The following is a 115343-nucleotide window of genomic DNA, read 5'->3' on the forward strand; positions in this document are numbered from 1 at the left end:
AAAATAGAGAGAGATAAACGGTTGGCGGTCAATTAAGAGGCCTCTTTAGAGGCTAAGTTGGTAAAGTGCCCTTATAGGGCGAAATTAAAACCGCCCGTTTTACGGGCGGATACTTACTTTCTTCGGTATTAACGGGAATACCACTCAACGATAAGCTGTTCATTGATTTCAGCAGGAAGCTCAGAACGTTCAGGTAAACGTGTGAATGTACCTTCAAGTTTATCTGTGTCGAATTCAACGTATGCTGGAGTGAAGTCGTTAACTTCAACAGCTTCTTTAACAATATCAAGGTTGCGGGACTTTTCGCGGAGTCCGATCGTCTGACCAGGCTGAACCCGGTAAGATGGAATGTCAACGCGGCCGCCGTCTACAGTAACGTGTCCGTGGTTAACAAGTTGGCGGGCCTGACGGCGAGTACGTGCAAGACCTAAACGGTAAACAATGTTGTCAAGACGGGATTCAAGAAGAACCATAAAGTTTTCACCATGGATACCGTCACGTTTGCCAGCCTGTTCGAACAGACGGTGGAATTGACGCTCATTCATGCCGTACATGTGACGAAGCTTCTGCTTCTCCTGAAGCTGAAGTCCGTATTCAGTTAATTTCTTTCTTTGGTTCGGTCCGTGTTGCCCCGGGCCGTAAGGGCGTTTTTGAAGCTCTTTTCCAGTGCCGCTAAGAGAAATTCCAAGGCGGCGTGAAAGCTTCCAGCTTGGTCCAGTATATCGAGCCATAAGTAGCTCCTCCTTTTAATAAAAAAATTTCGTGAAATAATTAACAGTAGTAATCCCGTTCGCACAGCCATTTCATTTTAGGCATCTTCGCCTCGACAGCTAGAGGTTACACAATACCCCTCGCATTCAGCGGGAATGAAATGAACAACACGACGTTTACTTTGGCTGTCTTATTTGCACAAAGTACAGTTTATAATTTTTTATAACTAAAGTCAAGGTAAATCTCTTTATAGACGTTAACCGCCCGCCATTCATAAGAAAGAAGATTGCTTTATCCCAATGATTTTTTTTAATGACTGTGTAATAATAGAGAGAATATATTAGAATAGCCAAGCACCAGGTAAATATATAAAAGCGCCACAAGCGATTTTTTAAATCACCTTGTGACGCTTTTATTATACATGTTTAAGCAGAACCTGGACAAATTGTTCAAGCCCTTTCTCATCATCTTCAGAGAAACGGTTTTTAAGAGGGCTGTCAATATCGAGTACACCTAATAACTCGCCGTTTCGAATTAAAGGGATGACAATTTCGGAATTGGAAGCTGCATCACACGCGATATGACCCGGGAACTGGTGAACGTCATCCACACGCATCGTTCTTTTGTCTTTTACTGCTGTTCCGCATACTCCTTTTCCATAGGCAATTCTTACGCAGGCAGGAAGCCCTTGAAATGGCCCCAGTACTAATCCGCCGTCTTTCCATATGTAGAAACCAACCCAGTTAACATCTTTTAAAAACTGGTTTAACAGGGCTGAAGCATTGCTTAAATTGGCTGTTTGGTCACTTTCCCCATCGAGTAACGCATCCAGCTGGCGTGATAATAAACCGTATTGTTCCTGTATCGGCCCCTCATAAGTTTTCGACTGAAACACTGTATTCACCCTTTCAAACATTTTTGAAAAGTATAACACACGGGGCTGCTGCTAAGAAATAATAAGGATTTTGTCGAGTGATTTATGCAGGAAAAAGCGTGGCTGGAAGGGAAATTAATAAAACACAGAAGAACCATGAGCAGCAGAGCAGGAGGGTTAAGCAGGATGAATAAAAAAGCCTCAAAAGAAAAGGTTATGCAAGCTGCCATTGAGATGTTTAATATGAAGGGATTTACGGGATCTTCAGTGAGGGATATTGCCAATAGGGCGGGAGCCAATGTGGCCTTAATCTCTTATTATTTCGGGAGTAAACAAGGGTTACTGGAACATTTAATGACAGGATTTCTGGAAGGATATGTATCTGCGATTGAAGTTCAATGTGAAAAACTGGCGTGTGAGAATGGAGAAGAACTTGTATTTGACCGTTTATTAAAGGCTATTTGGAATGTAATGGTTTACCAGCAGAACAACCATGAGCTTGCGAGGTTTATCCACAGGGAAATAACACTGGATACCACCCTCGTCAGAGAACTCATGGCTTCCTACCTGGCTAAAGAGAAACACCTATACCATACACTCCTTAACGCGGCTTATGAAAAAGGGGAAATGGCAACACGCCCAAATGAATATTTTGTGCTGCAGCTTCGCGGCATGCTTACAATGCCGTTTCTGCATCCGCAATATATCAGGGAAGTTTATCATTTAATGCCCCACGAAAACCACTTCTTAGACCAGTATTTTTCAGAGTTGTGTCAATGGGTTGCAACCCATTTTAAAGAATGCGTGATAGCTGTTCCGGCTCCCGAAAACTAATTAAAATATTTTTCGACAGATGACCTGCCGCCTCCTGTCCTGCCGGCGCTGTGAGCATCAGAACCGTACACAAGCGGTATATCAAGGGAGACTGCTCTTTCAATCCACCTTTGAGGAGGGTATGTTTCTTTACAGTGCACTTTTTCCAGACCGGCTGTATTTACATCCAATTCTTTACTGTACTTATTGAGGGCGGTCATTATTTCCTCTAAAAATAAAGAATCATCAAAGTTCCGCGGGAAAAGTTTCTGGAATTTTCTTATCAGTGTGATGTGCCCGATACGCGCTGGGGTAAAAGGGCCCAGGTCTGCTTTCACAGATTGAAGCAAAGTTTTGTAATACAGTTCATAGCACTTTTTCAACGAGCCGCACGTTTCAATAAGTAATTGGAAGGCTTCCGGACTGTAGTCCAGGCAGATATAGGAATTGTCCGGCAACCGCAGAAAATGCACAGAAAGAATGGTATCATCCAGCTTTCCGCCCCACTCGTTAAGAAAAGATGTGATTTCTTTTTCATAGCCATCAATAAAATCAACTTCTAACCCTGTACTTACGTTGATTTTGCTGGAGTAATAGTTCTTTAATTCCTCGGCTGTCTTTAAATATTGAGGCAGTACGTCTAAGGTAATAGCGCTGTCCTGGCCGGGCACAGGATCTTTGAATCCCCGGGGTAAAGGAGCATGCTCTGTAAATGATATTGAGGAAAGCCCCAGTTTAATTGCCCGTTCTATGTATTCTTCCATTTTATCTGCAGAGCCATGGGGGCAAAAATGCGAGTGAACATGACCATCATGTATGATCACTGGAAAAACTCCTTTCTTTTTCTTTTTCCCTGTAAAAAACATGAATAATTCCGACCAAATTTGACTTTTCCGTGATATGATAGGAGGGAGAATTTAATTAAAGATGAAGAAATTTGTAAAAGAATCATACATAATCCATCTTGTATTTCCAGATTAACCCTTTGAAACATTCCATGTTTTATCAGGGAGGTAATCGGGTATATTTTATCACACTTTTCAATTCAACAGGGTGTAAGGGGGCCTCATGAGAATGATATATATTATTTATGGTGCAATTCTTCTTTTCTTGATTGTGATTATTTATGGGGCATGGGCGAGAAAGAAGATCTTTAAAGAAGTAGACCGGCTGGAAAATGAGAAGATGCAGCTGATGAACGAGCCTGTGACAGAAGAACTTTCAAAGATCAAAGGGTTAAAAATGTCCGGGGAAACTGAAGAAAGATTTGAACAGTGGAGGGAAGAGTGGGATAACATTGTTACGATCCAGCTTCCTGATATGGAAGAGAAACTGTTCGACATAGAAGAGATGGCTAATAAATACCGTTTCCAAAAAGCCAGAGAGTATATAAAGTTTGTAGATGAAGAGCTGGATGCTCTCCAGGAACAAATGAAACAAATGATTGAGGAAGTAGACCAGCTAATACATAGTGAAGAACAAAATCGTCAGGACATAGATGGTGTGAAGGATTTATACGATGAAACAAAGAAAAAGTTATGGGTTCAAAAAGGAACGCTCGGACAAGCAGCTGGTATATTAGAACAAAGAATGCAGGAAATTGCCGCGCTGTTTGAAACATTTGACACTCATACGGAGGAAGGGAATTATTTTCAGGCCAGAGAGGTTCTGCTGGCTATTGAGGAATTATTAATTGAGTATGACAAAGACATAAATAACATCCCTCAATATCTTGTTAAAATGGAAAAAGATCTTCCCAGACAGTTAAATGAGCTCGAAAACGGCTTAGAAGAAATGGCTGAAAATGGTTATCCTGTTCACCATTTCTCTTACCAATGGCAGGTAACTGACATGAAGCGTCGCCTCGAAGCCTCTTTACCGCTAATAGAAAACCTTAAACTTGAAGAAGCTGAAAAGCCGGTCGAAAACATTGAAAATGAAATAAACGATATTTACGAAAAACTTGAACACGAGGTTCTTTCCAGAAATTATGTTGAGAAAGAGCTTCCGGTTTTAAGAGACAAATTAAGTGAACTGCCGGATTTATTTGAACACTTAAGAGCCGAAACTGAAGCGATCAAATTAAATTATCAGCTTGATGAAGAACATGACAAAAAGCAGTTTAAACTCGAAAAACATATTAAGGATTTGTTTAATCAGTTTGCGGTAATTGATGATGCCGTGGAAGAAAAGAAGCAGTCTTTTACTGCTTTAAGGCAAATGATTAATGAGATCCATGCCGAATTGGATAAGTTTGAAAATGAGATTGCAGAGGAAAAGAAAAACTTGAACCATCTCAGAAGTGATGAAATTAAAGCAGAGGAAAATATAAAGGAGCTAAAAGGGACTCTCTTGAAAAGCCAGAAGCATCTTAGACAGAGTAATATCCCGGGGATTCCTGAAAACCTTATATACAAGCTGGACGAGGCCGAAAAATTGTTGAAAGAAGCTTCCCAGGGGCTGACCGAAGTCCCAATTTCGATGCAGGAAATTAATAAGAAGGTAGAAGCTTCGAGAGAGTATGTAGACAAGTCGGTAGAACTGTTAAATGAAACAATTGAACAGGCTAAGCTGGCTGAACTGGTTATCCAATACGGAAACCGCTATAGAAGCCACAATCAGGAAGTGAATATTAAGTTATTACAAGCGGAAGACCGTTTTAGAAACTACCTTTACGAAGAAGCACTTGAATTAGCTCTAGAGGCTATTGAGCCTCACGAACCTGATATCCTGGATAAAATTAAAGAACAGGAACAATTTTCATTGTCTTATTCATAATAGGAGATGAAAGAAAAGGTGCAGGAAGGAACGAAAACGTTTATAAAAGTAAAGAAGTTCGGATTATCATTCTGCGATAATCCGAACTTCTTTGTATTTATCATGCTCTGGAAGTGGAGGTGTGAAATACGGTTTGAAAAACGTAACCTGCCACGCCGCCAATGATAGATGGAATTAACCAGGCAATTCCTATTTCCGCTAAAGGAAACATATAGATAATTGCCGTACTTATCTGCGGGAAAATTCCTGCAGTTGCAAGGCCGTCTGCTATACTTACCAGAGCAGCGCCCGCAACAGAACCAACATAAATTTCTTTACGCCCTTTAAATAGTTCATCAAATAAAGTAAGTATAATCAGCACGATTGCTACAGGATAGATCATGACCAGCATAGGCAGTGAGAACTGGATCAGCTGGGTCAGCCCCATGTTTGCCATTACAAAACTGAAAACAGTGACTGCAGCAGTTGCCGCCCAGTATGGTACAGCCTTAAAGGTTTTTTGTACATATTCGCCAAAGGCTGAAATCAGACCGACTGAGGTAGTTAAGCAGGCGATCGTTATTACCGTTGATAGGAGTATTAAACCGGTCCCGCCCAATAAGAACTGTGATAATCCTGTTAAGATCACTCCTCCATTTTCCTGGTAACCAAGAAGAGAAACACTTGTGGAACCTAAATAAGCTAAAGACAGATAAACAAAAATTAAACCTGTGCCGGCAATTAATCCTACTTGAAAGGCTTTTTGTGTTAATGCTTTCCTGTCCGTAAGTCCCCGCTCCTTCATTCGCGTAATAACAATAATTCCGAAGACAAGGGCTGCTATGGCGTCCATGGTAAAGTACCCTTCCTGGAATCCTGTAAAAAATGGAAAGGATTCATATGTTCCTGTCGGTGAAAGGGCTTCTCCGGGCGGGGAAAAAACGCCTGAAAAAGTTAACACAGAAAGGACAACCACGAGGATAGGTGTTAAGATTTTTCCGATTCTGGACACCAATTTTGACGGATTTAGGCTTAACCAGTAACTCAGGCTAAAAAAGACTAGCGTAAAAAGAAACAGGGATAGAACCCCGCCCTCTGCTAAATAAGGAAGGACCCCGATTTCATAACCTACTGAACCGGTTCTTGGAATTCCAAACAACGGTCCGATGGCTAAGTAGACAGCTAAAGGGAACAATAACCCGAAAACCGACCCTACCCGTTTTGAAATCTGCTGCAGGTCACCTCCGGATTTGGCTACTGCAATAATTGCTAACACAGGAAGTCCGACACCTGTTATTAAAAAACCAGTAATTGCCGGCCAGACGGATGTACCTGCTTCCTGTCCCAAAGCAGGAGGGAAAATTAAATTTCCGGCTCCTAAAAATAAGGCAAACATCATGAGCCCGATAATTAACGTATCTTTAAATGAATAGTTGTTTTGCTTCATTTATACGAGACCTCCGATTAAATTTTTATTATTAACATTTATTCAGCCATAAGCATATTAACATAAATGAAAAGATTTAGAACAGTAAAAATTAAAAGAGAATTACGAACTTAATTGTCATTAAGCTGAATCTGTTGAAAAGAAAGAAAATGTGGTATGATGTTTTGTTGAAATGCGATTGCTGACCAAAATTAAAGGAGTTCCTTTTTATGATTTATTTTGATAACAGTGCGACAACCGTTCCATATGACGAAGTGATAAATACTTTTTCAGAAGTGTCACGTTCTTATTTTGCCAATCCTTCCTCACTTCATCCATTAGGAAGGGAAGCAGAAAGATTAAAAGAGCAGGCGAGGAGAAGAGTAGGCTCACTGTTAAAGGTGAGCCCGGAAGAACTGGTCTTCACTTCGGGAGGCACTGAAGGTAATAATCTGGCAATTAAAGGCACGGCCTACCGGCTTCAGACACGGGGGAAACATATTATTACGACAGGCCTTGAGCACACCTCTACTTTCGAAGCTTGCCAGCAGCTGGAAAAAGAGGGGTTCACTGTTACTTATCTTACGCCAGATGAGACAGGCAGGATTACAAAAGACCAAGTGGAGCAGGCTCTTACAGATGATACAATTCTTGTGACCATGATTCATGTAAGCAATGAATTAGGGTCTGTCCAGCCCGTTCAGGAAACAGGGGAATTGTTAGCCAATTATCCTAAAGTTCTTTTTCATGTTGATCATGTTCAGGGTTTGACAAAAGTGCCTCTTGAACTCAAAAAAGCGGGAATTGATTTATGTACACTATCTGCCCATAAATTTCATGGGCTTAAAGGGACAGGAGCTCTTTATGTAAGACGCGGCATCAACTTAACATCCCAATTTTCCGGTGGTGAACAGGAAGGCGGATATAGAGGAGGCACCGAAAACCTTGCGGGGATTGTAGCGATGGCTAAGGCTTTGCGTCTATCAATGGAAGCCTCGAATTCAGGCGTAGATCATATAAAGCAGCTATCCTCCTGGATAGAAAAGGAAGTGTCGGCTATCGACGGAGTGGTTTTAAACTCGCCCAAGGACAGAGCTCCTCACATTCTGAATTTTTCCATTCCTAACATGAAACCGGAAGTAGTCATTCAGGCGCTGGGAGAGAAAGGCATCTTCGTATCGACTAAGTCGGCTTGTTCGTCCAAACAATTTACTCCGAGCCGTGTTTTATTATCGGCGGGCTTTGAAGAACCCGTTGCTGCATCTGCGATTCGTTTATCTTTTTCCTTTGAAAATACAATGGAGGAAGCAGCTTTATTTACTGACATATTTAAAGAAATCGTGACTTCCATGAAAAAGGTTGTGAAATTTTAATGTATTATGATCATATATTAATCCGTTATGCGGAATTGTCTTTAAAAGGTAAAAACAGAAAGCAATTTGAACAAAAGCTCGAAGCTAACATCAGGGATGTATTAAAAGAGTTTCCTGCTATAAAAGTAAGACGCTCTTTTGGACGTATGTTTGTTAAATTAAATGGGGAAAATGTTCATGCTGTTACAGATCATCTGAAAGATGTTTTCGGAATTCATTCTCTCAGTCCTTCTTTAAAAGTCCAATTGAATAAAGAAGAGATCTGCGAAGGGGCGCTTTGGGCCGCCGAAGATTCTTTGCCTGAAGGCCGGGGAACGTTTAAAGTATCTGTAAGACGTACTAATAAAGATTTCCCGCTCAGGTCGCAGGAAATGAATAAAGTGATTGGCGGCCATGTTTTACGCAATATGGAAAATATCAGCGTGGATGTGCATAATCCCGATGTAGAGCTGAAAGTGGAAATCAGGGACGATGCTGCTTATATTTCTGCCAAGGTTATTAAGGGAGCAGGAGGTTTGCCGGTAGGGACAAGCGGTAAAGTCATGCTTATGCTTTCTGGCGGAATTGACAGTCCTGTAGCAGGGTATCTTGCTTTAAAAAGGGGTGTGACTTTAGAAGCGGTTCACTTTCACAGCCCGCCGTTTACAAATGAGCGAGCAAAGCAAAAAGTGGAAGATCTAGTCCAGGTTCTTACGAGGTTTGGCGGGAAAATAAACCTCCATATTGTGCCATTTACAGATATTCAGACGACAATTCATAAACAAGTCCCGGATAATTACGAGATGACAGTGATGCGGAGGTTTATGCTGCGTATCAGTGAAAAACTGGCTGAGAGCCGGGAAGCAAAAGGAATAGTGAATGGAGAAAGTTTAGGCCAGGTAGCCAGCCAGACATTGGACAGCATGTATACAATTAATGAAGTAACTGCCATGCCAGTTTTAAGACCGTTAATAACAATGGATAAGATGGAAGTAATTGATTATGCCAGACGAATCGGAACGTATGATATATCCATTCTGCCTTTCGAAGACTGCTGTACGATTTTTCTGCCTGCTGAATCTAAAACAAAACCAAATCAGCAGAAAGCCGGCCGTTACGAAAGTTTTTTAGAAATTGATCAAATGGTCAATGAGGCCGTAGAAAATACTGCAATTAAAGAATTCTCCCGAAACATGGAACTGGATGAGGATTTTGATAAATTATTTTAAAGGTTCTTATATCCCAAATTTAATGTCTCTTTTTATTTCATAAAATATGGATAGCAAGCCATTGTTTCTCTCGAATTATAAGTCTCCTTAAGTGACATTCTATATGTACAAGGGAGGTGAGATAAATGGCGAACAACAACAGTAATCAACTAGTAGTACAAGGTGCACAGCAGGCAATTGACCAAATGAAATATGAGATCGCTACTGAATTCGGTGTTCAGCTTGGTCCTGATTCCACTTCTCGTGCTAACGGATCTGTAGGAGGAGAAATTACAAAGCGATTAGTACAAATGGCTGAACAACAGTTAAACGGGTACCAGCAACAATAATTTAAATAATTGGCTGAAAGGGCATCTAAGAAGGTGCCCTTTCTTTTTGATTTCTTTTCTAATTCCCTGTATGATGAATTTGTTAATTATACTAAAAATACACTTTTTAACAGGTATGAAAGGAGGCAGATACATGGGAACATTATGGTATGGCGGAAAGATCCGAACGTTACGACGGAAAGATGAGACTTGCGAAGCTCTCTACGTGGAAAATGGCGTAATTACTGATATCGGCTCTTTTAATGAATTGAGACGCCTTTACGAAAATCATATTTCCGAGGAAATAAATTTAAAAGGGGCTGTGATGTACCCTGGGTTCGTAGACAGCCATCTACATATGATCGGCCATGGAGAAAAAATATTAAAATTAGACGTCTCTGAAGTCACCAGTCTGGCAGAATTAAAAACAGTTTTAACCAAAGCGGCTGCTTCTTTACCTGATGGAGAATGGCTTTTAGCAGAAGGGTTTAATGAAAATTTATATGAATATAATACCGTCCCGGACAGGTTTGTATTGGATGAGGTGTCAACAAAACACCCGATTATGGTTACAAGAGTATGCAGGCATGCGATAGTAACCAATTCTTACGGGTTAAATTTGGCTGGGGTAACAGCGGAATCAATTGACCCTCCAGGCGGGCTGATCGAGAAGGATGAAAGTGGGATTCCGACCGGTTATCTGCATGACCAGGCTCAAGAGCTGGTAAGGGAGCATATTCCTGAAAAAGGGTTTGATTATATTGAAAAAGCACTTATTACATCTTTAAATGATTTATATGTAAAAGGCTATACAGGAGCCCATACGGAAGACCTGAATTACTATGGGGACGCTGAAAAAACCCTTCAGACATTTAAAAAAGTGATTGACGGATCTGTACGGAAATTCAGAGCTAATCTTCTTGTCCATCACGAAGCAGCCCCGCAGATTTTAAATATGAGAAAAGAAATTGAAAATGAATTTCTGGAATTAGGATCTATAAAGATTTTTGCTGATGGCGCTTTAGGAGGCAGAACCGCTTTGCTCAGTGAACCTTATACAGATGCAGCTGACATCCAGGGGGTCGCCATTCATTCACCGGAGCAGCTGGAGGAACTCGTTAAAGAAGCCAGGGCATACGGTATGCCTGTTGCGATCCACGTTATCGGAGACTTAGCTTTGGAATATGCTATCGGTGCTATTGAAGCACATCCTGTTTCACCGGGAAAAAGAGACAGACTCATTCATCTTCAAGTCACAAGAACAGATTTAATAGAAAGACTGAAAAAGCTGCCAGTGGTTCTTGATATTCAGCCAAGGTTTGTGGCATCAGACTTTCCCTGGGTGGAAAGCCGGTTAGGCGAAAAACGGCTTTTCTGTTCGTTTGCCTGGAGAACGCTGATTGAGTCAGGTCTCATTTGTGCTGGCGGGTCTGATGCACCCATTGAACCAATTGACCCGATGCTTGGGATTCACGCGGCTGTTACGAGAAGAAAACCGGGGGAAAAACATGAAGGTTATAACGCAAAAGAGAAACTATCCTTATACGAGACCCTCCAGCTATTTACAACCGGAAGTGCGAAGGCGATATCTAAGGAAGATGACCGGGGAGTTATCGCACCGGGCTTTAAAGCTGACTTCACTGTTTTAGATGCAGATTTGTTTGACCTTCAACCCGACGACTGGCTAAATGTAAAAGTGGTTAAAACGGTTGTGGATAATACGATCATGTATGATGAAAAAGAAACTGCGCACTCTGGTCATTGATTTGCTGACAGGTCTTCTGAAGCCTGAGACGATGCAAATGAAAACAGACGTTCAAATCAATGGCAACTATACAAACAAATTAAAAACAGGAAGGACTAAATCTGTCCTTCCTGACGTATGAATTCAGTATGGGAATTATAAAAAGCTTCGCTTTACTTTATCAAGGAAAAGGTTGTCTTTCATACGTAGAGTCTTAATTTCTCTTTCTGATACTTTAACTTTTATTTCATGAGAATGTCTTATGCTTAGAGCTTCATTGTCAGCGCCTATAATTGGATGATCATTCCCGTCCTGGACAATTTTAAGGGTAAGCTCTCTTCCTTTACTTAATAAAAGAGGTGATCCAAGGGTCCGGTACTGATTATTGTTGAGGGAGGAAACCTCTGTTAATTGCATTGCTTTCAGTTTTGGATCCACTACAGCACCATTTAATGATTTGTTATAAGCCGTACTTCCAGTTGGAGTTGAAACAACCATTCCGTCACCCCGGAAAGTTTCAAAATAATTCCCATCTATATAAACATCGATGGCAAATGTTTTAATGATATTTGAACGGATAGACAGCTCATTCAGACAGTGGAAATTCTGATTATCATCAACACTTACTTCAAGAGTGGGGTATTTAAGAACTTCGATATTTTCTGACAGCTGTAATCCCTGCTCTATTTTATTAAGGTCATGCGTATCAAAGTCGGTATAAAAGCCAAGCCGGCCATCGTTAACACCGATATACAGGCAGTCATCGCGAAATCCGGTTTTACGGATGGCCTGCAGGAATGTTCCATCCCCTCCGAAACTGACAATCAGGTTTGCATCTTTAGGGTCTTCGACGAGTTTATAATCATATTTCCGGCCGATTTTACGGACGGCTTGTACTCTTTCTTCCAATTCTTCGGAAGGTTTGTAAAATAAATAAGCTTTCTGTTGATTATCCATTGGTGATTTCTTCCTTTCTATACATAGTGATTTTCAGTGAATGAAGGAAAAACGACGTGATTCGCCGTATAATATAAGTATTCGGGATACTTATAAGAACTCCTGCTTCAATAGTATCAGAAATATAACTCCCTTAGTACGGGAGATAAAATAAAATTTATAAGGATAAGAGGTGGAAGAGCATGAATACAAAAAGATGGATTGCCTTGGGGATAGCCGCAGTATTATTTGTCGCTTCTCTCGCAGTCTCAGCTTTTCAGACAGACGTGGCATCGACTATGGATGGATTTTTCGGCGGCACAGAAAGGTTCCAGGAGAGAGTGCTTGAAGAAGGGACCGACAGAGGGAAAGTAGCAGTCGTACATATAGATGGTGTGATTCAGAGTGACCCTTCAGGCGGTCTTTTTGCTGCAGGGTATGACCATGAGCTTTTACTTGACCAGCTTGATCACGCAGCGGAAGATCCTGACGTCCACGGAGTCGTTTTGAGAGTTAATACGCCTGGGGGCGGTGTTGTAGAAAGTGATGAAATTCATGATAAAATCGTACAGATTCAGGAAGACTACCGCAAACCGGTGTTTGTATCTATGGGCAGTATGGCCGCAAGTGGCGGATATTATGTTTCCGCTCCCGCCGAGCAAATTTATGCCAATCCCCAAACGATTACCGGGTCTCTCGGTGTGATTATGCAATCAATCAATGTAAGTGAACTGGCTGAAGAACTGGGAATAGAGTCAAATGTTATTAAAAGCGGGCAGTATAAAGATATTATGTCTTCCACAAGGGAAATGACAGATGATGAACGTGAGATTCTTCAGGACCTTGTTGATGACGCGTACGAACAATTCGTAAATGTGATTGAGAATGGCAGAGAGTTTGACCGTGATGCCGTCTACGAGTTAGCAGACGGCAGGATATATACCGGGTCACAAGCAATGGAAGCAGGGCTCATTGATGGTTTAGGACATATGGAAGATGTTTATAACAGTCTAAAAGATAACTTAGGACGAGGAGATTTAACAGTGGTTGAATATGAGGCAAATGTTGGCTTCCCTTCGCTGATAGGCGCCACTGTTCAGGAAGTATTCCAAAATCAGCAGCTTACAGAAGTTAAAAGCTGGATGCGCCAAAACCAAGGTCCAAGATTAATGTACTTGTATACAGATTGAGGTGAGCTGGATGAATGAAGAGCACAATAGTTTTCAGGATAATATAAAAAACGAAGAGACTTCAATCGTTACTGAAGAAGAAATAACGGTGCAGTATGCCGGCTTTTGGATGAGATTCTGGGCCTATATCGTTGACCTGATTGTCGTATCAAGCATTAATGGCCTGGTTTTGTTTCCATTGTTTCTTGTTATGAATGTTAATGAATTAACCTGGGGGATCTTCACACTTGCGGGAGTCATTTCCGTTATTATTGCTTATGCTTATTTTATTTTAATGACAAAAAAGTATCGCCAGACTTTGGGAAAACAGCTATTAGGTATAAAGGTATTCAGTTATGAAGCTAAGGAGCTCACATGGCTGGATGTTATTTTTCGCGAAGTAGTGGGACGGTTCATCCATCAATCACTCACTTTTACGAATCTGTTATATCTCATTGTGGCCTTTTCTCAAGAGAAAAGAGGGTTGCACGACCGAATCGGCAATACTTTTGTAGCCTTGGAACCAAGAAAGACAAGAACAATCCCTTTATCGGATAATAATTAATTTTTTCCCATCGGTTAAAGCCGGTGGGATTTTTTTTGCATAACTGGATACTATAAGACTGGAAGAAGCTGGACGAGGGGAGGAAACACTTTGTTGCTGGCCTTAGTGCTCACCATTACTGCCATCATCTTTCTCATTCTTATTATGAAGTTAGAGGTGGAAATAAATATTACTCAGAAAAATAAGGATTTTGAGGGGAAAGTAAGGCTTTATCTTTTATTCCGTCTTATCCGCTATACCATATCCATACCGGCAATAGATATGGATAAAGAAACACCTTCCTTAGTATTTAAAGAGAAAGGCGAAGGAACAGGACCAGAGACAGAAAAAAAGACAAAGCTTTCCGTTTTTGATTTAGTAAGAAGTTTTCAGAAGTTCAGGGACTTTCTCAAAGATGTAAAAGGTTTTTACATTATTACTGAAAAATTTTTATCCAAAGTGACTGTTTCAAAACTGAAATGGCACTCATGGCTTGGGACAGGTGATGCTGCGGGGACCGGGCAGACCAGTGGTCTTCTATGGTCTGTCAAAGGAAGCCTTACGGGTTTTTTATCCAGATATATGCAATTATCTTCCCTGCCCTCTATGGAAGTTTATCCTCAATTTCAGCATTTTATGTTCGCTACCGTTTTTAGATGCATGGTTTCTTTCAGGATCGGTTATGCTATTCTTGCAGGAATAAAGGTTTTGTTACACCGTAAAAAAATCAAAAAAAGGCAACGCACGACTTTAAACCATCAACATGGGAGGAATTTACATGTCTGATCATCCAATTCAAGGATTAATGAAAACAGCAATGGAAAATTTGAAAGAAATGGTCGATGTCAATACAATTGTCGGAGACCCGGTAGAAACACCTGATGGAAGCGTGATTTTACCTGTATCAAAGGTTGGTTTCGGTTTTGCAGCAGGAGGCAGTGAGTTTATCCTTCAGGACAGTCCGGGTGAAAAAGGAGAGGGCGGTTACAAACATCCTTTCGGTGGAGGAAGTGGTGGAGGGGTCTCTATTACCCCAATTGCCTTTCTTGTAGTGAGCAGCCAAGGTGTTAAAATGATTCACCTTGACCACCAGGCGCACCTCTATGAAAAGCTGATGGAATTTACTCCACAGGTGGTTGATAAAATCCAGCAAATGTTACAAAATACAGGCGGAGAATCTAACCGAAGAAAAACCTCTCATACGGAAAATAACGAAAAACCGTTCACCTATTAAGAAAATTAAGCAAATTTCTGTTTTACCTCAGGCTGTTTATGGTACTCTTATGAAGTAGTAAATTTTAGTAGGAGGCGATCTGTAAATGGCTCAAGTAACATTTAAAGAAAAACCTGTCACTTTGATAGGAAATGAACTAACTCCAGGAAGCAAAGCACCCGATTTTACAGTACTGGCGAATGACCTTTCAGAAGTCAATCTATCTGATTATAAAGGAAAGGTCCGGCTGATCAGTGTTGTACCTTCTATTGATACAGGTGTATGCGATCAGCAGACACGCAAATTTAATGAAGAAGCGGCAAACTTGGGTAATATCGAAATTCTGACAATCAGTGCAGACCTTCCTTTCGCACAGAAACGCTGGTGCGCGGCTGCCGGAATAGATAACGTCCAGGTGTTATCAGATCACAGAGACTTGGACTTTGGGAAAAAATTTGGAGTGGCGATAGAGGAACTTAGATTGTTATCACGTTCAATCTTCGTCATAGACAGTTCAGACACGGTGGTTTATGCAGAATATGTGTCTGAAGTTACAAATCATCCGAACTATGAGGCTGCGATTGAAGCGGCTAAAAGTGCAAATTGAAGAACCTTGAAAAGCATCTGTTCCAGCAGATGCTTTTTTATTTTGTAAATACGGGGTAAATTTACTACAATGTAATGGACTAATGGAAATGATTCTTTAATTATATCATCAGGTTAAAATTGAAAAGGAAGTGACGGCCTTGCAGGAAAATACAAATACAGAAGCTGTATATCTCGTTCTCGATGAAGGAGCGGAACTTTTAAAAAGAGAATGGGACCTTATCTATTTAGACGCCTTAAGCCATGTGGGGGACATGGTGCATCAGGGACAAATCAGCCGGGACATTGACGAAAAGATTTCTCATAAGCTGGAGGAAATATTTAAAAAGCTGCCGGAAAAACAGGATACTGCTCCTGAGGAATACCGGCGGGCGTTACAGCTGGCAGTTCTGAAAGGAATGCGTGAAGCGACCCAGCCTCACCATGCGTTAACACCTGATGCGGTCAGTTTGTTTATCGGTTATTTAGTTAATAAGTTACAGAGTTATGATAAAAAGGCCGACACACAGGTTCTTGCAGATCCGGCGGTTGGAGCAGGTAATCTTATGACTGCCGTCTTAAACCAGCTTGACAGAAAGGCAGCATTTATTGGTGCAGACCCGGATGAGACACTGTTAAAACTTGCTTATATAAATGCTAACTTACAGTCACATTCAGTTGACTTATTTCATCAGGACAGTGTAAGTGCGCCTTTCGTAAAAAATCTGGATATGGTGGTGTCAGACTTGCCTGCCGGGTACTATCCTAAAGAAGACCAGGTAAACAGTTTTGCCACGAAAGCTGAAACTGGCCGCTCTTATGTGCATCATTTACTGATAGAAAAGGCTGTAAATCATGTGAAACCTGGCGGGTTCCTCATATTCCTTGTTCCTAATTATATTTTCCAGACAGAGCAGTCTAAACAATTAAACACTTTTATTAAAGAAAAAGCTTTAATATATTCGTTAATGCAGCTGCCGTCTTCCATGTTTAAGAATAAACAGGCAGCTAAAAGTATCCTGGTTTTAAGGAAAAAGAAAGAAGGTATTATAGAACCAAAACAATCGTTACTTGCAGAATTGCCTTCTTTTACAAAAGAGTCGGCGCTTGCGGATATGATGCAGAAAATTTCGGGATGGTTTGACGATCATTTGAAACAGGAAAAATAAGGTTTCACAAAAGTGTCATATTTTATATATCTGTACTATTATTTCACTTAAATGAGGCTGGTATATAAACAGCAGTTCACATAAAGCCTGTTTTTTTATGTGAAAATTGTTATAGTTCTGTTTCTTGAATTTATTGAAACAGTGGTTGCAATCTCCTACTTCCCATGTTTTAATTATCTATGGTGAAAAAAGAGTCAAGCAATTGTAAGAAAACTATAAAACCTAGAAGAATGAAGGAGCGAATGATTCATGTCTAAAATTATGGCAATCAATGCTGGAAGCTCGTCGCTAAAGTTTCAGCTTTTGGAAATGCCAAGTGAAGAAGTAGTCACTAAAGGTCTCGTTGAACGGATCGGTTTAAACGATGCAGTATTTACTTTGGAAGTGGATGGAGAAAAGAAAAAGGAAACAACTGAGATTGAAGATCATGCAAAAGCTGTTAAAATTCTTCTGGACAAACTTACTTCCCATAATGTCATTCAGTCTCTTGATGAAATTGAAGGAATTGGGCACCGTGTGGTCCACGGTGGAGAAAAGTTTAATGATTCCGTGCTAATAACAGATGAAGTCATTGCAGGAATTGAAGAAGTTTCAGAACTGGCGCCGCTTCATAATCCGGCTAATCTGGTTGGAATCCGGGCTTTTAAAGAAATTCTGCCAAATGTACCTGCTGTAGCCGTTTTTGATACAGCATTCCATCAGACAATGCCTGAGAATTCTTATTTATACAGCCTTCCATATGAATATTATGAGAAATACGGGATTCGAAAATATGGATTCCACGGAACTTCACATAAATATGTTTCAGAACGTGCAGCTGAAATGCTGGGTCGTCCTCTTGAAAATCTTCGGCTTATCTCATGCCATTTAGGAAATGGGGCAAGTATTGCAGCGATTGAAGGAGGCAAGTCCATTGACACGTCTATGGGCTTCACACCGCTTGCAGGTGTGACGATGGGAACTCGTTCAGGTAATATTGACCCGGCTTTGATTCCTTATATTATGGAAAAAGCCGATCTATCTGCTGAGGAAGTTATGAATGTGCTGAACAAGAAAAGTGGTATGCTTGCTTTATCAGGCTTCTCCAGTGACTTAAGAGATATAGAATTGCAGGCAGAAGAAGATAATGAACGTGCCCAGTTAGCTCTTGGAGTGTTTACATCCCGTATCCACAAATATATTGGCTCCTACGCTGCCCGCATGCACGGGTTAGATGCTGTTATTTTCACAGCCGGTATCGGTGAGAATAGCGATGTCATCCGGTCACAAGTATTAAAAGGCCTTGAATTTATGGGGATTTACTGGGATCCAACATTGAATAAAACAAGAGGGAAAGAAGCGTTTATTAATTATCCGCACTCTCCTGTCAAAGTAATGGTTATCCCTACTAATGAAGAAGTTGTGATTGCAAGAGACACAGTCAGGTTATCATCATAATACTGACAGGTATAAAATATTTAAGGAGCTGGCCTCAAAAGATAAACTTTTGGGGTCCAGCTCTTTTTGTGTTCATTTGATGAACACTAATTGCCGCGGAAATCATAAACTAAACTACCTATTTTTATAAGGGCGGCAGGATATTACTGCAGGTAAATGGAAAAGTAATAATGATGGATGAATGTAAGGGGGGTGCTTACAAATGGAATTAACCGAAAGGGAAAAAATCATATTAACAGAAATCCAAGCCTGGGAACAATGGCAATTCTCGGATAAAGCCACAGATTTTTCACGTACCTATCAAAAGTGGGCAAAACAGACTTTACAGAAGCTGAATCCTGAATTAAAAAAGAAAGCTTTAACTTTGCTCGATGAGACGTTGTTTTACTTGCAGTCAACAGTTCAGCAGGCCAGGTTTGACCAGCGGGCGATAGATTATTTATTTACTGAAGCAAGGGTCTTCCATCCGGAAATCTCTGAAGTTAAAGATATGAAAAAACTGACAATTGATCAGCTTCGGTTTATTGCTAAAAAGCAGCTTGCCAGGCAGAATCTCCTGGCATTTGGGCAGGGAGGAGTAACAGGTGCTGGAGGGTTATTCGTTACATTCGCTGATTTGCCTCTTCTGCTGGCTATCAATTTAAGGTCTGTACAACTGACTGCCATGACCTATGGATACGATATGCGTAAACCGTACGAAATGATGCTGGTTTTGAAAGTCTTCCATGCGGTGTCTCTGCCGCGGGAACTTCAGAAGGTAGCATGGGAGGACCTGTATAGTCAAATCCCGAATCATCAGAAGGATGCCCTGTTTTATGAAGGAGAAGACGATGTGCTCACGCAACAGTGGATTCAGCAGCCGCTTAAACAGATAATGAAGCTCATGTTCCTGAGGTTTGCGAGAAAAAAAGTTATCCAGGGTATACCCGTGGCAGGAATTGCTTTAGGAGCAGGCATGAATTACACGTTTACTAAAGGTGTTTCTCAGGCTTCTCACTACTTTTATCAAAAAAGGCATTTGCAGGAAAAAACGGGAGACTGGGACATTATCTAGGTATACTTACTCTGCCGTTTCACTCCCGGCGAAGGCTTGTCTGAGAGTTTTATGGCAAATTAATTCTTTAATACAAAGGCTGAGACAAAGGACGAACAATAATTTATATCAGACATCTTATAAGGTGAGTTATTTTTAGTTTTACCAATTATTAAATAGCCTCTGCTTTTTGATTGAAGGACAAAAGGCGGCGACGCCACAGGGAGTAAGCGCAGTCTGAAGATCCAATTCAACGAAGCTCCAGGCTGAGTTGAATTTAGCTGAAGGCAAGCCCCTGGGCAAGCGTCCGCCTGGCGGACTGAAATCACTGCAATTACTATTTATCAGAGTGAACTTTTTATTAAGAAGTACAAAAGCGAAAAACCGAACAAAAATCATAAGATTTGTTCGGCTTTCTTTATGATTACTATTCTTTTGTCCCAGCCTCTGCAATTCGAGAGCATATAAACCGTTCTCAGTTTCTCTTAACTCATGTGACAGTGACTTCATCTCCAGTGCGGTACCATATCCATAAGTCGTTTATGATAGAAGCAAGTTCGGCAATTTCGCTGTTTAATTCACAGCTTCGATTAAAACTGTTTTCTCTGTATAGCTGCCCTTGCAAGTGATTAATTTGTCTTTCCAGTTCTTTGATCCGGTCGGGTATATCCCCGCGGACCTTTTCCCATTTAGCTAAAATTTCACTTTGGATATGAGCATCTATTTCATCCCACGGCTTTTCAAGAGAAGGGACTTTAATGCCGAGCCGAGGGTCGTAGATGAAGGTTACAACCATGGTTTTCCTCCAGTTTATATTATTCAGAATCTGTACGTACAATTAACACATCACATTTCGCATGTCTTGTAATATGTTCGGATACACTTCCTATTAGGAATCTTTCCACTGCATTTAGTCCGGTGGCACCAGTGACAATCAAATCCACTTCATACTTTTTAGCGACGTCTTTCGCAATCTTTACTTTTGGAGAGCCGTAATCAAGGATTAGAGTAACGTCCTCGAGACCATCAGCCAATGCAAGCTGCTTATATTCTTCAAGCATTTCTCTGGCATATTTTTCTGCTTCTGAGAATATAGTCCGGTCATAATGCTCAACAGATGCAAATGTCCTTGTGTCTACAATGTGTGTGAGCAATAGTTTGGCCTCATGATCTTTTGCCATTAAAGCAGCTTTCCTGAATGCGCGTTTTGCTTCATTTGAACCGTCGACTGCAACTAAAATAGTGTTATATTTGATTGCCATAGTATTACCTCCTTGTGGATAAAAAAAATTAGCTCTTTATAGCTATATTATATCAAAGATACCTTTCCTGAAACGAGGGATAATTCAATTATTTTGACAAATTGAGTAATTATTCACAGCTTCCGTTAAGGTAAATGCTTTTACTTTTTCCCTTCATAATAAGTATAATAAGATATAGTCACAGTTATACAAACAATAACGATCATACTAAGAAATGAGGGTATACGGATGCGTCACGCCTTAATTACTGCAGGATCTAAAGGCTTAGGTAAAAGAGTAGTCGAAGAGCTGATAGCTGACGGATATTCCGTTACAATTAATTACCGGGAAGACGAAGAAGCGGTTGAACGGCTGAGACAGGAGTTTAGTGATAAACTTGAACGTATTCAATTTGTTAAAGGGGATGTGACTTCTAAAACTGATTTAACCCAGCTTGTTAAGCAGGCTTACGACCGTTTTTCGCGTATAGATGTACTGATTTTAAACGCAGGGCCCTATATTTTTGAAAGAAAAAAACTGGTGGATTATTCAGATGAAGAGTGGGATCAGATGGTAAACGGAAACCTTTCGTCTGCTTTTTACTTATTTAAGGAGATTATTCCTGTTATGAGGGAGCAGAAATATGGAAGGATTATCACATATGGCTTTCAGGATGCTCAGCATGCGCCCGGCTGGATTTACAGGTCTGCTTTTGCTGCAGCAAAAGCGGGGCTGGTTTCTTTAACAAAAACGGTGTCTATTGAAGAGGCACCTAATGGAATAACGGCCAATATGGTTTGTCCAGGGAAAATAACCGGTGAGATGAAGGAAGCATCTATTGCGGAGGCAGTCGCTGATACAGAAACTCCGGTAGGGAGAGCTGGTACAGGAGAAGACATTGCAAGAACGGTGAAGTTTTTATGCGACCCTGAATCGGATTTAATCACCGGAGCGATACTTGAAGTGACTGGCGGGGTAAATGTATTGCATAAATACAGGTAAAGTGAATAAAATCCATGTTTTTCCTCATCCTAACGATGAGGTGATTATATGAAGACTATCCGGGTATCTCTTTTTCTCACCCTGCTATTTCTGCTGTTAATAAGTGGATTCGCTGCTGGCAAGACAGGATTAGCTGCAGAGCATACATGGTATAACCATTCTTCTCTTAAAGTAACTATTGAAACAGAAACAAAGCTTTATGAATGGGAATATGAGAATCCTGATGAATTTGAATATGAAGAAGGCCATACAATTTGGCGAGGTGATCAAGCAAAGCAGTCTTTTGAACACTTGTTAACTATTATCGATTTAACTAAACCGGTTATTTCAGATGAGGCAGCAGAAAAACTGAGCAGTAAGTATAAACAGATCGAGCGTATAACTGTCAGGCGGATTGATTCTGATAACTGTATTCAAACGTGGTTCTGGAACAGGGGAGATAAAACAGAAGAGGCCTTAAGCTAATTGCTTTCAGGCCTCTTTTTTATAACTTTATGAGGGGATAATTGTTAATTCTTTAGGAAAGGCAGTCAATAATTGATGGCCTTCTTTTGTAATTAGAACGTCGTCTTCGATCCGCACTCCTGTCTGATCTGGTATATAAATACCCGGTTCGATTGTAAACACCATTCCCTCCTTCAGGCAAGAGTGATTTTCTGCACTGAGTGAAGGAAATTCATGCACTTCAATTCCAAGTCCATGTCCTATCCGGTGGGGAAAATAAGATCCGTATCCCGCTTGTTCAATATAAGTCCTTGCCGTTTTATCCAGCTGACTGACAGATTCGCCCGGGCGGCACAGGGACAGCGCTTGCTGCTGAGCATGTAACACAGTGGTATATATCTTTCGGTCGTCTTCTTTCACATGATCAAAGAAAACTGTTCTTGTAATGTCAGAGGAATAGCCTTTCCAAACGACACCTAAATCAAAAAGGACACCATCTCCTTTTTTTAAAGTTCTGTTCCCCGGATTCCCGTGCGGATCTCCTCCATTCCCGCCAAAAAGAACCATCGTGGAAAAAGACATTTCCCTTATTCCTCTCTTTTTTAAAGAGTACTCAATTGAAGCGAGTACCTCCATTTCAGTAACTCCTTCTTTTAACGCGGCGATTCCTGCTTCGATTCCTTTATCAGCAAGCGAAGCGGCTTCTTTAAGAATTGCTATTTCTGAATCGTCTTTTATTACCCTCAGTTCATTAATCATAGAATCAGCTTCTATGAAAGAAATAGAAGCGTTTATTAGTTCAAGGGCCTTCATTCGGGCCCAGGAGATCGAACTTTCTACGGCAGCTGTCCGAATGTCAATATTATTTTCGGACAAGTGTCCGGCGATTTTTTCCCACGGATTATCGGTGTCGCTGTAACCGATTATTTTTCCTTCTGTAAAAACAGCTTGTACCTGATTTACTTCCATATGGGGGCATACAAGGAAAGGAGGATGATTCTTCAGTATAAAAACAGCGACGAGGCGTTCATGAGGATCAGTATCAAAACCGCTTAGATAATACACATTCGGTCTTGTTTGAACAATAAGGACATCTGCATTTTTTTCTATTAATTTTTCCTGTAAGTTTTTCAGTCGTTGCATGTCGTAAACCTCCTTAGTGATTAACCAGTGTTACACGGATTTTTAATTATGATATCATACAAGGTGAAAAATCAAACGCATAATCTTAAAAAAGACAGGGTATGAAACTTAAGAGACAAAATTTTTACAAAGGAGAGGGATCACTGATGAAAGTATCTTATCATGGACATTCAGTCGTCAAAATTGAAACAAATGGGACAAATATTTTTATAGACCCATTTATTACAGGTAACGGAATAACTGACCTGGAAGCTGAGAATACGAGAGCTGATGTGATTTTATTAACTCACGGACATAACGACCACGTGGGAGACACTGTTGAGATGGCTAAGAAAAATGATGCTTTAGTGGTCGCCCCTTTTGAACTGGCGACTTATTTAGGCTGGCAAGGTGTGAATGCTCATCCGATGCACATCGGAGGCGCCCATGAATTCGGTTTTGGAAAAGTAAAACTGACTCAGGCTTTCCACGGGTCTGCCTATACAGAAGAAGAGAACCAGAAAATCGTTTATACTGGCATGCCGGCGGGCATTTTATTTACCGCGGAAGGTAAAACCGTTTATCATGCGGGAGATACCGGTCTGTTTTCTGACATGAAACTGCTAGGAGAATTTCATGATATTGACCTGGCCTTCCTTCCAATAGGAGATAATTTTACGATGGGGCCGGAAGATGCACTTATTGCAGCAGAGTGGATCGGAGCAAAAAAAGTGGTTCCTGTCCATTACAACACTTTCCCTGTAATTGAACAAAATGCACTGGCTTTTGCAGAGAAAGTGAAGACCGGGGAAGGTATCGTTTTAAATGCAGGAGACGAGCTGGAGCTCTAAATACGGGAGCCGAAGGTTAACTTTTTAATCAAAAAGCTTAAAATTAATTAAAGCTGTCCAAGGCCGGTTTGCCTTCGACAGCTTTTTTAAGTATTGTAGTCTTCCATATAGCTTTTCACTTCTTGTTTGTACTTCTGTCCGAGATAGACACTGTCCAGCCGCCTGGCATCTTCATCCTCATACTTTTGCAGCAGCACAGGTTCAAGAGATTCCCATAACACTGTCCGTTTAGCATGGTCGCGGTCAAAATCAATCATAAATTCCTCTACTGATAAATTCATAGCTTCAGACATTCCTCTAATAGACGGCGGAAGGTTATTCTGGTAAATTTCAAGATTATATCTGGCCTGAGAGTCTACTTCTTCATCTGACACACTCACCGAGTATTCTTCTTCCGCATAATTTATCCAGGCTTGTTCATATTCAAATCTCTCTTTAGCCATTTGAAACATTTCCTCTTCGGACCAGTCTTCATTATATTCATACTTTTGAATATAATAACGGATAAACCACTTTTTAATAGTTTCACGGTCAGGCTTAAACACTGACGTTTCCTCTTCATATAAGTCTATAGCATGGACTGTCAGTTCTTCATAATCATCGGAGGTTAAATTGGAATAATTATCTCCAAATATAATTTCCACAGGATTGCTTTCTTCACTGACTACTTGAGAAGATTCTGAATTGCTGTCATTACACGACACAAAAAATAATAAACAAAAAATGCATAAAGCCGGTAATACATATATTTTTAACATCTGCCCGGATCCCCCTTTCTGTTGATTCTCAATCAAATTACAGGGTAAACCACCATAACATATCATATTGAATATTATCAGATTTATACGGAGATTTACATCACCTGATTATAATAATCAAGACATGCTTTTACCCTGTGGACTTCATTACAGACATACCTTAACTACGTATACCCTGAAACAAGGGTGAAGTAAGCGTCAATTTAAAAGAAATAAGCTTGATGTCAAAAGTCAGGACGATTATACTTGTGTTAGTACAGGGGAAGAATATTAATTGAACAGTTTATTATACAGGGAGGGAACCCTCTAATGACAAAGCATGAACAAATATTACAGCATATACGTTCTTTAGAAATCGGTAATAAGATATCTGTGCGGCATATTGCAAAAGTATTAAATGTAAGTGAAGGGACAGCATACAGAGCTATTAAGGATGCTGAAAACCAGGGATTGGTCAGTACGATCGAGCGGGTCGGAACCATCCGGATAGAGAAGAAACAAAAGGATAATATCGAGAGGCTGACCTACGCGGAAGTGATTAATATTGTAGATGGTTCGGTACTGGGTGGACGGAACGGCCTGTACAAAACATTAAATAAATTTGTAATCGGTGCCATGAAAGCTGAAGCAATGATGCGTTATGTGGAAGCGGGAAACCTGCTGATTGTAGGGAACAGGGAACAGGTACATAAACTGGCATTGGAAGAAGGGTCTGCTGTATTAATTACCGGTGGATTTGACACAAGTGAAGAAGTAAAGCAGCTGGCAGACAAGCTTGAATTGCCGGTTATTTCTACAAGCTATGACACCTTTACAGTGGCGACTATGATCAACCGTGCCATCTACGACCAGCTTATAAAAAAGGAAATTATATCGGTTGAAGATATTTTAATTCCAGTTGAAAAGACAGATTTCCTTACGACCTCAAACACGGTTGAGAAATGGCATGAATTAAATAATAAAACAGGACATAACCGTTATCCGATTGTAGACGAAGAGCTGAAACTCCACGGTATTGTAACTGCTAAAGATGTCATGGGTGTGAGCCCTTTTATGGAAATAGAAAAAGTGATGACTAAACAGCCTATTACTGTTACAAACCAGACTTCCGTAGCCTCGGCTGCCCACATGATGGTATGGGAAGGCATTGAACTTCTCCCGGTTATTAACCAGTCAAAAAAACTAATAGGCATAATCAGCAGGCAGGATGTCCTGAAAGCCCTGCAAATGATTCAGCGTCAGCCGCACGTAGGAGATACTATTGAAGATCTCGTTACACGCCATTTTGAAGACGTGTCTACAGCGAATGAATATACATTCCAGCTGGAAGTGACACCTCAAATGACCAACCATCTCGGAACTATTTCATATGGAGTAATGACTACTATAGTAACAGAGGCCGGGAGCAGGGTATTGCGGAAGCATAAAAAAGGCGATCTTGTCGTTGAAAACATTACATTGTTCTTTATAAAACCTGTCCAGATTGATACACTGATGCAGGTGAAGCCTAAAGTTCTTGAAGTGGGACGGAAATTCGGAAAAGTGGATGTGGAATTATATCATCAGGATCAAATTGTAGGAAAAGCGATGCTGATGGCCCAGCTGATAGACCGTTAACGAGAGAACAGCACCTGAGCCGTCTAATCAGGTGCTGTTCTCAATAACTGTTTAATTATTTTGGAGGGCTGCTTTTTCTTTAGATAGATGCGGCTTAAGCATGCGGTAATGCTTTAAGCCAAAAAACACATTAATCGTTCCAAAGATAACAAAAATAAGAGTGATAAAAGCTGAGACAGAGGACTGCAGGTTCATATAACTGTTAATCCCGAATGAAATGAAGAAGATTCCGATAGCAATGCTTCCTTTGGAAGAATTGCTCCGTTTTTCGACAGGTCCGGTGGCCCGTCCCTGCTGGACTTTAAAATGAACGAAAGCAACTAATGATGCGAATATAAGGAATATGAAAAACATATCAATGGCTCCTTTAAAATGTAATAATCTCATATTCATTTTAAAGGACAAACCTTTTCCAGGCAAACTTTTTTGCAGGCTTGATACAAAATTTAATCAGGAGTGGGAATATTGAAACAAGATATATTAAATAAAATTAAATTATGGGATTCTATTATTATCCACAGGCACGTCAGACCTGATCCTGATGCGATAGGGTCCCAGGCGGGTTTGAAAGCTTTAATTAAGTCTCTTTATCCTGATAAGAAAGTATATATGGCAGGGGAAGAGGAAAGTTCTCTTGCTTTTCTTGCAAGCATGGACAAAATTGAAGACAGCCTTTTTGCCAAATCACTAGTTATTATTTGCGATACGGCCAATACAGGCCGGATCGATGATGATAGATACAAAAACGGTGCTGAAACAATTAAAATAGATCACCATCCTAATGTGGATCCATATGGGGATCTGATGTGGGTAGATCCTTCTGCGAGTTCAACAAGTGAAATGATTTTTGAGCTTTTTGAAGAGGCAGAGAAGGAAGGGCTCGTTATGGATAAAGAGATGGCCAGGCTTCTCTATGCGGGTATTGTGGCCGATACAGGCAGATTCCGTTTTCCTAATACAACGGAAAAAACATTTTTTACTGCAGGCCGCTTAATTGAAGCCGGATTTTCCAGCCCTGAACTTTATGATTATTTATATGAGACTTCTTTATCTTTACTTCGTCTCGAGGGTTATGTGTTATCGGAAGTTAAAATCACCCCCGCTGGTGCCGGGTATGTATATTTAACAAAAGACATTCTCGATAAATATAAAGTCACTTCAAAAGAAGCAGCTTCCATAGTTAACAGTTTTTCGACTTTAAAAGGTTTGAAAGCCTGGGTGTTTTTTGTAGAGGAAGAAGACGTGATCCGGGTCAGACTCCGGTCCAAGGGGCCTGAAATTCATGAGCTGGCAGCCCGTTATAATGGGGGCGGGCATCCAATGGCTTCGGGGGCCTCTCTCTCAGACTGGAGCGAGACAGAGAAAGTGTTAAGTGAACTGGAAGACCTTTGCCGTTAAGCAAGTGACGAAGCTTCAGACTTAGGTGAATCTCACATGCAAAAGAAACTGACCAATCAAAAAAGAGTTACTATTAATCAGCCGTTTCACTCCCGGCGAAGGCTAACACCGCAGGCATAAGCGCAACATCGTCGCAGGGATCTTCGGCTAACCCCTTCACGTCCTGTGAAAACGCCGAAGTCACCACATCCGTGTGGAAGTTCGCTGTGTTTTCTTTACCCGAGGGCTTGTCTTCAACTAATTCTCCCGAAGGACACTTTCAGGAAAGTGGATTTCCAAACTTTGCTGCTGCGCTTACTCGTCGCAGAGTAGAGATTGCTCCTCTCCGGGTGTTCTTGCCTAAATTCAGCAGAAGAATCAAAAAAAGCATCCGAACAACGTTTGTTCGGATGCTTTTGTGTTTACTATTTTTTTCCAGTGTCGTTAATAATAATTACATTAAGTTTTGGGGATGAACCAGGAGCCCATGTGAGTTTTCTCTTCGATATAGTCAATTCCCAAAGCTTCTAATTCCTGTTTTAATTTCTGAGATACTTCCTCAGTTTCAGCGAAGGCAGAGTATCCGGATTGAATACATTTTATCTTCTCCTGTGCTAATTTACTTCTGCTGATGACTTTCATTTTACACGCCTCCTTTTTAAATTAGCTCTTCTTTAGCCAGCTGTTATTACTCGAGGGCTCACAATGAATATTGCTGGAATTTTTGACTAGCGTCGCAATCTGTAAAGAAACGGTATGGTTGTGATTTTTTTCGCGAATGAGCAAGTTTTGTCATAGGTATTCAACTATAGTATACCCATTCTAACTCCTTAATGGAACTAAGATATCTCTATTTTCAGAAAAAAGTCACATTTTTATTCAGCTGGAACAATTTTCACCCTCATTTCCAATGATGGCAACAGAAACAGCTGTTCTACTTTGAGCTGATATCTTTTTTCGTTAATGATAAATATTTTGTTTTGCACCGTCTTAAGCAAAAAGTAGTGGGAGTTGGCAACTGTTTCAATATCTTTGTTTCTCACATCTTCCAATTCGCTTTCTACTGCACTCCTCAACTCATGAAGGGTGAGTTCACTCAGCTTAACTTCTTCCTCGTTTATAAATTCTATGTTAATATCCTGAACGGTCAATAAGCGCTGGTTCTCTTTATTTCGCTCATCCTTGTCTTCTCTTAATATTGCTATTGTTTTCTCATGCTTTTCAATTTGGGTCTGCTGATCCCCGATTTCAAGAACAAGTCTTTCATGAACACCGCCAAAGTGATATAAAAAAAAAGTCCATCCAAACAGCAGGCCTATGAAAAAACCGGCAAAAAAACGCTGCCAGCTTTTATCCTTGTAATATGGCGGAATTCTCATTTGAATCCCTCTTGGGTAATCCACTGAATCAGTACTGTTCCGCTGTGTGCCCCAGATAATGCTGCGAAAATCATGATTAATGTTTTAAAGATGTCTGCATGGGTGCCTTCAAATATTCCCCGTTCAAGTGTTGAGATCGCGTCAAATGTCCCTCCTATGGCAGCTACAAGCGCCCATATCTTTAAACTGGAGGCTAAATCGTACATAATAGATAAAGGAGGTTTACCAATCAGGTAGGCGCCTATTCCGCCGACTATGGTGCCGCCTATTATAACTCCAAAGGCTACAAAAAAATCGATTACAAGTGTAGCCAGAAAATCCTTATCCATAAAGCATCCCCCTTGCCAAACAGGCTCATACTTAATGAGTATGGACTGGCAAAGACAAGTATGACAAAATAATTTCATATAAAACAAACGTATGTTTGTATATAATGTAAGTTAAATGAATTTTTTATAAGGTTTAATGTGAAAACGCATATCCTGCAAAATCTGCAGTGGTGCTGATAGAAGGAGGACACCTGATGGCTTTCGTTCATCTTCATGTACATAGTGAATACAGCCTTCTCCAAAGTGCAGCGAAAATTCCGGCTTTAGTAAGAGAAGCAGCAAAAATGGATTATAAGGCGATGGCGTTAACCGATATTGATGCGATGCATGGCGTCATTCCTTTTTATAAAGAATGCCTTGAAAACGGAATTAAACCGCTGATCGGTGTTGAACTCGGGGCAGCGAAAGAACTTTTGGAAGCGAGAGAAACTGCTCCGCACCGTCTCCTGTTTATTGCCCGGAATAATAAGGGTTACCGTGCGTTGTTAAAATTAACGAGTAAAGCGCAAACGAAAGAAAAAACAACCGTACCTTACATTACCTTTGAAGAACTTGAAAGTGACCTTGAAGGTGTGATTGTAATCAGCCCTTTTGAAAATGGCGAAATTCAGCATTTAGTTGAACAAGGAATGAAAACAGAAGCTGATAAACTGCTGACTATGTTCCGGCGGCTGGCAGGGGAGGAAAATGTTTATATTGAAATTCAGAACCACTGGAGGAGGCAGGAAAGAGAACGTCTGCTGGCTATTCGTGACTGGCTGCTCGAAAATCAGGCTCCGGCAGTAGCAAGCAACCATGTGCATTTTATAAAAAAGGAACAGGTAGATGCCCACCGGACCTTGCATGCCATAAGGCTTGGAGAATCTCTTTCTGAACTTCCAGAGTATATCTCTTCTGAGGAATACTATTTAAAAGACAAGGATGAAATGCAGCAGGCTTTACCATCATGGCAGGGGGCAATAGAAGAATCAGGGCGAATTGCAGAACGCTGCAATGTTGAGATACAGCTTGGCACACCCGTGCTGCCCCACTTCCCTGTCCCGGAAGGACAAAGCGCCAGAGATCTGCTTCAGTCCCTCTGCGTCAAAGGGATTCGGGAGAGATACAGCTCACCTGACAGCTTTGTATGGGAAAGGCTTAAATTTGAGCTGAACGTTATTTCCAATATGAAATATGAAGATTACTTTCTTATCGTAGCTGACTTTATGAATTATGCTCATGAAAAGGGTATACTGACAGGTCCCGGCAGGGGGTCTGCCGCAGGGTCATTAGTCGCCTATGCATTAAAGATAACTAACGTTGATCCTGTGAAATACGGGTTGCTGTTTGAGCGGTTCCTTAACCCTGAACGTGTTTCAATGCCCGATATTGATATTGACTTCTCAGACCAGCAGAGAGATGAAGTGATTCACTATGTAGCAGACAAGTACGGGAAGAATCATGTAGCTCAAATTGTCACTTTTGGCACTCTTGCAGCAAAAGCAGCCATAAGAGACGCAGGAAGAGTGTTAGGCATAGAGCCTTCTAAAATTGACAAGGTGGCTAAGTTAATTACAGGCCGGTCTAAGCTCAGGGAAGCTGTAAAAGAAAACACCGGGTTAAAAGATCTGGTAATGGCCGATGACGAGCTGATTGAACTGTTTAAAATCGCAGGCCATATAGAAGGGCTGCCGCGTCATACTTCCGTGCATGCGGCCGGAGTAGTAATTAGTAAAGAACCGTTGACAGATGTCGTGCCTCTTCAAAAAGGGCATGAAGGTCTTTTTTTAACCCAGTATCCTATGGGGGACCTGGAAGATATCGGTCTTTTAAAGATGGACTTTCTCGGCCTCAGAAATTTAAGTTTTATTGGCCGCATATTAAATCTCATTTATCAGCATACGGGTAAAAGAATAAGTATTAGCGGCTTTCCCCCTGATGATAAAAAAACGTTCGATTTATTAGGCCAAGGAGATACGAGCGGAATTTTTCAGCTTGAATCTTCAGGGATGAAAAGTGTGCTGCGCAGGTTAAAACCCAGCCACTTTGAAGATATCGTCGCTGTCAATGCTCTATACAGGCCAGGTCCAATGGAAAATATCCCTTCTTACATTGAACGAAAACATGGTCAAGCAGATGTCACATTCCCTCATCCGGATTTAAAAGAGATATTAGAACCAACCTACGGTGTACTTATTTACCAGGAACAAATTATGCAGATTGCATCTAAAATGGCCGGCTTTTCACTGGGCGAAGCTGATGTATTAAGAAGAGCAGTCGGTAAAAAGAAGAGGGAAGTACTGGAAGAAACAAGAGCCCAGTTTGTAAATGGATCTGTGAAAAAAGGATATTCTTATTCAGAGGCTGAAGAAGTTTATAACTTAATCGTCCGTTTTGCAGATTACGGCTTCAACCGCAGTCACGCTGTGGCGTACAGTATGATTTCATACCAGCTCGCCTATTTAAAAGCCAACTATCCTTTGGAGTTTTTAAACGGATTAATGGACATGTTCATTCACCATCAGGAGAAACTTGCTGATTATATAGCTGAAGCAAAACGAAAAGGTATCACGGTAAACAGACCATCTATTGTTCACAGTCTTGACCTTTTCCATACAAAGGACGGAGCCATATGGATTGGCCTTGCAGCTTTAAAAAATGTCGGTTTGCCGACAGTGAAAAAACTTATTGAAGAAAGAGAGAATGGCTATTTTGAAAGTTTATTCGATTTATGTGCAAGGTTACCGGGAAGGTTACTGCCGCGCAGAGCCCTTGAATCTCTAATATTTTCCGGCACACTGGATGATTTTAAAGTGGACAGGGCTGTGCTGATGGCATCTCTTGACGATGCGCTTGCATATGGGGAGAAAGAGAGAGAGAAACAGGCAGACGGGCAACAGCCGTTATTTTTTGAAGAAGCAAGCTCCCCTGTTTATACTAAGGTGTCTCCTCTGTCTGTAAAAGACCGGCTCCGTTATGAGAAAGAGGTGCTTGGGTTTTATGCTTCAGGGCATCCAGTTGGAGAAGAGGCAAAATGGCTGTCGGAATATGGGCGCATAAGAATTTTTGATGCAAAGGAAATTAATGACGCTTACCAGCCTGTAAGAGTAGCAGGTTTTATTGAAGATATTAGAGTTATACAGACAAAAAAGAAAGAACAAATGGCTTTTTTGCGTTTGTCCGATGATTCAGGGGAAATGGAAGTGACAGTTTTCCCAAACATCTACCGTTCTTTTAAGACAAAACTTCAAAAAGAAGAAATGATTTTTGCAGAAGGGCGGATGCAGGAACATAAAGGGGACTGGAAACTGATATTAGATAAATGTATCATCCTTGAAGACCTGAAAAGGAAAAAGCAGGAGCAGGACAAGCCGGTGCTGTATTTATATATATCAAAAGTTCAGGAGAAACAAGGAATCCTTAAAGAGTTAAAAGAAGTGCTTCAGGATACGCCAGGAGAGGTCCCGGTCGTTCTGAAATATGAATCAAGTGACAAAGCGATCAGATTGTCAGAAATGTGGAATGTAAGAGATGATGAGGCCTTTACCCTTAAACTTAAAGGGCTTCTTGGAAGCAGTAATGTTTATCTTAAAAAACCAAGGGTGTAACCAACAGGATAATTTGGTATAATGTTAGTTGTTTAAGGGGTGGTCAGACCACTAAATTATCGGGAAAAAGGGAGATGGGGTTTGTGACGACACTAAGAGAAGAAGCATTACATATGCATAGGGTGAAAAAGGGGAAAATTGAAACGAAAGCAAAAGTACCTGTCCGCAATGCAGATGACTTGTCGTTAGCTTATTCACCAGGAGTTGCAGAACCATGTAAGGAAATATTTGAGGATCCGCAAACCGTCTATGATTATACGGTTAAAGGAAATATGGTCGGAGTTATTTCTGACGGTACTGCCGTTCTCGGTTTAGGGAATATAGGACCTGAAGCGGCTATGCCTGTCATGGAAGGCAAAGCTGTCTTATTCAAGTCATTTGCAGGTGTAGACGCTTTTCCAATCTGCCTGAACACGAATGATGTGGATACCATTGTTAACACTGTAAAATTAATGGAGCCTACTTTCGGCGGGATTAATCTGGAAGATATTGCAGCTCCTAAGTGTTTTGAGATTGAGCAACGGTTAAAAAAAGAGATGAATATCCCAGTATTTCATGACGATCAGCACGGCACAGCCATTGTGACAGCTGCCGGCCTGCTGAATGCCTTAAAACTGTCCGGTAAGTCACTGGCAGAAATTAAAGTAGTGGTCAATGGTGCGGGAGCTGCCGGTATAGCAATCATTAAATTATTAAAGAGTATGGGATGCAAACATTTTATTTTATGCGATTCTAAAGGGGCCATCTATGAAGGCCGGCCTTACGGGATGAATAATCTAAAACACGAATTAGCACAGGTTACTAATTCAGAAAAACTTGAGGGCCCTCTTGAAGAAGTTATTAAAGGCACAGATGTATTTGTTGGAGTGTCCGTCGAAGGAGCTCTTACCAAGCCAATGGTGGAGTCTATGAACGAGGCACCTATTATATTTGCTATGGCTAACCCGGTTCCTGAAATTATGCCGGAAGATGCAAAAGAAGCAGGGGCCAGCGTAATAGGGACAGGAAGATCAGATTTCCCTAACCAGGTTAATAATGTACTGGCATTCCCGGGTATTTTCAGGGGCGCTCTTGATGTCTATGCCACACATATTAATGAAGAAATGAAGGTAGCGGCTGTAAAAGCAATTGCTAACCTTGTCGGCGAAAATGAACTTAACTCAGATTACGTTATTCCGGCACCTTTCGACCCCCGAGTAGCACCAGCTGTTGCTAAACATGTAGCAAAAGCTGCTATGGAAACTGGTGTAGCCAGACGACAGGTCAACCCGGACGACGTAGAAAAGAAGACAAAAGAGCTGACAATCATTGACGGGGACGACTAATAGCCTGCCTGCTCTGCGCATATGCCATAACAGGGTTCTCTTATTTTTTAAAGAGAACCCTTCCTGCTCATTAGAATGCGTTTACAAGGGGGGAGGGACAGGGAGAAAATATGAAGAGTGAAGCTGGAAAGGTTTATCTGAATATTCTAAAAGAAATCAATCAAATCATGAGCCATGACCAACTTAAGGCCGGAGACAAACTTCCATCAGAAAGGGAGCTGGCTGAGCGTCTCCAGGTAGGGAGGTCATCTGTACGGGAAGCGTTACGGGCTCTTGAACTGCTTGATCTGATAGAGACGCGGAAAGGGGAAGGGACCTTTATTCAGGAGGCGGGCAGCCACCGGCTTGCTGAGATTCTTGCCAGTTTCTTCCTTAAAGATGAGAAAGCAAGACAGGATGTGACAGAAACCCGGAGAATCATTGAAATAGAAGCAGTCAGATTAGGATGTCAAAGAGCGGAAAAGGACCAGCTGGACAAGCTGCAGATGCTTATTCATGAAGCGAGAGATAAGTGGTCAGAAGGAGAAATACCAGTAGAAGAAGATTATCTCTTTCATAAAACGTTAGTCCAGTCCAGTCAAAATATACTGCTTTATAATATATGGCGCCCGTTGGTCGAATACGCTAAGATTGCTTTAAAGGACTCGCTTGCCAGAGAAGGAAGAACCGGTTTTTCTATTAAAGAGCATGAGACTATATACGAAGCCTTGCTCGCCGGAGAGGAAGAAAAAGCAGTCTCCTCTTTAAAACATCATTTGGAAAACAGCCGTTTTTAAGAATTACGTTAGGCTTTTTTTGTTTAATTTACTGGACTGATTCCGGCAGATGACCTTGAATTCATTAATGGGAAAATGTATGATGAAACAAATTTCTGGAAAAATTAGTTAGGTAGATGATGCGGCCGGCAGAGGTCCGCATGGACGTTTTTAAAATGAGGTGAAAGTGTGATAAGAGATTTATTTTCTAAGAAAAAAAAATATGCAACTATTCCTTCTGAACAAGCGAAACAGGAAGTACCGGAAGGATTAATGACTAAATGTCCCCAATGTAAATCCATTATGTATATAAAGGAATTAAGAAAAAACCAGATGGTGTGTGATCAGTGCGGCTATCACCACAGAGTGACTTCTTCTGAAAGAATAGCAATAACTCTCGATGAAGGGAGTTTTGAAGAATTTGATGCTGAGATGATTTCAAAAGATCCTCTTCAGTTTCCCGAGTATGCCGATAAATCAGCAAAGGACAGGGAAAAGACAGGTCTGAATGAAGCCATCATAACGGGTAAAGGAACAATTGAAGGAATGGGAGTAGTCATAGGTGTGATGGACCCCAGATTTCGAATGGGAAGTATGGGCTCCGTTGTAGGCGAAAAAATGTCCCGGGCGATTCAGCGGGCGGTTGATGAGAGAAAGCCGTTTATTATGTTTGCTGCTTCAGGCGGCGCGAGGATGCAGGAAGGAGTTTTCAGCCTCATGCAGATGGCTAAAACAAGTACCGCATTAAACCGCCTCCACGAAGAAGGATTATTATTTATAAGTGTAATGACGCACCCTACGACAGGAGGGGTGTCTGCCAGCTTTGCCTCACTTGGGGATATTAATTTAGCAGAGCCTCAAGCGTTAATAGGGTTTGCTGGAAGGAGAATTATTGAGCAGACAATCCGCCAAAAGCTTCCTGATGACTTTCAGACTGCTGAATTTCTGCTGAAACATGGCCAGCTCGATCAGGTGGTGGCCCGTAAAGAAATGAAAAAAACGCTGCAAAACATCATAGATATTCACAGGCCGGCTCACACGGGTATAAAGGAGGACTGAGAGAGATGGCTGAACAATTGCCTTTTGAAAAACCAATTATAGAACTTAGAAATAAAATCTCGGAGTTGAAAACTTTTACGCTGGAAAAAGAAATTGATCTGTCAGGTGAAATTGAAAAGCTGGAGACCAGACTCGAACAGCTGGAAGAAGATATTTACGGCAATATGGGCGGCTGGGAGCGAGTGCAAATTGCCCGCCACAGTCAAAGGCCTACTACAATGGATTATATAGAAAGAATTTTCACAAATTTCATGGAACTTCATGGTGACCGCTTTTACGGAGATGATGAAGCCATTGTGGGAGGGATCGCCAAATTTGAAGGGGAGCCCGTAACAGTTATTGGCCATCAGCGCGGAAAAGGCACGAAAGAAAATTTAAGAAGAAATTTCGGAATGCCGCACCCTGAAGGCTACCGTAAAGCTTTAAGACTAATGAAACAGGCAGAAAAATTTAAAAGGCCTGTTATTTGCTTCATTGATACAAAAGGAGCTTATCCTGGTCAGTCGGCTGAAGAAAGAGGACAAAGTGAAGCGATCGCCAAAAACCTGATTTCTATGGCAGGATTAAAAACTCCTATTATATGTATTGTAATAGGTGAAGGAGGCAGTGGCGGAGCCTTGGCACTTGGCGTGGGAGACAGAATTTATATGCTTGAAAATTCCACTTACTCTGTCATTTCTCCTGAGGGGGCTGCTGCTTTGCTGTGGAAAGACTCAGGCCAGGCAAAACGTGCAGCTGAAACGATGAAAATTACCGCACCTGATTTAAAAGAGCTTAACCTTATAGATGATGTTATTCCTGAAATTCGCGGCGGCGCCCATCGTAATGTCGATACTCAAGCTGGATATATCCGGCAAACCTTAAAAACGGCGCTGCTGGAGATGTCAAAATATGACTCTGGCGAACTTGTGAACAAACGTTACGAAAAATTTAATAATATTGGCGAATTTGACCATGTAAACGGTGTCATGCCTGCGGAATAAGACATAAGCTTTCTCTGATTAGGGAAAGCCTTTTTGTATGAAGTCTGATCTCTATTGTGTTTAATAAATGAAAGTGTTATTTTAAACACATATTAAATAACAGATGCTGAAACCAGAGGTGAATAAGACTATGAAACGAATTGGTGTATTAACAAGCGGTGGTGACTCACCGGGGATGAATGCAGCCATACGTGCTGTTGTTAGAAAAGCGATTTTCCATGGCGTGGAAGTTTACGGTATTTATCAAGGGTATGCCGGGTTAATCAGCGGTGATATTAAAAAACTTGAACTGGGTTCTGTAGGCGATATTATCCATCGCGGCGGAACTATACTTTATACTGCACGCTGTGAAGAATTTAAGACACCGGAAGGTCAACAGAAAGGTGTAGACCAGTTAAAAAAGTTTGGGATTGAAGGGCTTGTAGTCATTGGCGGAGACGGTTCTTTCAAAGGAGCCCAGAAACTGGCTGAACAAGGTATTCCAGCCATTGGGATCCCTGGAACAATTGACAATGATATTGCAGGGACTGACTACACGATAGGTTTCGATACAGCACTGAATACAGTGATTGAGGCAATCGATAAAATCCGCGATACAGCAACCTCCCATGAGCGGACGTATGTCATTGAAGTCATGGGGCGTGATGCAGGGGACCTCGCTCTTTGGGCAGGACTCGCTGACGGAGCAGAAACAATTATGGTTCCTGAAGTCGATGAGGATATGGATGTTATTATAAAACGTCTGAAACGAGGACACGATAGAGGAAAGAAACACAGCATCATTGTAGTTGCAGAAGGGGCCGGCTCCGGTGTTGAAATAGGTAAAGAAATTCAGCAGAAGACGGATCTGGAAACACGTGTAACTGTGTTGGGCCATATTCAGCGGGGAGGCAGTCCAACCGCACAGGATCGGGTACTCGCAAGCCGGCTTGGTGCTTTGTCCATTGAACTTCTTCTTGACGGCGATGCCGGAAAAATGGTAGGGATTGAGAACAATGAACTTGTAGCACACAAGTTTGAAGATGCCTTAGCAAAGGAACATTTTCTTGATGAGAAAATGTACAAACTTTCCAAGGAATTATCAATATAGTAATTAATGCTCCCATAGAGAGTTTTCTCTCTAGAATTTAAGCGTTGGCTGGGACAACTAGTTTGTCCTGGTTTTCGTGTGGGAAAAAGAGAAGTGAATCAAATTAGGACCGTAAAATAAGAGGAGGATAAAGTAATGAGAAAAACCAAAATTGTATGTACGATAGGCCCAGCAAGTGAATCGAAGGACAAATTAACGGATATTATTAAAGCCGGTATGAATGTGGCCCGCCTTAACTTTTCACATGGCGATTATGAAGAGCACGGAGCGCGAATTGAAACTATTCGTGAAGCAGCTAAAGAAACAGGAGAAAACGTTGCTCTTCTACTGGATACTAAAGGTCCGGAAATCCGTACGCAGACACTTGAAGGCGGAGAAGCAGAGCTGGAACAGGGCAGCACGGTACGAGTCTCTATGACAGAAGTTACAGGAAATAAAGATGTTATTTCAGTTACTTATCCTGGCTTAATTAATGACGTTCACGTCGGTTCTTTCCTTCTTTTAGATGACGGTTTAATTGAGCTGAAAGTAACAGAAATTAAAGAAAACGAACTTATCACTGAAGTAGTGAACAGTGGGGTACTGAAAAATAAAAAAGGCGTTAACGTACCAAATGTCAGTGTTAACCTGCCGGGTATTACAGAAAAAGATGCGAATGATATTATTTTCGGTATTGAACAGGATGTGGATTTCATTGCTGCCTCTTTTGTACGCCGGGCTTCAGATGTATTGGAAATTCGCGAACTGCTAGAAAAGCATGATGCGGGGCATATTCAAATTATCCCTAAAATCGAAAACCAGGAAGGTGTCGACAATATTGATGAGATTTTGGAAGTTTCTGATGGTTTAATGGTAGCCCGAGGAGACTTGGGAGTGGAAATTCCAGCAGAGGACGTACCTCTTGTCCAAAAAGTGCTAATTAAAAAATGCAACAAGCTGGCTAAACCGGTCATTACTGCGACTCAGATGCTTGATTCTATGCAGCGCAATCCGCGCCCTACCCGTGCGGAAGCCAGTGACGTGGCAAACGCGATTTTTGACGGTACTGATGCGATCATGCTTTCTGGTGAAACAGCAGCAGGAACATATCCTGTAGAGTCTGTTCAAACAATGAATAACATTGCTCTTAAAACTGAAACTGCTTTAAAATATGAGGATATATTGCGTAAACGTTCTAAAGAGAGCGAACATACGGTAACTAACGCAATCAGCCAGTCAGTTACCCATACAGCGCAAAACCTGCGTGCTGCAGCTATTTTAACATCTACTGAAAGCGGGCATACAGCTAGAATGATTTCTAAATACCGCCCGGAATCCAAGATTGTAGCCGTTACAAGCAATGAACGTGTCTCCCGTTCGTTGGCACTTGTATGGGGCGTTCATTCTCAAGTTGGTCCTACAGTCGAATCTACCGATGAAATGCTTCAATTGTCAGTGGATGAATCCCTTAAAACAGGCCTCGTAAAAAATGGTGACCTTGTTGTTATTACGGCTGGTGTACCTGTTGGAGAGAAAGGCACGACAAACTTAATGAAAGTGCATGTGATCGGCGAAGTAGCAGCTAAAGGCCAGGGGATCGGCCGTAAATCTGCTAAAGGAAATGTGGTAGTGGCTAAAACAGGAGATGAGGCTCTATCTAAGACAAAAGAAGGGGATATTATTGTCATCACAAATACTGACCGTGACATGATGGACGCCTTTGAAAAAGCTTCAGCGGTCATCACTGAGCAGGGCGGTTTAACATCCCACGCAGCGGTAGTAGGCCTTAACCTTGGCATCCCTGTTATAGTAGGTGTTGAGAATGCAACATCTATATTCAGTGACGGCGATGAAATTACAGTAGACAGCCAGCACGGAAAGATTTACAAAGGACAAGCAAGTATTTTATAATAAGGTACAGAAAGAGAAGGGATACTCTCCCTTCTCTTTTTAAATAAGAGTTAAGCTTTAGAAATGTTTATAGGGGCGGGATTTCAGCGGAGCGCGCGAGAGCGTACGATTCAAAGAGCTTAACGAGAGGAAGAATGAAAATGGGAAAACTTTTCTTACTTTTATTAATTGTTGTTCCTGCAATGGAAATAGGTGTGTTAATACTATCTGGTAATACGATAGGTATTCCGATAACCATATTACTGATTATTCTTACAGGTGTCCTCGGTGCAGCCCTTGCAAAAAAAGAAGGATTAAATGCCATCAGGACTGCTCAGTTGCAAGCTTCGCAGGGACAAGTCCCAAGCGGAGTTCTTTTGGACGGTATTTGTATTTTAGTCGGCGGAGTGGTTTTGCTGACGCCTGGTTTTATTACAGACGCCTTGGGCTTCTTTCTGTTAATTCCCCAGACAAGGGCTGTATTTAAAGGTTTCCTGCAGAAAATTTTCAAAAAAGCTGTTCAATCCGGCAGCTTCGTGTATGTGTCAAATAACCGGTGGAACAGAAAACCATAAAGGATATCTTGAGAATGTCACAAAGTCTGCTTTTGTGACATTCTCTTTTTTTAATCAGATTCTATTCATTGACGATTTCTATGCCTGTAGTGCAGATCATTGCCGAGAGGCTACCAGTCCATTTATTTCTCAATAAAAGTTTTAATTTCTCCTGCGATATTCGCTCTGTTTAATGATTGGATAAAAATTAAAATAAATGGTCCTATTAAAACGCCGCCGAAACCGAATATCTGATAGCATGCGAAAATGGTGAACAGCATGACAAGAGCCGGCACCCCCATATGATGGGAGACTATTTTAGGTTCGGAAATCTGCCTTTGAAGGACCACCACTCCATATAGCACAGACAGGCCAATGGTCATATGCCACACTTCATTAAGAAATGAATATATAATCCAAGGAAGGAACACCAGACCTGTTCCGGCATAAGGCAAAATATCAACTGCAGCAATAAGGAGAGCGGCCGTGAATGCGTAGTCTACCTTCAATATGAGAAGTCCGGCAAATACAATAACCCCTGTTATTACCACCAAAGTCAATTGTGCCATAAGATAATTCCCAAGCGCCGATTTCCATTCTTCTTTGATTCTGACTATAAAGTGGATAACATGCTGAGGGACATGGTTAGTTATTCCCATGACCAGTTTTGGCCAGTCTTTCGTTATAAAAAAGGAGGCAAGTAACGAAAAAAGAATCATAGTCAGTGCGTGGGGGAAAGCGACGAGAATATCCCGAAGCTGGTTAAGAATCAGCTGAAGAATAGTTCCAACCTGATTCCCTGCCTCAGTTAACAGCTGTTCAAATGACTGGTCAACAGCCACTGCAGACTCGTTCCCAAGTTTTGAGGTGAATCGGGTGATTTCAGATATTAAGGGAAAAACATATTGATTAATCCACCCATGAAAAGTGTGAATAATTTCTTCCACATATCCCGGTAAAACCGTCGTCAGGTAAGACAATCCGTGAATGAGTTCTGCAACCAGGAAAGTAATTAAAGTCATCAGTAAAAGAATAAACATGCTGATCACAGTAAAAGTAGCTGCGGAGCGGTTCCAGCGCCAACGATTTTCCAAATAATTCACAAACGGTAAAAACATAAAGGAAAACAGTACAGCTAAAATAAAGGGATAAAAATAAACAACAGATATATAGGCCAGTATAATAAATAATGTAAACAGTATTAACAGTAAAAAGAGGCGTTTCCAGACTTTAAGAGAAATATCGTTGTTCATACCTTTAATCACCTGCCGTTTTCAATTCTTATAAGAATGTATGCATGTCCCCTTTATTTATGAAGGGGCTTTGAGGCTGGAGGATTTGAGGGGAAAAGCCATTGTGTTAAAATAACACAGGTATGGATTCATAGAGAGAGGGAGAAAACAAATGGCAAATTCTACGATTTTTATGCTTATCCTTTTAGCGGTAGGAATATTCGCTAAAAACCAGTCATTGCTGATTGCGGTGATATTTCTGCTTGTTGTCAAGTGGGGTGGATTAGGGGATAAAATACTGCCTTTTGCCCAGCAAAAAGGCATTCAAATCGGAGTGACTATTATTACAATTGCTGTCCTGGTTCCGATTGTGACAGGAGAAATAGGTTTTAAGGATCTTCAGGAGGCTTTAAAATCTTCCTATGCCTGGATTGCTCTTGCATCTGGTATTTTTGTAGCAGTGATAGCAGCAAACGGGATAGAATTATTACAGAATGATCCGCACATCACTGTTGCACTCGTTTTTGGAACAATTCTTGCCGTAGCCGTATTTAACGGAGTCGCAGTTGGGCCGTTAATTGGCGCAGGTATAGCTTACATGGCTATGAGAGCAGCGGAACTTTTATCCTCCATCGGAGGATGAATTTTCCACACGGGATAATATTCTGATTAGTTTAAATTATAGGATAACTCTGAATCTTGATTTGTTTTAAAAATTTTAAGTTCACAAAAATGTGAAAAATGGTATAATGATAAACGAATGATACCAACTACATAGAGAAACCTGCATAGTCTTGATGAGTAAGGTTTTTTTCGTAACCGCTTTCTCTTAAACTATAATGGTCTCGTTTGTTAAACAGAGAGCAAGTTTATAAGAAGGTATTTCAGGAAAATAAATTGACAAGGAATGGTTATTCGAGTGATGGCTCATTCAGTTTCTAAGCGGTTACCGCACTTCAGAAAGACCTTGGTATCCGGGCTGATCCATTTAGAAAGCCCAATTTTTTGGTAAAGGAGAGGTAGCATGAGTACAACTAAAGGTTTAGAAGGTGTGGTTGCGACAACATCAAGTGTCAGTTCCATAATTGATGGGGTTTTAACTTATCATGGATACGATATTGATGATCTCGCCGACCACGCGAGTTTTGAGGAAGTTATATATCTCCTTTGGAATAACAAGCTTCCTGCAAAAGAAGAGCTTAATACTTTTAGGAAAGAGCTGGCCGCGGCTGCTAAAGTTCCTGATGCTGTTTTGGATCAAATGAGAACGTATCCGATAGACAAAGTGCACCCTATGGCTGCACTTAGAACAGCCGTTTCCAATCTGGCTCTTTTTGATGAGGAAGCTGATGAGCAGGATGAAGAAGCTAACCGCAGGAAAGCTTTAAAGCTTCAGGCTCAACTGCCTACTCTGGTGACGGCTTTTTCCCGTATCCGTAATGGAAAAGACCCGGTAGCACCAAAGGAAGAATTAAGTTTCGCTGCAAATTTTCTTTATATGTTAAATGGAGAAGAGCCTGACGAAACTTCTGAAAAAGCTTTTAACAAAGCCCTCGTTTTGCACGCCGACCATGAATTGAATGCGTCAACTTTTACTGCCAGGGTATGTGTGGCTACGTTATCCGACATGTATTCAGGTGTCACAGCTGCGATAGGGGCGTTGAAAGGCCCTCTTCACGGAGGGGCAAATGAGCGGGTTATGGGCATGCTTTCAGAAATAGGAGAGGTTGATAAAGCGGAATCCTATATTAAAGATGCTTTAGCAAGAAAAGTAAAAATTATGGGCTTTGGACACCGCGTGTACAAAGATGGGGATCCGAGGGCAAAACACCTCAAAGAAATGTCCAGGCAATTAACAGAAGTGACAGGCGAATCGAAATGGTATGATATGAGTGTGAAAATCGATGAGATTGTTACAAATGAAAAAGGACTTCTTCCAAACGTTGATTTTTATTCTGCTTCTGTTTACCACAGTCTGGGGATTGAGCATGATATATTTACGCCTATTTTTGCGGTGAGCCGTATTTCCGGCTGGATTGCCCATATTCTTGAACAGTTTGAAAACAACCGTCTCATTAGACCGCGTGCTGAGTATACGGGACCGGATCACCAAGAATGGGTACCATTGGAAAAAAGATAAATTTTATGAGAGAGTAAAGGGAGGAGATATTCTCCTCTCTTAAAAATACTCTTTTTTTAAGAGAGGCCGGCTCAAAACCGGCTGAGACTGACAGGCCATTTATTACTCTGTCAGCACTACTAAATTACATACAATTCTGAGGAGGTATTTTTTTATGTCAGGTCAAAAAATTACAGTAAATAACGGTGTATTAGATGTACCAAACGAACCGGTGATTCCTTATATTGAAGGTGACGGAATCGGCCCGGATATCTGGAAAGCCGCTTCCAGGGTAATTGAGGCTGCCGTGGATAAAGCTTATAATGGAGAGAAAAAAATTCACTGGAAAGAAGTACTGGCAGGGGAAAAAGCTCATGATAAAACTGGAGAGTGGCTACCTGAAGAGACACTTGATACGATTCGGGAATATATTATCGCTATAAAAGGTCCTTTGACAACACCAATTGGCGGCGGTTTCCGTTCATTAAACGTGGCTTTACGCCAGGAACTTGACCTTTATACATGCCTTCGTCCTGTCCGCTGGTTTGAAGGAGTGCCATCACCTGTTAAACGCCCACAGGATACAGACATGGTTATTTTCCGTGAAAATTCAGAAGACATTTATGCAGGAATTGAATACCAGAAAGGTACAGAGGATGTTAAAAAGCTGATTAACTTCTTGCAGGACGAAATGGGCGCTACAAAAATCCGTTTCCCTGAAACATCCGGTATTGGTATTAAACCTGTTTCCGAAGAAGGAACTCACCGCCTTGTAAGAGCGGCTATTCAATATGCACTTGATGAAGGGCGGAAGAGTGTCACTCTCGTTCATAAAGGGAACATTATGAAATTTACAGAAGGTGCTTTTAAGAACTGGGGTTATGAATTAGCTGAAAAAGAATTCGGCGATAAAGTATTTACCTGGGCTGAATACGATCGTATCGTAGAAGAAAAAGGTAAAGAAGCAGCAAACGAAGCGCAATCAAAAGCAGAAGCGGAAGGAAAAATTATTATTAAAGACTCTATTGCTGATATTTTCCTTCAGCAGATTCTTACCCGTCCAAAAGAGTTCGATGTAGTGGCTACGATGAACTTGAACGGGGATTACGTTTCCGATGCTCTTGCAGCTCAAGTAGGCGGGATCGGTATCGCCCCTGGTGCTAACATCAACTATGCTTCCGGACACGCTATTTTTGAAGCTACCCATGGAACAGCTCCTAAATATGCAGGCCAGGATAAAGTAAACCCTTCATCTGTCCTTCTTTCAGGAGTGCTTATGCTCCGTCACCTAGGCTGGGGAGAAGCGGCTGATAGGATAGAAAATTCAATGGACAAAACCATTGGAGGCAAGACAGTAACTTATGACTTTGCCAGGCTGATGGATGGGGCTACAGAAGTAAAATGTTCTGAATTTGGGGACGCGCTCATCAATAACCTTTAATAACTGGCACATACACCAGAAACACGAATACGTTTATTCATATCTTACGGAGGGGTGCGATATAAATGGCTATTAAACGAAGAAAAATCAGTGTGGTCGGCGGGGGATTTACCGGTACAACAACTGCATTAATGGCGGCTCAGAAAGAACTTGGGGATGTCGTGCTGGTCGATATTCCTAAAATGGAAGATCCTACTAAAGGAAAAGCTCTGGACATGCTTGAGGCAAGCCCTGTCCAAGGCTTTGATTCCAAAATAACGGGAACGTCCGATTATAGGGATACAGCTGAATCAGATATTGTGGTGATTACCGCAGGTATTCCAAGAAAACCGGGAATGAGCCGTGATGACCTTGTAAGTACTAATGCAGGAATTATGAAGAGTGTGACTAAAGAAATTGTTAAATATTCGCCTGATTGCTTCATTCTGGTACTTACAAACCCTGTAGATGCAATGACGTATTCGGTATTTCAAGAATCCGGTTTCCCTAAAAACCGGGTGATCGGACAGTCAGGTGTGTTAGATACAGCCAGGTTTAATACGTTTGTAGCCGAAGAATTAAATATATCTGTTGAAGATGTGACCGGATTTGTTCTAGGCGGCCATGGCGATGACATGGTGCCGATGCTCCGCTACAGTTTTGCAGGCGGCATTCCACTTCAGAAATTAATTTCTGAAGAAAGATTAGCCGCTATTGTGGAACGAACTCGCAAAGGAGGAGGCGAAATCGTTAACCTCCTTGGAACGGGAAGTGCCTATTACGCTCCGGCAGCCTCTCTGGTCAAAATGATGGAAGCTATTTTGAAGGACAAGAAGCGCATCCTGCCTTCAATAGCTTACCTTGAGGGAGAGTACGGTTATGAAGATATCTACCTTGGCGTTCCGACTATATTAGGCGGAAACGGAATTGAAAAAATCTTCGAACTGGATCTTAATGAGGAAGAAAAAGAAGCCCTTAATAAATCGGCTGAATCAGTAAAAGAGGTTATGAAATTAGTAAAGTAACCGGAATATCAGGAGAAGCCCTTGTACAGGAGGGTTTCTCCCTATTTTTTAACCATTATGTAAACGCTTTCTACAATTGATTTATCAGAGAGGTGAAGAGATATGTTTACTAAAAAAAGAAAAATAGGCCGTACAATCAGCCAGCTGAAACCAGGAGACGAATACAATTCTGAGAAAAAAGTTGAAGATAAAGACATCCTTCTCTACCTCGGCTTTACAAATGATGCTAATCCGGTCTATATCCAGCACGATTACGCATCGCGAACACCTTTCCAGAAGCCGATTGTTCCTCACATAATGTTAAACGGGTATATCTCTTCAGCAGTCTCTATGCACTTACCTGGCCCTGGAAGTGTTATTTTAGACCAGAACCTGTCCTTTCCGAAGCCTTTGTACCATTACGGAACGTTGAAATTAAAATTAACTCTGGAAAAAATAGAACAAAAAGAACACCGGGTTTCTATCTCTGTTCACGGTCGTGATGAGTATGACGACACCGTGGTGAAAGGGTCTCTGACCGTTTGCCCTCCTTATCCATGGAAGCCGGTTACACACGATACAGGCACGTTTGAAAATTTCTGATTCTATTGCCCAGTTCCTTAGAGGTAGGGACAAAAGAATAGTTATCATAAAGAAAGCCGAACAAAATTTTTGAATTTTGTTCGGCTGTTCTTTTTGAGAAAAGGAGTTATTTTAGTCCGCCAGGCGGACGCTTGCCCAGGGGCTTGTCTTCAGCTAAATTCAACTCAGCCTGGAGCTTCGTTGAATTGGATCTTCAGACTGCGCTTAATCCCTGTGGCGTCACCGCCTTCTGTCCTTCAATTAAAAAAATCAGAGGCTATTTAATAATAGGTAAAACTAAAAGTAACCCACCTTTTGAAAAATGTCTCATAATAATTATTGTTCGTCTTTTACAAACATGTTTTTAGTTTTGTCCCAGCCTCTTTCTGCCCTTCTTAAAGTTAAAAAATGGCACAGTCAGACGTCAAGGAATGATCAATCGATACACTGTTCTTACCGGCACTCAGGCGGAATAGCGCTTTGTGAAAAAAAATGAAATATAGTATGATAAATAAAAACAGTCACAAATAAAAAGCTTTGAAGATTTCAGGGGGTCAAAGCAGTCCAGGAGGAAAATAATGCAGAAAATACTAATTGTAGATGACGAAGAATCTATCTTAACGTTGCTGCAATTTAATTTGGAGCAAGGCGGGTTTAAAGTAACTGAAGCCATGGATGGTAAGCAGGCTTTGGAAAAAGCAATGAAAGAAGAATTTGACCTTATTATATTAGACCTTATGCTGCCTGAAATGGACGGCCTGGAAGTCTGCAAAGCACTCCGCCAAAATAAAATATTAACTCCTATTCTTATGCTTACTGCAAAAGATGATGAGTTTGATAAGGTGCTTGGTTTAGAACTGGGAGCAGATGACTACTTAACTAAACCTTTTAGTCCGAGAGAAGTAGTGGCAAGAGTAAGGGCTATTTTAAGACGCTCTCACAAACCTGCTGAAAGACCGGAGGCTGAGAGGAAAACAACTAAAGTTACTATTGGAGATGTAGAGGTTTTTCCGGAAAATTATGAAGTGTTTTTACGCGGTGAAGCTTTGGAACTGACTCCTAAAGAGTTTGAGCTGCTGGTATATTTAACAAATAACAAAGGCAGAGTATTGACCCGGGATCAGTTGCTTAACGCTGTCTGGAATTACGAATTTGTAGGAGATACAAGAATTGTAGATGTGCATATCAGCCATCTGAGAGAAAAGATTGAGCCGAATACCAAAAAGCCCGTTTATATTAAAACAATCCGTGGACTGGGGTACAAACTGGAGACCCCGGTAACTCATGAATAGTTACCGCTTCAGATTAATCTTTCCACTATCATTAATCATACTTGTTGTTTTGGGCGCACTCGGTGCTGTACTGGGCCCTTTCTTTAAAGAGTTTTATCATGACCGTATGTATGACAGGGTGGAAAAGGAAGCCGCTTTAATTTCTTACCATTTACAGGAAGTGACTGTCAGTGATCAAGCTTACTTGCAGGAAATTATCGGTGAGATGTCAGACAGGCTTGATGTCAGGATAACTGTTATCACGTATGACGGGGAAGTAATAGGGGAGTCTCATGAGGATCCTGCCTTAATGGATAACCATCTTAACAGGCCTGAAATACAGTCGGCTATCAGCGGGGAAACCGGACGGGAAGTCAGGTACAGTCAAACGGTGGAAGAAGATTTGTTATATTTTGCGTCTCCATTAGAATTAGATGATGAGATAGAAGGGTTTCTTCGTTTAGGCTTGGAAATGGATGAACTGAACTCCGTTTACCAGAATATATGGACACTCATTTTCGTGTCGTTTTTTATTGCATTCTTAGTTATTCTTATGCTGACAACCAAACTTACTAATCAGATGGTAAGGCCGGTTGAAGATGCAAGAAGGGTCGCAAACGAACTGGCAAAAGGCAACTTTTCTGCGAGAACGTTTGAAGGGGCTGACCTGGAAACAGGTGAACTGAACAGATCAATAAATGTCCTGGCTGAAAATCTGGATCAAGTAACCAAAACTTATGAAATTCAGCAGGAGCGGCTTGAAACCCTTATCGAAAACATGGGGAGCGGGCTCATTCTGATTAACTCCAAAGGGGATATTACCCTCGTCAATCGTTCATGCAAGGAAATATTTGATGAGGATACAGACAATTGGAAAAACCAGCTCTATTATAAAGCGATCAAGCATAAACAAATAATTAAATTTATTCAGGAAATTTTTCTTACAGAAAAAAGGACCCGCACCCAGCTGAAACTGTCAATAGGCATCTACAGAAGACATGTGGACGTTCATGGGGCGCCAATCATTGGTACTGATGAAAAGTTAAAAGGAATAGTCGTTGTTTTCCATGACATAACGGAACTTAAAAAGCTGGAGCAGGCCAGGAAAGATTTTGTAGCCAATGTGTCTCATGAACTTAAGACCCCTGTGACATCGCTAAAAGGGTTTACTGAAACCCTCCTTGACGGTGCAATGGAGGATGACCAGTTAAGAAGACGGTTTTTAACTATTATTTCGAAAGAATCCTCACGTCTCGAAGGACTTATAAATGACCTTCTGGAGCTGTCCAGAATTGAAGGCTCCAAGTTCCAGCTTAACTGGGAACAGGTAAATATTGAGGCGCTGGCAGATGAGGTTTTCCTTATTCTGGATGAAAAAGCATCCGCAAAAAAAATGAAACTGGACAAAAAAATATCAGGTTCTTCAACCATTGAGGGGGACCCTCACAGACTCAAACAAATACTAATTAATCTAATAAACAACGCCATTGTTTATACTCCCGAAGAAGGGACTATAACGGTGAGGGTTAAAGAACAAGCTGAAACGGTTCTTGTAGAAGTAGAGGATACAGGGATAGGAATAAACAAGAAAGAAGTACCGCGGATCTTTGAACGCTTTTACCGCGTGGACAGGGCAAGAAGCAGAAATTCAGGGGGAACCGGATTAGGCCTGGCTATTGTAAAACACCTGGCGGAAGCTCACCATGCTAAAGTGACGGTTGAGAGTGAACCTGGGAAAGGAACTGTTTTCCGGCTTATGTTTTATAAAGAACGAAAAACAGTCTGAACTTTTTTGAGTGACACTGCTCAATAGCCTTCAGGCTTTTCGCAGAAGGGGCCCGGTTTAAATCAGACGCCGTGCTTCTTAACGAATAATTTACAATTCCTTTATAAGGCGTTAATAATTAACCGGTATATTAACAGTGTGAACTGTTTTTATATGTGGAACCATACATGGTTCCACGTCCGAAGGTTCCTTCGGAAGAACGAAAGTTTCCCCTTGAGCTTTCGTTCTTTTTTATTTGAGGAAACGATGGAAAGGGCGAAGTCGCCGATAGAATTGGATTTTCGCTGATAGAACTCGAATTTCGCTGATAGAACCTAAATTCCCGCCGGTAGAACTCAAATTTCACCGCTAGCTCCCCTCTTCCGCTGATGTGCCCCCTGTTTTTGCTGACAGGACGGCCTGCCCCGGAAGCAAAGGGAGATGATGCAGGGAGCATAACTATAAATTTTAGCAGAGTGACCCTTAATAAAGGTCTAAAAGTCAAAAGTAAACGACTGCCGCCAAGACCTGGAGGTAGCCGTTTTTTCTAATTCTTATTGATTCGTGATAAAATGACGGTATCATAAATAAATCGAGGTGTTGGATGTGAAGAAACTCGTCCTGGTAGACGGAAACAGTATTGCATATCGCGCATTTTTTGCACTTCCTCTTTTGAATAATGAAAAAGGGGTCTATACAAATGCCGTGTACGGTTTTACGACTATGATTATGAAAATTTTAGAAGATGAAAAACCCTCTCATATGCTTGTAGCTTTTGATGCAGGTAAAACCACTTTTAGACATGAAACGTATAAAGAATATAAAGGGAAACGCGAAAAAACACCTCCGGAGCTTGCGGAGCAGCTCCCGGTTATGAGGGATTTGCTGAAAGCTTTTAACATTCGCTATTTTGAAGTAGAGAACTATGAAGCGGATGACATTATTGGAACTCTTTCAACTCGTGCCCAACAGGAAAACAAGGATTGGGACATAAAAATATATACGGGCGATAAAGATTTACTCCAGCTTGTTACTGATAAAGTTCACGTGGCGCTGACTAAAAAAGGAATTACAAATGTCGATACATATGACTTGAACATGGTGGACGAGAAATACGGAATTAAGCCGGAGCAAATTATCGATATGAAGGGTCTGATGGGGGACAGTTCTGATAATATACCAGGCGTACCGGGTGTCGGCGAAAAAACGGCCTTAAAACTGCTCAAGCAGTACGGAACAGTAGACGGAGTATATGAGGCGTTGGAAGAAGTGTCAGGGAAAAAATTAAAGGAAAGACTCGAGGAGAATAAAGACCAGGCTTTTATGAGCAAAAAACTGGCGGAAATTTTTCGTGAAGCGCCGGTTGATGTAGCATTCGATGATTTGAAAATGGGGGATCCCCTCTATGATAAACTGACTGATCTGTTCAAAGAGCTGGAGTTCGCTTCTTTAATGGACAGAATTGGAGCAGATGACGCGGAAGAACAGGAAGAGATAGAAGCCCTGGAAATCCAGACAGTGACAGAAGTGACAGAAGATATACTTTTGTCCCCTTCTGCTGTAGTGATCGAAGTGCTTGCTGAAAATTATCATAATGCGGAAATAACCGGTGTGTCAATTTCCAATAAAACAGGGAACTATTATATTCCTACGGCAACAGCTTTAGAAAGTCATGTTTTTAAAAAATGGGCCGCAGATGAGAACAGGAAAAAATATATATTTAATGCTAAACGTGCCGTTGTCGCTCTCGGCTGGCAGGATATTATGCTCGACGGCATCTCTTTTGATGTCCAAATTGCCTCCTACTTGATTGATCCTTCCGCAGGTTCGCACGAAATGGCTGATATCGCCATAAGGAAGCAAAGCTTAAAAGTCAGAAAAGATGAAGCTGTCTATGGAAAAGGAAAAAAACGCCAGGTGCCGTCAGAAGAGGAATTGGCTCAGCACCTTGGCCGTAAAGCAGCAGCTGTATTGGATCTTAAAGATGAGCTGGAAGGTGAACTGGAAGAAAACAGCCAGCTTGAACTTTTTGTTAATTTGGAAATGCCATTGTCAGTGATCTTAGGCAGGATGGAAATGTGCGGTGTGGCGGTTGATAAAGAAGAGCTGGAAAAAATGGGAGAAACTATTGTAGTCCGGCTGGAGGAGATGGAAAAGCAAATTCACGAGCTTGCCGGGACTTCCTTTAATATCAATTCTCCTAAACAATTGGGAGACGTTTTGTTTGAGAAACTGAATTTACCTGTGATCAAGAAAACAAAAACAGGTTATTCAACTTCAGCTGATGTACTTGAAAAGCTGAAGGATTCCCATGAAATCATTCCTCACATTCTGCATTACCGGCAGTTAGGGAAGCTTAACTCGACTTATATAGAGGGCCTATTGAAAGTCATTCACAAGAAGACAGGGAAGATCCATACCATTTTTAACCAGGCCATTACTCAAACTGGCCGTTTAAGTTCAACTGAACCTAACTTGCAAAACATTCCTATCCGTCTGGAAGAGGGCCGTAAAATCAGGCACGCCTTTATACCTGAAAATGAAAATTCTTATATCCTGGCAGCAGATTACTCACAGATTGAGTTACGCGTGCTGGCTCATATCTCACAGGATAACAATTTAATCCAGGCCTTCAATGAGGGAATGGATGTTCATACAAAAACGGCGATGGATGTTTTCGGTGTGGAAAAAAGTGAGGTCACAGCCGATATGAGAAGAACAGCTAAGGCTGTGAATTTCGGAATAGTTTACGGCATCAGTGATTACGGATTATCTCAAAGTTTAGGAATCAGCCGTAAAGAAGCCAAAATCTTTATTGAAAGATATCTGGACAGCTATCAGGGCGTTAAAAACTATATGGATGGTATTATCGAAGATGCAAGAGAAAAAGGGTTTGTGACGACTCTCCTGAACAGAAGACGTTATTTGCCTGAATTGACAAGCAAAAATTTTAATCAGAGGACTTTCGGGGAAAGAACAGCTATGAATACACCAATCCAGGGAAGTGCAGCTGATATTATCAAAAAAGCAATGGTAGAGATGGCTGAATTTCTGGAAGAAGAGAAGATGGAGTCGAGGCTCCTTCTGCAGGTGCACGATGAACTGATTTTTGAAGTACCCGAAAATGAATTAGATAAAATGAAAAAAGCGGTGCCGGAAGTGATGGCGAATGCTGTTAATCTTGAGGTTCCGCTTGAAGCGGATGTATCATTCGGAAAAACATGGTACGACGCAAAGTAAGTTATAAGAAGTTAAAGGTAAGCAGGTGATCAAGTATGCCGGAACTGCCGGAAGTAGAAACAGTAAAAAGAACGTTAGGCGAGTTGATAACGGATGAAACAATTGAAAAGGTGACCGTCACTTGGCCTAAAATGGTTAAAGTACCAGACGATGTTCAGCAGTTTTCATCCTTCCTTGAAGGGCAGACGTTCAGGTCCATAAACAGAAGAGGGAAATTCCTCATTATTTATTTAGACGACTACGCTCTTGTATCGCACCTTCGCATGGAAGGCCGGTATGGAATATTTAATGCTGATGAGGAAGTGTCTCCCCATACCCACGTCAGGTTTCTTTTAAAAAGCGGGAAAGAACTAAGGTATACAGATGTCCGTAAATTCGGTACGATGCACCTTTTTCCTGCAGGCACAGAAAAAGACAATCGGCCTTTATCAGCTCTCGGTCCTGAACCTTTAGAAGCGTCTTTTACGGCTGAAGTGCTGCATAAACGTTTAAGTAAGACTACCCGTGCAGTAAAAACGGCTTTACTCGACCAGGCTGTTATTGCGGGGTTAGGAAATATATACGTCGATGAAGCATTATTCGAAGCGGGTGTGCATCCTGAGAAACAGGCCGGTTTATTAACCTCCGCTGAGATTGAAAGACTCCACCGCAGTATAAAACGGACGTTAAGCGAGGCTGTGGAGGCTGGCGGTTCATCGATCAAGTCATATGTCAACGGTCAAGGCGAGATGGGAATGTTCCAGCAGAAATTAGTCATATACGGGAGGAAAGGTGAGCCGTGCCGCACCTGCGGGGAAAGCATTATCCGCACAGTAGTAGGCGGCAGAGGGACCCATACGTGTCCCCGTTGCCAGGTGAAATAAAAGAATAATTTTAAGAACCAACGTACTTTGGATGGGCTCCTGCCATATAATAACTTAGCAATATGAGGAAGGAGTTCATCCAAAATGACCGGATCCCTATCATTATTCTTGCTGGCTTTTGCTGTCAGCTTAGACAGTTTTGGAGTCGGAGTCACATATGGTCTAAGAAAAATGAGGATGCCTTTTTTATCAATATTATTTATTATGCTGTGTTCCGGCGGGGCGGTTTTATTAGCAATGTGGATTGGAGGAGGGATCGCGTCCTTCCTGTCTCCGGAATTTGCAGAAACCCTGGGAGGCGTTCTGTTAATATTGATTGGTTTATATGCTTTGTATCAGGCTTTTAAACAATCCCCGAAGAAACAGAGAATAAAAGAGGGAATGCTGATGAATTTCGAGCTGAAAAGGCTGGGGATTGTCATCAACGTGCTGAAAAAACCGATGGAAGCTGATTTGGACGATTCCGGTTCAATAACCGGTCCTGAAGCATTTCTTTTAGGGGCAGCTTTGTCACTGGACGCTTTCGGGGCAGGCATGGGTGCTGCTTTACTTGGGGTCTCCCCCTGGTTTTTAGCAATCAGCGTCGCTCTTTCATGCGGGATGTTTTTAACATTAGGAAAGATAAGCGGCGAACGTTTATCACAGTCTGAGAAGCTGAACCGGCTCTCATTTTTGCCTGGTATTTTACTTATTTTGATCGGACTCTGGCAAATTTAATCCTTAAAGGAGGCCATTTTGTGATATTAGGATTAACAGGAGGCATTGCTACTGGAAAAAGCACTGTCTCTGACATTTTTAGAAACGAAGGAATTCCCGTGATAGATGCAGATATAGCGGCAAGGGAAGCAGTTGAGCCGGGGGAAAAAGCCTATCAGGATATAATTAACCACTTCGGGCTCTCCATTTTAAATGAGGACGGTACAATCAACAGAGAAAAATTAGGGAGAATTGTTTTTAATAATGAGAAAGAGCGTAAAGTTTTAAACGGAATTGTTCATCCAGCTGTCAGACAAAAAATGAAGAAAGAGGCGGAATGCTGCAAAGAAAACGGGCACTCTTTAGTTGTAATGGATATTCCTCTCCTGATTGAAAGCGATCTTTTCCACATGGTTGATGACGTCCTGGTTGTTTATGTGCCTGAAAATATTCAGCTTGAACGGTTAATGGAGAGAAATTCATATTCCAAAGAAGAAGCACTCAAGCGGATAAATGCTCAACTTCCAATTGAAAAAAAGAGATCATACGCTTCCTATGTTATAGATAATTCAGGCAGCCGAGAAGAAACTCGACAGCAAGTTAAAAGACTCCTTAAAAAGTTTAGGAACAATTAGTATAACCTTTTTAATTCAGACTCGGTGACGGATCGCCGGGTCTTTTTTTGTACTTTGGAAAGTGAATTTTAAAGCCATAAAGCTCATACTTGCTAGGCTTAAGTCTTTTGGATTTTAGTGTAAATAACTCATACTAAAAAAATCCAGAATAGTTTTTAACAAAAAGCCCCTCTTTATTCATATAATATGTTATACTAATTTTCGATTAGTTAATAATTAATGTGACATATATACTTGGAGGGATGCTTAATGACTCGTGTAGCAATTAATGGGTTTGGCAGAATCGGACGGATGGTTTTCAGAAAATGTGTGAATGATAAAGACATTGAAGTCGCAGCAATTAATGCGAGTTATCCCGCTGAAACCCTTGCTCATCTGATTAAATACGATACTGTACATGGAACTTTTGATAAAAGTGTTACAGCAGAAGACGGAGCTTTATTAGTTGATGGCCGAAGAATTGAGTTATGTTCTAGCAGGGATCCTGAACAACTTCCTTGGAAAGAACTGAATATTGACATTGTTGTTGAAGCAACAGGGAAGTTTACCTCGAAAGAAGACGCTTCCCTTCATCTGAAGGCAGGAGCTCAAAAAGTAGTTATTACTGCACCGGGCAAAAATGAAGATGTCACACTTGTTTATGGAGTAAATGAAGAGATCTATGATCCTGAGTCTCATCACATTATCTCTAATGCCTCTTGTACGACTAATTGCCTCGCTCCGGTAGCAAAAGTACTTCACGATACCTTTACTGTCCAGTCCGGAGTAATGACTACCGTGCATTCATATACAAATGACCAGAAAAATATTGACAATCCTCATAAAGATTTACGGAGGGCAAGAGCATGCGGACAGTCTATTATTCCAACGACTACAGGGGCTGCAAAAGCAATTGGAAAAGTACTTCCTGATTTGAAAGGGAAGCTGCACGGCATGGCATTAAGAGTACCGACACCAAATGTGTCACTCGTTGACCTTGTGGTAAATATTGAGGAAGAGACTTCTGCAGAAGAAGTAAATGCCGTACTGAGGCATGCGGCCAGCCAGTCTATGAAGGGCATAATAGAGTATACTGACGAACCTCTTGTGTCTACAGATTTTAATGGAAACGCACATTCTTCAATTATTGATGGTCTCTCTACAATGGTTGTGGATGGCAGACAAATTAAAGTCTTAGCCTGGTACGATAATGAATGGGGTTATTCATGCCGTGTTGTAGACTTAGTAAAGTATGCTGCCGAACGGCTGCCGGTAAAAACTGAAGTGCATGCGTCCTGAAATGACGCCAGTCAGGTGTATATAATTCCAGAAGCAGCAGTGGGATTATCCGGCCTTAATAAATCCCCTGTAAAAAGTTTAATACCTGCGGATGAAAAGTGATTGCAAAGTGATACTAAACAAAGTATACTAATTTCCGTGATTAAGCTTTTAAGAAGAATCAGTCATTACTAAAAGGGTCAGATCTCTCTGGAATAACTTTCCCCCGGTAACCGGGATTCTTCCTGTAAAAAGCATTAGTTAATAAAGGGGGAATACATTTATGGAAACAATGGGACGTCATATTATCGCAGAACTTTGGGGCTGCAATTCAGATAAATTGAACAACATGGCCTTCATAGAGCAGTTATTTGTCAAAGCTGCTCTGCAGGCAGGGGCAGAAATCAGGGAAGTGGCATTTCACAAATTCGCCCCGCAAGGAGTAAGCGGAGTTGTGATTATCAGCGAATCCCATCTCACTATCCACAGTTTTCCAGAGCACGGGTATGCCAGCATAGACGTTTATACATGCGGAGACCGGATTGATCCGGCGAGTGCAGCAAATTATATTGCAGAAGCTTTAATGGCTGAAACGTCTGAAATTGTTGAAGTACCCCGGGGAATGGGACCTGTAAAGCTTAAGGAGAAAAACACGGCAGGAGCCGCTTCATCATAATGGTACAGAACGCTCTTTCCTTATAGGGACGGGCGTTTTTTCTAATTGAACAATTGTTAATTTACTGCTATCCTTAATAGTAATGAGGTGGGATGAGATATGGGATTTAAACAAACTTTAAAAAAAATATTCAGCACCAGCACTGAAACAAGCGAAAAACATTCTAATGAAGATTTACAAACCCATTATTATAAATCAATGAAAGATAAAACGATCCGTGAAGTGGAAACAATGCTTAGAAACCGACAGGGCTTTGACGTCGCTTCTGTTTCTGAAGAGCATGGGGAAATTATAGTTCATGTAAAACATGGAAAAAAAGCATTTCTTGTAGCCACTGTCATTATGGTGAGGCCTTTCCGAACCGCAGTAGACTTTTCTGCATCCACCGAAACAATGCTATTCAGTGATTTTGGATACAGCCGGAAACTAATCATTGAATTATATAAAGAATTAGATAAAAGACTGCAGTTTGTTGGGACAGGTTTAGGGGATGACCTTGTTTAAACCCTCCTGCACTGTAATACCCGATAATATTTTTTACTTATTTCAGGGCAGCCTGTTTCTGTATAACTCCCAGCCCTGAACGAGAGAATGGAGTGAATTCCTGATGATATGTCCAAGCTGTCAGCACAATGGAACAAGGGTTTTGGACTCAAGGCCGAGTGACGAAGGCAGATCCATAAGGCGTCGAAGAGAATGCGACTCGTGCGGCTACCGTTTTACGACCTTTGAAAGAGTAGAAAAAACCCCTCTTATTGTCGTTAAAAAAGACGGAACCCGTGAGGAATTCAGCCGGGAAAAATTGCTTAGGGGATTAATTCGCGCTTGTGAAAAACGCCCTGTTCCGTTAGAGAAACTGGAAAACATTACAGATGATGTTGAAAAGGACATTCGCAACCAGGGGCTGGCAGAAGTGAGCAGTGACCATATTGGCGAAAAAGTTATGGAATCGCTGGCTGTAATAGATGATGTGGCTTATGTCAGGTTTGCTTCTGTATACCGGCAATTTAAAGATATTAATGTATTTATAGATGAATTAAAAGAGCTCATAAAAAGAGAAAATAATAATTAACAGAGATAAATGGAGCCTAGCTGCTCCATTTTTCTCTATTAATTATAAAGCAAGAAAGAAAGCTCAGGTGAAAAAAGGATGCACTGGAAAGAAATTCTTCCGTCAAACAGATATATTGCATATATGTCTTATAACTGGAATACTTCAGACCATGAAGTATTAACGCTTCTATATCAGCCTTTAATCGGTTCGCTGGCATACAGCCTCTATATGACTCTGTCTCTTGATGCCCAAAGGCAGCCCTCTAAAAAGGCTGAAAGGACTCATAAAACACTCATGACATATACCGGCCAGCACCTTGACCATATTTTCTCAGAAAGAAAAAAACTTGAGGCGATTGGGCTTTTGTCTGTTTACAGGGAAAAAATAGAAGATGAATTTGTATATTACTATCATCTTCACCCTCCAATGGATGCTTCAGGATTTTTTAATGATGATTTATTAAGTGTGTTTTTATATAACAAGCTGGGGAGCAAAGAGCAGTACCGGGAGCTGCGTCAATACTTTTCTGTTGAAGAGGTCAATACAGGAGATCTGGAAAATATAACACAGGGTTTTAATCAGGTTTTTACTTCCATTCATCCATCGGAAATGAGGAGCACGACTCCCGACATGCTGGAAACGTTATCGTCTTCTTCTCCTTTGGCAGGTCGGAAAGCTTCGGATTCCCACTATAAATTTGCAGAAGATGACTTTGATTTCCAGCAGTTTATGTCGTATTTACCTTCATTTATTCCAAAGGCGGAAATAGAGAACATGAAAAACCAGCGGTTAATTTACCAGCTCGCTTTCATGTACAAACTTAAGCCTGAAGAAATGGCGCATTTAATTCAGGATGCGATGCTTCATTCTGAGAAACTGGATGCGGACCAGCTTAGAATCCAGGCCAAACGGCGTTACAGGATGAATGAACAGGATGAACCACCGAGACTGGGACTGCGAATACAGCCGGAAGAACTCAAAAGCCAGGCAGGCCCCCCTCAGACACAAGAAGATAAAACCATTCAATATTTCGAGACTACCGCACCCATCGAATACTTGGAAGAGCTTAGCGACGGTGCAAGAGTTTATGAAGGAGATATCGATATCATTGAACGGCTTATATTTGAATATAGACTTTCACCAGGGGTAGTGAATGTTCTGCTCGATTATATCTTTATGGTTAATGATAAGAAATTATCCAAAGCGTTAGCTTTTAAAATTGCGGGACACTGGAAACGCAAAAAAATTAAAACTGTTAAAGAGGCAATGAGTTTAGCAAAAAAAGAAAACCAGAAACGGCAGACCTTCCAGGAAAAAGGGGACAGGCCCTCCTATCAAAAAAAGAGCAGCTCTTCAGCTCAAGTCCGGAAAGAACCTTTGCCTAAGTGGATGACGGATAATAACTGGAAGAAAGAAGAAGCAAGTGAACAGGAGCTTGAAAAAGCAAAGAAAGAAGCTGCCAAGTACAGGGAAATGTTAAGGAAAAAGAAGCAGCAAAAGGAGGAGTCGTAAATGGATTCCATCAAACAGTCGTTTCGCCAATTTTCAAATGAACGGTTTGAACAGCGATTCGCAGAGATAAAACGTGAAGTACTGGATGACAGGCATGTAAGGTCATTTTTAAACTCGAACCCGGGACTTACGAAAGAACAGACGGAAAATGGAATTAATGAATTATACCAGTATAAAGAACAGTGGAAAAACTGTGATTATTGTCCGGGGCTGGACGAATGCCCTAACCTGATGAGCGGTTATCAGCCTGTGCCAGCTCTCTACAGGGGCGAAATTCAACTGGAATATAAACCATGTCTGTTAAAGAAAAAAGAAGATGAGAGAAGAAGGCAAGCTTCCTTCGTTCAAAGTTTGTATATCCCTAAAGAAATGACAGAGGTGACGTTCGACGATTTTCATGAAGACAACCCGTCAAGAATTGAAGCGTGCACGAAGGCTATGGCTTTTTGCGCTGATGTCAATCCCGGTGAAGATGGGCAGGGCCTTTATATTCACGGGCCCTTCGGAGTAGGGAAATCATTTCTGGTAGGTGCAATCGCCAACTATTTAGCAGAAGCTGAAACCTCTACAATGATTGTTTACGCTCCGGATTTCTTCAGGGAACTGAAAAATGGCATCTCAGACGGTTCTTATCAGGATAAGCTTAACTTAGTCAAGCAGGCTCAAGTGTTAATTCTGGATGATATCGGAGCTGAAACAATGTCAAACTGGGTCAGAGATGATATATTAGGAGCTTTACTTCAATTTCGGATGATGGAAAAACTGCCGACAATTTTCACTTCGAATTTTAATTTAGATGAGCTTGAAATTCACCTGTCTTCTACTCAACGAGGAGGAGTAGAGAGAGTGGATCAGTTAAAAGCAAAGCGTATACTTGAAAGAATACGCCATTTGAATAAAGTAATAGACATGAAGGGTGAAAATAAACGGGAGAAATAAGAATATATTCAGTTAAAGGATATATTAAACGAAAATGATAAAAATGTGTTACCATATAGGGAGAAAGTTAGCATTTGGGAATGGGGGAAAACACCAATGAGTATTGATCATATTCTTGAACGGGCAAGAAACGGCGAACGAATCTCAGTGGACGATGCAATAGAACTTTATAAAAGCGACGAAGTAGAAAAAATGGGTGAAGTTGCTAATGAAATGATGAAAAAATGGCATCCTGAACCGGAAACTACGTTTGTTATCGGCAGAAATGTGAACTATACAAACTTATGTGATACATACTGCCGCTTTTGCGCTTTTTACCGTCCTCCTAACGCAAAAGACGGATATGTTCTTGATAATGAAGAAATATTTAAAAAGATCCAGGAAACAATTGATGTAAACGGCACAGAAATTTTAATGCAGGGAGGGACGAACCCAAATCTCCCTTTCAGCTATTATACGGATCTTCTTAAGGAGATTAAAAAGCGTTTCAATATTACGATGCATTCTTTCTCACCTGCTGAAATTTATAAAATGGTTGAAGTGTCCGGTCTGTCTTTAGATGAAGTTCTGGCTCAGCTGCATGAAGCAGGGCTTGATTCTGTCCCTGGGGGCGGCGCTGAGATTTTGGATAATCGCACCCGGAGACGGATCAGCCGCCTGAAAGGTACCTGGGAGGAATGGATTGACTGCATGAAAGCGGTCAGGAAAGCAGGGATGCACGGCACGGCGACAATGGTTATCGGCTTTGGGGAAACTTACGAAGAACGGGCGCTTCATTTACAGCGTGTCCGGGATGCTCAGGATGATGCAGAGTGTTTTCTCGCCTTTATTTCATGGACATTCCAGCCGGAAAATACGAACATGAAAGGTGAAAAAGTGACTCCTAGAGACTACTTGAAAAACCTGGCTATCTCCCGTATTTTCCTTGATAATATCGCAAATTTCCAGTCATCGTGGGTGACGATGGGGCCTGAAACAGGGAAGACTTCTCTTTCCTACGGATGCAATGATTTCGGAAGCACGATGATGGAAGAAAATGTGGTTTCAGCAGCCGGGGCGACATATAAAGTTGATACTAATCTAATTATCCGCTTGATTCGTGAAGCAGGCAAAACTCCTGTCCAGCGTGATACTAAGTATAATCATCTTCGTGTCTTTAAAGACGGCGAAGTAGCTGAAAATGACTTTGTGATGCAAAATTAATATAATTTCCATCCATGCCTCTCGTAAAGAGGCATGGATTTTTTTACTTTGTGAAACTTCAAATCATATTTAACCAGCCTTTCCATATATATGTACTAGTGTGAAGAGTTGAAATTCAGCTGGGTAAAAGCCGCTTAGACCCTCAACTCGAAATGGACGATTGGGAGGGGCTGCTGTTGTTAACTATTGATTATAAGGATTCACGAATAGGTGAGGCCTTTTACAAGCAAATGAATGAATCTTTATTAACGCTGCTGAAACATGATTATGGCAAGGTAGCAGTTGATCTTAAAAAGAAAGACAACAGAACAATTTTATTAATGGATGGGCTGGAATCTTTATCTTCAGATCAGAAACAGGGTATTATTAGTGTTTTCACGAACGTGACAGTAGCAAATTATTTCACTAAATGGATGAGAGAGTGGCTTCAGGAAGCTTTTTATTATGAAGATGAAACAGAGATACAGGCGATAATTCAGACTGCTAAAAATATATCTCTGCCTTCGCCAATGGAGAAACAAAGGTATTATTCATTTGATTTTTTAGGGTGGCAGCGCGAAATTTATTATAAACTTGCGCCGTTTGTTGAGAACCATGTGTCTTTCTCGTTTGATTCTTTTCTATATTTCCGTTTAAAACCTGTCAGGGAAAAACTCCTTTATTTAGCCGAAGATGCTATTGATGAGTACAAAATGGAACTTGATTACCAGCTGATGCTTAACCGGTGCAGGGATCTGCTGAGAAAACAGGCTCCCCGTGTAAGTGTGGTCTACGTTTATTTGAAAGATAAGATAGAATTTATGGATGAAAAAAGAAAAAAAATTTCAATTAAGCAGATTTATCAATGGCTTGAAACAGTCACAACTTTTGAAAGGTCTCTCCCTGTTCATGAGAGAATTATCGGCCCGCTTGTAAGCATGGCACCTGAAAAAATAGTTGTTGATTCTGCAAACTGTGATGATGATTTATACCATACGCTCAAAAATATATTTGAAGAACGAATCGTGCTGGCTGATTTGCAGAATAATTGGCAGGCCAGTGCGCCGATAAAAAACTCTTCTTCTTTTCCGTCTTGATTTTATTAAAAGACATGCTTATAATACTATCCATAAGCAAGTTAACATCAAGGCTATGAAGAGGACAAAAATGATGCCCGCCTGCCGCACCAGAGAGGGAAACCGTGGCTGGAAGTTTCCTGTGAGCAATGCATGATTTACCACCTCAGAGCTTCAATGTGGAACGGAATTTTTTCTGAGTATACATTGACGGTCTCCCCGTTACGGAAACAAATGAAGCTGGATGGCTTTAAGCATTCAGAAAATAGGGTGGAACCACGGTCTCACACTCGTCCCTTGATTGAGGGACGGGTGTTTTTTATTGTTCTTTAAGAAAGTTTAAGGTGAAAGAAATTCTGAGGCTTCCGTGAGCAACTGCGGAAAGTGACGTTTTTCTCAATTCTATTCATTCTGTTTCTCAGAACTTAAAATAATAAAGGAGTGTTAACTGATGGCAGAATTAAAAGAAAAGGTGACCCTTACTTTTCCTGATGGAGCCAAAAAGGAATTTGATGAAGGAGTCACTACAGAGGAAATAGCTGCCTCTATTTCCCCGGGATTAAAAAAGAATGCCCTTGCAGGCAAATTGAATGGAGAGCCTGTCGATTTCAGGCAGCCTATTACTAAAGACGGGCAGATTGAAATCATTACTTACAATTCAGATGAAGGCCTGGACATTTTAAGGCACAGTACAGCCCACCTAATGGCACAGGCGGTTAAACGCCTTTACGGAAATGTGAAGTTAGGCGTCGGACCTGTCATAGAAGAAGGTTTTTATTATGATATTGATATGGAGGAGACGTTAACCCCTGAAGACCTCCCTAAAATCGAGAAAGAAATGAAACGCATCATCGACGAAAACCTGGAAATAAACCGTGTAGAAGTAACTCGTGAAGAGGCTGTGGCCCGGTATAAGGAAATTGGTGACGAATTAAAACTTGAGCTGCTGGAAGACATTCCCGAAGGCGAAACAATCAGCGTATATGAACAAGGTGAATTTTTTGACCTTTGCCGGGGTGTCCACGTGCCCTCTACCAGCAAGCTGAAGAAATTTAAGCTGATGCAGATTAATGGAGCCTACTGGCGCGGTGACAGTAATAATAAGATGCTGCAGCGAATTTACGGCACGGCTTTTCCTAAGCAGTCGCAAGTAGACGATTATTTAAAACTGCTTGAAGAACGAAAAGAGCGGGATCACCGGAAACTGGGTAAAGAACTCGGTATCTTTACAGTTAACCAGAAAGTCGGGCAGGGGCTGCCGCTTTGGCTGCCAAAAGGAGCTACTATACGCAGGACGATCGAACGTTATATTGTAGATATTGAAGAACGTCTCGGTTACGACCACGTGTATACACCGGTACTGGGAAGTGTAGATCTGTATAAAACATCCGGACACTGGGACCATTATCAGGAAGATATGTTTCCTGTACTGGAAATGGATAATGAAGATCTCGTCCTGCGGCCGATGAACTGCCCGCACCATATGATGATTTATAAAAATCAGAAACACAGCTACCGAAACTTGCCGCTGCGAATAGCGGAACTCGGAACTATGCATCGCCATGAAATGTCAGGAGCACTTGCCGGCCTCCAGCGGGTGCGTGCAATGACATTAAATGACGCCCATATTTTCTGCCGTCCAGACCAGCTTAAAGCAGAATTTATTCGGGTGGTTGAATTAATCCAGGCAGTGTATAAAGACTTTGGAATAAATGATTATTATTTCCGTCTTTCTTACCGTGACCCCGAAGATAAAGAGAAGTATGTGGATAATGATGAAATGTGGGTAAAAGCCCAGGACATGCTCAAGGAAGCAGTCGATGAGATGGGAGTAGACTATATTGAAGCTGAAGGAGAGGCAGCATTTTACGGACCTAAGCTTGATGTTCAGGTTAAAACAGCTCTGGGTAAAGATGAAACGTTATCTACTGTTCAGCTGGATTTCCACCTCCCTAACCGCTTTGATCTCACTTATACAGGGGAAGACGGAAAAGACCACCGGCCTGTAGTTATTCACCGGGGCGTCGTCTCCACGATGGAGCGTTTTGTCGCTTTTCTAATTGAAGAATATAAAGGTGCTTTTCCTACATGGCTTGCCCCTGTTCAGGTACAAGCTATTCCGGTAAGTGATGTGCATATGGATTACGTAAGAAAAGTGGAAGACGAGTTAAAGAAAGAAGGTATTCGTGTCCACGTAGATGTTCGGGATGAAAAGCTCGGCTATAAAATCCGGGAGGCCCAAATGCAGAAGATTCCTTACCTTCTCGTCCTCGGGGACAAAGAAATTGAGGCTGAAGCTGTTAACGTCCGCCGCTACGGCCAGAAAGAAACAGAAGAAGTCGGTCTCGCACAGTTTGTTAAGCAGATTAAAGAAGAAATAACCAGTTACAGCCAGGGATAAAATATTAAGCGAAAGCTTTCTTAGGTTCTTTAAGAAGAGCAGGGGCTTTTCTTCAGTAAATCAGCCAAGTTAAATAAAATTTTAAGGTGAAACCACATCATTGTTTGACATGGCTCATCCCCTGTGGTACATTATTCAAGTGAACAAAATACAGGAAACAAAGCAAGAAGAAGCGCCCGCTTCTCACCTGATTGGCAATTGGGCTGGCAGGTTACGAATTATTTTCGGAGACATATGTCGAAGTGTGGGCGCATTAAGCACCCACACTTTTTTGTATTATCTTTTTGTTTCATTAACCCAAATGAAACACGTAAGAGGAATATCTTGCTTTGATCCGCAATTATTATGGAGGTGGCTCAATATTAGTAAGGATATGTTCGTTAACGAAAACATTCGCGCCCGCGAAGTAAGGCTGATTGGCGCTAATGGAGATCAAATTGGTGTTAAGTCAAAACAGGAAGCTCTTGATATGGCAAAAAATGCAGAGTTGGATTTAGTGATGGTTGCACCAAATGCGAAACCGCCCGTCTGCCGGATTATGGATTACGGGAAATATCGTTTCGAGCAACAAAAGAAAGAAAAAGAGGCTCGTAAAAAGCAGAAAATTATCAATGTAAAAGAAGTGCGCTTAAGTCCGAATATTGAAGAACATGATTTCAATACGAAGCTTCGTAATGCCCGTAAATTCCTGACAAAGGGAGATAAAGTGAAAGCAGCAATCCGTTTCCGCGGCCGTGCGATCACTCACTCTGAACTTGGGCGGGATGTGCTCATGAAATTGGCAAAAGAGTGCGAAGATATCTCAACAATTGAAGCAAAGCCGAAGATGGAAGGGCGCAGCATGTTCCTTGTACTCGCCCCGACGGCTGAAAAGTAGACCGTTTGACCGCTGATCTCGTTTGATTGGCAGCAAGACAACAACCGACCGTAAATTCACCCGACAACAACAACGATTACCCGGACAGGAGGAATTTAGAATGCCTAAAATGAAAACCCACAGTGGGGCATCCAAACGTTTTAAAAAGACTGGTACTGGTAAATTGAAGCGCGGACATGCGTTTACAAGCCACTTGGCTGCTAACAAATCCCAGAAACAAAAGCGTAAGCTTCGTAAATCAGGGATCGTCAGCAAAGGTGACCAGAAGCGTATCGGAGAAATGGTTAAATAACACTGAAATTTAAACTACGTAGATTTTACTTATAAAGGAGGGATTACGATGGCTAGAGTAAAAGGCGGATATGTTGCCCGTCGTCGTCGTAAAAAAGTTTTAAAACTTGCTAAAGGTTATGTAGGATCCAAGCATAGATTATTTAAGACAGCGCAAGGACAGGTGATGAAATCATTTCAGTACGCTTACCGCGATCGACGTCAGAAAAAACGTGATTTCCGTAAGCTTTGGATTGCCCGTATTAATGCAGCGGCAAGACTGAATGGTCTTTCATACAACCGTTTCATGCACGGCCTTAAGCAATCAGGAATTGACATGAACCGTAAGATGCTTGCTGATTTAGCTGTAAACGATGAAAGAGGTTTCGCAGACCTTGCAGAAAAAGCAAAAGCAGGCTTGAAGTAATTTAAATTAACTTTTCTAAAGGGTGGCGCATAAGATTGTTTAATCAATCTTTTGCCGCCCTTTTCTTTTGCATCGGGATATTAAGAAGGGGCCGGTCTTATGCCGTATAATATATTAACAGGACTAATCATCTTTTTTATTCTCACTAACATTACAGGAATTATAATGATGGTTTCAGATAAAAGGAGAGCAGGAAAAGGGGCATGGCGTATTTCCGAAAATACTCTTTTATTTGCCGCCTTCTCCGGAGGGGCTCTTGGCATGCTGATCATTTCAAAAATGATCAGGCACAAAACAAGAAAACTTAAATTTAAAATAGGGCTGCCGGCAATCTTTGTGTTACAATTAATTATCTTTACAGCTCTTTATATCCTGTTGGATTGAAAATATATAAAGCATGTGTATTTCTGTATGGACATACACATAAATTGAGAGGAGGATGACTGCAGCATGGAAGACTTCATAGAAGCGATTCCTCACCTGATAAAAGAAGCAGGGTGGCTTGGTCCTGTTCTGTTTATCCTGGTCCATTTAATCAGGCCGCTGTTATTCCTTCCCGTTATTGTTATTTGCATATTGGGAGGTTACTTATTCGGTTTCGTTTACGGCACCCTCTATTCTGTTGCCGGTCTCTCATTAATGAGTTTAGTATTTTACAAACTTGTTGATATATTTCCTTCTATAAGGGCCCGTATTTTAAGACTGAAAAAGAAAGTGTTTAAAGACCGCAATTTTACAATCGGGCAAGTTATGATTTTGCGAATGATGCCTTTTATTCACTTTCATTTGTTATCATTATATTTAATGGAAATGACTTCAACCTTTAAGGAATATATGCGTTATTCCGTAATAGGTGTTATTTTACCGTCTATGCTCTATACAGCATTCGGCCAGGCAATTACTGAAATGCCATGGTATTTATCCATTATCTTTTTTTCCATTCTGGCAGGTGTCTTCTCTTATTTAGGTAAAAGAGGCACGGCAGTTTATAAGTGGAACAGGTTTTTTTCACACAAAGCAGTAGAGAGAGGATAACGGCCTTTAAGACAGGAACAAAAAAATAGCCAGCACAAAGAAATCCGAAGAACTATCATTAAGATAATTCTTCGGATTTTAGCTTTGTACTCGGGTCGTCTAATCAAAAAAAACGCAAAGCACTGAACGGCTTCGCGTAAAAGCAGTTATTTACATGTCCTCCTTGCACCTTTTACTTTCCCTGGCGCTCCAGCCGTTTCAGTAAATCATTAATGGGACTTCTCCATTCAATTTCTGCTTTTGGATAACGCAGAAGCAGTTCTTTTTCAATAAATTTAAAATCCCGGCCGCTTAAACCCTGGAGCTGATCGATATCTTCTGTTCTGACAATAATAGAAGTGACTTCGAAAGAGTCATCTGTGGCCCCAAGAAATTTTTCCCCTTCGAACATGGCGCTTCCAAAAGTGAAAAATACATTTTTGCGTACGTTATCCGGCTCGTCTAATAAATAAAAACGGCCATCCCGGTAAGCCTTTTCCAGCTTACGGCGCGGATCAAATAAATACTTAATAACACTGAAGATTATAATTCCTACAGCTATGAGGAGGAATATTCGAAATAGGATCACGGTAATCATGATCATCTCTCCTTCAAAGGGTCTTTTTAATAAGATTCCCTGATTATTTATAAATAAAAACGAGATATGAAACCTGTCTTGTTATATGCTACGATTGGAAAAGGCACAAGGTTTCATAAATTATAAAATATTAGTTGGTAAACAAAACTTTTTACCATTAAAGTATAGTTAATCTTTACAGAAGAAACAAGAAGAAGGTGTATGAGAATGGATTTTACAGAATTATTTATGATGCAGAAGAAATTAGACCGTTATATTGAGACAAAAAACGGCCTGGAAAGTGAACCTTTGCTTGAAAGAAAACTTATGGCATTTCAGGTAGAGCTTGCAGAGCTGGCAAATGAAACAAGGAGTTTTAAGTTTTGGAGCGGAAAAGGCCCGTCAGAAGATGAGATTATTTTAGAGGAATATGTGGATGGCATTCATTTTCTTTTGTCGGTTGGAATAGAATATGGGTTTGATAACGAACTTAGCATCCATTACCCCGTCTTGAATAAGGCTTCAGAAAACTGTCTTGTAAAAAGTTTTTTTACGGTAATGGAAGACTTGCTTACCCTCAGAAAAGAAGAGACAAAGGAAGCCTATAAAAAACTGTTTTCAAATTATTTAAAAATTGGAGCAGAGCTTGGTTTTGGGCCGGAGGATATTGTTCGTTCCTATGAACAGAAAAATGAAGTAAACCGGCACAGGCAGGATGAAGGGTACTGACTAAAAGTATTTCGTTTTACGAAAAAATTGAGAAAACGTTTTTTTATCGTTATAATAGATAAGTACATAATTTTTTGAAAATAAAGGGAGGCATTATTAATGGAAGAAATGTTAAAGATGCTGAAAGATTTAACAGATGCTAATGGGATACCTGGAAATGAAAGAGAACCGCGTGAAGTAATGAAAAATTACATAGCACCCTTTGCCGAAAGTGTGGAGACAGACCACTTAGGGAGTTTGATAGCTAAAAAAACGGGCACCGTTCAGGATGGACCAAAAATTATGGTGGCAGGGCATCTTGATGAAATCGGCTTTATGGTCACACATATCGATGACCGGGGTTTTATTAAATTCCAGCCTGTAGGCGGCTGGTGGGAGCAGGTAATGCTTGCACAGCGTGTAACAGTGATGACCCGCAAAGGGAACATTCCAGGGGTGATCGGTTCTAAACCGCCGCATATATTACCTCCTGAAGCCCGAAAAAAATCCGTAGACAAAAAAGAGATGTTTATTGACATCGGGGCATCGAGTAAAGAGGAAGCAGAAGAGTTTGGTGTACGCCCGGGAGACTCTGTCGTTCCGGTTTGTGAGTTTACTGTAATGAAAAATGAAAAAATGCTTATGGCAAAAGCCTGGGACAACCGGATTGGGTGTGCGATTGCTATTGAGGTACTTCGCCGGTTAAAAGATGAAGATCATCCAAATACCGTGTATGGTGTAGGAACAGTGCAGGAAGAAGTAGGCCTGCGCGGAGCCCGTACATCTGCCCACTATATTCAGCCGGATATCGGTTTTGGAGTAGACGTTGGGATCGCTGGAGATACACCAGGTGTGACTGAAAAAGACGCACTTGCTAAGATGGGGAAAGGGCCTCAGATCATTATGTATGATGCGTCCATGGTTTCCCATAAAGGCCTCCGCGATTTCGTTACTGATACGGCGGATGAAAAAGAGATTCCATACCAGTTCGATTCAGTTCCTGGAGGCGGAACGGATTCAGGCGCGATTCACTTAACAGCAAATGGAGTGCCGGCCTTATCTATTACAATTGCAACCCGGTACATCCACACTCATGCAGCTATTCTTCATCGCGATGATTTTGAGAACGCAGTGCAGCTGATCGTTGAGGTTATTAAGAAAATGGACCGGAAGACGGTTGATCAGATTACATTTGAATAAATACCTGGAAGGCGCTGAATGATGAATGCGGCTGTCAGATTACCGATTCCCCTGTTTTACAAACAGGGGTTTTTCTTGTGGCGATGAAGGGGTATGCCTCATGTATACTTAAGAATTATGCTTATTTGTTGACGATGGTCGTATGAAGTTATTATACTTCACTAAGTGTTTTTACCATTTTTACTATTTAAAGTTTGGGGTGTATATATGCAATCTAGAATTTTTCGTCTTACGATTATTTTTATTTCCTCAATTGTAGTCGCTTTTGCGTTTAACTTTTTCCTTCTTCCCCACGAAGTACTTACCGGTGGGGTAACAGGGCTTGCGATGGTATTTGGCCTTATGACTCCGGTCAATACCGGTTACTGGATTGTCCTGTTAAATATTCCGATCTTAATTTTAGGTTGGATGAAACTGGGGAAAGAGTTCATCGGAAACAGTGTCTTTTCTGTGGTGGTAACGTCTATTGCTTTAATTTATATTCCAATAATTGAAGTTACACAGGATGCCTTGCTATCTGCTGTATTCGGCGGCGTTATTGCCGGGGCGGCTATCGGGGTCATCATCCGCTTTTACAGTTCCACCGGAGGATTTGATGTAGTCAGTCTTGTCCTGATAAAAAAATGGGACGTGCCTTTAGGAGGGCTTATTTTTGCCCTTAACAGTATTGTCGTTTTTATTTCAGGTTTTTTCTTCGCCTGGGAACTCGCGCTCTATACGATGCTTTCTATTTATATAACAGGGTTAGTTATTGACCGGGTGCACACCCGCCACATTAAACTAAGCTTAATGGTAGTGACAAGCAAAGGAGATGAGCTTAAAAAAGAACTCCTTGCGAATTTAGTCCGGGGGATTACGGTTATTGAAGGACAGGGAGCGTATTCCGGAGAAAGAAAGAAAGTCCTTTACACAGTCATTACCCGTTATGAACTGGCAATTATCAGGCCGATATTAAAAGAGATTGATCCGCAGGCGTTTGTCAGTGTCAGTGAAAGCATGGAAGTTATGGGAAACTTCAGGAGGGACTGAAGTTTCCTATTTCCCTGCTGTCCGTTTCATTTTTTTTACAGCCTTCCGGTATGCACGAACCTCATCTTTTGCAGGCAGCTTTTCTCCGTATCTCACATCATTATAGATACTAAGCACTTTTCCCTTTACCTCCTCAGTTTCAGGCAGGCTGTTAAACCATTCCTCTGCCGTCTCAGAAGACTTTCTTGGGTAACCTGCTTTTGCGTATATTTTTTGTAAGGTTAAAAACAGTTTTCTTACTTCATGGGCCGGTTTTCCACTCCGCTTACGTGACCGACTCAACAGTGAGCGTCTTTCTTTATGTGATAGAACCTCTCCTTCTTTTATTACCTCATTATTCCAGGCATTCTCTTTCTTTTTTCTAATAATTATTATAAGAAGAATTGTAAGGAACACTAAACCGATTAACCAACCAGCTGCAGAATAAAAATCAGCAGAAAAGGTTTGTTCCTGTTCAGATAAATCAAGCGGCTGACTTTGCCCTGTCTCTGACGGCGCTTCTCCAGGCGGAGCCATAGTGATATATTCTGATAAATCCAGAAAATTAATAAGAGGCGATACGATAGTTGCAGCGGCCAGGACAATATAATAAATCCCCACATGAAGAACGTGTAAGACATACGGGTAAATAGCCACCGTTATTGCCGTCAAGCCGCACCCGGCAACAATAACAGCAGAGGATGAGAGAAAAGCCTTCCATTGCTCCTTTGTCTTATTGGCAGAAGCCTTTGCCACCGAAAAAAGCTTAAGCAGTAAAACGAGTAACAGCTGAAAGCTTATAAGCGCGGCTATTTGGTTTGATTGATAAATTAAATAGTAGGGTATTCCAATGAGAAGCGTGCCGATAAATAGTCTGATCTCTGATTCGGTACTTTGTCTAACAACTGAAGTACGCCAAAAAAGTATAATAGCTGTGAGTCCTGAAATAAACAGTGTAAAGCCTGCCATCCAGCCCAGGCCGGCAACTGCGGGGATAGAAGAGCCTGCAGGGAGCAGGAAAAACTTTCTTTTAAGCAGCCATTGATTAAGAAATGTGCCGGTAATAATAAGCCCAAATAAAACGCTGCTTTCATAGCCTTGTAACTGGTGGACAGGAAAAAACAGAAGATATAACAAAAACATTTCCGCAGCATATTTGCCCCACCTATTTGCCTTCATTTCTATTCTCCTTCACTGGTTTTTCAAGAGGGCCAGTATTAAATGGAACGATATGTACTGAAGAACCTTGTTTTTCCAGGTGAGCAATTTGATTTTCCATCGTCTCTGTAACGTACCCAAGCTGGAAAACCACCGGATGATACCGGTATTCTCTTATAAGAAAAGACAGAGGAATTTCAGGATGGATCGTCATGCTGAGCCTGCGGACTCTTGCCAGGATCTCTAAAGCTTTCGATAAATGCTCTCTCCCTTCACCGGCTTTCAGATGCAGTCCGTAGTCTGATCGGGGAGTCGTCTGGTTAAGGATTAATTCAAACGGTGTGTTTTTTTCTGTAGCTTTAAGGCATAAAAAGGCTGCATGACTTAATATATTTTCAATATTTTCATTTACAAAAGAACCTGCGTAATAATCATTTAAATTAGTGACAATTGTCCAATTAGGCTCGTTTTTTTTCTCATACTCTTTTGTAAACCATTCACCGCTCTTTGCACTCAGTTTCCAATGGATCCGGTTAAGCGGGTCTCCATATTCATAAGGTCTGTTGTTTCGAACGAGGGCATCTTCATTAAATGCCAACAAGGCCCGCGCGTGGTTGTCTCCATGAGAGATATCTTGTTCCCGGTAAACAGTCTCTGTTATACGCGGATACACAATCATCTGGCTGGAAAGGCTCTGCTCTGCGTAAAGTTTAATATAATTCAGGTGAAAAAGATCGTATAAAGTAATTTCCAGATGGCTGCACAGCACCGGACCTCGTTTTATACCTTTTAATTCAACCTCGTAAATGAATTGAGAAAACCCCTGTAACTGAAAGGAGATCTCGTTTATTTCCTCCGGAGAAGACCACTTTCCGTCCTGGAGAATTTCAACTGCTTTTTCCGGGTCGTTGACCTTAATTTGGCAGCTGGCTGATAAAACAGGAATGACCCGCTGGTTTTTAAATATTATGGAAAGTTTATTATCGGTGCCTGGGAAAATTCTATGGTCTTTAAATGCAGAACCCCAAACCAGGGTTCGGCATAAATAAGTTAAATATAAGCGGTTCAATAATGCCATCAGCAGAAAAAAAACAGTTAGCGAGGCGATGAAAGAGTCCCGTGTAACTAGCGTAACGACCACCATAAAAAACAAAAGAAAGTAAAAAATAACTTGGACAGAATCCCGGTAAATCACAGCATATACGTGCTTCGAATCATAGGATTGCAAGTTGGCAGAATGAACTTTCACTGAGTTTCAAATCCTTCCTCCACCGGGACGGGTATATCATGAAGCACCTGTTCGATCACACTTATCTTTGTTTTTTTCATAGAGCCTTCAAGTGTTAAAACGAGCCTGTGGGAAAGCACATTTGGAGCGAGCGACTTAATTTCTTCCGGGCTGACAAATGTTTTGCCCCGAATATAAGCCAGAGCCTGGCCTGCTTTCATTAACGCCAGTGTCCCCCGCGGGCTGACACCTGCAGTAACGTCAGGTGACATACGGGTTGCTTCTACCAGCTGCAAAATATAAGTTTCCGTCGGTTCATTGACTGATACTTGTTCAACCTCTTTTTTCATTTTCTTAATCTGATCAATCGTCGAAACTGGTGCGGTAATTTCTTTTTCCCGCTCATGTTTATATGTCTGGATCATTTTTCTTTCTTCCTCAAATGCAGGATATCCCATTTTCACAGTCAGCAGAAAACGGTCAAGCTGGGCTTCGGGGAGAGGGAAGTTACCTTGCCGGTACTCGACAGGGTTTTGAGTAGCCATCACCATAAAAGGCTCTGGCAGCTTGAGTGCAGAACCATCGATAGTCACTTGGTTTTCTTCCATTACTTCAAGCAAACTGGCCTGGGAACGGGGAGTGGCTCTGTTGATTTCATCTGCAAGGAGAATATTAGTCATTACCGGTCCTTCACGAAGCTCGAATTCAGCTGTTTTCTGGTTAAAATAATGAAAGCCTGTGACATCAGTTGGCATAAGGTCAGGCGTAAACTGTATACGCCTGAAAGAGCCGTTTATCAGTCTGCTGAAAGATTTAGCAAGCTTAGTTTTTCCTGTTCCTGGAACATCTTCCAAAAGTACATGCCCGCCGCAAAGCAAAGCGGTTTGGAGCATTTCAGTCACATGTGACTTACCTATAATGACTTCATCAACAGCTTTCCGCATATTTTGTAAAATAGTTGTATTTTCTAGCATAATTGACTCCTTGTGATCAAACTATTCTGAAAATTAATATCCTTATTATAGCATATCTGGAAGCTGACCAATTTTGTGACTTTGAATTCTTAAAATGGAAATAAATTTTATCCAATATTAGAAGAAAAGAAAAGACCTTGAAGTAAAGACTTCAAGGCGGGTGATAGCCGGTTTATTGCAATCCCTTTGAAATACGTTCAGTTATAGACTGTTTTTCTTCCTCGCTTGCTTCTTTCCAGAAGACTTCCATTAATACTCCTAATCCAGGCAGCATTTTTTCTTCTCCGCTTTGAATCGCATCAACGATCGTAGCCTCTACATCTTGTTGGCTGCTTCCTGAGACATTTTGTAAGATAGCCCCGCGCAAATTAAAGTTAGTAGTCATTTTACATTTCTCCTTTTTTAATTTATAGAGAATTAAATCGTTTTGATTTGTTAATTCTGTTATAGTATGGATAAAACCTGTAATGAATATGTAACCTGAAAGTTTCAGGATGCTTTTGTTCCACCCCCCAAGTTCTGAAATGAAAGGAAAGAAGTTTTTATGGAAATTATTGAGTCAGCTCAAAACGCAAAAATTAAAGCATGGAAAAAACTTCATACTAAAAAAGAAAGAGATAAATCAGGTCTTTTCTTGATTGAAGGAAAACATTTAATTGAAGAAGCGTTAAAATCCCAGTTAAGCATAAAGGACTTAGTCATCCAGGAAGGGCGGCAAATGCCTGAAGAGTGGAATGTCAAAGAGCTTACAAAAGTCTATGTCACAGACCGGGTGATGAAAGAATTAACAGAAACGGAAACACCCCAGGGAATTTTAGCAGTCTGTGAACAGCCTGAGAAAGAAAACCTTCCTTTGGATGACGGGAAATACTTATTTATAGATGCTGTACAGGATCCTGGAAATTTAGGGGCGATGATCCGTACAGCTGACGCTGCAGGGATGTCGGGAGTTGTTCTTGGTCAGGGAACAGCCGACCCTTACAATGGGAAAGTGATTCGTTCAACTCAAGGATCACTGTTTCATTTGCCGATTCAAAAAATGAATCTTGAAGAAGCAGTGGAAATCTGTAAAGAAAACAAACTGCCTGTGTTTGGAACCAGCTTAAAAGGCAGTACCTACACAGCTATTCAGCCCCAGAAGAAGTTTGCACTCATTGTCGGTAATGAAGGCAGTGGAGTAAATCCCGAACTGCTTGAACAGACAGACCAGAACTTGTATATTCCTATCTTTGGCGAGGCAGAATCATTAAATGTAGCCATTGCGACAGGAATATTACTGTACCATTTAAGAGAAGATTAAAATTCCGTTTGCGAAATTGCTATAAACCTTATATAATATTCAACATATATGACTTGAAAAGACAGCGATGGAGAGTAGTACGTCGATTTTCATCCCATTTAGGGAGGAAGTGCCGCAGACTGGAAGCACTTCTATGGGACAACGGCCGAATTCACTCCTGAGTCGACACCGGAATAGGGCACTCCCCGAAAAGGTGATCCGGCAGGAAGGCCGTTATCTTCTTAAATGAGTGAATCCGCCAGTTGAATTCCGGCGTATTAACAAGGGTGGTACCGCGAGCCTTCGTCCCTTACCCAAGGGGGGAGGCTCTTTTTGTTTGCCTCAAATATACACTAGTTAGAGGAGGAGAATTATGTTAGACCGTCTACAGGAGCTTCATGATGAAGCCATGAAAAAAGTTGCTGAATCAGAGGACTTAAATGATTTAAAAGAAGTGCGCATTGCCTATTTAGGAAAGAAAGGACCAATTACCGAAGTCATGAAGGGAATGGGCAAACTTTCTGCTGAGGAACGCCCAAAAGTAGGACAGAAAGCGAACGAAGTAAGGGAATCTGTAAAAAGTTATATTGAAGAAAAAGAAAAAGCCTTTGAAGAAGCGGCTATGCTTGAAAAGTTAAAAAAAGAAAGTATCGACGTGACGCTGCCTGGCCGTCCTGTTCCCAAAGGGAGCCGCCATCCGTTAACCTCCGTTGTTGAAACAATTGAAGACGTATTTATCGGTATGGGCTTTAACGTAGCAGAAGGTCCAGAAGTTGAAACAGATTATTATAATTTTGAGTCGCTTAACCTGCCTAAACATCATCCGGCAAGGGATATGCAGGACACTTTTTTCATCACTTCAGACCTTTTGTTAAGAACGCAGACGTCTCCGGTTCAGACACGAACGATGGAAAAACATGAAGGCCAGGGTCCTGTGAAAATCGTTTGTCCAGGGAAAGTGTACAGACGTGATGAAGATGATGCGACCCACTCGCACCAGTTTATGCAAATAGAAGGTCTTGTCGTTGATGAAGGAATCCGTATGAGTGACTTAAAAGGAATTTTTGCTACATTTGTTAAACAATATTTTGGAGAAGAGCGGGACATTCGTCTCCGTCCAAGCTTTTTCCCTTTTACCGAGCCATCGGCCGAACTTGATATTTCCTGTGCAATGTGCGGAGGAAAAGGTTGCCGGACATGTAAACAAACTGGATGGATTGAAGTGCTGGGAGCCGGAATGGTGCACCCGAATGTACTTAAAATGGGCGGATTTGATCCGGACAAATATTCAGGGTTCGCTTTTGGTATGGGGGTAGAACGGTTTGCCATGCTGAAATACGGAATTGACGATATTCGTCATTTCTATACGAATGATAAACGGTTTTTAACCCAGTTTACCCGCGTTTAATAAAACTGAGAGGGATCAAAGCAATCTAAAGGAGGAAATGAAGTGTTAGTTTCATATAAATGGCTGAAAGAATATGTAAACCTGGATGATTTGACACCGGCTGAGGTTGCCGAAAAATTGACAAGGAGCGGGGTAGAAGTAGATGCTGTTCACTCGTTAAGTGATGGTATTACCAACCTTGTTGTCGGTAAAGTTATGAAATGTGAAAAGCATCCCCAAGCTGATAAACTGAATCTATGCCAGGTAGATGTTGGAGAAAGTGATCCAGTTCAGATTGTCTGCGGGGCCAGTAACGTTGGAGAAGGGCAATTTGTAGCTGTAGCAAGAGTTGGCGCACGCCTCCCTGGAGGAATGAAGATCAAACGGGCAAAACTTCGAGGAGAGGTTTCAGAAGGAATGATTTGCTCTTTACAGGAACTGGGATTCGAAGGGAAAGTCGTTCCGAAGAAATATAGTGAAGGTATCTTTAATTTCCCACAGGAAATGACTGCTGGAGAAGATGCAATGGCACCGCTTGGTCTGGATGATACCGTTCTCGAACTGGACTTAACTCCTAACCGTTCCGACTGCTTAAGTATGATTGGGGTAGCTTATGAAGTAGCAGCTATTCTGGGACGGGAGGTTAACGTTCCAGAGCCTGCCATTGTAGCCTCTAAAGAAAAAGCGAGCGATTATATTTCAGTTAAAGTCGAGGCTTCCGGGGATAACCCTTATTATGGGGCAAATGTTATAAGAGGACTTCAAATAAGTGAATCACCCCTTTGGCTGCAGACTGCGCTGATGGCAGCAGGAGTAAGGCCTGTTAATAACGTGGTGGACGTCACTAATTATGTCCTTCTCGAGTACGGGCAGCCCCTCCATGCTTTTGACCTGGACAGGTTTGGGTCTGAGGAAGTTGTAGTCAGACGGGCGGCTGACGGAGAAAAAATTGTAACCCTTGATGATATAGAAAGAACATTGTCAGGCGACCACCTTGTGATTACAAATGGAAATGACCCTGTAGCTCTTGCTGGGGTGATGGGAGGAGCGACTTCTGAAGTTGAGACTGAGTCAGTAAATATTTTACTGGAGGCCGCTTATTTCAGCCCTGCTTCTGTCAGAAAAGCTTCCCGTGACCTGGGATTGCGCAGTGACTCAAGTGTACGCTTCGAAAAAGGTGTGGATCCTAACAGCGTAGCCGAAGCAGGAGCAAGGGCAGCTTCACTGATTCAACAGCTTTCCGGGGGAGAAATCCTTGAAGGACCAGTTGAATTTGATGAGTTAAATAAGAATGAAAAAGAAGTAAGGATTAGTTTAAATAAAATTAACAGTGTCCTTGGCACGCATATGACTGCCGAAGAAGTATCTCAAATTTTTGATCAGCTTCAGTTTGGGATTGATGAGAAGGACGGCGAGTTTTCTGTGACAGTTCCTACAAGACGCCAGGATATCTCTATTGAAGCAGACCTTGTTGAAGAGGCAGCACGCCTTTACGGTTATGATAATATTCCGGTAACTTTGCCTAACACCCCTTCTACCCCGGGAGGCCTTACAGCTGAACAGCTGAAAAAAAGAAAAGCCCGCCGGTTTCTTGAAGGAGCAGGCATGCTTGAAGCGGTAAACTATTCATTAACAACAGCAGATAAAGAAGCGTATTTTAAAGAAGAGTCTAAAAGCCGTGTAAAAGTTGCCTTACCTATGAGTGAAGAAAGAAGCGCTTTACGGACAACACTGATTCCTCACTTGCTGGATGATTTGAGCTATAATAAAAACCGAAACATTTATAATGTGCATCTTTATGAAATGGGGACTGTCTTCCATACAGAGGAAGAGACAGTAACCGTCCAGCCTGATGAAAAAACATTTTTGGCCGGTGCGCTGATGGGATTATGGCAGGAACACAGCTGGCAAGGTGAGAAAAAACCTGCAGACTTTTTCGTATTAAAAGGAATTGTAGAGGGGCTTTTGAAAGAATTAAATATTACTGGTGAAATCCGTTTCGTACAGTCAGAAAAAAAAGGCCTTCACCCTGGCCGAACTGCCTCCCTTTATATTGACGGAACTGAAGCCGGTGTTCTCGGCCAGCTTCACCCTGCCGCAGCGAAAGAGTGGTCGCTTCCTGAAACATATGTTTTTGAACTGGATCTCAGTATTCTTATGAGCTTCCCGGCAGAAGCTGTCCGTTATGAAGCGATCCCGCGCTATCCTGGGATGGACAGGGATATAGCTCTGGTAGTAGATGAAGATATAAAAGCAGAAGAACTGGAAAAAGTAATTGTGGCCCATGGAGGCAGCCTTTTAAGTACAGTGTCTGTTTTTGACTTATATCAAGGGGAAAACCTTGAAGCTGGGAAAAAGTCTCTCGCATTTTCTCTTCGGTACCAGAACCGTGAAAAAACGTTGACAGAGGAAGAAATAACTGAAGTCCATACAAAAGTCCTTCAAGCTTTAGAAGAAAAACTTGGCGCCAAACTGCGTGCCTGATCCTTAAGAGCGGGGATAAAATTTGTTACCTTAAAATAATAGGACCCTTAAAGAGATCCGGACAAAATAAGCATATTTTGTCCGGATGTTCTTTTTGGTATAAGCAGTGATTTCAGTCTGCCAGGCGCACGTTTTTTAAAGAGCTTGTCTTTAACTAATTTAAAATTCATGCTATTGGACGGTTGCAACGCTCACTCATTTTTACGACAATAAAGAGAGACCCAGATTAAGGAAGGAACAGATATATGTTTAAAGTGACGTCTATTGTCAGAATGAAAGAGGAAAAGCCATTAGCGTGGAATGTGATCTTCAAGGTGGATCATTCTGTTATGGAATATGCAACAGATATAGTATATGCGGCTAAAAGAAACATTTGGGTAGCCAATTCTTTTATTACACATGATTTATCTTCCCTCATGGCTTTAAAACAGTGTGCTTTTTGTAAGGAAGATAAAATAGCCTGTGGAGTGTTAAGCAGGGAACATCAGGAAATAATGAATTCAATGGTGACAAATGAAGAGTTTCTGCAGAAGCTTAATTCTATTCTTCCTAACGTTAATGATTTACCTGCGGCAGTGACCATTGAAGCGAGAAAGCCTGTCTGGGATGAAATCCTGTATGAAAACTTTACACATAAGCTTTTATTAAAGAAAAGAGACTGAGAAAAGAAACAGAGGCTAGGACAAACGATAATCATAAAGAGAACCGAACAAAACTTATGATTTTTGTTCGGTTTTTCGCTTCTGTACTTAATATAAAAACAGTGGTTTCAGTGTGGCATTTTCTATGAACGCTTAAATACCCTTTGAGTATTTGAGAAATGCCATTTCGTCACTTTATATAGTGTGTCTTTCCCTTTATTTAATAAGATCTGTTTCGCCGCTTTATCGACGTGAGGGCCTGCTCCTTTAGGAACAGGAGTATTTAATAGCTGTGATATTTTATCCATCTCCTGTAAAAAAGAATACCGTGCAAGAATAGAAGCTGCTGCTACCGCAGGATGAAGCCCTTCAGCTTTAGTTGCAAAGTAAATAGGCTTCTCAGTGGTCCATGCTTTCTTTTTAGCAGCCAGGTATTTAAAGTAACCTTCCGGAGAAACAAACTGGTCTACTAAAACTCCTTCATAGTGGAGGCCCTTTTCTTTGCATTTTACCATCACATTTTCAATAGCCTGGTGATGGAGAAGTGCTTTCATTTGCCCCTGGTTCATACCTTGTTCCTGCATACGATTATATTTTTCATTGTTTAAAACGAGAAGACTGTAGGTGCATTCTTTTAATAAACGAGGGGCAAGCTCCCTGATTGTTTCATCTTTAATCGTTTTTGAGTCGCGCACACCCCAGCTGTCAATCTTGCTCATTTGCTCTTCTGTTAGATGGACGCATACAACAGTTACAGGCCCAAAGTAATCTCCGGTTCCTGTTTCGTCACTTCCTAATACGATTTTTTCTTCAATTTTATCAGGGGGATAATATGAATGATTGTCCACCCGGGCCGAGCCTGGTTTTTTCCCAGAGGTTTTTTTGTTAGCTTTTACTCCTTCTTTACCTTTCCACTTGCCAGCTTCGGAGGAGGCGCCTTTTCCTTGAAAAAGGACTTTCCCAGATTGATAGGCGGTAATATTACAGTGGCCTGTTTTTGCAGCAAAAACCGCACCTTGCGGGGTTTTTTCCTTTAAGGAAGACATATAATGATTCTTTAGAATTGCCAAATCTTTCTTTTGAACATTTAAAACTTCATAACTCATAAACTGAGCCGCCTTTCCTGTATTCTTTATAACAGTTCCTTAAACAGTATAGACAATCTATTAATAATTTTCATCTCAAAGAAGGAAATAACATTTATATTTTCATCCATGATGTGACATGTTATGATATAAATTAGGATTTCTATGACGAACGGGGGCTTATTGGTGGCAGAAGAAGAAAAAAAACGTCGAACAGAAGTGACGATTTATAACCAGCAATATACCATCGTCGGTGAAGAGAGTTCAGAGCAGGTCAGAGCAATTGCTGAACTCATTGATGGGAAAATGAAAGAATTGAAAGAAAATAATCCTTATTTGGATTCTACCAAATTAGCTGTTCTGACAGCAGTAAATATTGGGAATGATTATTTAAATGTTCTAAAAAAAATGGAAGAAGAATAGAAAGATGAGGACTTAAAGATGCTCAGTTTGTTTTTGTTTATAATATTAGTTATCAGTTTTTCTGTCGGTTTTCGCCGGGGCTTTATACTTCAGTTAATGCACCTTTTAGGCCTGGTGGTTTCCTTTATTGTTGCTTATCTCTATTATGAGGATGTAGCGCATTATATAAGACTGTGGGTGCCATTCCCGCAATTCGGTGAAGGGGAGGAACTTAACCTTCTCGTTGATTCGTTTAGTATGGAAATGGTTTACTATAACGGGATTGCTTTCGCACTTATATTTTTCCTTACTAAGATTGTTATGCAGATCATTGCGTCGTTATTTGATTTTGTGGCCCACATTCCGGTCCTGAGCTTTATTAATGGATGGCTCGGGGGGCTGCTCGGATTTCTTGAAGGACTTGTGATGATTACTATTCTTCTGCACATAGCAGCATTAATTCAAGTGGATGTCGTTCAGGCCGCCCTCCAAAATTCTACTTTTGCGCAAATGATTTTTGAATACACTCCTATCATTTCAAATGAGTTAAAAGAATTGTGGATAGAAGGAAGAAATAATTAACTTCCCGTCATGGACGGGAGGTTTTTCTTTTAAAGAAAGGAAAGGGAGCATGTCACTTTAACTCCTTCTGCTTGCAGATAAGCAGACGAATTGGCTATGATGAAGAAGGAAAAAAGGGATTGGAAGAAAAACTCAGCGAGGTGAATAGCATGAGTCAAATGAATAAAAAAGATGTCTTGAACGCATTGGAACGTATAGCTGTATATTTAGAGATTAAAGGAGAAAATGCTTTCCGCGTCTCTGCTTACCGAAAAGCCGCACAGGCTTTGGAACGGGATGAAAGGCCCCTTTCTGAAATTGAAGATCCATCAAAACTTAAAGGCATTGGAAAAGGGACGGCTGGTATTATAAATGACTTACTTGAAGAAGGTGAAACACCTCTGCTTAAAGAGCTGGAGGAAGAGATTCCTGATGGACTGCTCCCATTACTCAAACTTTCGGGATTAGGCGGTAAGAAAATCGGAAAACTATACCAGGAATTAGAAGTAACTGACGCCGGGACCTTAAGGAAGGCTTGTGAAGCAGGCCAGGTTCAAGAGCTGGACGGGTTTGGGAAAAAGACTGAACAGAAAATCCTCGAAGCTTTGGATGAACTGGGAAAACGTCCGGACAGGCTGGCCCTCGCTCAAGTGCTGCCTGCCGCCTTTGACTTGAGGGAACGTTTAGGCAGTATAGATGAAATTGACAGGTTTGAATTAGCAGGCAGTTTTCGCAGGGGAAGAGAAACCGTAAAAGATCTGGATTTTATTATTTCTACTGAAGATCCAAAGACAGTAGGCAAAAGGCTCGTTTCTATGGAGCACATTACAGAGATTACCGGGCATGGAGATACGAAAGTAAGTCTGGAACTTCAGTACGGTGATATCATCGTTCCTGTTGATTTCAGAATGGTTAAAGACGAATCTTTTGCAACAACGCTCCATCATTTCACCGGCTCTAAAGACCATAATGTTCTTATGCGCCAGCTTGCTAAGGAACGCGATGAAAAAATAAGTGAATATGGTGTAGAAGAGGACACTGGGACCGAGCATCATTTTTCTACTGAAGAAGAATTTTTTGCCCACTTCGGTTTGCCGTATATTCCGCCGGAACTGCGGGAAGGAATGGATGAGCTGGAGCGTTATGATCAGAAGTATGAGCTTATTCAACAAGATGACATCCTTGGCGATCTCCATATGCATACGACCTGGAGCGATGGTGCCCAGTCGATTAAAGAAATGGTCAACGCCTGCAGAGATAAAGGCTATGAATATATGGCGATTACAGACCACTCGGAGTATTTAAAAGTTGCAAATGGCCTGACAGCAGAAAGGCTGAAACGGCAGCATGAAGAAATTCGTGAACTGAATGAGTCTATGAAAGATTTTACTATTTTTACAGGCGTGGAAATGGATATTTTACCTGATGGCACCTTGGATTATCCCGATGAGGTATTAACAGAAATCGATTTTGTTATTGCATCCATTCACTCCTCTTTTCAGCAGAGTGAGAGAAAAATTATGGACAGGCTTGAAAATGCCTGCCGCAATCCCCATGTAGCCATGATAGCCCATCCTACAGGGAGGCTGATCGGACGCCGTAAAGGGTATCCTGTAGATATGGAACGATTACTGGAGGTGGCAAAGGAAACAGGTACAATTCTGGAACTGAATGCCAACCCTCACCGTCTTGATTTATCTGCAGAGTGGCTGAAAAAAGCTCAGGATAAAGGTGTGAAACTAAGTATAAATACAGACGCGCACCGGTTTGATATGCTCGACTATATGACACTCGGGATAAAAACCGGAAGAAGAGGCTGGCTGAAACAAGAAACAGTTGTTAATACCTGGCCGGCTGACCGTTTTAAAGAACTGATTTGGAAAAACAGATAGAAAGCAGGAGGTGCGCCCCAGTGATTGAAAGGGTTTGCCGTATATTAGAATACGATAAAATGAAAGACCAGCTGATTCAATTTGCCAGTTCTTCATTAGGAAAACAACGGGTAAAAGATCTAAAGCCGTCTTTCGATTTTGAATATATAAAAGAAGCACAGCAAAGGACGTACGAAGGGGCTAAAGTCATTCGGCTGAAAGGGCAGGCACCCCTTGGAGGCATTAGAGATATCCGTGCTTCGATTAAACGCTCGGAAATCGGAGGCTTGCTGAATGAAAAAGAATTACTGGATATTTCCTCTACCATTTATGGAAGCCGCCGCTTTAAAAGTTTTGTGGAATCTCTGGTAGAAGATGAAATCGAACTGACGATCCTTCCTGATTTAGTAAGCGGAATCGTTCCGCTTACTGACCTGGAACGGGAAATTAACCAGGCTATAGATGAAAATGGCGGTGTGCTGGATTCAGCAAGTGCTGCTCTAAGATCTATCCGGCAGCAAATCCGTTCCCACGAATCAGGTATCCGTTCCAAACTGGAAAGCATCACCCGCTCTTCAAATGGAAGAAAAATGCTTTCAGATGCCATTATTACTATTAGAAATGAACGTTATGTAATTCCTGTAAAGTCGGAGTACCGCAGCCATTTTGGAGGAATGGTGCATGACCAGTCTGCTTCGGGAGCTACTTTGTTTGTGGAACCTGAAGCGGTCGTTCAGCTGAATAACCAGCTGAGAGAAGCGAAAGTAAAAGAAAAGCAGGAGATTCAGCGTATTCTTCAGGAGCTGTCAGCCAGGATCAGCGAGCATGTTGAAGAACTGGCAGATATAGTCGCCATTATGAGCGAAGTGGACTTTATTTTTGCTAAAGCGTTTTACAGCGAGTCAATTAAAGGAATCCAGCCAAAGTTAAACGAAGACGGATTTGTTAAAATGACGAAAGCCCGTCATCCTCTTATTCCAAACGATGAAATTGTACCAATTGATGTAGAGCTTGGAGGAGACTTTTCTTCCTTAGTCATTACCGGACCGAACACTGGGGGAAAAACGGTGACTTTAAAAACAGTCGGACTGTTAACACTTATGGCTCAGTCTGGTCTGCAAATTCCTTGTGATGAAGGGTCTTCAGCTGCTGTTTTCCAAAAAATATTTGCGGATATCGGGGATGAACAGTCCATTGAACAGAGTTTAAGTACATTTTCTTCTCACATGACAAATATTGTGCAAATTATGAACCAGGTAGATTTTCAGTCTCTCGTCCTCTTTGACGAACTAGGAGCCGGGACAGATCCTACAGAAGGGGCTGCGCTCGCTATCTCAATCCTTGATCATGTTTATAACGTGGGAGCTAAAGTGATTGCTACCACTCACTACAGTGAACTAAAAGGATATGCTTATAACCGGGAAGGCGTTATGAATGCAAGCGTAGAATTTGATGTGGAAACTTTAAGGCCGACCTACCGTCTGTTAATAGGGATCCCGGGACGAAGTAATGCATTTGCCATCAGCAGGCGTCTTGGCTTAACTGATAAGATTATCGAGGAAGCGAAAAGCCATATAACAGCGGACTCAAATAAAATGGAACAAATGATTTCATCTCTTGAGGACAGCAGAAAGAAAGCTGAGCGAGACGTCAGCGAAGCAGAAGAACTCAGGCTTGATGCCGAAAGGCTGCACAGTGAGCTGGCAGCCGAAATGGAAAAGCTGGAAGAAGAGAAACAAAAGGTTCTTCAATCTGCAGAAGATAAAGCTGCAAATTCAGTCAGAAAAGCAAAAGAGGAAGCAGAACAGATCATTGCAGAGCTGAGGGAAATTCAGAAAAATAACCCTAATATTAAAGACCATGAGCTGATAGATGCTAAAAAACGCCTGGAAAAAGCTGAACCAAACCTTGCAGGCACCAGGAAAAAGCCTTCCCCAAAAAGGGAAAAGCCGAAAGTGAATAAACTTATTCCAGGGGATGAAGTGAAAGTGGTCAGTCTTGACCAGAAAGGGTATATTGCAGAAAAAGTTAATGATAAAGAATACTATGTACAGCTTGGTATGATGAAAATGAAAGTGAAGAAAGATGACCTTCTCTATATTAACCGCCCTAAAGCAGTAGAAACAAAACCTTTGGCTGCTGTCCGCGGAAAAGAAGCACATGTAAAAACAGAACTTGATTTGCGCGGGGAAAGGTATGAAAATGCTATGATGGACGTGGAAAAGTATTTAGATGACGCTGTACTGGCCGGGTATCATCAAGTGTCCATTATCCATGGTAAAGGAACAGGGGCGTTAAGAAAAGGCGTACAGGAGCTGTTGAAAAACCATCGGAATGTTCAGGAAACGCGTATGGGGACCCAGGGAGAAGGCGGGTCTGGCGTAACGATTGTGTCACTTAAATAATCCAGGAGGACTTCAGCATGGAAGCCATCTTTACACATGACTACATTTATACGGCCGGTGTCTACAGCATCGTGGTTCTTAGTATTATTCTCTCTCTGGCCATTTTTGAGTGGGTGACGCAATACGGGACCTGGCAGGAAATCAGACGGGGCAACTTGGCTGTAGCACTGGCGACAGGCGGAAAAGTGTTCGGTATAGCCAATGTTTTCCGCCATTCAATTATGGCAAATGATACAGTTCTGGCTATGCTTGGATGGGGGGCCTTCGGTTTTATACTCTTGTTATTTGTATATTTTATTTACGAGTTCTTATCTCCCGGGTTTAAAGTTGATGAAGAATTAAAAAATGATAACCGGGCAGTAGGTCTATTATCATTTGTTTTATCGGTCTCTCTCTCCTATGTGATAGGTGCCAGCATAGACTGATCTCTGATTAAAGGGGTATATTTAATGGAAACTTTATGGAAAGTGATGATTGTTCTTTGTGCCGGATTTATGATTGCCGGTGTGGTGTATATCATATTCTTTGCTTAAGAGAAGACTCTGTTGATATAAATGCTGAAATTTGCTATATCAACAAAGCTGGAATCTCAATTCAAAAGTATTAAGCTCTGCTGGTTTCTTTTAATCGGCAGAGTTTTTCTTTGGATATAACTGCTCAAAGAACTGAAAATACAAAGCTTTGTCTGCATAGGGAGAATATAAGTTTTTAATAATTTCCATTAATTATTAAGTAAAAATTCATAAAATTTTTACAAATGTGTTTTCTTTTGGAGGCGTTTTCATTACAATAGAGAGTAAGAGGAGAATGCCTGCCTATGAAAAGGTCAAGCAACTGAGCGATTGTTCACTAGAAGGACAGTGCCGCTTACTTTTCATTGACATCTTTTTTAGAAGGAGAGGGTTATGATAAAAAGGGAGGTTATGTTATGGAAACATTAACTGAAAAGCCGTGGTTTCAGCATTATCCTAAAGAAATCCCGACGTCCATTGACTATGAAGTAGCAACTCTTCAAAGCTATTTGAAAAGAGCTGCCGAGAGGTACCCTGATAAAGAAGCACTTCATTTTATGGGCAAGGAAATGACTTATCAGGAGGTTTACGAGGAGGCTTTGAAGCTTGCCAACCAGCTGAAATCTCTCGGGGTGAACCAGGGAGACAGGGTCGCTATTATGCTGGCAAATACTCCGCAGGCTGTCATTTCCTATTATGGAGCTTTGCTTGCCGGAGCCATCGTGGTCCAGACCAACCCGCTTTACGTGGAAAGGGAAATTGAACACCAAATGAATGATTCAGGTGCTAAAGTTATGATATGTCTGGATCTCGTTTATCCGCGTGTAGCAAGTGTAAAAGAAAAAACACCTCTGGAGCATATTATTGTCACAGGGATTAAAGACTATCTGCCTTTCCCGAAAAACATGATCTATCCTTTTATCCAGAAAAAGAATACAGGCATTAAAGTAGAGTTGGATTATAGTGACCGGCTTCATTCATTCGTAGATATCTTAAATAAAGGAAAAGCGGAAGAAATACCATTGGACATAGATCCTAAAGAAGACCTTGCCCTTCTTCAGTACACTGGAGGGACGACAGGGCCTGCAAAAGGGGTTATGCTGACTCACTATAATCTCGTGGTTAACACCCAGCAGTGTGAAGAGTGGATGTATGAAATGGTGCCGGGAGAAGAAATTATCATTGCAGCTTTGCCTTTCTTCCATGTATATGGAATGACAACGGTAATGAACCTGGGGATCCGTATGGGTTTTAAAATGATAATTATTCCTAAGTTTGATCCGAAAGGTATTCTAAAAGCAATTGAAAAACATAAAGCCACTCTTTATCCTGGTGCACCGACGATGTATATCGGGCTGTTGAATCATCCTGATATTAAAAAACATGATTTATCGTCTATCAAAGCGTGTATCAGCGGGTCAGCTCCGCTGCCTGTAGAGGTCCAGACAAAATTTGAAGAAGCTACAAACGGAAGTTTAGTCGAAGGTTACGGCTTAACCGAGACGTCGCCGGTGGCTGTTTCCAACCTGATTTGGGGCCAAAGGAAACAAGGATCGATCGGCGTTCCGTGGCCTGATACTGATGTCGCCATTCTTTCAGCCGAGACAGGTGAGGAAGCTCAGCCTAATGAAGTAGGAGAAATCATTATTAAAGGCCCTCAAGTTATGAAAGGTTACTGGAACCGGCCTGAGGCAACCCAGGCATCCTTCCGGGGCGAGTGGTTCCTTTCAGGAGATATGGGATATATGGATGATGAAGGATTTTTCTATATCGTCGACAGAAAGAAGGACATGATTATTGCGGGCGGGTTTAATATTTATCCACGTGAAGTTGAAGAAATTCTTTATGAACATGAAGATGTACAGGAAGCCTGTGTAATTGGTGTTCCAGATCCTTACCGTGGGGAGACGGTTAAGGCATTTATTGTTCCTAAAGAAGGAAGAACGATCACTGAGGAAAATCTTGATGACTATGCCCGTAAGCAACTGGCTGCCTACAAAGTTCCAAAATTCTATGAATTCAGAGATGAACTTCCGAAAACGATGGTAGGTAAAATTCTGAGAAGAGTATTAGTAGAAGAAGAAAAGAAAAAAGCGCAAAAAGACTAATAAATATTGAGGCTGGGATAAAAGAATAGTAATCATAAAGAAAGCCGAACAAAATTTTCGAATTTTGTTCGGCTGTTCTTTTTGAGAAAAAGAAGTGATTTCACGAGACGCCTGCAGGAAAAGCATCTTCTGAAAATCCTTCAGGCGCTTTTTGCCGAGGAGCTGAAGAGATGCCTGCGGCAAGCGAGTACATTTATGAACCTCATCTCAACTTATAGTCTATTGTATATTCATTGTTCGGTTATCCTGGATTTAATTTAGTTTTGTCACAGCTTCTTTAATAATTTTAATAGAAGAAAAACTAAAAGTATTAATTTTCCTAAAACTCTTCACAATTGTAACCGATTTCATTAAAATGGTAGTGAGAGAGGATGAATGTCTTAATTGAAAGGAGTCCAAAGGAGGACCTTACATGGATGCCGAATTGCAACGCCCATGGCTTGCGAATTACCCGGAAGACATTCCTGAACATATCGAATATGAGAGAAAGCCGCTGCAAGATTACCTGCGTGACGGGGCGGAAGAAGAGCCTGATAAAACCTTGCTTCATTTCCTGGGGAAAGAAATGACATTTCGTGAGGTTTATGACTCATCTCTTCGTTTTGCCAATGCCCTGAAAGATCTCGGAATAACAAAAGGCGACCGTGTTGCAATTATGCTGGCTAACACGCCGCAATCCGTGATCAGCTACTACGGTATTCTTATGGCTGGAGGAGTGGTGGTACAAACAAACCCGCTTTATGTTGAACGGGAGCTGGAACACCAGATGGTAGATTCAGGGGCAAAAGCAATTATATGCCTCGACCTCGTTTACCCTAGGGTGATGAATGTGCTGGGGAGAACGAATTTAGAAAATGTTATTGTTACACATATTAAAGATTATCTTCCGTTTCCTAAAAATTTGATTTATCCGTTTATACAGAAGAGAAACACAGGGCTTAAAGTGGAAGTGAAATACAGCAGTAAAGTCCATTCTTTTATGGAACTGTTAAAAGCCTCCGATACGGAGGAAATTCCTATGGACATAGACCCTGAAAAAGATCTTGCTTTGCTTCAGTATACTGGAGGAACTACGGGAGTAGCAAAGGGTGTTATGTTAAGTCATTACAACCTTGTGGCTAATACGACTCAATGTATTAGATGGATGCATAAGATAGATCACGGTAATGAAGTGATTCTCTGTGCTTTACCTTTTTTCCATGTTTACGGTATGACAGTAGGAATGAATTTCTCTGTTATGGACCGTTCGAAAATGGTTATACTGCCAAAATTTGATACAAAACAGACACTGCAGGCTATTGAAAAGCAGAAAGTCTCTATTTTTCCAGGGGCACCAACGATGTACATTGGATTAATCAACGATCCAAAAGTTCAAAAATACAATCTCTCATCGATTGAAGTGTGCATCAGCGGTTCTGCTCCTTTACCACTTGAAGTCCAGCAGCGTTTTGAAGATTTAACAGGAGGCAAGTTATCTGAAGGATTTGGCCTGACGGAAGCCTCACCTGTTACACATTTTAACCTTATGTGGGGGAAACGGCCGAACGGAAGCATTGGTCTTCCATGGCCTGATACAGATGTCGCTATTCTGTCTGCTGAAACTGGTGAACCTGCTGAACCAGGAGAAGTTGGAGAATTAATTATTAAAGGTCCTCAAGTAATGAAAGGATACTGGAATCGCCCGGAAGACACTGATGCCACATTTTATGACGGCTGGCTCCTTACAGGAGATATGGGTTATATGGATAAAGAAGGCTTCTTCTATATCGTAGACCGCAAAAAAGATATGATTATTGCAGGCGGTTTTAATATTTACCCGCGTGAGATTGAAGAAGTTCTGTATGAACATGAAGCTGTCCAGGAGGCTGTGGCGGTCGGGGTTCCAGACCCTTACAGAGGCGAAACAGTTAAAGCATTTCTCGTGCTGAAAGAAGGCAAAAAAGTGACTGAACAGGAGCTTAATGAGTTTTGCCGTAAGCACCTTTCTGCCTATAAAGTTCCAAGGCTGTTTGAATTCCGTGATGAACTGCCAAAAACTATGGTTGGGAAAGTGTTGAGAAGAGCGCTGCTTGAAGAGGAAAAAGAAAAACAAAAAGAGAAAAAATCGAGTTAGCTTATGAAAGAGGCTGAGACAAAAGAATAGTAATCTGTAAAACATCCGAAACAATATTTTTTTACGGAATATTGTTCGGATGTTTTTTATAGAATCATTTAATTCGTCAGAAGCTTTGCGGTTACTCGTCGCAGAGAAGAATTTGCTCCTGCGATATTTCAACTCAGCTTCCTTTTCTATTCAAAACCGCCTTTAGATACCGGCTCTTCTGATAAATACGCAGGTTCATGCCTTTTCAATGTGTCAATAACCGGCTGTATCTGGCTGTCCTTTGCTTCAACAGTAATGACTATTTTACCTGACTTCACATGACTTTCTATGTTTTCTGCTTCATGCTGATTAATTCCGAGGTCGGTCAGCCCTCCAATAAACCCGCCGGCAGTCAGGCCGGCAATAGCGCCGTAAACCGGTCCGGCGGCCAGAAGGATTCCTAAACCCGGGAACATCAAGGTAGTCATTCCGAAAAGCGCCCCGCCAGCCCCGCCTATAGCCCCGCCGGTTAATATGCCGTTTAGAGGATGGTCCATTGACACATCTGCTGTTTCTCCCCTGCTGCCATCTTTTTTATGAACAAAAGAAATACTCTCCCTGGGAACGATTGTAAGCAAGTCATGGAAAGCTTCTTCCGCTTCGTGTAAGTTGTTGAACACAGTTACAAGATGTTTTTCCAATTTTATCACTCCTTTTTAATTGATGTGGGGAGCTATAAGGTCTGAATATAATCTTTTACAGCTTTTATCTGTTCTGTATTTAAGCCGAGTGCAGGTAATGAAGGCATTTCGCCGATTCCATTTACGAGAATTAACTGCAGTTCTTCCTCTGTATATTTAAGGTGCACATCCTCGAGTCCAGGGCCTACTTTAGGTTCATCCGTAATCGAGTGGCAGCCAAGGCAGCTCTGTTCAAATATTGCCTCCCCATCTGCGGCTGTTTCAGCCGTTTGGTTCAGAGGAACGGCCATCATTCCATAACCGAATGCCCAAATCGCCAACACGAGGTATGTAACAAGAAGAAACGGCGGAACCTTTGCATTGCCGATTCTAAATCCTCCAGATCCTTCGACTACTGAATGGACAGGGGGCTCCTCTTCTTTAGTTTCTTCATCAGGTTCTACGGTAGATGGTTCATTAATTTTTTCATCGTCTGGACTCATGGTTTCACCTCACTTATAAAAGCTTAGGATCACTTATTATCACTTATTCAACAGGTCTTCCTTCAGTTTGGGGAGAGGGTTTTAAACTCATCAGATAAGCAATTAAATCTTCCAGATCTTCGTCACTTAAGTAATCATACCGGGGCATGATCGACCCGGGCAGGACCTTCTGCGGATTCAATAGATGTTCCCTGTGCCAATCTTCGTTCCAGCGGTTTCCTACCCACATTAAATCTGCCCCCGTCCGTTTAGTCCCAAGCATAGCAGGCGCATCATAATAATAGTCCGCCGGCTGTGAAATAGGGCCAAGGCTGCTGTCTGCAAGCACAGGTCTTACAAACATTGTATGACACGTATGACAGCCTTCCCGGATATACACTTCTCTGCCCCGGTATTCTGAAGATTCCACTGATAAATGTCGTAATTCTGCGTTCTGGTTCGGAGCCTGCATCTGGTCATCATAAAAAGGGAGATATGTCGTGCCAGCCGTACCCACAAAGAACAAAATAACAGCTCCGATGATATATGGCAGCATCGATTTCTCATCTTCATACCCGCTCATTAGCCAACCTCCTTTCAATTACCCGGCACTTATTTCTTCGTTTTGTGAGTTGCGATTTGCTTTTATAATTGTCATTGCAAGGTTATAAATAAATACAAAAGAGCTTATTAACATGGCAGCACCGGCCACAGCCCGAATGGCAAAAAATGGGCGCATGGAAATAAGCATTTCTACAAACTGCATGCCGTACTGGGCACCTTCAATCCAGGCAAATCCTTCAAGTACTCCGGCAGACCAAGTAGAAAAAGCAAATAAAAACATACCGGTGACGGCCAGATAGAAGTGCCATTCCATCAGTTTACTGGAATAGAGTTTTGTTTTAAGCATCTTAGGCAGAAACACATACATAAAAGAAAAAGCGACGAAAGAGAAAGCGCCGAATAAAGGTAAGTGGGCATGGCCCGGGACCCAGTCGGTGAATTTAATGACTGAACTCGGTCCTTGTAATGAGTGAAAAGGACCTTGAAGACAAGTCACCAGATAAAAGACTGCCCCAACAATTAAAAATTTCAGCGGTGTATTCCTGGATAGCGCATGCCATTTTCCTTTTAATGTCCCAAAAACATTGGCGAGAACAGACCATACAGGAATGATCAGCAGAACTGAAGGAATGACTCCTGCTTTCATAAGCCACAGAGGTATTGGGCCGTTCTGAAGATGGTGAGGTCCATTCCAGACGTAAAATGTGGCAATGGTCCAGAAGCCGATAAGAGACAATTTGTGGCTGTATAAGGGGTTTCTTGTTAAATAGGGCAGCAGGTAATAAATCAGGCCTACCCCTACGGTGGTAAACCACAACCCAATGACGTTATGGCCGTAAAACCAGAAAATGAGAAATTGAGGGACCCCGGACAAAAGTTTATAAGGTAAATTTCCAATAATATAAAGGCCGATGAGCCATATAAGAGATCCCATAAAATACCATAAGCTGACATAAAGCTGTTTTTCCTTGCGGGAAGCGATAGTCGCAAAACATACAAGGGCAACAGCCGCCATTCCCAGGATAACCAGGACATCTATCCATAAAGGCCACTCCGCATACTCGGTCGTAGTGGTAAACCCCATAGTTAAAGCGACTGTACCTGCAAGAACAATAATATTCCACACAATCCCTGTACCTGCAGCAATTTTTTCAAAAGACAGTTGATTCCTGCACAATTTAGGAATAACATAAAAGAGAGCACCAATATTGGCCATGGTAAGCCATCCGAAAAGAACGAGATTTGTATGGATAGGACGGATTCTTCCATATTGGAAAATAACCTGAAAAGGACCAAAAGCCAGAAAGTTAGGCCACAGAAACTTTAAGGAAAGAATAAGGCCGTAAATCATTCCGATAGCTAACCAGAATAATGACGAATAAAGATAGATTTTAGAAGGCAAATAAGGGTCTTTTTTAGCTGAAGGCGACGGCATTTTATTCCTCCTTATATTGTTTAAGTCTGATTATTAAGGTGCCCGTTATATTTTTCCTTATTCTTCAAAATTTTAGAAACCATATTGTGCAATTGACAGAAACGACAGAATACTCTAAAATAAGAACATGAATGAACAATCATTCAGTAAAAGAGGAAATGTTTGAGGAAGTGATTGAATGGGGAAAAAACGGGGACAAAAATATGAGCAGATAATTGATGCAGCTGTAAAAGTCATTGCGGAAAATGGTTACCATCACTCACAGGTTTCTAAAATTGCCAAAGAAGCCGGAGTTGCAGACGGGACGATCTATCTCTACTTTAAAAATAAAGAAGACATTCTAATTTCTTTATTTGAAGAAAAAATGGGAAGCTTTGTTGACGCGATTTCAGAAAAGTTAAAAGAGGAATCATCTGTCGAAAAAAAGCTGCTTATTCTGATCGAAATGCACTTTATGCAACTGGAGATGGATCATGATTTAGCTATCGTTACGCAGCTTGAGCTTCGGCAATCGAACATTTCCATCCGTTACAAAGTAAATGAAGTACTAAAGGGGTATTTAGGATTGGTTGATTCCGTTCTGAAAGAAGGGGTGGAAAAAGGCATTTTTGAAGAAAACTTAGACCTCAGGATTGCCAGACAGCTCATCTTCGGAGCTATTGATGAGGTAGTGACCAATTGGGTAATGAAAGACCACAGGTATGACCTGTCTCCGCTTGCAGAAACGGTTCATCGCATGTTATTAAAAGGCCTTTCTAAAAATTAGCATCTGTTAATAGTTGTTGCTTTTTCCATCGGGGTCTTCCTGCCGCAGGCTAAAGTCACCCGGTCGGCTTAAGCTCCAAAGCGAAGCAAGTATTATTTAATTAACTCTTAGGTTTAGCAGAGGCAAATTAATAGACTTTCTTGAAAGGGGTGTAGCGTTTGTCAGAATTTAAGCTTATTAATGTTCATACTGAAGACCGGATAGGCCTGGTAACTTTGTCTCATCCCCCGGCTAATACGCTGTCACAAAAAATGATTCAGGAACTTGAAACAGCTTTTGACAGGTTCTCTGAAGATGCCAATGTGAAAGTGATTCTTTTACATGGAGAAGGCCGTTTCTTTGCAGCAGGGGCAGATATTAAAGAATTTACTTCTGTAAAACATGGAGATCAATTCAGAGAAATGTCGAGGGAAGGTCAAAGGGTTTTCAGAAAGATTGAACTAATGACTAAACCTGTCATAGCTGCTATTCACGGCGCGGCTTTGGGAGGCGGACTTGAGCTTGCTATGGCCTGCCATATAAGGCTTGCCGCTCCTGATGCAAAACTAGGACTGCCTGAGCTTCAGCTGGGACTGGTTCCAGGATTTGCCGGTACTCAAAGGCTCCCTGAATTAGTCGGAAAAGCAAAAGCGACTGAAATGCTGTTAACTTCAGATCCGATTACAGGGGAAGAAGCGATGGCAGCGGGACTCGTTAACCGGACGCTGCCAGGCGAAAACTTTATGGATCAGGCAAAAAAGTTTGCAGAAAATATAAGCAATAAAGGCTCTCATTCCGTCTCTTATGTCCTTGAACTTATTGAGAAATCAGGAAATGAGCCGATTGAAAGAGGCCAGGAAATTGAAGCCGTCCGATTCGGTGATGTCTCAGAAACCTATGATGCGTCCGAGGGGATAAAGGCATTTATGGAGAAGAGAAAGCCGAAGTTTGAAGACCGGTGATTAAAGAAGGTTTATTTAGCATTTTATGAAAGCGTTTTACTGTAAAAGACAGTAAATAATAAACTTTGGGAGGGACATAAATGAACATTTATGTAATCATGAAACGTACCTTTGACACAGAAGAAAAAATTCAAATTGATAGCGGGGAAATTGTAGAAGACGGGGCGGAATTCATCATCAATCCTTATGACGAATATGCCATTGAAGAAGCGATCCAGCTGCGTGATGAGCACGGCGGTGAAGTGACACTTGTTTCTGTAGGAGACGAAGAAGCAGAGAAACAAATTCGTACCGGGCTTGCAATGGGAGCCGATAAAGCTGTTCTAATTGAAGATGAAGATGTAGAAAACGGGGACCAGTTCTCAACGGAAGCTATTCTGGCAGCTTATTTTAAAGACCAGGAAGCGGACATTATTCTGGGAGGAAACATTGCTGTTGATGGCGGGTCAGGCCAGGTAGGCCCGCGGCTTGCTGAGAATTTGGGAATTAATCATGTAACTTCCATTGTAAATATAGAAATCGAAGACGGTAAAGCCAAAATTGAACGCGACGTTGAAGGGGATCAGGAATTTATTGAAATATCACTCCCTTTGTTAGTTACTGCCCAACAAGGACTGAATGAACCGCGTTATCCTTCGTTACCTGGAATTATGAAAGCAAAGAAAAAACCTTTGGAAACGCTCGATCTTGATGATCTGGATTTAGATGAAGATGAAGTTGAAGGAAAAACTAATACGGTAGAGCGTTATCTGCCACCTGAAAAAGAAGCAGGAAAAATTCTTGAAGGTGAGATTGATGACCAGGTAAACGAATTAGTATCTTTACTGAAAAATGAAGCAAAAGTGATATAACAGGAGGAGAGGATAATTATGTCTAAAAAATTACTGGTTATAGCTGAGATAAGAGACGGCGAATTCAGAAATGTTTCCTTTGAAGCGGTTGCTGCGGCAAAAGAGATAGATAGTGACGGTGAAATTGTAGGAGTTGTTTGTGGTGATAGCGTTGCAGACAAAGCAAATGAGCTTTTTAAATACGGTGCGGACCGTGTTATCGCAGTCGAACATGCTAATTTATCGCAGTATACTCCAGAAGGCTATGCCCAGGCTCTTCAAGCAGTAATAGAAAAAGAAGATCCGGACGCCATTCTGGCAGGCCACACATCAATCGGCAGGGACATCACGCCAAAGCTTGCCAGCCGTTTGAAATCCGGCCTTGTATCTGATGCAACAGCTATTGAAAATGCCGGTTCCGAAGTTATTTTTACAAGACCTATATATTCAGGAAAAGCTTTTGAAAAAGTAGTCGTTAAGGATGGACTTATTTTTGCAACTATTCGTCCTAACAATATACCTGCCCTTGAAAAAGACGACAGCCGTTCAGGTGACGCTGAAAGTCTTGAGGTGGAGATTAAAGATCTGCAAACTATCATAACTGATGTAGTTAAAAACACAACTTCCGGTGTGGACCTTTCAGAAGCTTCCGTTATTGTGGCTGGAGGAAGAGGGATGAAAGGAAAGGAAAATTTCTCAATCCTTGACGAACTTGCAGAAGTATTAGGCGCTGCAGTTGGAGCTTCACGTGGGGCTTGTGATGCGGAATATTGCGATTATGCGATGCAAATCGGACAAACAGGAAAAGTGGTAACCCCTGATTTGTATATCGCGGTAGGCTTGAGCGGGGCTATTCAGCACGTTGCTGGGATGTCTAACTCTAAAGTAATCGTTGCAATAAATAAAGACCCGGAAGCAGAAATATTCCAGATTGCAGATTATGGCATCGTAGGAGATTTATTTGACGTCGTCCCTAAATTAACAGAAGAATTTAAGAAAGTGCTTGTTTAAGAGCCAGTAAAGTAATATGCCCCTGCAATTATTTATTTGCAGGGGCTTTAAGCATTGTTTTTGCGTCATTTATTAAAATTAGTTATGATATGGGTAGTAAGTTTAAATTTGGTTAACCTACAAGGTAGCTGAGCAAATTAATTTCCTGTTCAATAAGGATAGGGTATAATACCTTGGAGGGTAATATTTTAAATGTAAATGTATGATTAATTAGAGGAGGAATAATGAATGGCTATTGTAAATGTTACAGACCAGAATTTTTCGAGTGAAACAAACCAGGGGGTTGTCCTTGCAGACTTTTGGGCACCGTGGTGCGGACCATGTAAAATGATCGCCCCTGTGCTTGAGGAGCTTGACAGCGATATGGGCGACAAAGTAAAAATCGTTAAGCTTGATGTAGATGAAAATCAGGAAACAGCAAGCAAATACGGTGTTATGAGCATTCCAACACTGCTGGTACTCAAAGACGGAGAAGTTGTAGACCAGGTTGTTGGTTTTCAGCCTAAAGATGCTTTAGCTGATACGTTAAATAAACATCTCTAATAATATAAATGAATAGTCACTTAAAGAAATCCGGACAAATATCATCTTACGATATTTGTCCGGATTTTTCGCTTTTTTATTTAAAGAAGGTTAATTCTGACAGAGCCGGAAATCATACAGTCCGCAAAGTGCAGAAAAGAAACTATAATACATTTTGTGACTGTGAAAATATAAGCCACCGGTGAACGAAGGCGAGGACACCCGGAGGATAAGCGACGTCTGAAAATTCACATTCCCGAAGCCCTTTGGGAAAGTTAGTTGAAGACAAGCCCTTGGGTAAAAAAAACACAGTGAACTTCCACAAGGATGTGGTGACTTCGGCGTTTTCACAGGACGTGAAGGGGTTAGCCGAAGATCCTGCGACGATGTTGCACTTATGCCTGTGGTGTAAACCTTCGCCGACAGTGAACCGGCAGATTAAAAATACAAGACCCATTAGAAGCGTCTTATCATAAGGTTTCTCCTTTTAAGCGTGTGCGCCCGCCGCTGCTTCCTTATTTGTGGAAACAAGCCAAATTACCATGATATAGTGGTAGTATCAGCCAGTTAAAGGAGTATCATTATGGAGGAATTAAAAAAGAAAATTGAGCTTGTGCCTTCTCAGCCAGGCTGCTATTTGATGAAAAATAAACATGATACCGTTATTTATGTGGGAAAAGCTAAAGTTCTTCGAAACCGCGTCAGATCGTATTTCCGCGGCTCACATGACAAAAAAACCCAACGACTCGTAAGTGAAATTACCGATTTTGAATATATTGTTACCTCTTCCGACCTGGAAGCCCTTGTGCTGGAACAAAATTTAATTAAAAAATATGAGCCAAGATATAATATTCTTTTAAAAGATGATAAAACTTATCCTTTTTTAAAAATTACAAAGGAAGAGCATCCCCGGCTGATAACTACAAGGAAAGTGAAAAAGGATGGGGCTAAGTATTTTGGGCCTTATCCGAATGCCCAGGCGGCCAATGAAACAAAAAAGCTGCTTGATCGTCTTTATCCTTTGCGGAAATGCCGGACACTTCCTGACCGTGTCTGTCTTTATTACCATATAGGCCAATGCCTGGCCCCGTGTGAGTTTACCGTAACTAAAGAAAAAAATGCCCAGCTGGTTTCCGAAATTGCAAAATTTCTTAATGGCGGGCACCAGGAAGTGAAGCAGAACCTCACAGAAAAGATGCTTAAAGCTTCTGAAGATCTGAATTTTGAACGGGCAAAAGAGTTGAGAGACCAGGTTCAGCATATTGAAGCTGTAATGGAAAAGCAGAAAATGACTCTCACCGATCAGGTCAACAGAGATGTCTTCTCATATTACGTAGACAAAGGCTGGATGTGCATTCAAGTATTTTTTATCAGACAAGGCAAACTTATTGAGCGGGACGTCTCATTATTTCCAACTTACCAAGACCCGGAAGATGATTTTTACACGTTTTTAGGACAGTTTTATCTTGAAGCCCATCATAAAAAACCATCGGAAGTTTTCTTACCTGACGGGACCAACCCTGAAATTGTCTCGCAATTTTTAGGTGTAAAAGCTCTTCAGCCGAAAAGAGGACAAAAAAAAGAACTGGTGGAGTTAGCGACGAAAAACGCCAGGCTCGCCCTTAAAGAAAAGTTTGATTTAATTGAACGGAATGAACAAAAAACAATTTATGCTATTGAAAGGCTTGGCCAGGCAATGAATATCGATACGCCTCACAGAATTGAAGCATTCGATAACTCAAATATCCAAGGCGTGGACCCTGTTTCAGCGATGGTCTCATTTGTAGATGGAAAGCCTGATAAGAAAAATTACCGTAAATATAAAGTAAGGACGGTAAAGGGCCCTGATGATTATGAATCAATGAGAGAAGTGGTCCGGAGACGATATCTCCGGCTATTAAAAGAAGAAATGCCGCTGCCGGACTTAATTGTCATCGATGGCGGTAAAGGGCAGATTTCCGCAGCACAAAGTGTACTGGAAGATGAGTTAAATCTCTCTATCCCCGTCTGCGGGTTAGTCAAAGACGAAAAACACAGGACGTCCCAATTGATGATAGGTGACCCTCCCCAAGTAGTGGCTCTTTCTAAAACAAGCCAGGAATTTTACTTGCTTCAGCGAATTCAGGATGAAGTTCACCGTTTTGCAATCAGTTTCCACCGGAATGTTCGGAAAAAAACAATGTTTACGTCTATTTTAGATAAAGTTGAAGGAATTGGAGAAAAGCGAAAACGCTTGCTGTTAAAGGAATTCGGTTCTGTGAAGAGATTAAAAGAGGCGTCATTGGAAGAAATAGAGAGTGTAGGGATACCTCAGTCCGTTGCTGAAACCTTAAGAAGAGTCATCGACGATGAAGGGAATAAATGACGATAGATCCGTGTTGCCATCATTATAGCCGTTTGTTAATCTATTAAATGAGTTTGGCAGAATTTTTGAAAAAGATTCCATGCTCTGGACGTTAAAGTATGGCAATCACTTGGATGGCGGACTTTCTATCTCTACGGACGGCTTAATGTACTTTTGTTACAAAAGCCGAACGCGGCAGAGAGACACGTCTTCTGCCGCCTTTTTATAAAAGGGAAGTCCTGATCATTTTTTCAAAACCATCATTCTGTCCTGAAAAATCGGAACATTCATTGAATTATGAGTTTTTTGGAAGCTTTCATCTTTGAAGGTCTTCTCAAAAGTGAGTGGCAAAAAGCTTGGTAAAAAAACTAAAATGTTTGCAATAGGTTGAGGAGGCGTTCATATTGACAACGGTTGTTCAGAAATTTGGAGGAACATCTGTAGGGAATGTGACAAAAATTAAAAGAGTAGCCGAAAGAATTAAGCGGAAAATGGATGAAGGCAAAAAAGTAGTGACGGTAGTATCTGCCATGGGAAAGTCAACTGATAAACTGGTTGAATTGGCGAATGATATTACAGATTCGCCTGACCCGAGAGAAATGGATATGCTTCTGACAACAGGGGAACAAGTAACTATCTCACTTGTCGTCATGGCGTTGAAAGAAATGGGTGTAGACGCAGTTTCCTTAACAGGCTGGCAAGCCGGGATAGAGACGGAAGATGTCCATCAGGATGCGCGCATAACTGATATAAAAGCGGAAAATGTTCAACAGCACTTGGATGAAGGAAAAGCTGTACTGGTAGCTGGATTCCAGGGAGTGAGTGAAACCGGTGACATTACTACGCTGGGACGCGGGGGCTCCGATACAACAGCAGTAGCCTTGGCAGCAGCGCTAAAAGCTGAGAGCTGTTCCATTTATACGGATGTTACAGGAGTGTTTACCGCTGATCCCCGCTATGTTAAAAACGCAAGAAAATTAGACGGTATTTCTTATGATGAGATGCTTGAACTGGCAAACTTAGGGGCCGGAGTTTTACACCCTAGAGCAGTTGAATTTGCTAAAAACTATAACGTTTCTCTTATTGTCCGTTCAAGCATGGAGGACGTTGAAGGTACGACCGTTGAGGAGGAAGCACCAATGGAACAAAACTTAATTGTAAGAGGTCTGGCGTTTGAAGAAGATGTAACGAAGATTACGATAGAACGCTTGCCAAATCAGTATGATACGATGTCAAATCTTTTCTCTCTGCTTGCAGAGCAGGGAATCAGTGTAGATATTATTATTCAGCAAATGACCGCCGACCACGGACTTAATGTTTCTTTCTCAATTGATACAGCAAGTCTTGGTAAAGCGCTTGATGTTTTGCATAACAATAAAGTCAACCTTTGCTACAGCACGATCCGCCATGAAAGTACTTTGGCCAAAGTATCAATTGTCGGTTCAGGCATGGTATCCAACCCAGGGGTAGCCGCAGACATGTTCACTGTACTATCAGACGAGGAAGTGGCCATTAAAATGGTAAGTACGTCTGAAATTGCGGTCTCAGCTGTAGTGCCGGAGCAGGATATGGTGAAAGCGGTAGAGGCGCTTCATTCGTTCTTCGGATTAGATGCAAAAGAAAAAGCTAAAATTGAAGCAGTTAAAGCTTAATTAAGAGGCTCAGACAAAAAGAATAGAAACCATAAAGAACTCCGGACAAATATTTGTTCGGAGTTTCGTTTTTGGAGTTAAAGAAAATTGACTCTGACAAAGAATAAAAAGCAGTGATTTCAGTCCGCCAGGCGGGCGCTTGCCCAGGGGCTTGTCTTCAGCTAAATTCACTCAGCCAGGAGCTTCGTTGAATGGGATCTTCAGACTGCGCTTAACCCCTCGAGCGTCGCCACCTTCTGTCCTTCAATCAAATAAGTTTTGGCTGTTAAAATAACTTAATTGACCGAAGGCGGGAAGGCCTGCAGGAGCAACACAGTCGAAACCCCTATATAAAAAGGATTGGATTCTGTGAGGCCCATTCCTTTTTATAAAAGTGTATCGCACCCTCATTCGGTTAAACGCTGCCCTCTGTATTGGAAGGGTCTTTTTTATCCCATCTTACTGTAATGGCAGCAGTCAACGGTTTTTTTCGCTTGATTTCCCAGGATGCTTCAGAAACAACCCCTTTTTCCATTTCAATGAGCTGAGCCAGAAAGCCTGCTTCCAGAGAAAATGGCCGTTCGCTATATTGATGCGGAGCTTCCAATTCATAAATTCTTTCGTTTCTTTTTTCTTTAGCCGGCTGCATCTTTCCCCAATTTGCCTCTTTAAAAAATTTTTCTATCCCTAACGATTCTATGGCAGACATTTTATTTCTGGCAATGGATTTTCCCGCCCAGTAAAGAATAACCGTTTCATCATTGCCTAACAGTTCAGGCAAAAGTTCATGCCTTAATAAATCATAGCTGTAAGCAGGGACTTGAGGTGTCCGTTCTTCTTCTTTAGAATGCTTATTATCAGTCATTTTTCTCATCCTTCGTCTCTCGTTGTTTCATCTGAAAACCACATGATATTTATCTTATCATAAAAGAAAAAATCTGTTTGTTATTTTTAGAAAAGACTGGTGAAAGTCTTCCGCTAATATATAAAAAATAGAGAACAATATGGAAACGGACTTTCGTGCGTGGTATACTAAAGCCCGTATTTATTGGGAGGTACTGGCTAATGAAAATGAAGATGGGAAAACTTTTAACCCCTTTTAGAATTATAGTAATTTCATACATAATAGCCATGTTTTTTTTCAGTGTCTTTCTGTTCTTGCCGGTCTCCGCACAGGAAGGAGTATCGGTGAGCTACTCTGAAGCATTATTTACGTCTGTCAGTGCTGTAAGTGTCACAGGACTCACAGTTGTCAACGTTTCAGAGACATACAGCAGCGTTGGAATATTTTTTCTGGCAGCGGCCATCCAGCTCGGGGGTATAGGAGTCATGACCCTTGGGACCTTTGTATGGATGGTGCTTGGGAAAACAATTCCTTTATCCCAGCGGATGCTGATTATGGTGGACCAGAACCAGATTTCATTTGCTGGACTCGTCAAGCTGATGAGAGGCATTTTACTGGTCGCACTCCTTATAGAACTTATCGGTGCACTTATACTTGGAACTTATTATTTAAACTATTTTGACACCGTGGGAGAAGCGTATTACCAGGGAGCCTTTGGCGCCTTGTCAGCCTTTACGAATGCAGGGTTTGATGTGACTGGGCAGTCGCTTATTCCTTTTGCCGATGATTATTTTGTCCAGCTCGTTAACATTCTGCTAATATTTGCGGGAGCAATCGGCTTTCCTGTTTTAATGGAGCTGAGGGCTTATTTTTCAAGTAAAGATCCTAATTTCAGGTTCAGCCTGTTTACAAAGATTACAACAGCCACGTATTTTATAGTCTTTGCTGTAGGAATGGTTGTACTCTGGATGATTGAGCGAAATGAATTTTATGATGGCCTCAGCTGGCACCAGCAGCTGTTCTTCTCAATGTTCAATTCAGCAACAGCGAGAAGCGGCGGACTGGCGACGATGGATGTCTCCCAGCTCACGCTGGCAAGTTTACTATTCCTTTCTGCCTTGATGATTATCGGAGCCAGTCCATCGAGTGTAGGCGGCGGAATACGAACAACTACCCTTGCTGTTATGTTTCTGACGATCAGAAGTTTTGCCATGGGGAGAAGTGACGTGAAAGTCTTCGGGAGGGAAATCCACCAGGAAGACCGGCAGAAAGCTTTTATCGTCCTTTCAGTATTTATAGTAGGGCTGTTCTTATCAATTATACTGATCGCAGCTTTTGAAGGAAGCAGGGAAATAGAATTAATGGCGATTATTTTTGAAGCCAGTTCAGCATTCGGAACATGCGGGCTTTCAATGGGGATTACACCTGACCTGTCTCTGCCGAGCCAGATCACTTTAATGGTTCTGATGCTTATAGGACGGGTGGGGCTTGTAGCATTCCTGTTCTCGATCCGGGCGCGTGAGAAGAAGACTCTTTATAAATATCCAACCGAAAGAATTATTATAGGTTAAAACGTTAGAAAAAATATTTTGGTAAAATACCATGATAACGTGTGAACACAGGGAGTTAAATTGGCATTTAAATAAATGAAGGCGCCTCTTTCGGATGAAAGGGCGTCTCTCTTATAATTATGTTTTTTTTCTGGTAAAATATCATTATATTAATCAGAAAATTTGTAAGATTGTGCTGCCATGAACGCTTTTCTGTTAAAATAATAGGTGTATCCGCTTTCTTGACGAAGCAGGTCGAGAGGAGTAAAATGAAATTGTCATATTTTTTTCAAACTTGTGGCGATTTCGCCTGTTGACAGAGTACTAATTTAATAATTTCAGAAAAGGGGGCTCGCTTTTTTGTACGTGATAAATCTCCAGAAAACTAAATTACAGGGGGAGAGTTAGATGTCCGTAAAACAAAACCGAGAATTTTTCTACAGAAGGTTGCACTCTTTATTAGGTGTTATTCCGGTAGGGGCTTTTTTGATTGTCCATTTATCAGTTAACTATTTTGCTGTAAGAGGTCCTGAAGCTTATAATCAGGCTACTCATTTTATGGAAAACCTTCCATTCCGATATTTCATGGAAATTACTCTTATCTTTTTACCGCTTATTTTTCACGCCGTTTACGGTCTTTATATTGCATTTGAGGCGAGGCATAATACCTCTACATATAGCTATTTCAGAAACTGGATGTTCAGGTTTCAAAGAGTTACAGGAGTCATTGTCCTGATTTTTGTAACATGGCATGTATGGGAAACAAGAGTGGCAGCAGCATTGGGGGCAGAAGTAAACTTTAATATGATGGCTGAAATTGTTGAAAATCCACTCGCATTAATTCTGTATATTATCGGGATTACGGCAACAACGTTCCACTTTGCGAACGGACTTTGGTCATTTGCCGTCACTTGGGGCATTACAATAACCCCAAGATCACAGCGAATTTCCACTTATGTGACTGCGGCAGTGTTCGTGGCATTAACGTTTGTTGGAATTCGTTCAATCTTAGCTTTTGTCGGATAGCTAAATAGAAGGAGTGTTAATAATGAGCAAAGGAAAAATTATCGTTGTTGGGGGAGGCCTGGCAGGTCTTATGGCAACGATTAAAGCAGCAGAAGCAGGAATGAATGTGGATTTATTTTCAGTTGTCCCTGTAAAACGGTCCCACTCCGTCTGTGCTCAGGGAGGAATTAACGGGGCTTTAAATACAATGGGTGAGGGAGATTCCACCTGGGAACACTTTGATGATTCGGTTTACGGCGGGGACTTTTTAGCAAATCAGCCGCCGGTAAAGGCGATGTGTGACGCAGCGCCGGGAATTATTCATCTGCTTGACCGGATGGGCGTTATGTTCAACCGGACAGCAGAGGGATTACTTGCTCTAAGAAGATTCGGAGGGACCCAGCATCACCGAACAGCTTATGCGGGGGCCACAACCGGCCAGCAGCTTCTTTACGCGTTAGACGAGCAGGTACGCCGCCACGAAGTCAGCGGGCTTGTAAATAAATATGAAGGCTGGGAGTTTCTTCACGCAGTCCTTGACGATGACGGCGTCTGCAGAGGAATAACCGCCCAGGACCTTAACTCTTCGGCGATTGAGTCTTTCCGCGGTGACGCCGTTATCCTGGCGACAGGCGGACCGGGGATTATCTTCGGAAAATCAACGAACTCAATGATTAATACAGGCTATGCAGCGGCAGCAGTTTATGAACAGGGAGCTTACTATGCAAACGGTGAATTTATTCAAATCCACCCGACAGCCATCCCGGGAGACGATAAACTTAGGTTGATGAGTGAGTCTGCGCGCGGTGAAGGCGGCCGGGTATGGACTTATGATGAAGATGGAAAACCGTGGTACTTCCTTGAAGAAAAGTATCCGGCGTATGGAAACCTGGTGCCGCGTGATATAGCAACACGGGAAATCTTCCACGTCTGCGTGGATCTTAAACGCGGAATTAACGGTGAAAATATGGTTTATCTTGATCTGTCCCATAAAGATCCAAAAGAATTGGATATCAAACTCGGAGGGATCATGGAAATTTATGAAAAATTCATGGGTGACGATCCTCGTAAAGTACCTATGAAAATTTTCCCTGCAGTGCATTATTCTATGGGCGGCCTCTGGGTCGACTATAACCAGATGACAAATATACCAGGATTGTTTGCAGCTGGAGAAGTGGATTATTCCATTCATGGAGCTAATCGTCTCGGAGCCAATTCACTGCTCTCATCTATTTTCGGCGGTATGGTCGCAGGTCCTAAGGCGGCAGAGTATATTGAAGGTCTTGATAAGACAGCTGATGAGCTGTCCAGCGGGATTTACGACCGGCAGATTGAAAGAGACAAAGCACAATTTGATGAGATTCTTAATATGAAAGGCGAGGAAAATGCCTTTAAACTTCATCAGGAACTCGGCGGCCTGATGACAGATAATGTTACTGTTGTGAGGGAAAATGATAAACTTAAAAATACTGATGAACAGATTGTTGAATTGCTTGAACGCTATAAAAACATCAGTATTGATGATACCGCGCAATGGACTAACCAAAGTGCCGCGTTTATCAGACAGCTTCGCTCAATGATGAATCTGGCACGTGTAATAACTATAGGAGCCTATAACCGTAACGAAAGCCGGGGAGCCCATTATAAACCTGAATTCCCTGAGCGGAATGACGATGAATGGCTGAAAACAACAAAGGCGAAATTCAATCCGGAAACCCTCTCGCCTGATTTTGAATATGAAGATGTGGATGTATCCTTAATCACGCCTCGTAAGAGAGACTATACTTCCAAGAAGAAGGCAGGTGAAAAGGCATGAGTGAAAAAACAATTCAACTCGTGATCAAACGCCAGGTGGATCAGAACAGTGAACCTTACGAAGAGAAATTTGATTTGCCTTACCGCCCGAATATGAATGTTATTTCTGCTTTAATGGAAATTAGGCGGAATCCTGTTAATGCTGAAGGGAAAGCTACTACGGCAGTAGCTTGGGATGCAAGCTGTCTTGAAGAAGTTTGCGGAGCATGTTCAATGATTATTAATGGTAAACCCCGGCAATCCTGTACAGCATTAATCGATCAGTTAGAGCAGCCGATCAGACTGGAGCCCATGCATACTTTCCCGGTTCTGCGCGATCTGACTGTCGACAGAAGCAGAATGTTTGATTCCCTTAAACGTGTGAAAGCCTGGGTACCTATTGACGGCACATATGATTTGGGTCCAGGGCCGCGAATGCCTGAAGCTAAAAGACAATGGGCTTATGAACTGTCTAAATGTATGACTTGTGGAGTCTGTCTGCAAGCTTGCCCGAATGTTAATAGTAAATCAGATTTTATTGGGCCTGCAGCAATCTCACAAGTTCGTTTATTTAATGCCCACCCGACAGGTGCTATGCATAAAGCTGAAAGGCTGGAGACGCTAATTGATGGAGATGGCGGACTTGCCGCTTGCGGCAACTCTCAAAACTGTGTGGAGTCCTGTCCTAAAGGTATTCCATTGACAACATCCATCGCTGCTATGAACCGTGCAACAACACTGCAGTCTTTTAAAAACTTCTTTGGGTCTGACAATACAGCATAAGTTTTAACGAAGGGGCTTTCGGGCCCCTTATATTCATATTAAAAAATGAATGAATGTTCATTCGTTTTATGGGAGTGATATTATGAAATTGCCTGCGTATATTAAAGATTTTGAAGTGTGGAAGAGTGAATTTAGCTATTACTACCCTGTCACTGTGCGTTTTTCAGAAACTGATGCGTTCGGCCATCTGAACAATACGGTTCCTTTCGTATATTTTGAACATGCCCGTATCCAGTTTTTTAAAGAATGCGGACTGATGGGGTACTGGATGGATAAGGGAGGGGAAACAATCCCTGTGACGGCAGACCTTCATTGTGATTATATAAAACAGGTTTTCTTTGACGAACCTCTTCACATAGGAATTAAAGTGTCTGAAATTGGCAGATCCTCTGTAGAAATCCACTATGCAATTAAAAACAAGGCCGGGGAAATATGTATCACAGGAAGAGGAAGAATCGTTCAAGTTTCCAAAGAAACTGGTAAATCTGTTTCATGGGACGAACACAGTGTGGAGTCATTAAAAAAGGGGGCACCAGTCTGTTTGCGTTAACTTATAATCCTTTTCACTAATTCCTGTCACAGGCGTGAAAGCCGCCACATAATATAGTCATGACTAAATATTCGCCGTAAATATTAAAAAACAGCCCATGCAAGAAAGGGTGAATGTATGAAAGATCATGATTTCAGGCCAAAACCGCTTTTGACAAAACGTGAAAGGGAAGTTTTTGAATTACTCGTACAAGACAAAACAACAAAAGAAATAGCTTCACACCTTTTCATAAGCGAAAAAACAGTTCGTAATCATATTTCCAATACAATGCAGAAGCTAGGGGTGAAGGGGCGGTCCCAGGCAGTTATTGAGTTGGTAAGACTAGGCGAACTGAAAATCTGATGTTACCCGGCTTCTTAAGGAAGGAGCCGGGTTTCAATCAGTTTTGTGTTGACTGTAAGGTTGCATAGTATTTATGATATGATATCGTCAAATAGTGTTTAAAAGAAGAAGGTGTCAAACTATGCAAGGGCCTTATAAATTTCAGAAAGCCTTAAACAATAACGTGGTAATTGCTGAATCAGAAAATGGAAAAGAAGTTATTTTTATTGGGAAAGGAATAGGCTTCGGAAAAAAAAGCGGAGAAATTTTTGAAGCTAAAACCTATGACAAGCTATATTCTCTTGTGGATGAAATAGAACAGGAAAAATATTTGAAGCTGGTAACTAAAGAAACGGAAGAAACACTGCTGGTTATCCACGAAGCTATTGAAAAAATCCACGATGCAATCGGCTTCCGGCTGATAGAGCGAATTCATTCAGCGTTAACACAGCATATGGTTCTTGCTTTACAAAGAACAAAAGATGAAACCGACATTAAAAACCCTTTCTTAACCGAAACGAAGTGGCTTTATCACCAGACATACTTGATCGCGGGAGATGTGGTGAATTTTATCTATGAAAAAACAGGGTACAAGCTTCCAGAGGCAGAAACAGGTTTTATTACTCTTCATATTCAAAGTGCCATTAGAGACAGCCATTCAGTTATAAATAAAGAATCGGATATCCTTACGCGCTGTGTCCGTTATGTGGAAGAGAAACTCGGTTTGGAACTTAAGAAAGATATGCCTCAGTTCCGGCGTTTTGTGCGCCATTTAAAAAATATAATTGATGATCCGTTAACGGAAAATACGACAAAGTTAGACAAAAGTATTATTTTTTCCTTGAAGGAAAAAGAAAGCCTGTGTTATAATATTTCTCGGAACTTAGTACGGATGATTGAGAAATCAACAGGAGTGTCCATTAGTGATTCAGAAGTAATGCACTTAACTATTTATGTCAGAACATTAATGGAACAACATAATTAAACAAACCCGTTTACGTGTTACTGATAAGATCAGGCATGAGTAAAGAGGCGAGTTTATGATTAGGAATGCAGCACATACGCGCATGGCCCGGCGGGCATGTTCTTTTCATAGACAAACTTTACTCATGCTTTTTTTATTGGAAAACAGGTAATTTAGCGTGAGAAGCTGGATTATTGGGTATGATTAATATTAGTGAACGAGTTTGTTTATAATCATCTGTAAAGTTAAATTATTATAATGAATTTAAGGAGTGTTTAACATGGCAGAAAAGACATTTACTATCACAGCAGAAACAGGTATCCACGCTCGTCCGGCTACGCAGCTTGTTAATAAAGCGGGGCAGTATGAGTCTGAAATTACACTTGAATATAACGGAAAGTCCGTTAACTTAAAATCTATTATGGGTGTTATGTCTCTTGGTGTCGGCCAGGGGTCAGAAGTAACGATTAAAGCAGAAGGTCCAGATGAAGAAGAAGCTATCCAAGGTCTTGATGAAATTATGAAACAAGGGCTGTCTGAATAATGCCCAAAAATCTAAGCGGAATTGCTGCATCTGCCGGCATTGCGATCTCAAAGGTTTTCCGTCTTGAGACACCCGATTTGACAGTGGAGAAGGAAACTATTGAAAACGTTCAAGAAGAAACAGACCGTCTGGATGCAGCTTTAGAAAAAGCAAAAGGCGAACTGCAGGTTATTAAAGAAAAAACAAAAAATGACCTTGGTGAAGAGCATGCAGAGATTTTCTCTGCCCACCTCCTGGTCCTCAGTGATCCGGAATTAGTAGATCCTATCCGTCAGAAAGTTAAAGATGACAAAGTTAACGCTGCTTTCGCGTTAAAAGAAGTTTCAGACCAATTCGTAACTATGTTTGAAACAATGGATAATGAATATATGAAAGAACGTGCAGCGGATATCCGTGATGTCTCTAAAAGAGTCCTTGCCCATATTTTAGGTAAGCCTATGGTCTCGCTGGCGGAGTTAAATGAAGAAGTTGTTCTTGTGGCGGATGACTTAACGCCATCTGATACGGCGCAGCTTAATAAGGATTTTGTCAAAGGTTTCGTAACAGATATTGGCGGGAGAACATCCCACTCAGCTATTATGGCGCGTTCAATGGAGATTCCGGCAGTAGTAGGCACAAAAACGGTTACACAGGAAGCTGAGGCCGGGGAAATGGTAATTATTGACGGCCTTGAAGGTAATGTCATTATCAACCCGTCAGAAGCTGAGCTTAATGAATATAAGCAAAAGCTGGAAGATTTTCAGGAAAAGAAAAAAGAATGGGCCAAACTGAAAAATGAGCCTTCAAAATCTAAAGACGGGGTTCACGTTGAATTAGCTGCAAATATTGGAACGCCAAACGACCTTGAGGGCGTGAAGAATAACGGAGCTGAAGGGATCGGCCTTTACAGAACAGAATTTCTTTATATGGGAAGAGATGAGCTTCCTACAGAAGAAGAACAGTTTGAGGCCTACAAAAAAGTAGTGGAAGACATGGACGGGAAACCTGTCGTCATCCGTACTTTGGATATCGGGGGAGACAAAGAACTTCCTTATTTGGATCTGCCGAAAGAGATGAATCCTTTCCTTGGTTTCCGTGCAATCAGGCTGTGCCTGGAAAAGGATGATATTTTCCGAACCCAGCTGCGAGCGTTATTAAGAGCAAGCGCGTTTGGCAACCTTAAAATTATGTTCCCAATGATCGCCACTCTGGATGAATTCAGACAGGCGAAATCCCTGCTTGAAGAAGAAAAAGAGAAACTTACGAAGGAAGGCACAGAAGTAAGTAATTCTATCGAGCTTGGTATAATGGTTGAAATACCTTCAACGGCAGTTATGGCTCCCCAATTTGCTAAAGAAGTAGATTTCTTCAGTATAGGAACAAATGATTTAATTCAATATACAATGGCAGCGGACCGAATGAATGAACAGGTTTCTTACCTGTATCAGCCATATAATCCTGCGATCTTAAGACTGGTTAAAATGGTTATTGACGCCTCACATGCTGAAGGAAAGTGGACAGGCATGTGCGGTGAAATGGCTGGAGATGAAACTGCTATTCCTCTGCTGCTTGGTCTAGGGTTAGACGAATTTAGTATGAGTGCAACCTCAGTGCTTCCTGCGCGAAGCCAAATCAGCCAGATAACTAAAGAGGAAGCTGAAAAGGCAGCAGAAAAAGCACTTCAGCTTAATACAGCAGAAGAAGTGAAACAATTGGTGGAGAAGTCTTTCCTTTAAAATTGTCACCTATTTTTAGCTGCTGAATACGCTGATTTACAGCATAAGTTTGCTGTGAATCAGCGTTTTCTTTACTTTAGCCAATAATAATTATCACGCGATTTTACTATAAATTCTGGAGGGAATTTAGGCTAATGCCAAGTTTTTCTATGGTTTGTTTCCTAAGAGACTTGAAATTCACAGCAAAAAACGGGAAAATATAGGTGTTCAACATGTTTCGCTATACGAAAGGAGCAAGGCAATGCCTGAACAGGAAAAGCAGCAAACTCTAGAACATACTCAAGTTGAAAACATTGAGAAATCGTTACGAATGATTGCAGATATTGTCAAACAAAAAGGAAGGGAAATCTTAAGTGACTTTCCTATAACTCCTCCTCAGTTTGTTGCACTTCAGTGGCTGCATGAATATGGTGATATGACTATTGGTGAATTATCTTCGAAAATGTATTTAGCATGCAGCACAACAACTGACCTTGTGGACCGCATGGAAAAAAATGACCTGGTTGAGCGGGTGAAAGACACGAATGACAGGAGGGTCGTCAGGATCCACTTATTGGATAAAGGGGCGACTATTATCCGGGAAGTTATAAATCAGCGGCAAGGATATTTGCAAGGTGTACTGAACGATTTTTCCAAGCAGGACGTTGATTTTCTTGAAAGAAGCTTAAAATATCTTTTTGATGAAATGAAAAGAGATGCTAAAACCTGGAAGTCATTTTAAGGAAAGAAAGAGGACGTTTGACAGTGAAAAAACCTATTGGAGTCATAGATTCAGGTGTTGGGGGACTGACCGTCGTATCTGAACTTATCAGACAATTACCTAAAGAAGAGATCATCTATATCGGTGACACGGCGAGATGCCCGTATGGACCCAGATCCCAGGAAGAAGTCCGTTCATTTACCTGGGAGATGATTGATTATCTTCTCTCCCATGATATTAAGCTGTTAGTGATCGCCTGTAATACAGCTACGGCCGTCGTGCTGGAAGAAGCGAAGGAGAAGTTATCTATCCCTGTGCTAGGTGTCATCCATCCTGGAGCGACAGCCGCTTTAAAAACGACAAAGAACCAGCACGTAGGAGTCATCGGCACAGAGGGGACAATTTCAAGCGGGGCTTACCATAGAGAATTAACTGCCATCAATAATAAAGTAAAGGTAGTCAGTTTAGCTTGTCCTACGCTTGTTCCGCTGGTAGAAACGGGTAAGTTTAACACCTCTCATTCTAAGAAAGTCATTTCTGAGGCGTTGGCGCCTATTCTGGCCTATGACATAGACAGCCTTATTTTAGGCTGTACTCATTACCCGCTCATTGCTTCTCAGATCAGCGAAGAGGCAGGGGATAGTGTAAAAGTCATTTGTTCAGGGGATGAGACAGCACTGGAAGTCAGTGCGCTGTTATACCATAAAGGTTTACTTTATACAGGTGAAACAGAGCCGTCTCATCTTTTCTATACGACAGGCCCTATCACCACCTTTAAAAAAGTAGCCGAAGACTGGCTGAAGTGCAGGGGCCTTAAAGTGAAGGAAACAAATTTAAGGCTGCCCGCTTATTTTCAAAACATAAAAGCGGCCGGCTGGAGGAATTAGCTAAGGCACAACGCGTAAAAAGCGTTGTGTTTTTTTATTTTAAAGCATTCTCCTGGTCTAAAAAAAGAAAAAGCTCGTATACATCATAGTACAAACAGTCAAGGAGGGAATGCGATGCTGCGCGGTTGGAAAATGAAAGGGGCGGCGGCTATTGGTTTTGGGGCAATAGTCGTCCTCTTTAGTGCATGTGGCTCAGAAACGACAGATGATGTTCTGGAAGAAATCGATCCGCCACAAATTGATTATATTGAGGATGAAGATGAACTTGAGGTGGAAGTGATAGAGACTTTGGATGAAGGACAAATCAGCTCCATTACGGATGATCCGGACGCCAATGAGGAGCTGGACGAATTTGAGTGGGCTGAAGAAAACGAAGAAATGGCTGAGGAAAAGGGGGGTCCGGTAATGGAAGATGAAGATATAGCAGAGGAAAAAGGCGGCCCGGTGACAGACGATGAGGATATGACAGAGGAAAAGGACGGACTAGCGGCTGCAGAAGAGGATATTCATGAAGTGTACCTGGTAGACCGTAACGGAATGGTGGCTCCTCAATCAATGAGTCTGATACTGGGAGACAACGAAGTTAAAAATTTAGTTGAAAGCCTTGTGCAGGAGGGGCCTGTAACCGAGCTCCTGCCAAACGGGTTCCAGGCTG

111 protein-coding genes and 2 other annotated features (1 of these 113 running past the window's edge) are annotated in these 115343 nt (G+C 41.5%); of the genes, 86 read left to right on the forward strand and 25 right to left on the reverse strand.

Features of this window, described 5'->3' with window-relative positions; all coding sequences use genetic code 11:
- Nucleotides 1–128: 128 nt before the first annotated feature.
- Complete coding sequence (gene rpsD, locus K8O68_RS12950) at nt 129–731, reverse strand: 30S ribosomal protein S4 (protein WP_230897298.1); 603 nt, start codon at nt 729–731, stop codon at nt 129–131.
- 395 nt (nt 732–1126) lie between these two features.
- Nucleotides 1127–1606, reverse strand: a complete 480-nt coding sequence (locus tag K8O68_RS12955; protein ID WP_230897299.1) for a GAF domain-containing protein — start codon at nt 1604–1606, stop codon at nt 1127–1129.
- Between the two features lie 165 nt (nt 1607–1771).
- Here K8O68_RS12955 and refZ point away from each other — a divergent pair, with 165 nt between their 5' ends.
- Complete coding sequence (gene refZ / locus K8O68_RS12960) at nt 1772–2419, forward strand: forespore capture DNA-binding protein RefZ (protein ID WP_230897300.1); 648 nt, start codon at nt 1772–1774, stop codon at nt 2417–2419.
- Here the strand turns inward: refZ and hisJ are convergent.
- Nucleotides 2416–3222 carry a histidinol-phosphatase HisJ gene (hisJ, locus tag K8O68_RS12965; RefSeq protein ID WP_370640528.1) on the reverse strand — a complete coding sequence of 269 codons (807 nt, stop codon included), beginning with the start codon at nt 3220–3222 and terminating at the stop codon, nt 2416–2418. The genes refZ and hisJ overlap by 4 nt on opposite strands.
- A gap of 250 nt (nt 3223–3472) precedes the next feature.
- Here hisJ and ezrA point away from each other — a divergent pair, with 250 nt between their 5' ends.
- A complete protein-coding gene (ezrA, locus tag K8O68_RS12970; RefSeq protein WP_230897301.1) occupies nt 3473–5176 on the forward strand; it encodes a septation ring formation regulator EzrA in 1704 nt (567 codons plus the stop codon).
- Between the two features lie 100 nt (nt 5177–5276).
- Here the strand turns inward: ezrA and brnQ are convergent, their stop codons facing one another.
- Nucleotides 5277–6602: a branched-chain amino acid transport system II carrier protein gene (gene brnQ / locus K8O68_RS12975; protein ID WP_230897302.1), complete on the reverse strand. Its 1326-nt coding sequence runs from the start codon at nt 6600–6602 to the stop codon at nt 5277–5279.
- Nucleotides 6603–6811: 209 nt separating this feature from the next.
- Between brnQ and K8O68_RS12980 the strand changes: the two genes are divergently transcribed.
- The 5 genes from K8O68_RS12980 (at nt 6812) to K8O68_RS13000 (ending at nt 11356) form a co-directional block, all read left to right on the forward strand.
- Entirely contained in the window at nt 6812–7954 is a 1143-nt protein-coding gene (locus tag K8O68_RS12980) for a cysteine desulfurase family protein (RefSeq protein ID WP_230897303.1), read from the forward strand.
- Nucleotides 7954–9162 carry a tRNA uracil 4-sulfurtransferase ThiI gene (thiI, locus tag K8O68_RS12985; protein WP_230897304.1) on the forward strand — a complete coding sequence of 403 codons (1209 nt, stop codon included), beginning with the start codon at nt 7954–7956 and terminating at the stop codon, nt 9160–9162. The genes K8O68_RS12980 and thiI overlap by 1 nt, the downstream gene beginning before the upstream one ends.
- 125 nt (nt 9163–9287) lie before the next feature.
- Nucleotides 9288–9491: an alpha/beta-type small acid-soluble spore protein gene (locus K8O68_RS12990; RefSeq protein ID WP_093054995.1), complete on the forward strand. Its 204-nt coding sequence runs from the start codon at nt 9288–9290 to the stop codon at nt 9489–9491.
- A 133-nt stretch (nt 9492–9624) separates the two neighbouring features.
- The gene (locus K8O68_RS12995) at nt 9625–11235 is read left to right on the forward strand and encodes an amidohydrolase (RefSeq protein WP_230897305.1); all 1611 of its coding nucleotides are present in this window, start codon (nt 9625–9627) and stop codon (nt 11233–11235) included.
- On the forward strand, nt 11201–11356 hold the full coding sequence (locus K8O68_RS13000) for a hypothetical protein (RefSeq protein ID WP_230897306.1): 156 nt from the start codon (nt 11201–11203) through the stop codon (nt 11354–11356). The genes K8O68_RS12995 and K8O68_RS13000 overlap by 35 nt, the downstream gene beginning before the upstream one ends.
- Before the next feature lie 14 nt (nt 11357–11370).
- Here the strand turns inward: K8O68_RS13000 and K8O68_RS13005 are convergent, their stop codons facing one another.
- Nucleotides 11371–12171 carry an NAD kinase gene (locus K8O68_RS13005; protein ID WP_230897307.1) on the reverse strand — a complete coding sequence of 267 codons (801 nt, stop codon included), beginning with the start codon at nt 12169–12171 and terminating at the stop codon, nt 11371–11373.
- Nucleotides 12172–12353: 182 nt separating this feature from the next.
- Here K8O68_RS13005 and sppA point away from each other — a divergent pair, with 182 nt between their 5' ends.
- The 8 genes from sppA (at nt 12354) to K8O68_RS13045 (ending at nt 19321) form a co-directional block, all read left to right on the forward strand.
- Nucleotides 12354–13340, forward strand: coding sequence for a signal peptide peptidase SppA (gene sppA / locus K8O68_RS13010; RefSeq protein WP_230897308.1), 987 nt, complete (start codon nt 12354–12356; stop codon nt 13338–13340).
- Between the two features lie 10 nt (nt 13341–13350).
- Nucleotides 13351–13884, forward strand: a complete 534-nt coding sequence (locus tag K8O68_RS13015; protein ID WP_230897309.1) for an RDD family protein — start codon at nt 13351–13353, stop codon at nt 13882–13884.
- 90 nt (nt 13885–13974) lie between these two features.
- On the forward strand, nt 13975–14649 hold the full coding sequence (locus tag K8O68_RS13020; protein ID WP_230897310.1) for a DUF2953 domain-containing protein: 675 nt from the start codon (nt 13975–13977) through the stop codon (nt 14647–14649).
- Complete coding sequence (gene ytfJ / locus K8O68_RS13025) at nt 14642–15097, forward strand: GerW family sporulation protein (protein ID WP_230897311.1); 456 nt, start codon at nt 14642–14644, stop codon at nt 15095–15097. The genes K8O68_RS13020 and ytfJ overlap by 8 nt, the downstream gene beginning before the upstream one ends.
- A gap of 85 nt (nt 15098–15182) precedes the next feature.
- Entirely contained in the window at nt 15183–15683 is a 501-nt protein-coding gene (gene tpx / locus K8O68_RS13030) for a thiol peroxidase (RefSeq protein WP_230897312.1), read from the forward strand.
- A 139-nt stretch (nt 15684–15822) separates the two neighbouring features.
- A complete protein-coding gene (locus tag K8O68_RS13035; RefSeq protein WP_230897313.1) occupies nt 15823–16830 on the forward strand; it encodes a class I SAM-dependent methyltransferase in 1008 nt (335 codons plus the stop codon).
- Nucleotides 16831–17079: 249 nt separating this feature from the next.
- Nucleotides 17080–18267, forward strand: coding sequence for an acetate kinase (locus K8O68_RS13040; RefSeq protein ID WP_230897314.1), 1188 nt, complete (start codon nt 17080–17082; stop codon nt 18265–18267).
- Nucleotides 18268–18469: 202 nt separating this feature from the next.
- Nucleotides 18470–19321 carry an EcsC family protein gene (locus tag K8O68_RS13045; protein WP_230897315.1) on the forward strand — a complete coding sequence of 284 codons (852 nt, stop codon included), beginning with the start codon at nt 18470–18472 and terminating at the stop codon, nt 19319–19321.
- 469 nt (nt 19322–19790) lie between these two features.
- Here the strand turns inward: K8O68_RS13045 and K8O68_RS13050 are convergent, their stop codons facing one another.
- Together K8O68_RS13050 and K8O68_RS13055 are read right to left on the reverse strand one after the other, a co-directional pair.
- Nucleotides 19791–20096, reverse strand: a complete 306-nt coding sequence (locus tag K8O68_RS13050; RefSeq protein ID WP_230897316.1) for a DUF4391 domain-containing protein — start codon at nt 20094–20096, stop codon at nt 19791–19793.
- Between the two features lie 19 nt (nt 20097–20115).
- Nucleotides 20116–20562, reverse strand: coding sequence for a universal stress protein (locus tag K8O68_RS13055; protein WP_230897317.1), 447 nt, complete (start codon nt 20560–20562; stop codon nt 20116–20118).
- A 228-nt stretch (nt 20563–20790) separates the two neighbouring features.
- On the opposite strand from K8O68_RS13055, the gene K8O68_RS13060 reads away from it, so the two are divergent.
- Both K8O68_RS13060 and K8O68_RS13065 read left to right on the forward strand, forming a co-directional pair.
- Entirely contained in the window at nt 20791–21543 is a 753-nt protein-coding gene (locus K8O68_RS13060; protein WP_230897318.1) for an SDR family oxidoreductase, read from the forward strand.
- A gap of 48 nt (nt 21544–21591) precedes the next feature.
- Nucleotides 21592–22008 (forward strand): hypothetical protein, encoded by a 417-nt coding sequence (locus K8O68_RS13065; RefSeq protein ID WP_230897319.1) that lies wholly within the window; start codon nt 21592–21594, stop codon nt 22006–22008.
- Between the two features lie 27 nt (nt 22009–22035).
- Here K8O68_RS13065 and K8O68_RS13070 read toward each other — a convergent pair whose 3' ends face one another.
- The gene (locus K8O68_RS13070) at nt 22036–23130 is read right to left on the reverse strand and encodes a M24 family metallopeptidase (protein ID WP_230897320.1); all 1095 of its coding nucleotides are present in this window, start codon (nt 23128–23130) and stop codon (nt 22036–22038) included.
- Nucleotides 23131–23276: 146 nt separating this feature from the next.
- On the opposite strand from K8O68_RS13070, the gene K8O68_RS13075 reads away from it, so the two are divergent.
- The gene (locus K8O68_RS13075) at nt 23277–23960 is read left to right on the forward strand and encodes a metal-dependent hydrolase (RefSeq protein WP_093055025.1); all 684 of its coding nucleotides are present in this window, start codon (nt 23277–23279) and stop codon (nt 23958–23960) included.
- An 86-nt stretch (nt 23961–24046) separates the two neighbouring features.
- On the opposite strand, the gene K8O68_RS13080 is transcribed toward K8O68_RS13075, so the two are convergent.
- On the reverse strand, nt 24047–24718 hold the full coding sequence (locus K8O68_RS13080; RefSeq protein WP_230897321.1) for a hypothetical protein: 672 nt from the start codon (nt 24716–24718) through the stop codon (nt 24047–24049).
- 309 nt (nt 24719–25027) lie between these two features.
- Here K8O68_RS13080 and K8O68_RS13085 point away from each other — a divergent pair, with 309 nt between their 5' ends.
- On the forward strand, nt 25028–26335 hold the full coding sequence (locus tag K8O68_RS13085) for a CBS domain-containing protein (RefSeq protein ID WP_230897322.1): 1308 nt from the start codon (nt 25028–25030) through the stop codon (nt 26333–26335).
- A 51-nt stretch (nt 26336–26386) separates the two neighbouring features.
- Here K8O68_RS13085 and K8O68_RS13090 read toward each other — a convergent pair whose 3' ends face one another.
- A complete protein-coding gene (locus K8O68_RS13090) occupies nt 26387–26689 on the reverse strand; it encodes a YtpI family protein (RefSeq protein WP_230897323.1) in 303 nt (100 codons plus the stop codon).
- A gap of 111 nt (nt 26690–26800) precedes the next feature.
- On the opposite strand from K8O68_RS13090, the gene K8O68_RS13095 reads away from it, so the two are divergent.
- On the forward strand, nt 26801–27733 hold the full coding sequence (locus K8O68_RS13095) for a DHH family phosphoesterase (RefSeq protein ID WP_230897324.1): 933 nt from the start codon (nt 26801–26803) through the stop codon (nt 27731–27733).
- A 438-nt stretch (nt 27734–28171) separates the two neighbouring features.
- Here the strand turns inward: K8O68_RS13095 and K8O68_RS13100 are convergent, their stop codons facing one another.
- The 3 genes from K8O68_RS13100 to ytrH form a co-directional block, all read right to left on the reverse strand.
- Nucleotides 28172–28354 (reverse strand): YtzJ family protein, encoded by a 183-nt coding sequence (locus K8O68_RS13100; RefSeq protein WP_230897325.1) that lies wholly within the window; start codon nt 28352–28354, stop codon nt 28172–28174.
- Nucleotides 28355–28587: 233 nt separating this feature from the next.
- A complete protein-coding gene (gene ytrI, locus K8O68_RS13105) occupies nt 28588–29091 on the reverse strand; it encodes a sporulation membrane protein YtrI (protein ID WP_230897326.1) in 504 nt (167 codons plus the stop codon).
- On the reverse strand, nt 29088–29420 hold the full coding sequence (gene ytrH, locus K8O68_RS13110; protein ID WP_093049472.1) for a sporulation membrane protein YtrH: 333 nt from the start codon (nt 29418–29420) through the stop codon (nt 29088–29090). The genes ytrI and ytrH overlap by 4 nt, the downstream gene beginning before the upstream one ends.
- Before the next feature lie 194 nt (nt 29421–29614).
- Here ytrH and dnaE point away from each other — a divergent pair, with 194 nt between their 5' ends.
- From dnaE to K8O68_RS13150, 8 genes are all read left to right on the forward strand, one after another.
- Entirely contained in the window at nt 29615–33007 is a 3393-nt protein-coding gene (dnaE, locus tag K8O68_RS13115; RefSeq protein ID WP_230897327.1) for a DNA polymerase III subunit alpha, read from the forward strand.
- Nucleotides 33008–33090: 83 nt separating this feature from the next.
- Nucleotides 33091–34332 carry an NADP-dependent malic enzyme gene (gene ystJ / locus K8O68_RS13120; protein WP_370640529.1) on the forward strand — a complete coding sequence of 414 codons (1242 nt, stop codon included), beginning with the start codon at nt 33091–33093 and terminating at the stop codon, nt 34330–34332.
- Nucleotides 34333–34442: 110 nt separating this feature from the next.
- Nucleotides 34443–35108, forward strand: coding sequence for a FadR/GntR family transcriptional regulator (locus tag K8O68_RS13125; protein WP_230897329.1), 666 nt, complete (start codon nt 34443–34445; stop codon nt 35106–35108).
- Nucleotides 35109–35276: 168 nt separating this feature from the next.
- Entirely contained in the window at nt 35277–36146 is an 870-nt protein-coding gene (accD, locus tag K8O68_RS13130) for an acetyl-CoA carboxylase, carboxyltransferase subunit beta (RefSeq protein ID WP_230897330.1), read from the forward strand.
- Between the two features lie 5 nt (nt 36147–36151).
- Complete coding sequence (accA, locus tag K8O68_RS13135; protein ID WP_230897331.1) at nt 36152–37129, forward strand: acetyl-CoA carboxylase carboxyl transferase subunit alpha; 978 nt, start codon at nt 36152–36154, stop codon at nt 37127–37129.
- Nucleotides 37130–37259: 130 nt separating this feature from the next.
- Nucleotides 37260–38219 (forward strand): 6-phosphofructokinase, encoded by a 960-nt coding sequence (gene pfkA / locus K8O68_RS13140; protein ID WP_230897332.1) that lies wholly within the window; start codon nt 37260–37262, stop codon nt 38217–38219.
- Nucleotides 38220–38354: 135 nt separating this feature from the next.
- The gene (gene pyk / locus K8O68_RS13145) at nt 38355–40109 is read left to right on the forward strand and encodes a pyruvate kinase (protein ID WP_230897333.1); all 1755 of its coding nucleotides are present in this window, start codon (nt 38355–38357) and stop codon (nt 40107–40109) included.
- 140 nt (nt 40110–40249) lie between these two features.
- Nucleotides 40250–40663 (forward strand): FxsA family protein, encoded by a 414-nt coding sequence (locus tag K8O68_RS13150; RefSeq protein ID WP_230897334.1) that lies wholly within the window; start codon nt 40250–40252, stop codon nt 40661–40663.
- A gap of 122 nt (nt 40664–40785) precedes the next feature.
- Here K8O68_RS13150 and ytvI read toward each other — a convergent pair whose 3' ends face one another.
- Nucleotides 40786–41895 carry a sporulation integral membrane protein YtvI gene (gene ytvI, locus K8O68_RS13155; protein ID WP_230897335.1) on the reverse strand — a complete coding sequence of 370 codons (1110 nt, stop codon included), beginning with the start codon at nt 41893–41895 and terminating at the stop codon, nt 40786–40788.
- A gap of 151 nt (nt 41896–42046) precedes the next feature.
- Here ytvI and K8O68_RS13160 point away from each other — a divergent pair, with 151 nt between their 5' ends.
- The 25 genes from K8O68_RS13160 to K8O68_RS13280 all read left to right on the forward strand — a co-directional run bounded on the left by K8O68_RS13160 (nt 42047) and on the right by K8O68_RS13280 (nt 68175).
- The gene (locus K8O68_RS13160) at nt 42047–42517 is read left to right on the forward strand and encodes a DUF441 domain-containing protein (protein WP_230897336.1); all 471 of its coding nucleotides are present in this window, start codon (nt 42047–42049) and stop codon (nt 42515–42517) included.
- Between the two features lie 381 nt (nt 42518–42898).
- A complete protein-coding gene (citZ, locus tag K8O68_RS13165) occupies nt 42899–44014 on the forward strand; it encodes a citrate synthase (RefSeq protein WP_230897337.1) in 1116 nt (371 codons plus the stop codon).
- Between the two features lie 154 nt (nt 44015–44168).
- A complete protein-coding gene (icd, locus tag K8O68_RS13170; protein ID WP_230897338.1) occupies nt 44169–45434 on the forward strand; it encodes an NADP-dependent isocitrate dehydrogenase in 1266 nt (421 codons plus the stop codon).
- A 65-nt stretch (nt 45435–45499) separates the two neighbouring features.
- Nucleotides 45500–46438 carry a malate dehydrogenase gene (gene mdh / locus K8O68_RS13175; RefSeq protein ID WP_230897339.1) on the forward strand — a complete coding sequence of 313 codons (939 nt, stop codon included), beginning with the start codon at nt 45500–45502 and terminating at the stop codon, nt 46436–46438.
- Between the two features lie 102 nt (nt 46439–46540).
- The gene (locus K8O68_RS13180) at nt 46541–47020 is read left to right on the forward strand and encodes a MaoC/PaaZ C-terminal domain-containing protein (protein ID WP_230897340.1); all 480 of its coding nucleotides are present in this window, start codon (nt 46541–46543) and stop codon (nt 47018–47020) included.
- A 554-nt stretch (nt 47021–47574) separates the two neighbouring features.
- A complete protein-coding gene (locus K8O68_RS13185; protein WP_230897503.1) occupies nt 47575–48291 on the forward strand; it encodes a response regulator transcription factor in 717 nt (238 codons plus the stop codon).
- Entirely contained in the window at nt 48284–50056 is a 1773-nt protein-coding gene (gene pnpS, locus K8O68_RS13190) for a two-component system histidine kinase PnpS (protein WP_230897341.1), read from the forward strand. The genes K8O68_RS13185 and pnpS overlap by 8 nt, the downstream gene beginning before the upstream one ends.
- A 576-nt stretch (nt 50057–50632) precedes the next feature.
- Nucleotides 50633–53275, forward strand: coding sequence for a DNA polymerase I (gene polA, locus K8O68_RS13195; RefSeq protein WP_230897342.1), 2643 nt, complete (start codon nt 50633–50635; stop codon nt 53273–53275).
- A gap of 35 nt (nt 53276–53310) precedes the next feature.
- Nucleotides 53311–54138, forward strand: a complete 828-nt coding sequence (gene mutM, locus K8O68_RS13200; protein WP_230897343.1) for a DNA-formamidopyrimidine glycosylase — start codon at nt 53311–53313, stop codon at nt 54136–54138.
- 84 nt (nt 54139–54222) lie between these two features.
- A complete protein-coding gene (gene ytaF / locus K8O68_RS13205; RefSeq protein ID WP_230897344.1) occupies nt 54223–54855 on the forward strand; it encodes a sporulation membrane protein YtaF in 633 nt (210 codons plus the stop codon).
- Nucleotides 54856–54875: 20 nt separating this feature from the next.
- Entirely contained in the window at nt 54876–55469 is a 594-nt protein-coding gene (coaE, locus tag K8O68_RS13210) for a dephospho-CoA kinase (protein ID WP_230897345.1), read from the forward strand.
- Nucleotides 55470–55718: 249 nt separating this feature from the next.
- The gene (locus K8O68_RS13215) at nt 55719–56747 is read left to right on the forward strand and encodes a glyceraldehyde-3-phosphate dehydrogenase (RefSeq protein WP_230897346.1); all 1029 of its coding nucleotides are present in this window, start codon (nt 55719–55721) and stop codon (nt 56745–56747) included.
- Nucleotides 56748–57009: 262 nt separating this feature from the next.
- Nucleotides 57010–57402 (forward strand): adenosylmethionine decarboxylase, encoded by a 393-nt coding sequence (speD, locus tag K8O68_RS13220; RefSeq protein ID WP_230897347.1) that lies wholly within the window; start codon nt 57010–57012, stop codon nt 57400–57402.
- 99 nt (nt 57403–57501) lie between these two features.
- Nucleotides 57502–57906, forward strand: coding sequence for a DUF1499 domain-containing protein (locus tag K8O68_RS13225; RefSeq protein ID WP_093049537.1), 405 nt, complete (start codon nt 57502–57504; stop codon nt 57904–57906).
- Nucleotides 57907–58009: 103 nt separating this feature from the next.
- Entirely contained in the window at nt 58010–58474 is a 465-nt protein-coding gene (gene nrdR / locus K8O68_RS13230; RefSeq protein ID WP_230897348.1) for a transcriptional regulator NrdR, read from the forward strand.
- A 78-nt stretch (nt 58475–58552) separates the two neighbouring features.
- A complete protein-coding gene (locus K8O68_RS13235; RefSeq protein ID WP_230897349.1) occupies nt 58553–59968 on the forward strand; it encodes a replication initiation and membrane attachment family protein in 1416 nt (471 codons plus the stop codon).
- A complete protein-coding gene (gene dnaI / locus K8O68_RS13240; RefSeq protein WP_230897350.1) occupies nt 59969–60907 on the forward strand; it encodes a primosomal protein DnaI in 939 nt (312 codons plus the stop codon). It begins immediately after the preceding gene.
- Nucleotides 60908–61003: 96 nt separating this feature from the next.
- A complete protein-coding gene (gene mqnC, locus K8O68_RS13245; protein ID WP_230897351.1) occupies nt 61004–62110 on the forward strand; it encodes a cyclic dehypoxanthinyl futalosine synthase in 1107 nt (368 codons plus the stop codon).
- Between the two features lie 176 nt (nt 62111–62286).
- Nucleotides 62287–63186 (forward strand): putative sporulation protein YtxC, encoded by a 900-nt coding sequence (locus K8O68_RS13250; protein ID WP_230897352.1) that lies wholly within the window; start codon nt 62287–62289, stop codon nt 63184–63186.
- A gap of 46 nt (nt 63187–63232) precedes the next feature.
- Nucleotides 63233–63466 (forward strand) — a binding site (T-box leader).
- Between the two features lie 150 nt (nt 63467–63616).
- Nucleotides 63617–65566 (forward strand): threonine--tRNA ligase, encoded by a 1950-nt coding sequence (gene thrS, locus K8O68_RS13255; RefSeq protein WP_230897353.1) that lies wholly within the window; start codon nt 63617–63619, stop codon nt 65564–65566.
- A 158-nt stretch (nt 65567–65724) separates the two neighbouring features.
- Nucleotides 65725–65845: a sequence feature (ribosomal protein L20 leader region), on the forward strand.
- 94 nt (nt 65846–65939) lie between these two features.
- Entirely contained in the window at nt 65940–66443 is a 504-nt protein-coding gene (infC, locus tag K8O68_RS13260) for a translation initiation factor IF-3 (protein WP_230897504.1), read from the forward strand.
- 100 nt (nt 66444–66543) lie between these two features.
- Nucleotides 66544–66735 (forward strand): 50S ribosomal protein L35, encoded by a 192-nt coding sequence (gene rpmI, locus K8O68_RS13265; protein ID WP_093049559.1) that lies wholly within the window; start codon nt 66544–66546, stop codon nt 66733–66735.
- Between the two features lie 48 nt (nt 66736–66783).
- Nucleotides 66784–67140, forward strand: coding sequence for a 50S ribosomal protein L20 (rplT, locus tag K8O68_RS13270; RefSeq protein ID WP_230897354.1), 357 nt, complete (start codon nt 66784–66786; stop codon nt 67138–67140).
- Between the two features lie 99 nt (nt 67141–67239).
- Nucleotides 67240–67524, forward strand: a complete 285-nt coding sequence (locus tag K8O68_RS13275) for a DUF1294 domain-containing protein (RefSeq protein ID WP_230897355.1) — start codon at nt 67240–67242, stop codon at nt 67522–67524.
- Between the two features lie 66 nt (nt 67525–67590).
- Entirely contained in the window at nt 67591–68175 is a 585-nt protein-coding gene (locus tag K8O68_RS13280; RefSeq protein WP_230897356.1) for a TVP38/TMEM64 family protein, read from the forward strand.
- A 172-nt stretch (nt 68176–68347) separates the two neighbouring features.
- Here the strand turns inward: K8O68_RS13280 and K8O68_RS13285 are convergent, their stop codons facing one another.
- Nucleotides 68348–68752: a sigma-w pathway protein ysdB gene (locus K8O68_RS13285; RefSeq protein WP_230897357.1), complete on the reverse strand. Its 405-nt coding sequence runs from the start codon at nt 68750–68752 to the stop codon at nt 68348–68350.
- A 207-nt stretch (nt 68753–68959) separates the two neighbouring features.
- Here K8O68_RS13285 and K8O68_RS13290 point away from each other — a divergent pair, with 207 nt between their 5' ends.
- From K8O68_RS13290 to K8O68_RS13300, 3 genes are all read left to right on the forward strand, one after another.
- The gene (locus K8O68_RS13290) at nt 68960–69460 is read left to right on the forward strand and encodes a dUTP diphosphatase (RefSeq protein WP_230897358.1); all 501 of its coding nucleotides are present in this window, start codon (nt 68960–68962) and stop codon (nt 69458–69460) included.
- A gap of 99 nt (nt 69461–69559) precedes the next feature.
- On the forward strand, nt 69560–70639 hold the full coding sequence (locus K8O68_RS13295; protein ID WP_093049570.1) for a M42 family metallopeptidase: 1080 nt from the start codon (nt 69560–69562) through the stop codon (nt 70637–70639).
- Between the two features lie 207 nt (nt 70640–70846).
- The gene (locus K8O68_RS13300) at nt 70847–71668 is read left to right on the forward strand and encodes a YitT family protein (protein WP_230897359.1); all 822 of its coding nucleotides are present in this window, start codon (nt 70847–70849) and stop codon (nt 71666–71668) included.
- Between the two features lie 6 nt (nt 71669–71674).
- Here the strand turns inward: K8O68_RS13300 and K8O68_RS13305 are convergent, their stop codons facing one another.
- From K8O68_RS13305 to sspI, 4 genes are all read right to left on the reverse strand, one after another.
- Nucleotides 71675–72826: a hypothetical protein gene (locus K8O68_RS13305; RefSeq protein ID WP_230897360.1), complete on the reverse strand. Its 1152-nt coding sequence runs from the start codon at nt 72824–72826 to the stop codon at nt 71675–71677.
- On the reverse strand, nt 72813–74054 hold the full coding sequence (locus K8O68_RS21625) for a DUF58 domain-containing protein (RefSeq protein WP_230897361.1): 1242 nt from the start codon (nt 74052–74054) through the stop codon (nt 72813–72815). Before K8O68_RS21625 ends, K8O68_RS13305 begins: the two co-directional genes overlap by 14 nt.
- Nucleotides 74051–74989 carry an AAA family ATPase gene (locus K8O68_RS13315; protein WP_230897505.1) on the reverse strand — a complete coding sequence of 313 codons (939 nt, stop codon included), beginning with the start codon at nt 74987–74989 and terminating at the stop codon, nt 74051–74053. The genes K8O68_RS21625 and K8O68_RS13315 overlap by 4 nt, the downstream gene beginning before the upstream one ends.
- A 190-nt stretch (nt 74990–75179) precedes the next feature.
- Complete coding sequence (gene sspI, locus K8O68_RS13320; RefSeq protein WP_230897362.1) at nt 75180–75392, reverse strand: small acid-soluble spore protein SspI; 213 nt, start codon at nt 75390–75392, stop codon at nt 75180–75182.
- Nucleotides 75393–75551: 159 nt separating this feature from the next.
- On the opposite strand from sspI, the gene K8O68_RS13325 reads away from it, so the two are divergent.
- The 4 genes from K8O68_RS13325 to K8O68_RS13340 all read left to right on the forward strand — a co-directional run bounded on the left by K8O68_RS13325 (nt 75552) and on the right by K8O68_RS13340 (nt 80819).
- The gene (locus K8O68_RS13325; RefSeq protein WP_230897363.1) at nt 75552–76307 is read left to right on the forward strand and encodes a TrmH family RNA methyltransferase; all 756 of its coding nucleotides are present in this window, start codon (nt 75552–75554) and stop codon (nt 76305–76307) included.
- A gap of 352 nt (nt 76308–76659) precedes the next feature.
- Nucleotides 76660–77694 (forward strand): phenylalanine--tRNA ligase subunit alpha, encoded by a 1035-nt coding sequence (pheS, locus tag K8O68_RS13330; protein WP_230897364.1) that lies wholly within the window; start codon nt 76660–76662, stop codon nt 77692–77694.
- Nucleotides 77695–77736: 42 nt separating this feature from the next.
- Nucleotides 77737–80157 carry a phenylalanine--tRNA ligase subunit beta gene (gene pheT, locus K8O68_RS13335; RefSeq protein WP_230897365.1) on the forward strand — a complete coding sequence of 807 codons (2421 nt, stop codon included), beginning with the start codon at nt 77737–77739 and terminating at the stop codon, nt 80155–80157.
- A gap of 245 nt (nt 80158–80402) precedes the next feature.
- Nucleotides 80403–80819 (forward strand): hypothetical protein, encoded by a 417-nt coding sequence (locus K8O68_RS13340; protein ID WP_230897366.1) that lies wholly within the window; start codon nt 80403–80405, stop codon nt 80817–80819.
- Nucleotides 80820–80941: 122 nt separating this feature from the next.
- On the opposite strand, the gene rnhC is transcribed toward K8O68_RS13340, so the two are convergent.
- Nucleotides 80942–81904, reverse strand: coding sequence for a ribonuclease HIII (gene rnhC / locus K8O68_RS13345; RefSeq protein ID WP_230897367.1), 963 nt, complete (start codon nt 81902–81904; stop codon nt 80942–80944).
- A gap of 144 nt (nt 81905–82048) precedes the next feature.
- Between rnhC and zapA the strand changes: the two genes are divergently transcribed.
- The 7 genes from zapA to K8O68_RS13380 all read left to right on the forward strand — a co-directional run bounded on the left by zapA (nt 82049) and on the right by K8O68_RS13380 (nt 91855).
- Complete coding sequence (zapA, locus tag K8O68_RS13350) at nt 82049–82306, forward strand: cell division protein ZapA (RefSeq protein ID WP_230897368.1); 258 nt, start codon at nt 82049–82051, stop codon at nt 82304–82306.
- A gap of 18 nt (nt 82307–82324) precedes the next feature.
- Nucleotides 82325–82867, forward strand: coding sequence for a CvpA family protein (locus K8O68_RS13355; protein WP_230897369.1), 543 nt, complete (start codon nt 82325–82327; stop codon nt 82865–82867).
- A gap of 158 nt (nt 82868–83025) precedes the next feature.
- Nucleotides 83026–84738: a DNA polymerase/3'-5' exonuclease PolX gene (gene polX, locus K8O68_RS13360; RefSeq protein ID WP_230897506.1), complete on the forward strand. Its 1713-nt coding sequence runs from the start codon at nt 83026–83028 to the stop codon at nt 84736–84738.
- A 20-nt stretch (nt 84739–84758) separates the two neighbouring features.
- Nucleotides 84759–87122, forward strand: coding sequence for an endonuclease MutS2 (locus K8O68_RS13365; protein ID WP_230897370.1), 2364 nt, complete (start codon nt 84759–84761; stop codon nt 87120–87122).
- 17 nt (nt 87123–87139) lie between these two features.
- Nucleotides 87140–87547, forward strand: a complete 408-nt coding sequence (locus K8O68_RS13370; protein ID WP_093049605.1) for a DUF350 domain-containing protein — start codon at nt 87140–87142, stop codon at nt 87545–87547.
- Between the two features lie 503 nt (nt 87548–88050).
- Entirely contained in the window at nt 88051–89742 is a 1692-nt protein-coding gene (locus K8O68_RS13375; protein WP_230897371.1) for a long-chain-fatty-acid--CoA ligase, read from the forward strand.
- A 412-nt stretch (nt 89743–90154) separates the two neighbouring features.
- Nucleotides 90155–91855, forward strand: a complete 1701-nt coding sequence (locus K8O68_RS13380) for an AMP-binding protein (protein ID WP_230897372.1) — start codon at nt 90155–90157, stop codon at nt 91853–91855.
- 176 nt (nt 91856–92031) lie between these two features.
- Here K8O68_RS13380 and K8O68_RS13385 read toward each other — a convergent pair whose 3' ends face one another.
- From K8O68_RS13385 to K8O68_RS13400, 4 genes are read right to left on the reverse strand one after another with little or no spacing between them, the layout of a single operon-like run.
- Nucleotides 92032–92526 (reverse strand): DUF1269 domain-containing protein, encoded by a 495-nt coding sequence (locus tag K8O68_RS13385; protein ID WP_230897373.1) that lies wholly within the window; start codon nt 92524–92526, stop codon nt 92032–92034.
- 32 nt (nt 92527–92558) lie between these two features.
- Complete coding sequence (locus tag K8O68_RS13390; protein ID WP_230897374.1) at nt 92559–93008, reverse strand: c-type cytochrome; 450 nt, start codon at nt 93006–93008, stop codon at nt 92559–92561.
- A 43-nt stretch (nt 93009–93051) separates the two neighbouring features.
- On the reverse strand, nt 93052–93570 hold the full coding sequence (locus K8O68_RS13395) for a cbb3-type cytochrome c oxidase subunit II (RefSeq protein ID WP_230897375.1): 519 nt from the start codon (nt 93568–93570) through the stop codon (nt 93052–93054).
- Between the two features lie 18 nt (nt 93571–93588).
- Nucleotides 93589–94986: a cbb3-type cytochrome c oxidase subunit I gene (locus tag K8O68_RS13400; protein WP_230897376.1), complete on the reverse strand. Its 1398-nt coding sequence runs from the start codon at nt 94984–94986 to the stop codon at nt 93589–93591.
- Nucleotides 94987–95164: 178 nt separating this feature from the next.
- Here K8O68_RS13400 and K8O68_RS13405 point away from each other — a divergent pair, with 178 nt between their 5' ends.
- The 7 genes from K8O68_RS13405 (at nt 95165) to K8O68_RS13435 (ending at nt 103052) form a co-directional block, all read left to right on the forward strand.
- Nucleotides 95165–95752 (forward strand): fatty acid metabolism transcriptional regulator FadR, encoded by a 588-nt coding sequence (locus K8O68_RS13405; RefSeq protein WP_230897377.1) that lies wholly within the window; start codon nt 95165–95167, stop codon nt 95750–95752.
- 158 nt (nt 95753–95910) lie between these two features.
- On the forward strand, nt 95911–96693 hold the full coding sequence (locus K8O68_RS13410) for an enoyl-CoA hydratase (RefSeq protein ID WP_230897378.1): 783 nt from the start codon (nt 95911–95913) through the stop codon (nt 96691–96693).
- 80 nt (nt 96694–96773) lie between these two features.
- Entirely contained in the window at nt 96774–97544 is a 771-nt protein-coding gene (locus tag K8O68_RS13415) for an electron transfer flavoprotein subunit beta/FixA family protein (protein ID WP_093049635.1), read from the forward strand.
- Nucleotides 97545–97562: 18 nt separating this feature from the next.
- On the forward strand, nt 97563–98534 hold the full coding sequence (locus K8O68_RS13420; protein ID WP_230897379.1) for an electron transfer flavoprotein subunit alpha/FixB family protein: 972 nt from the start codon (nt 97563–97565) through the stop codon (nt 98532–98534).
- A 228-nt stretch (nt 98535–98762) separates the two neighbouring features.
- Entirely contained in the window at nt 98763–99077 is a 315-nt protein-coding gene (gene trxA / locus K8O68_RS13425; protein WP_093049641.1) for a thioredoxin, read from the forward strand.
- Nucleotides 99078–99639: 562 nt separating this feature from the next.
- Nucleotides 99640–101421 carry an excinuclease ABC subunit UvrC gene (gene uvrC / locus K8O68_RS13430; protein WP_235788499.1) on the forward strand — a complete coding sequence of 594 codons (1782 nt, stop codon included), beginning with the start codon at nt 99640–99642 and terminating at the stop codon, nt 101419–101421.
- Between the two features lie 383 nt (nt 101422–101804).
- Entirely contained in the window at nt 101805–103052 is a 1248-nt protein-coding gene (locus K8O68_RS13435; RefSeq protein ID WP_230897380.1) for an aspartate kinase, read from the forward strand.
- 394 nt (nt 103053–103446) lie between these two features.
- On the opposite strand, the gene K8O68_RS13440 is transcribed toward K8O68_RS13435, so the two are convergent.
- On the reverse strand, nt 103447–103896 hold the full coding sequence (locus K8O68_RS13440; protein ID WP_230897381.1) for a DUF2507 domain-containing protein: 450 nt from the start codon (nt 103894–103896) through the stop codon (nt 103447–103449).
- Between the two features lie 200 nt (nt 103897–104096).
- On the opposite strand from K8O68_RS13440, the gene K8O68_RS13445 reads away from it, so the two are divergent.
- From K8O68_RS13445 to K8O68_RS13500, 12 genes are all read left to right on the forward strand, one after another.
- The gene (locus tag K8O68_RS13445; RefSeq protein WP_230897382.1) at nt 104097–105446 is read left to right on the forward strand and encodes a TrkH family potassium uptake protein; all 1350 of its coding nucleotides are present in this window, start codon (nt 104097–104099) and stop codon (nt 105444–105446) included.
- A 387-nt stretch (nt 105447–105833) separates the two neighbouring features.
- Nucleotides 105834–106451 carry a succinate dehydrogenase cytochrome b558 subunit gene (locus tag K8O68_RS13450; protein WP_230897383.1) on the forward strand — a complete coding sequence of 206 codons (618 nt, stop codon included), beginning with the start codon at nt 105834–105836 and terminating at the stop codon, nt 106449–106451.
- A gap of 22 nt (nt 106452–106473) precedes the next feature.
- Nucleotides 106474–108246, forward strand: a complete 1773-nt coding sequence (sdhA, locus tag K8O68_RS13455; protein ID WP_230897384.1) for a succinate dehydrogenase flavoprotein subunit — start codon at nt 106474–106476, stop codon at nt 108244–108246.
- On the forward strand, nt 108243–109007 hold the full coding sequence (sdhB, locus tag K8O68_RS13460; RefSeq protein WP_093049663.1) for a succinate dehydrogenase iron-sulfur subunit: 765 nt from the start codon (nt 108243–108245) through the stop codon (nt 109005–109007). The genes sdhA and sdhB overlap by 4 nt, the downstream gene beginning before the upstream one ends.
- Nucleotides 109008–109089: 82 nt before the next feature.
- A complete protein-coding gene (locus K8O68_RS13465) occupies nt 109090–109557 on the forward strand; it encodes an acyl-CoA thioesterase (RefSeq protein ID WP_230897385.1) in 468 nt (155 codons plus the stop codon).
- 117 nt (nt 109558–109674) lie between these two features.
- Nucleotides 109675–109899 carry a helix-turn-helix domain-containing protein gene (locus K8O68_RS13470; protein WP_093049668.1) on the forward strand — a complete coding sequence of 75 codons (225 nt, stop codon included), beginning with the start codon at nt 109675–109677 and terminating at the stop codon, nt 109897–109899.
- A gap of 121 nt (nt 109900–110020) precedes the next feature.
- Complete coding sequence (locus K8O68_RS13475; protein ID WP_230897386.1) at nt 110021–110863, forward strand: PRD domain-containing protein; 843 nt, start codon at nt 110021–110023, stop codon at nt 110861–110863.
- Between the two features lie 259 nt (nt 110864–111122).
- Complete coding sequence (locus K8O68_RS13480) at nt 111123–111386, forward strand: phosphocarrier protein HPr (RefSeq protein WP_093049674.1); 264 nt, start codon at nt 111123–111125, stop codon at nt 111384–111386.
- Nucleotides 111386–113101: a phosphoenolpyruvate--protein phosphotransferase gene (gene ptsP, locus K8O68_RS13485; RefSeq protein WP_230897387.1), complete on the forward strand. Its 1716-nt coding sequence runs from the start codon at nt 111386–111388 to the stop codon at nt 113099–113101. Before K8O68_RS13480 ends, ptsP begins: the two co-directional genes overlap by 1 nt.
- Before the next feature lie 241 nt (nt 113102–113342).
- Nucleotides 113343–113822 (forward strand): MarR family winged helix-turn-helix transcriptional regulator, encoded by a 480-nt coding sequence (locus K8O68_RS13490; protein ID WP_230897388.1) that lies wholly within the window; start codon nt 113343–113345, stop codon nt 113820–113822.
- A 23-nt stretch (nt 113823–113845) separates the two neighbouring features.
- Nucleotides 113846–114688, forward strand: coding sequence for a glutamate racemase (gene racE, locus K8O68_RS13495; protein WP_370640530.1), 843 nt, complete (start codon nt 113846–113848; stop codon nt 114686–114688).
- A 114-nt stretch (nt 114689–114802) separates the two neighbouring features.
- Nucleotides 114803–115343, forward strand: the 5' end (the start) of a protein-coding gene (locus K8O68_RS13500; protein WP_230897390.1) for a GerMN domain-containing protein. The gene runs 713 nt beyond the window's last position; the window shows 541 of its 1254 coding nt (coding positions 1–541); its start codon is at nt 114803–114805; the stop codon falls past the right edge of the window.

It is taken from the genome of Salipaludibacillus sp. CUR1, from assembly GCF_021028955.1.
Taxonomy (GTDB): Bacteria; Bacillota; Bacilli; order Bacillales; family Salisediminibacteriaceae; genus Salipaludibacillus.

Coding starts and splice junctions, on each gene's coding strand:
- rpsD (WP_230897298.1), bottom strand. CDS start 731: ATGGCTCGATATACTGGACCAAGCTGGAAGCTTTCACGCCGCCTTGGA.
- refZ (WP_230897300.1), top strand. CDS start 1,772: ATGAATAAAAAAGCCTCAAAAGAAAAGGTTATGCAAGCTGCCATTGAG.
- ezrA (WP_230897301.1), top strand. CDS start 3,473: ATGATATATATTATTTATGGTGCAATTCTTCTTTTCTTGATTGTGATT.
- brnQ (WP_230897302.1), bottom strand. CDS start 6,602: ATGAAGCAAAACAACTATTCATTTAAAGATACGTTAATTATCGGGCTC.
- K8O68_RS12980 (WP_230897303.1), top strand. CDS start 6,812: ATGATTTATTTTGATAACAGTGCGACAACCGTTCCATATGACGAAGTG.
- thiI (WP_230897304.1), top strand. CDS start 7,954: ATGTATTATGATCATATATTAATCCGTTATGCGGAATTGTCTTTAAAA.
- K8O68_RS12990 (WP_093054995.1), top strand. CDS start 9,288: ATGGCGAACAACAACAGTAATCAACTAGTAGTACAAGGTGCACAGCAG.
- K8O68_RS12995 (WP_230897305.1), top strand. CDS start 9,625: ATGGGAACATTATGGTATGGCGGAAAGATCCGAACGTTACGACGGAAA.
- K8O68_RS13000 (WP_230897306.1), top strand. CDS start 11,201: ATGATGAAAAAGAAACTGCGCACTCTGGTCATTGATTTGCTGACAGGT.
- K8O68_RS13005 (WP_230897307.1), bottom strand. CDS start 12,171: ATGGATAATCAACAGAAAGCTTATTTATTTTACAAACCTTCCGAAGAA.
- sppA (WP_230897308.1), top strand. CDS start 12,354: ATGAATACAAAAAGATGGATTGCCTTGGGGATAGCCGCAGTATTATTT.
- K8O68_RS13015 (WP_230897309.1), top strand. CDS start 13,351: ATGAATGAAGAGCACAATAGTTTTCAGGATAATATAAAAAACGAAGAG.
- ytfJ (WP_230897311.1), top strand. CDS start 14,642: ATGTCTGATCATCCAATTCAAGGATTAATGAAAACAGCAATGGAAAAT.
- tpx (WP_230897312.1), top strand. CDS start 15,183: ATGGCTCAAGTAACATTTAAAGAAAAACCTGTCACTTTGATAGGAAAT.
- K8O68_RS13040 (WP_230897314.1), top strand. CDS start 17,080: ATGTCTAAAATTATGGCAATCAATGCTGGAAGCTCGTCGCTAAAGTTT.
- K8O68_RS13045 (WP_230897315.1), top strand. CDS start 18,470: ATGGAATTAACCGAAAGGGAAAAAATCATATTAACAGAAATCCAAGCC.
- K8O68_RS13050 (WP_230897316.1), bottom strand. CDS start 20,096: ATGGTTGTAACCTTCATCTACGACCCTCGGCTCGGCATTAAAGTCCCT.
- K8O68_RS13055 (WP_230897317.1), bottom strand. CDS start 20,562: ATGGCAATCAAATATAACACTATTTTAGTTGCAGTCGACGGTTCAAAT.
- K8O68_RS13060 (WP_230897318.1), top strand. CDS start 20,791: ATGCGTCACGCCTTAATTACTGCAGGATCTAAAGGCTTAGGTAAAAGA.
- K8O68_RS13065 (WP_230897319.1), top strand. CDS start 21,592: ATGAAGACTATCCGGGTATCTCTTTTTCTCACCCTGCTATTTCTGCTG.
- K8O68_RS13070 (WP_230897320.1), bottom strand. CDS start 23,130: ATGCAACGACTGAAAAACTTACAGGAAAAATTAATAGAAAAAAATGCA.
- K8O68_RS13075 (WP_093055025.1), top strand. CDS start 23,277: ATGAAAGTATCTTATCATGGACATTCAGTCGTCAAAATTGAAACAAAT.
- K8O68_RS13080 (WP_230897321.1), bottom strand. CDS start 24,718: ATGTTAAAAATATATGTATTACCGGCTTTATGCATTTTTTGTTTATTA.
- K8O68_RS13085 (WP_230897322.1), top strand. CDS start 25,028: ATGACAAAGCATGAACAAATATTACAGCATATACGTTCTTTAGAAATC.
- K8O68_RS13090 (WP_230897323.1), bottom strand. CDS start 26,689: ATGTTTTTCATATTCCTTATATTCGCATCATTAGTTGCTTTCGTTCAT.
- K8O68_RS13100 (WP_230897325.1), bottom strand. CDS start 28,354: ATGAAAGTCATCAGCAGAAGTAAATTAGCACAGGAGAAGATAAAATGT.
- ytrI (WP_230897326.1), bottom strand. CDS start 29,091: ATGAGAATTCCGCCATATTACAAGGATAAAAGCTGGCAGCGTTTTTTT.
- ytrH (WP_093049472.1), bottom strand. CDS start 29,420: ATGGATAAGGATTTTCTGGCTACACTTGTAATCGATTTTTTTGTAGCC.
- dnaE (WP_230897327.1), top strand. CDS start 29,615: ATGGCTTTCGTTCATCTTCATGTACATAGTGAATACAGCCTTCTCCAA.
- K8O68_RS13125 (WP_230897329.1), top strand. CDS start 34,443: ATGAAGAGTGAAGCTGGAAAGGTTTATCTGAATATTCTAAAAGAAATC.
- accA (WP_230897331.1), top strand. CDS start 36,152: ATGGCTGAACAATTGCCTTTTGAAAAACCAATTATAGAACTTAGAAAT.
- pfkA (WP_230897332.1), top strand. CDS start 37,260: ATGAAACGAATTGGTGTATTAACAAGCGGTGGTGACTCACCGGGGATG.
- pyk (WP_230897333.1), top strand. CDS start 38,355: ATGAGAAAAACCAAAATTGTATGTACGATAGGCCCAGCAAGTGAATCG.
- K8O68_RS13150 (WP_230897334.1), top strand. CDS start 40,250: ATGGGAAAACTTTTCTTACTTTTATTAATTGTTGTTCCTGCAATGGAA.
- ytvI (WP_230897335.1), bottom strand. CDS start 41,895: ATGAACAACGATATTTCTCTTAAAGTCTGGAAACGCCTCTTTTTACTG.
- K8O68_RS13160 (WP_230897336.1), top strand. CDS start 42,047: ATGGCAAATTCTACGATTTTTATGCTTATCCTTTTAGCGGTAGGAATA.
- citZ (WP_230897337.1), top strand. CDS start 42,899: ATGAGTACAACTAAAGGTTTAGAAGGTGTGGTTGCGACAACATCAAGT.
- icd (WP_230897338.1), top strand. CDS start 44,169: ATGTCAGGTCAAAAAATTACAGTAAATAACGGTGTATTAGATGTACCA.
- mdh (WP_230897339.1), top strand. CDS start 45,500: ATGGCTATTAAACGAAGAAAAATCAGTGTGGTCGGCGGGGGATTTACC.
- K8O68_RS13180 (WP_230897340.1), top strand. CDS start 46,541: ATGTTTACTAAAAAAAGAAAAATAGGCCGTACAATCAGCCAGCTGAAA.
- pnpS (WP_230897341.1), top strand. CDS start 48,284: ATGAATAGTTACCGCTTCAGATTAATCTTTCCACTATCATTAATCATA.
- mutM (WP_230897343.1), top strand. CDS start 53,311: ATGCCGGAACTGCCGGAAGTAGAAACAGTAAAAAGAACGTTAGGCGAG.
- ytaF (WP_230897344.1), top strand. CDS start 54,223: ATGACCGGATCCCTATCATTATTCTTGCTGGCTTTTGCTGTCAGCTTA.
- K8O68_RS13215 (WP_230897346.1), top strand. CDS start 55,719: ATGACTCGTGTAGCAATTAATGGGTTTGGCAGAATCGGACGGATGGTT.
- speD (WP_230897347.1), top strand. CDS start 57,010: ATGGAAACAATGGGACGTCATATTATCGCAGAACTTTGGGGCTGCAAT.
- K8O68_RS13225 (WP_093049537.1), top strand. CDS start 57,502: ATGGGATTTAAACAAACTTTAAAAAAAATATTCAGCACCAGCACTGAA.
- nrdR (WP_230897348.1), top strand. CDS start 58,010: ATGATATGTCCAAGCTGTCAGCACAATGGAACAAGGGTTTTGGACTCA.
- K8O68_RS13235 (WP_230897349.1), top strand. CDS start 58,553: ATGCACTGGAAAGAAATTCTTCCGTCAAACAGATATATTGCATATATG.
- dnaI (WP_230897350.1), top strand. CDS start 59,969: ATGGATTCCATCAAACAGTCGTTTCGCCAATTTTCAAATGAACGGTTT.
- mqnC (WP_230897351.1), top strand. CDS start 61,004: ATGAGTATTGATCATATTCTTGAACGGGCAAGAAACGGCGAACGAATC.
- thrS (WP_230897353.1), top strand. CDS start 63,617: ATGGCAGAATTAAAAGAAAAGGTGACCCTTACTTTTCCTGATGGAGCC.
- infC (WP_230897504.1), top strand. CDS start 65,940: ATGTTCGTTAACGAAAACATTCGCGCCCGCGAAGTAAGGCTGATTGGC.
- rpmI (WP_093049559.1), top strand. CDS start 66,544: ATGCCTAAAATGAAAACCCACAGTGGGGCATCCAAACGTTTTAAAAAG.
- rplT (WP_230897354.1), top strand. CDS start 66,784: ATGGCTAGAGTAAAAGGCGGATATGTTGCCCGTCGTCGTCGTAAAAAA.
- K8O68_RS13275 (WP_230897355.1), top strand. CDS start 67,240: ATGCCGTATAATATATTAACAGGACTAATCATCTTTTTTATTCTCACT.
- K8O68_RS13280 (WP_230897356.1), top strand. CDS start 67,591: ATGGAAGACTTCATAGAAGCGATTCCTCACCTGATAAAAGAAGCAGGG.
- K8O68_RS13285 (WP_230897357.1), bottom strand. CDS start 68,752: ATGATTACCGTGATCCTATTTCGAATATTCCTCCTCATAGCTGTAGGA.
- K8O68_RS13290 (WP_230897358.1), top strand. CDS start 68,960: ATGGATTTTACAGAATTATTTATGATGCAGAAGAAATTAGACCGTTAT.
- K8O68_RS13295 (WP_093049570.1), top strand. CDS start 69,560: ATGGAAGAAATGTTAAAGATGCTGAAAGATTTAACAGATGCTAATGGG.
- K8O68_RS13300 (WP_230897359.1), top strand. CDS start 70,847: ATGCAATCTAGAATTTTTCGTCTTACGATTATTTTTATTTCCTCAATT.
- K8O68_RS13305 (WP_230897360.1), bottom strand. CDS start 72,826: ATGAAGGCAAATAGGTGGGGCAAATATGCTGCGGAAATGTTTTTGTTA.
- sspI (WP_230897362.1), bottom strand. CDS start 75,392: ATGACTACTAACTTTAATTTGCGCGGGGCTATCTTACAAAATGTCTCA.
- K8O68_RS13325 (WP_230897363.1), top strand. CDS start 75,552: ATGGAAATTATTGAGTCAGCTCAAAACGCAAAAATTAAAGCATGGAAA.
- pheS (WP_230897364.1), top strand. CDS start 76,660: ATGTTAGACCGTCTACAGGAGCTTCATGATGAAGCCATGAAAAAAGTT.
- K8O68_RS13340 (WP_230897366.1), top strand. CDS start 80,403: ATGTTTAAAGTGACGTCTATTGTCAGAATGAAAGAGGAAAAGCCATTA.
- rnhC (WP_230897367.1), bottom strand. CDS start 81,904: ATGAGTTATGAAGTTTTAAATGTTCAAAAGAAAGATTTGGCAATTCTA.
- zapA (WP_230897368.1), top strand. CDS start 82,049: ATGACGAACGGGGGCTTATTGGTGGCAGAAGAAGAAAAAAAACGTCGA.
- K8O68_RS13355 (WP_230897369.1), top strand. CDS start 82,325: ATGCTCAGTTTGTTTTTGTTTATAATATTAGTTATCAGTTTTTCTGTC.
- polX (WP_230897506.1), top strand. CDS start 83,026: ATGAATAAAAAAGATGTCTTGAACGCATTGGAACGTATAGCTGTATAT.
- K8O68_RS13370 (WP_093049605.1), top strand. CDS start 87,140: ATGGAAGCCATCTTTACACATGACTACATTTATACGGCCGGTGTCTAC.
- K8O68_RS13375 (WP_230897371.1), top strand. CDS start 88,051: ATGGAAACATTAACTGAAAAGCCGTGGTTTCAGCATTATCCTAAAGAA.
- K8O68_RS13380 (WP_230897372.1), top strand. CDS start 90,155: ATGGATGCCGAATTGCAACGCCCATGGCTTGCGAATTACCCGGAAGAC.
- K8O68_RS13390 (WP_230897374.1), bottom strand. CDS start 93,008: ATGAGTCCAGACGATGAAAAAATTAATGAACCATCTACCGTAGAACCT.
- K8O68_RS13395 (WP_230897375.1), bottom strand. CDS start 93,570: ATGAGCGGGTATGAAGATGAGAAATCGATGCTGCCATATATCATCGGA.
- K8O68_RS13400 (WP_230897376.1), bottom strand. CDS start 94,986: ATGCCGTCGCCTTCAGCTAAAAAAGACCCTTATTTGCCTTCTAAAATC.
- K8O68_RS13405 (WP_230897377.1), top strand. CDS start 95,165: ATGGGGAAAAAACGGGGACAAAAATATGAGCAGATAATTGATGCAGCT.
- K8O68_RS13415 (WP_093049635.1), top strand. CDS start 96,774: ATGAACATTTATGTAATCATGAAACGTACCTTTGACACAGAAGAAAAA.
- K8O68_RS13420 (WP_230897379.1), top strand. CDS start 97,563: ATGTCTAAAAAATTACTGGTTATAGCTGAGATAAGAGACGGCGAATTC.
- trxA (WP_093049641.1), top strand. CDS start 98,763: ATGGCTATTGTAAATGTTACAGACCAGAATTTTTCGAGTGAAACAAAC.
- uvrC (WP_235788499.1), top strand. CDS start 99,640: ATGGAGGAATTAAAAAAGAAAATTGAGCTTGTGCCTTCTCAGCCAGGC.
- K8O68_RS13440 (WP_230897381.1), bottom strand. CDS start 103,896: ATGACTGATAATAAGCATTCTAAAGAAGAAGAACGGACACCTCAAGTC.
- K8O68_RS13445 (WP_230897382.1), top strand. CDS start 104,097: ATGAAAATGAAGATGGGAAAACTTTTAACCCCTTTTAGAATTATAGTA.
- K8O68_RS13450 (WP_230897383.1), top strand. CDS start 105,834: ATGTCCGTAAAACAAAACCGAGAATTTTTCTACAGAAGGTTGCACTCT.
- sdhA (WP_230897384.1), top strand. CDS start 106,474: ATGAGCAAAGGAAAAATTATCGTTGTTGGGGGAGGCCTGGCAGGTCTT.
- sdhB (WP_093049663.1), top strand. CDS start 108,243: ATGAGTGAAAAAACAATTCAACTCGTGATCAAACGCCAGGTGGATCAG.
- K8O68_RS13465 (WP_230897385.1), top strand. CDS start 109,090: ATGAAATTGCCTGCGTATATTAAAGATTTTGAAGTGTGGAAGAGTGAA.
- K8O68_RS13470 (WP_093049668.1), top strand. CDS start 109,675: ATGAAAGATCATGATTTCAGGCCAAAACCGCTTTTGACAAAACGTGAA.
- K8O68_RS13475 (WP_230897386.1), top strand. CDS start 110,021: ATGCAAGGGCCTTATAAATTTCAGAAAGCCTTAAACAATAACGTGGTA.
- K8O68_RS13480 (WP_093049674.1), top strand. CDS start 111,123: ATGGCAGAAAAGACATTTACTATCACAGCAGAAACAGGTATCCACGCT.
- ptsP (WP_230897387.1), top strand. CDS start 111,386: ATGCCCAAAAATCTAAGCGGAATTGCTGCATCTGCCGGCATTGCGATC.
- K8O68_RS13490 (WP_230897388.1), top strand. CDS start 113,343: ATGCCTGAACAGGAAAAGCAGCAAACTCTAGAACATACTCAAGTTGAA.